Consider the following 115,343-nt stretch of genomic DNA (forward strand, 5'->3'; position numbering starts at 1 on the left):
ATCAACCACTATCGTTTGATATTTTTCAGTGCCTACATTCCCCTTAAATTCATCTATGGAAATGGCTTCTCCAAGGTTAGAAGAGGAATGATGAATTGTAGAAAGCACTTGATAAACGGTATGAGATGAAACATTGGCCCTGTTTGCTATCTGTTGAATATTCAGGGTATCGAAAAATGAGCTAGCAATCCATCGAGTAAGTCTGGATGTCCGACGTAGATACTTCGCAATAAAGGGATAAGATTCATAAAAATCTCCATTCCGCGGGCAAGCCGCGGCACAAATAGTAATGAAAGTGTTTTACATCTCAACTCTGTGATTTAAAATATATAACAAGAAGCTATACTACAAAGCACGGGAGGTAAAGTTGTAAAAACTTTCTCTGTTTTAGACAGCATAAAAATCAGTGTAAGTTCTGTCTTTTCAAGCACAAATAAGTGGTATCATGAATCCGTACACTAAGAATTGTTAAAGCTCTTTGTTTTATTGTGTGGCAGTTCAGTCAATGGCTTCTTATCTTTTGCGAAAGGAGTTACACTATGAAAGTTACTTATCAAACCTGTTGTGGTGTCGATGTTCACAAATCTTTTCTTGTTGCCACAATCATCAAAACTACCGCCGGTATTGAACCTTCTTATCAAAAGAAGCGATTCTCTACCTTCAACAATTCTATTTTAGACTTTAAATCGTGGCTTCTTAAAAATGAATGCCATGATGTCTGTATGGAATCCACAGGTAAATACTGGGTTCCTGTCTTTAATCTTCTCGAAGATCAAATCAACGTTACCATTGCTAATCCCAAATGGGTTAAAGCTGTTAAGGGTAACAAGGACGATACCAAAGATTCTAAATGGATTGGAGACTTATTCCGACTGGGACTTGTGAAAAGCAGCTACATTCCTTGTAGGTTGATCCGTATTCTTAGAGAATACACAAGATATCGTTACAAGCTTGTTTCTTGCCGTTCAAGTGAAAAGAATAGATATCAGAATGCTCTTACTGTTTGTAATATCGCATTAGATTCTGTTGTATCCGATATCTTTGGGAAGTCATCCTCATCCATTATCGATTATCTGCTTGAACAATCAGGTACTACGATTAACCATGAAGAAATCTCTTCAAAACTTCTTAAGAGCCTCAAATCCAAAGAAGACGCTGTGATTGAATCTATCGAAGGATATCAGATGACTGATGCCCAGAAATATCGTATGCGCCTAATTCGCGCACATATGGATTATATCACAGCTGAAATCAATGATATAGATAAACAGATTGAATCTTTGATTTCTTCCGATCCTGATTATGATAAAGCTATTCGGTTACTAACTACCATTCCGGGTGTCAAACGTGATAGTGCAATTACTATCATCTCCGAAATTGGTATTGATATGTCTCAGTTTTGTAATTCTAAACGCTTATGTTGTTGGGCAGGTCTTACCCCCGGCAACAATGAATCTGCCGGTAAGAAGAAATCTGTCCGTATTACACGTGCCGGTGTCTACCTCAAACCTGCATTAGTACAGTGTGCTCATGCAGCCGTGAAATCTGACAAGTCTCCTTACTACAAAACGAAATATGAATCCCTTGTTAAACGCCGTGGCAAGAAAAGAGCTGTTATTGCCATTGCCCGTATGATTCTTATAGCCATCTACCGGATGCTGTCTACCGGAGAGGTATGGAATCCAAGCGATCTTTACAAAATCGATATGCCTGCACCTTTAGCTGAAAAACAGAAGGCTAAGGCTATCAAGCAAGCCAAAAAACTTTTACAAAAGGAAGGACTGCTTCCTCCTGATGAACCTTTAGCTTCTTGATCAATCTACTAAATCTATATCCTCAAATAAGTTGCCTACTTAAGACAGCTTATTTAAGTGCGCCGGTTTACGGCTTACCTCTACTTTCTTTCACACTAGTGCTTACCACAATGAGAACAATGATAACGCCTCTTTTTCAAAAATAAAAAACAGGATTTACCCTGCAAAGGAATATCTTTCATCTTTTGAATCCTATAGTCATGTACTTTAGAAGTCAATGCGTTGCAGTTAGGACATGAATGAGGCTTGATATCTGTCTGAATATAAAATGAGATTGCATGATCATTTATAGATTTTATATTGACTTTTGCTTCATCAATGCCTAAAATTTTAGCTAGGTCGTTCATATGAACACCTCCTCCAAGTGTAGTTGTGGTGAACTGGGGACTTGGAGGTTTTTTTATTTATAATAATAAAAAATGTTGAGATTAGCAATTGCCAACCCCAACATTAATTATAGAACCTTATTTGCGGTTTTCGTAATTTTTGCTTACCTTCTCCCAATCCAGAACTTCAAAGAAATTTTTTACATAATCCCCTCTTAAGTTCTTATATTTGAGATAGTAGGCATGTTCCCATACATCAATACCCAATATAGGAGTGTGCCTTCCATCTTCCATAAAGGGATTATTCTGGTTTGGAGCCTTTGTGGCATAGAGCTTCCCTTCTTTATCTGCAGAAAGGAAGGCCCAGCCGGAGCCAAACTGGCCCAAAGCCAGATTCTGCAAAGTCTCTATCAGCTTATCCAAGGAACCGAAGTCTCTCTTTATAGCCTCTTCCAAAGCCGGAGTAGGCTTTGTGTCCTTCGTCGGACCCATAACAGAAAAATACAGATTATGGTTATAATATCCACCACCATTATTCTGCAGAGCATTCCTTAAAGCTTCATCAGACACGGAAGACAGGGAGAAAAGAATTTCCTCTACAGACTTATTTGAAAGTCCTGCTTTCTCAACAGCTTCATTAAAATTCTTAGTATAAGTCGCATGATGCTTTTTACAATGAGTTTCCATGGTTAGGGTATCAATATGGGGCTCCAAAGAATCAAAATCATAGTCTAATTTTATTTGCTCAAACATAGAACTCTTCCTTGATTGGTACTATCCCATCCGGATGTTAAAATTATTCTTTATCCTTATTTATAATATTCTTAACACCGTCAACTGTTCCTTCTATAGCATCTTTAACATCTTCAACGACTTCTTTGACTTTTGCGGCTGCTTTTTCAGCTGCACCTTCTTTTTCTGTCTTTTTGTCACCGGTTAACTTGCCTACACCTTCTTTTACTGCACCCTTAGCCTGGTCGATTTTTTCTTCAATTGACATAATTATATCTCCTTTCATTGAAATTAATTTTTATTTCCAAATCATATCATTCGAGAAAAGCTAGCTCATTCCTTTTTCCCAAAGAAAAATGATACAACAGCAATAACAATTACTGCACCTAAGATAGAAGGAATTAATGCCATTCCTGCCATAGTCGGACCCCATTTGCCAAACAGCGCCTGTCCTACAGATGAACCTAATAAACCTGCAATGATATTAGCAATTATACCCATTGCTTCACCCTTTTTAGTAATTGCTCCTGCAATGAAACCTATTAAACCACCAACAATAAGTGACCAAATCATACTCTTACTCCTTTACATTAAATTTATATATTTGTCTAAAATTACTTCATTTGGCAGTTTTGTAGATAATTAATATATGTAGTATATTATACATCATATTTTTTAAAAATCAAACAATATTATTTGATGATGGTACTAAAGCCTAGTCATTTTATAACGATGAATAGTCATTAACAGAATCTAAATTGTATTTTATAGTCATAACGATTATAAAATGGATAACAAATTAATTATTTTCTTTATTTACAGCAATTATTGTAAGTTAATATAATAATCGTCCCTGACTAACAAAATAAATTCCGTGCAAGCAAACTTTACAAAATAAGGTATTATTCCATTTCTGCCAGTTCTTCCTGTGTCATTCCTCTTTTAAGCCTGTATCCTCTTATTTTCTGTCCTAATGTCTTTTCCATCTTTCTCTCCATTTCCGCCTAAAACGGAAACAGACGTAAAAAAAATACATTGGCTCTCACAAATTATTGTGAAAGCCAATGCATTTACTTTCTATCTAGAAATCATCAAGCTTTTATACTTTGCCATCTCTTCTTTTGCTTTTTTAAAGTCAGGCATACGCCACTCCCAGTTTGGACTTCCCACTGTTCCCGGAGTATTCATATGTCCTTCTTTTCCCAAGCCTAGGATATCGACCATTGGAATAATCGCATACTCTGCCTTTCTCTTCAACAGATAGCTCAAAAGTCGATCCTTCACACTTCCGTCCTTCATTCCCTGCTTCTTTAAGAAAATGCGAACCTTTCTTTTTGCAGCGGCATTTAATCCCTGATACCATTCCATCAAGGTGTCATTGTCATGAGTTCCTGTATAAAAGATGGTGTTTTCTTCATTCTTTGCAATGTCATGGGCATACTTTCCACTGGTTTCAATAGAAAATACAAGGATCTTCATTCCCTTTAAGTGATAATGATCCTTTAATTCCAAAACCTCCGGACGCAAATCGCCCAAATCTTCAGCCACCAAATTTACGCCTGGGATTTTCTCCTTTAGGGTATCCAACACCTCATATCCAGGAGCCTCAATCCATTCTCCTTCAATAGCTGTTGGGCAAGAAGCTGGAATCTTCCAGAAGGTATCAAACGCACGGAAATGGTCGATGCGGATAATGTCAAATAATTTTGCACTATATCCAATTCGATCAACCCAGAATTGATATTCCTTTTTCTTCATATAGTCCCAATCATAGATTGGATTTCCCCATCTTTGTCCTGTAGCACTGAAGTAATCTGGTGGAACGCCTGCAATAAACAGAGGTCTTGCATCGGTATCTAGCAAGAAGTTATCCTTTCCTGCCCAGACATCCACTGAGTCAAGTCCCACATAAAATGGAACATCTCCCATAACCTCAATTCCTGCGGCATTGGCCCTTTCCTTCACCTTCATCCATTGGCAGAAGAATACATATTGGAGAAAACAATGAAATTTTGCCTCCTCTTCTACTGTGGCTGGAAGAGATGTTCTCGTCTTTGGCCAATCCCTATCTTCCATCTTCCATTCATTCCAACAACTTCCTTCATTGGCCACCTTCAATGCACGAAATACTCCATAAGTGTAGACCCAATCCTGTGCCATAAACTGCTTGTAAGCATCATCATCCTGACCATTTTTACTCTTGAACTTCTCAAAGGCCTGTCTCAAATATGGCTCCTTAAATGCTCGCACAGCATCATAATCCACATATTTTGTATCCTCTCTAAAAGCTACAGGCTCTTTCTCAAGCAATCCCTCTTGATATAAAGTGTCCAAACTAATATAGAGTTCATCCCCTGCACATGAGGAATAAGGCTGATAAGGGGAATTTCCATATCCCACTGGATTTAGAGGCAAAATCTGCCAAATCTTTACACCATTTTCCCCCATCATCTCAATCCATTGATATGCGGCTTCTCCCAGCTCTCCCACTCCCGTGCGGGAAGGGAGTGCAGAGACTGGCATTAAAATTCCTGTCTTTTTCATTTTTTTCTCCTCATTAAAACTTATAAATGCCAGATATCCTCATTGTATTCTGCAATAGTTCTATCAGAAGAGAAGAAACCAGCTTTCGCAATATTTACTAGGGTTTTCTTTACCCACTTGTCCTGATCCTCATAGTCACTGAGCATTTGCTCTTTTACCTTGATATAATCCTTTACATCAAGCAATGCCATAAACCAATCCTTGTACACAATTTCCTTGTACAAGCGTACCAGATTTTCAGCATCTCCAATGCGCAACAATTCTTTGCCGACAATAAAGCTTACCAAATCTTCTACCATCGGATCATTTTTATAGATGTCTGCAGCACAATAAGTACCTGTCTCATAGAGCTTAATGACATCCTCAGATTTCTTTCCGAAGATATAGATGTTGTCATCGCCCACCAACTCGTGAATCTCTACATTAGCTCCATCCTCTGTTCCCAAAGTCAATGCTCCATTCAACATAAACTTCATATTTCCTGTACCTGAAGCCTCCTTCGATGCGAGAGAAATCTGCTCAGAAATATCGCAAGCTGGAATGAGCTTTTCTGCCTTTGTGACATTATAGTTTTCTACCATAACAATCTTCATATATGGGCTTACATCTGGGTCATTGTCAACTAACTGCTGTAAGCAGAGAATCAAATGGATAATATCTTTTGCAATGGTATAAGCTGGTGCAGCCTTCGCTCCAAAAATCATAGTGAGTGGACGCTTTGGAAGATTTCCCTTCTTGATTTCCTTATACTTGTAAATTGCATAAAGTGCATTCATCTGCTGTCTCTTATACTCATGGAGACGCTTAATCTGAATATCGAATACAGAATTCTCATCCACATCAATATTCTGTGTCTTCTTCAAGTACTTCTTCAACTCGATCTTTGCATCCTTCTTGATCTCTCTCAATCTCTGAAGAACCTTCTCGTCATTCTCATAGGCCAACAACTTCTCTAAGTTTGTCGCATCTTCCATAAATCCTGAGCCAATGAGTTCCTTCAAATAGTCAGCTAACTCATAGTTGCAGTGCAACAACCATCTGCGGAAGGTGATACCATTGGTCTTGTTGTTAAACTTCTCTGGATAGATATCATAGAAAGGCTTTAACTCGGAATCCTTCAAAATGTCTGTGTGAAGAGCGGCTACACCATTCACTGCATATCCATAATGAATATCAATATGAGCCATATGAACACGGTTCTCATTGTCAATAATATAGACTCTTTCGTCCTGGAACTTTGCTCTTACTCTTGCATCCAACTCACGGATAATTGGCATCAACTGAGGTACTACCTTCTCCAAGTAGTGAATTGGCCACTTCTCCAACGCCTCAGCCAAAATGGTGTGATTGGTGTATGCACAAGTCTTGCTCACAACATCAATTGCTGTGTCCATATCAAAGCCCTTTTGTTGTGTCAAAATGCGAATCAGCTCTGGGATCACCATGGTTGGGTGTGTATCATTGATCTGAATGCATACATGCTCATGAAGCTTATGTAAATCTACGCCTCTTTGCTCTGCTTCCTTGAGAATAAGCTGTGCACCATTGCTCACCATAAAATACTGCTGGTAAATTCTCAATAAATGTCCAGCCTCATCACTGTCATCTGGATAGAGGAATAATGTCAAGTTCTTGAAAATATCATACTTATTGAACTGAATACCCTCGCCAATGATTGACTCATCTACGGTGTCAAGGTCAAAAAGGTGCAATTTATTGCATTTGCTCTGGTGATATCCTGTAACATCAATATCGTACATTGTAGATTTCAAAGTGAAATCCTTAAATGGAACCTCAAAGCTTACATCTGTTCTTGTCAACCAGCTATTTTCTGTAATCCATGGATTCTTCTCTTCTCTTTGCTTGTTATCCACAAACTTTTGAAGGAATAATCCGTCGTGGTAATTTAAGCCCACACCATCTCCATTGAGCCCAAGAGTTGCGATAGAATCAAGGAAACAAGCAGCAAGACGACCCAATCCACCATTTCCAAGTGAAGGCTCCATCTCGACATCCTCGATGGCAGTTAAATCATGACCATTTTTTGCAAGAAGCTCTCTCACTTCATCAAACAGTCCAAGATTAATCAAATTGTTGGAGAGCAACTTTCCAATAAGGAACTCTGCTGAAATATAATACAGCTTTCTTTTTCCATCATTGTGCTCCATTCCCTGCATCTTCTCTTTTGTCATGTTCAAAAGTGCGATATAAATTTCTCTGTCTGAAGCCTCAGCAATTCCCTTGCCGAGCTTCTCCTTTAACAAATCCTCTACTGACATCTTTCTTAACATCTCCTTTTATTTTTTCTAAATTCTACGGATTAAGATTCCATCTTGACCAAGAGTCTCTCCGTCAAATTCATATGCAAAAAGCACCTCTCCTTCGCCTCTCACTTTGACAGTCTCATTTGAGGCATTGATGAGAACTTCCATCTTATTTCCATCCTCGTCAATCTTGATATATTCTACGCATCGCTCATTTTCATAGCTGTGTGGAAAATGAAAATGCGGACTTCTGCAGGTCTTTTCCTTTCTTCTGAGCATAATCAAGCTGCGCATCGTGGCAATCTTTTTCTGATTTTCTTGACTATCAATCTCACTCCACGGCATACACCTTCTACAATCTGGATCATGTGCCCCTTCCATTGCAATCTCTGTGCCATAGTAGATGCACGGACTTCCTGGAAGTGTAAAGAGAATGGCCAATTGCTGATAAAACTTATCCAGATTATGGAAGCGATTCATCAACCGCTCTGTGTCGTGAGAATCCAACAAATTGAAAAGTACATTGTTATTTTGCTGCATATACATAGTATAGCAGCGATTGACCATATATTCAAATTCATCCTTTTTCATTGTTTTGTCAATAAAAAAGTCATGGATGCCACTGAGCAAAGGATAATTCATTACCGAATCATATTCATCTCCCTGTAGCCACTGACTTGCATCATGCCAGATCTCCCCAAGCAAATAAATATCGGGCTTTATTGCCTTTAAATGCGTCCTGATTCGCTTTAAAAATCGATGAGATACTTCATTTCCCACATCAAATCGAATGCCATCAATACCAAATTCCTTGATCCAATCCTCACAGACCTTACAAAAATATTCAATAACTTCATCGTTATTGGTATTTAGCTTAGGCATACCATCTGTAAATGCAAAAGAATAAAAGCGTCGATCCCTAGTATCTGCTCTCTTTCCAATTTCATCCCAATTTTCAACCATAAACCAATCTGCATAGCGAGAATCTTTTCCATGCTCTAGAACATCGAGCCAAGGGGCAAATTTTCTTCCACAATGGTTAAACACCGCATCCACCATAATATGGATTCCTCTTTCATGAGCTTCCCTGCAAAGTGATTTCATTATATCACTATTTCCAAAAGCTGGGTCGATTTTTGTATAATCGGTTGTGTCATACTTGTGATTCGAAGAGGCCTCCATAATTGGATTTAAATAAATTCCCGTAATTCCTAACTCCTGTAAATAGCCCAATTTTTGGCGAATGCCCTCTAAATTTCCCCCAAATTTTTCATGATTTGTCACACTTCCGTGATCTCTCCACGGTGTGATGTCATCACCATTTTTTTCTGGTGTTCCATTACAAAATCTGTCTGGAAAAATTTGATACCAGATTGTATCATTTACCCATGTAGGTGTGCGGTTGATGTCTGCTGGGTTCATCCATGGTACAATAAAGCACTGTAACATTCGACCGTCCATATGAAATTGTTCTTTGGTCAAAAAACCATCTTCAAAATAGTACCAAACCTGATCCTTTGTATGCAATTCAAAAAAATACTTGCATCTCTTATAAAATGGAAAAAGTGTAGTTGTCCACCAAATCTGATGTGACAGACGCTTTTTATGAACAATTTCTTCTCTCTTTCCAGTCCATTTTTCCTTTCCCCCAAGAATTCCAGCCTCAAAAGGGTCTCCATAGTGAATAAAAACTTTTTCTACATCATATCCTGTTTTGAGGTTTACAATCAATCTGTCTTCATCCAGGGGGTAACTCATCTGTTCTGATGTTCTATGATACACACTGGCAAATTCCATCTGATTTTCTCCCTACTCTACTTTCGTCCAAGTATGACTACACTCTGTGCACTAACTTCTACCTGTCCATCTACATGAATCTCTTTTTCAAAGCACCAACTGTCATTTCCATCACACAAAAGTTCCCAATTTCCATCTAAGTCACACAAGAAAGCTTTCTTTGATGCATTGTAAATCACCTTTACCTGAGACCACAAGCAACCCTCATCATTGTTCACCGTAAAACCGACAATCTGCTTTTCTTTCCAGATATCCGTGATCTTTTTATCGCTATCCTCAGATTTATCACAAAGTCCAGAAATCTTTTTTCTCAGTGCAATCAATCCCTGATAGTAATGAACCAATTCGTGGTTTTGCCATGCCTGTTCCCATTTTAGGCAATTCAATGAAATTGGAGCATTAAATGTATTATCTAGTCCATCTTTTGTTCTAGCAAACTCTTCTCCTGACAAAAAGAACAATGTTCCCTGGCAGGTCATATAGACTGCAGCGGCCATCTTATTGAGTCGCATACATTCCTCTTCTGGGACAGTCTCCTTTAACTTATCCCACAAAGTATGATTGTCATGTGCCGATACATAGGTGACAATCTGGGAAGGAGCCTTTACATTTTTCCATCCCCTTGCCTGATATGGATTTGCACACCATGCCATCACACTGGCCAACATCTCATCTTCTTTTTTCTGTGCCCCATTGATAAAACCTGCCTTTTTTGGTTTGAGTGCAGATCCCTTAATACCATCACGAGTACTGTCACAAAAAGCACCGACATTTTCATCTAAAAGTCCGATATTATTCTTTTTCGCTAACTTTTTTCTTCCTTCTACTGCTGTCTTTGTCGCTGCCCACGGCTCACCATAAATAATCTTTTTTCCCTTGCCATATTGAAGATCGAATTCTTTTCTGATTCGATTCATCAAATCTACATCCAACAGTCCCATCAAGTCAAAGCGGAAACCATCAATATGATATTCCTTGGCCCAATAAAGCACCGAGTCCAGAATATATTTTCCGCACATTGCTCTCTCACTGGCCACATCATTTCCGCAAGCTGAACCATTAGAAATCGTTCCATCTGGAAATACTCGGTAAAAATACCAAGGCAATGTCTTCTGAAGCCATGAATCCAGCGAATATGTGTGATTGTAGACCACATCCATAATGACACCAAATCCTGCTTCATGGATCGACTGGATCATCTCCTTCATCTCCTTGATGCGAACCTCACCATGTTTTGCATCGGTCGCATAGGATCCCTCTGGCACATTGTAATTGACTGGATCATATCCCCAGTTAAATTCCGTGTCATCTCCATCTTCATCCACTGACCCATAGTCATACATTGGCATAATCTGAATATGGGTTACCCCCAGCTCTTTCAGATAATCAAGACCTGTTGGATGAATCCCGTCATTATTTAATGTTGTATGCTTACAAGTAAATGCCTTGTACTTTCCGCGATATTCCTCAGGAAAACCACCCGACTTATCCCAAGAAAATTCTTTTACATGAAGCTCATAGACGATTCTTTCTTCACCTTCTTCAGGTGATTGTTCCTTTTCCCATCCCTCAGGGTCGGTCTTTTTTAAATTTACTGCCATACTGCGCAGTCCATTCACTCCACACGCCTTTGCATAGGGATCTGCTGTCAGGACTTTCTCACCATCTCTGGAAATTAAATAGTCATAGTATACCCCGTGAAGTTCTTCATCTGTCTCCCAGCTCCATACTCCCTTTTCTTTTGCTTCCATTGGAATCTGTCGATAAGCTTTTTCGCCATTTCCTGCATGATACAAATTTAAGATGACACCTTCCGCCTCTGGTGACCACAGACGGAAGGTTGTTTTATCCTCATTACATTCTACCCCAAGATCATTCCCATCATAAACAAAATTTTTAAGGAATGCCCTTGAAGAATAATACTTCTTTAGTTCTACTCTATCTCTCATTCTTTATCCCTTAACTGCACCTGATACGCCATTGACATAATACTTCTGCATACATAAGAATAAGATCGCAATTGGAATAGAAATCAACACTGCACCTGCTGCGAAGCTGGTGTACCAACTATCAATATATTCCTTCTCCAGCATTTTCCAAAGTCCAATAGCAATCGTATACTGGTCAGAATTTGCTCTACAAATAACCTTTGCAAAGATGAAGTCAAGCCATGGAGCCATAAATGATGTTAAAACTGTATAGACAATGATTGGTTTACTCAATGGCAATGTGATTTTTGAGAAAATCTGCCATCTCGTACATCCATCCAAAAGTGCAGCCTCATCAATCGCTGTTGGAATGGTGTCAAAAAATCCCTTTGCAATCTGAAAGCCAAGTCCTGCACCTCCAGAGTAACACAAGATCAATGCCAACTTAATGAGACTTCCCTGAGTAAGTCCCATCGCTTTCAAAATAAAGTACACTGCGATCATGGACATAAATCCTGGGAACAATCCAAGAACCATGGCCATGTTCATATAAGGCTTTCTCAACTTAAACTTCAATCTAGACAAGCAGTAAGACACTGCAAGTACATAGAATGCAGACAAAATACAAGAACAAATGGCAATAAACAAGGTGTTCATAAACATTTGTGGAAAGTTCAAAATTGATGTATCAGAAAATAACTTTGCATAATTACTAAGTGTAAACGCTTTTGGGAAGAAGGTTGATACATAAGAGCCTTTTTCCGCACGGAAACTTGTAAGGATTACCCAAAAGATAGGGAAAAGCCAAATGACAGCCAACACCGCAAGCACAATATGCACAATGGTATTGTCGATCATCCTCTTCTGCTTTGCAGATTGTAATTTCTTTCCTGCCATGATTTAGAAGCCTCCTTCTTCTTTGTAAGATTTACTATTTCTATAGGTCAAGAGTGCACCGATAGCCAAAATAATAAAGGTCATAATTCCAATAACTGCACCGATATTGTAGTATTGCTTGTCGATTGTCAACTTATAGAGCCATGTAACCAAAAGATCGGTCTTACCTGCTGTTGAAGAAAGATCGGTAACAGGATCTCCTCCTGACAAAAGATAAATAACATTGAAGTTATTGATATTTCCTGTAAAAGTTACAATCAAATATGGTGTTGTCACATAGAGCATATATGGCAATGTAATCTTTGTAAAGATCTGCAATGCATTCGCTCCATCCATTCTTGCCGCCTCATACAAATCTTCTGGGATATTCTGAAGAACACCTGTAAGCTGAAGCAAGGTATATGGCACACCAACCCAGATGTTGATGATGATTACAGTAACTCTTGCCCATGTTGGATTTGTAAAAAATGGAAGGCTTGCATCTTTTGCAATCAATCCCAAATTTCTCAAAAGCACATTAATGGCTCCCTCTGGCTGTAACATTGTACGCATAATCAAAAGAGAGACAAACATTGGCACTGCACAAGAAAGTACAAAACAAAATCTCCAAAATGCTTTTGCTTTTGTTCCCTTTCTGTTGATCAAAAGGGATAAAATCATTCCAAAAATATAGTTACTAAATGTTGCAAAGAACGCCCAAATTACAGTCCAAGCAAGCACTGACCAGAAGGTACTTCCTAAGATACTTCCTGAATCAAACAATGTCTTGAAGTTGTCAAGTCCTACCCAGTTAAAGAGCATTAAATGATTGTCAATACGGCTGTAATTCGTAAAGGCCATACAGATCATAAATACAAGTGGAAGGATAGTAAATACAAAGACAAATGCTGTTGGTGGTGTCATAAACAGGCGATACAAATTCTCATGAAGAAGAGACTTCAAATCTTCTCCAAAGTTATTGACATGTCTTCCTTCCTTGTGAAGACGCTCAGCCTTATAGGCACTCTTTAAAGCTCCTCTCCAAGCAAAGAACATCAAAACAGTAATTAATATTGCCGTCACACCATAGAGCAAAATCAGAACGGACTGATCGCCCTTTGTGTAGAGATAAATCTGCTTAGCTTGATCCCAAACTTCTTGTTGTTCTACAGATCCCAATGTGCGAAGGTTACCAATAAACCCAATTCCATTGACCACCATAAAGACAATGTAAGCGATTTCAATGGCCAAATATAAAAGTCCCTTGATTACCTGCCCATGCACAATATTTCCCAATCCCATTAGAATCATGGAAAGTTTTGTCTCTAATCCGCCCTCTTTTATCGCATTTTTACATGTATATGGCGTTGGAAATTCATTAACTCTTTTCTTAAATAAACTCATTCCATTTACCCCTTACTTGATTCCATTACTATTCATTGCTGCATTCATTGCTTCTACTTGCTCTTTTGCATTTTCATGTGTCACACTCTTGTTGCGGATTCCTTTTCCCATATTCTCAACTGGTGTCCAACAATTGCTCATTGCCGATACAAATGGCTGAAGAACAGAGGTATTATTAAAGGTATTATTCTGTGCCTGAACAAGTTCATCTGATGCAACTTCCTTGTCCTTTAGAAGTTCAGTATTACATGGAATAACATTTCTCATCTCATAATGTGCCTTCTGAGCATCTAGTCCACCCAGATACACCGCAAGCTCAACTGCCTGCTCCATATATTGGCTGTGTGCATTGACTCCGATAGCCTTTGAACCTGCATAGGAAAGCATTTGCTTATCCTGTCCATTCACTGTAAATGTCGGTGGAGTCGTAACACCCATATTGTCACCCAATGCTTCCTTGATTGCCTTTGCATCCCAAGAACCCGTAAACATTGCATTCACACTGCCATCACGAAGACCTGCAAGTGCAGAACCATCGGCATCAATTTTAAAATTCGGATTGTCTGCAAGATCAATCACATAATTGGTGACATCCACTGCCTTTTGACCACTAAAGTCAACACCCTTTGACTCATCTGTTCCATCTCCGAACAAGGTACATCCATTTCCAAGATAGAATGCTGGAAGATACCATGAGTTGACTAATGGGAAAGACACCTTTCCTTTTTTCAGCATATGATCCAAGTTTTTCACATCATCTGCAGAAAATACAGACTTATCATAGAACATATACCAAGTATTGGTTGTAAACGGAACGCCATAGAGCTCCCCATTCACTGTAAGGGAATCCAAAAGTCCCTTTGCATTACTTGACTCAATCTCCTCTTTGTACTTTCCACCAAACTTTGCCACAGCCTTTGCATCAATAAGATTGGTTATACGGTCATTTGCGTACATAAACACATCCGCACTTGCCTCTGGATCCTGTGCCACCTGGTCTGCCGCTGTTGCCTCATCGGCAACACCATAGACAAAAGTAATATCCCACTCTGGATGATCCTTTGCAAAATTACTACACATTGTCTGCAACCATTGACCACTGTCTTTTGATTGATCCTCTGATGGCGACCATACCATTAGTCTGACCTTCTCCGATCCTTTCGCCACCTTACTACTTCCACATCCAGTAAGCCCTACCGCTAGGCTTGCCGTCATGATTCCTGCTAGAAACACTGCCAGACCTCTTCTCATTCTCTTTCTTCCTCCCGCCTTAAATTTTCGCATTGTTTCGTTATGTTTAATATATATCTTTTTTATTTTTTCGTCAATCTATTTTCAATCTCTCCCGATGTCTTCGTTAAATTTACATAATTTACTATCTTTATATTTGTGCAATATCCCTTTGGTCTATTTTTTTATAAAACTTTACTAAATTTTTTTTATTTTATATAATAAAAAGAAACTGATTTTTGTAGCACTGTACTAGAATTGTTTAAATACAACAATTCTCTTATTGATTATGAAAGGATATAAAATTATGACGACTATCCAGGATATTGCTGATAAAATAGGAGTCTCCAAGAGCACTGTATCAAAAGCACTAAATAATGCACCCGATATTAGTGAAACGGTAAGAAAACAAGTTTTAGAAACTGCTGTTGCCTTAGACTATACGAAATTACGCCGTTATAAAAATCCCGTACAAAAGATCTGTATATTAATAGAAAAAGAAAATATGCAATATGAAGAACCGCATGATTTTGCCTATGATATCATTATGGGATTTCGCCAGATGGCGGAGCCTGCTGGCTTTGAAGTTGAGATTATACCGATAGACATTCAAACACAGCGAAACCAACACTATGATATTTTTATGCTTGGGCATAATTATGTCGGTGCTTTTGTCATTGGCTTTTCACTCAATGACCCATGGATCAAGGACTTTGAGACTAGTCGTACACCTACAGTACTCTTTGACAACTATATTGTTGGCAATCCATCGACAGCCTATGTCGGAATTGACAATGATGAGGGGATGATATTGGCTGTCTCCTATCTTATCCGACTCGGCCACCGAAAGATTGCCTACTTAAGTAGCTCCCTTGGATCGAGGGTCTTACAAATACGGCACGCTTCCTTTTTCCGTGCCATGCACCAACATGGAATTAAGACTTCCTCTGCCAATGCAGGATGCTCATATCATTTGTCTGAATGCATTGAAAAGCATCTACCCAGATTTTTAAAAAGTGGAATGACGGCTATTATTTGTAGCCAAGATACTATAGCCAGTGCTGCCATCACCCAGTGCCAACAACTGGGATATCAAGTACCTAATGATATTAGTATTGTTGGATTTGATGATCTCCCGCTGGCGGCTCATCTATCCCCACCGCTCACAACCATTCAACAAGATCGGTCTGAACTTGGAAAAAGCGGCTTCTTTGCACTTTCGAGTTTACTCAATCACATACCAATTAGTACATTTTTACTGCGTGCACATCTGATCGAGCGAGCATCTGTGTGTGAACTGACAGTCAAATAAACTGATTTACTCAATTTTATAGAATAGATTTAAACTCTGTGCACAAAAGGACCGCAAATAATCAATGATGAAAAAGCCAACCACCGACAAGTCAGATGGTTGGCTCTTTTCTTACACTTACTTTTTTACGGTTTTTTCCTCTCCTCCCCAAATCTCCACACAAAATCCCTTGTGACCACACTTAGTGCAAGTCAACTTGCGAGTCGTTGGTGTATGCCTTGCTAAAATCAGCTCTTTTACAGATGGCCGAAATGTTTGATGACATTCTGGACAAATGTATTGTACATTACTAAAATAATGGATAATCATGATGCTTCCCCACCCAACTGCAATAAGTAAACAAAGGGCAAATGGCCACCATACCCCCTTGACAATCCAAAAAATAATACAAGTCCACTGCATGATACCCATCGGCAATGCTGTTAAAAATACCATTTGACGAAGTTTTTTTAATTTTTTCTTGTCTTTCATCTTTATGGTCATGTCACTGATGGATTCGAGAGAGCACTGATCTTTACTGGCAAGCTCATTTTTTAGTTCCCGAAGTTTTGCCAATTTTTCCTTCTTCTTTCCAATCTCATCAGAAAGCAATTTGTCTTGCTGTTCAATGAGAAGAGAGAGTAGCTTTTCAGGATGCTCTTCTTGTAGTATTTGAGAGATTGCCTCAATCGACAAATCCAATTCTCTCAAAAAACATATCATTTTCATCCTCTTCAATTCACTGTCTGAGTAAACTCGTCGTCCCCCTTCAGAAAGCTCACTTGGAATTAGGATTCCCCTTTGATCATAATATTGAACTGTTCGGACTGTAACACCACAGAGCTTTGCCAACTCTCCCGTTGTGTATTTTGACATGACTTTCACCTCCTTACGCCATAGATTCTACAACATAACCTAGCGTAACAAACAAGACCTCACGCAGGGGATTTTTTACTGAAATGATTGACTTTTGAAAATGGGCATCGTTTCCCAATACATTGATTATTTTGTGCTGAATATTTACATACAACTTCTGGCTTCTCTATCGTAATGTTAAAATTCTCCTTAACAAAATCAATGGCAGTAAAAATAGAGAGGAAGGAATCTCTCTTACAGCAACGTGGTCCTCCAATCTTTCCGATTTCTTCCAACGATTTTGCTGTCATTTTATGCGAAAGTGCAAAAGGTTCATTAGACATAGGTGTAGACTGTGAGATAATAGAAATAAACATTCCTGTACTAATTCCTGCACCACAAGCCCCCCAAAATCCACAACTCCCCCCTGGAACGCTCTTACCACGATTCATCATCTCTATCAGCGTGCTGTGGAGATCAATCTTTCCACCAGCATTTTTGTATGCAGTAAGCAATGCTGCTCCAACCATAACATGATGTTCTGGACCATGCATATGGCAAAATGGCAGTGCCATCATCTCTTCAATAATCGCTATTGGATTCTTGGAAGTTTCTTTCCTACATAAATCAATAATTGCTGCAAGTCCTTGTGTGTGGCAATCATTACACACATAGTGACCATTTATACATCTTGTCTTAGTATTTTCTTTTTTGTGACAAATCTCACACTCCATCAAAATATCAGCATTTAGATACTCAAGCGGAGCCTTACAAATTAAACATTCTTCTTTTGCCATTTATTCTCCTCCCACACTTTTCATCCTCTATTTCAATTTGTTCCTCTAAGAAATGATCATATTCTGTTGAATCCTTGACGATACGCTCACAATGTCCATAGCCTTTCCACTGTACTAAATGTGCATAAGGCAAGAATTGGGGAAGAAATTTTTTCGCTCCTTTTAAGTCAAATTCTCTATCCCCATAGCAAAAAATACAAATTTTCTGTTCTTCTTGACTTAACTTTGGAATCTGTACATGGGCACAATCATAAATCATATTTTTTATGCTCTCCTCATCCATATGTATAAATGTGTCTGTCATCTTCTCTGAAGCTTTTTCTCCAAACATTTTTTTCATTTTCGCAATAGATAAAGCCCGATTTTTTCTTGCCATTCTATGCTTAGACAACATGATCTTTTTTAAAAAAAATTCCATGATAAAAGAATTTTTCCAAAGTGGTGCTCCCTCAAAAATACATTTTTGAAAGTTAACTTCTTTATATTCTATAAGATACAATAAAACTACAGCTCCCAAAGATGCCGCATAAGCCAGATTGATTTTTTGTACGCCTTTATCTTTCAATATTTGTCGTACTTTCTTGGCTTCTTCTCTCGCAGAATGATAGCTTTCTTGGCTTTCTCCATGAGAAGACAAATCGGGAATTAAAAGCCGATATTGTCCTTTTAATCCCTCTACAATACATTGTCTCATCCCTTCTGCCGAAGACAGCATCGGATGAATCAGTAAGATAATTGTTTTATTTTCAGGATTGATGTCTAAACAATGCATAAAAATCTCCATTCCGCGGGCAAGCCGCGGCACAAATAGTAATGAAAGTGTTTTACATCTCAACTCTGTGATTTAAAATATATAACAAGAAGCTATACTACAAAGCACGGGAGGTAAAGTTGTAAAAACTTTCTCTGTTTTAGACAGCATAAAAATCAGTGTAAGTTCTGTCTTTTCAAGCACAAATAAGTGGTATCATGAATCCGTACACTAAGAATTGTTAAAGCTCTTTGTTTTATTGTGTGGCAGTTCAGTCAATGGCTTCTTATCTTTTGCGAAAGGAGTTACACTATGAAAGTTACTTATCAAACCTGTTGTGGTGTCGATGTTCACAAATCTTTTCTTGTTGCCACAATCATCAAAACTACCGCCGGTATTGAACCTTCTTATCAAAAGAAGCGATTCTCTACCTTCAACAATTCTATTTTAGACTTTAAATCGTGGCTTCTTAAAAATGAATGCCATGATGTCTGTATGGAATCCACAGGTAAATACTGGGTTCCTGTCTTTAATCTTCTCGAAGATCAAATCAACGTTACCATTGCTAATCCCAAATGGGTTAAAGCTGTTAAGGGTAACAAGGACGATACCAAAGATTCTAAATGGATTGGAGACTTATTCCGACTGGGACTTGTGAAAAGCAGCTACATTCCTTGTAGGTTGATCCGTATTCTTAGAGAATACACAAGATATCGTTACAAGCTTGTTTCTTGCCGTTCAAGTGAAAAGAATAGATATCAGAATGCTCTTACTGTTTGTAATATCGCATTAGATTCTGTTGTATCCGATATCTTTGGGAAGTCATCCTCATCCATTATCGATTATCTGCTTGAACAATCAGGTACTACGATTAACCATGAAGAAATCTCTTCAAAACTTCTTAAGAGCCTCAAATCCAAAGAAGACGCTGTGATTGAATCTATCGAAGGATATCAGATGACTGATGCCCAGAAATATCGTATGCGCCTAATTCGCGCACATATGGATTATATCACAGCTGAAATCAATGATATAGATAAACAGATTGAATCTTTGATTTCTTCCGATCCTGATTATGATAAAGCTATTCGGTTACTAACTACCATTCCGGGTGTCAAACGTGATAGTGCAATTACTATCATCTCCGAAATTGGTATTGATATGTCTCAGTTTTGTAATTCTAAACGCTTATGTTGTTGGGCAGGTCTTACCCCCGGCAACAATGAATCTGCCGGTAAGAAGAAATCTGTCCGTATTACACGTGCCGGTGTCTACCTCAAACCTGCATTAGTACAGTGTGCTCATGCAGCCGTGAAATCTGACAAGTCTCCTTACTACAAAACGAAATATGAATCCCTTGTTAAACGCCGTGGCAAGAAAAGAGCTGTTATTGCCATTGCCCGTATGATTCTTATAGCCATCTACCGGATGCTGTCTACCGGAGAGGTATGGAATCCAAGCGATCTTTACAAAATCGATATGCCTGCACCTTTAGCTGAAAAACAGAAGGCTAAGGCTATCAAGCAAGCCAAAAAACTTTTACAAAAGGAAGGACTGCTTCCTCCTGATGAACCTTTAGCTTCTTGATCAATCTACTAAATCTATATCCTCAAATAAGTTGCCTACTTAAGACAGCTTATTTAAGTGCGCCGGTTTACGGCTTACCTCTACTTTCTTTCACACTATCTACCTCTTTTCTTTTCAGTTCCTTTCCAACTTCAGCTAAACCCATCTCTTTTTGACCTTTAATGGTATAATCAAAATAAAACTGAAGGAGGAATACGATGCACGAATTAACAACACTAATCAAAAAAGATATGGTTTTGGCACTGGGTGTCACAGAACCAGGGGCCATTGCCTTCTGTGTCGCAAAGGCAAAATCTTATGGGAAGGGCGAGCTCCTCCATCTAAATGTTGCCATGAACAGTGGGATGTATAAAAATGCCTTTACCTGTGGCATCCCAAATTCCACCGAGGTCGGCAATGTTTTCGCAGCTGCCTTAGGATATGTTGCTGGTAATCCCGATAAGGGCTTAGAATCCCTTGCCGACATCACTCCCTCTGATAATATCACTGCGCAAAAACTTATTGATGAAGAGAAAATCACTGTAGAACTAAGTGGCATCACCAGCCGTATCTTTATGGAAGTAACATTAAAGACGACCGAAAGCAAAGTCATTCTTACTATTCGTGACAAGCACACAAATATCACAAAGATCGTAGTAAACGGAGAGACCATCCTTGAGAAAAAGGACGAGTATGCAACGGATGGCACAGAAACCACAGCAAAAGACACAGCAAAAGTTCATTCCTTACATCAATATACTCTTGCTGAGATCTTAGACTATGTAAACACTGTTCCGCTAGAAGAAATCACATTTGTAGGAGATGCCTATAAGGTCAACTTAGAACTATTTGAAGAGGCCATCAGCAACCCTCGCACGAGCTTTTCAAGACAATTGCTAGCCATGAACGACGGCAAAGTCATATCCAAAGACGAGCAAATGACCGCATCCTTACTCTGCAACGCAGCAATCGAAGCTCGTGTCATTGGTCTTGACAAACCTGCCATGAGTATTACTGGCTCTGGAGCCCACGGCATCATTGCCACCATGCCACTCTATGGCGTTTTCAAGGTCAATGATTTAAGTGAAGAAATTCTCTATCGGGCAACGATGTTGAGCTATCTGATCTGCACCTACATCAAAGAATATTCTGGACGGCTTTCCGCATTCTGCGGATGTGCCATCGCTGCAGGTTCTGGCATGGCCTGTGGCTTAGTCTATCTAAAGGGCGGAACGATAAAACAAATGGAGTATACCCTCAACAACATGGCTTCCTCCATCACGGGCATGATCTGTGACGGTGGCAACCAGGGCTGCACAATGAAAGGCATAGCCGCCTGTGATGCAGCCTTTAGATCTGTGGAATTTGCCATGAAGGGCATCCACATTGACAAAGTACATGGCATCAACGGAAAGACACCCGAAGACACCATGCGCAATATGGGGCTCATTGCCTCTCCAGGTATGGTTGGAACAGAAAAAACTATTCTAGAAATTTTTAAAGATAAGTTAAAATAATCTCATCCTCTGCTGAGGCAGGTACTATTTTTTCTCACTTGCCTCAGTCCATATCATTATGGTTTAGTGAATCTTATCACATGATTTTGAATGATACTACCATCCCTATTTTTACATCTCTTCAATCGCTGCTATTCTATGCAAAGTCACCTTAGCCAGTTTTTTTGCTCTCACAAAATTTTCCTCGCGAAGTATCAGTAACACATAACTGTCACTCTCCATATCCATTTCAGACAAAACATAACCATCCCACTGTGCATTGATCGCCTTCCCCCATCTTGGGATGTCTTCTTTGTCACTCAGTATTTTCTCATCTACATCAAGATTTAATTTGGCACTTAATTTATTTACAGCAGAAATAAACTCATCTTTTCTTTCTTTCCAATCAAGCTCTATCGCCTTTTCTTTCCTCAATAATTCCTCACAAAGTTCTTCCCATACATGATCCATGTCTTCCATGCTTTCATGCTTGTGCTTTTTTAGGAATTTTTGCGTTGTTTTGGAATCTGCAAGCAGAATCTTCGACAATTCCTCAAAAGCAGATTTTACAATTTCATTATCATTTCCTATAACTTCAGTATAGGTCTTTTCATCGGGAAGAACTTCCTTTCTCACAAATGCTCTCATTATCTTTAGTACATCGCCATAGCTTAAATCAGAAATAACATATTTTTTGCCCTTTATTGTCAAATATAAATCTACACGATCTTTACTTTTCCCGACGATGGCTTTCATCGATGTACATCCCTTTACTGCATAGGAAGGGATTAGCTCTGTATAAGTGATATATCCATCATGCATTGCTTTTAGCGAATTGTCAATTCCGACAATATGAAATCCATTTCTATCGTATATGGGGCTTTTCATATGCCATTCTTTATATGTGGCAAAGATCGTTTTTTGTATCCAATTGCATATGCTCATGAGCGTCTCCAACCTCCTTACAAAGTCAAAAAACGCCGTGCGAATCACAATTCATCCCCCCAACTATGTAGGTGGGATAAACTGCTCACAGCGTTTTAAAGAGCTTAGATATAAGTATTAGAAAATTTTTCCCAACGAATTTTCCCTAATCCCTAAACTTCTAAAGAAATAAATATCATTAATGGGTTATCCCCCAGATCTCAAAGAATCAAGTAAACATACTCTATTTATTTTACACAGTATGCTTTATTTTAATCACATACTTTTCTTTTAACTTTGAGCATCTGTTCTGTGCAAGGATTCCATCATGCTGCAATCTTCCGACTACAATTCCCGGATGAATTCCTATTGTTTTGGCAAATTCAACTATTTCGTCATCAGAAGTATATCTAGATGGAGCAAATCTTTTATAATCCGCAGATGAAATCAAATAGTTCGTTGCAAACTTATCTGCTTCTATTTCAAGATAGTTATCAATATCTATCATTTCTTCAACTGTACTACTAATAAATACCATTTTAATTTTCTGCTGAAGCACATGTTTGATTTCATGGAATAATGAAAACCAAAACTTGTCTGCATCCAATCCTCGATTATTCATTGCAAGCACCACTCTATCCTCTGTTACCCACTTAACAGCTCCATTCACTCCTGAATTTTTTAAATGCGGTAATAAAATAAATGCGATACCACATTCAGAAAAGATTTCATTCATTCTTGGCAAGAATACTTTCGGTTCCTTAACCGTCATACCTCTAAGCTCTGGCAAATACCCTTTTAACTTTTCTGCATTATAAGGCTTAGTCTCAATATTTTTTGAGAGATTCATCGCTGTTTGAATCCACGCTCTGGAATTAATAATTTGCCTCTCTCTATTGCAAGATGAACTTGATCTAAAATTCACCAAAAAATCCGGTTTCAACATGATTCTTAAATCTGCAACCTTTAAAAACTTACATAGGTTTGCCACTTTACCTTTTATACTTCTTGTCATTGGTAAACCAATTACATCAACAAAATATTTATAGTCTATCTCTTTCACAAGTTCTGCCTGTGCATCAAAATCCTTACTCTGTTGTATCTCAATCAGCTTTTGATCATAAGTATTCTGTAAATTCTGCCAAACATCTACACTTGTTCCAAGCATTACAGAAAGCTTTTTAGCTAAGTCGTTGGATATATTAGCCTGCCCATTAATTAATTGGCTTAATGTCTTTGCTGTTGTTCCCATTCTTGTGGCAAACTCAGCCTGACTAATATTCATATCTTCAATAATATCTGCAATATAATATCCAGGGTGAAATGCCACTATATCTTTGTATTTATTTACATTACTCATAATGGTTCGACACCTCCGTTACCTTCACAATTTTAATTGTTTTACATCGAGCTAAAATGTCTCCTTCTGTTATCTCTTTTCCATCGTTATCACAGGGAATCATTGTAACTCTATATCCTGTATTACCTAATCGTATGCTCCATTCATCTTTTCTATCACCTTTTAAATGTTCAAAGTGAAATGGAGGGTAATTAGCAATATCCAATAAAGACTCTGCATTAAATATAAAGTTTTCTGCAGATTCAAGTTTCTTTTTTACTTGCTCAGGATAGCGCCATTTTTTCTTGTACTCAGAACAAAACTGCTTCTTTGCAGTTTCACTCTTATACAGTATCTTCATTCCCAAACTTAATCATTTGTCTCCTTTATTTTCGTTACTATTTTGGTAACAAAAATTATATCGCAATTTAAATTCAAAGTAAATATTTTCTATGTAAATACTTTAAAAAACTTGGTATTCTATAAAGAATCCGTGAACCTAAAAAAGTCCTACAAACAAGTAAAAAATAAAACTTAAATGTAGGACTATTCTATTGAACTTGGTTGAACCTTTACGCTGTCAATCTTAGATATATTATTCTACATCGATCTGGCAACTTCTTAGAGTTTCAAGTGCAGCATTATGTTTTTCTATAGTCACACCTGCACAGCAAGCAGCATCTACACTTATCCTTGTCTCAGGCAAAAATGCCTTCAACAGCAAAGCATTGGAAACCACACATATATCTGTACAAAGTCCGACTAACTCTATTTCTATCTCTTCTTTTTTGGCTATCTCTGCAATCTTATTAGCCAGATCTACGCTTCCAAAGGTAGGCTTTTTAAAGATATTCTTAGGATCGATAAGTGGAGCTATTTTTTCATTCAGCTCCCAACCTACCGTATTTTCTATACAATGTGATACTGGAAGATTTTTGCCTTCCTGTGTATTAAGATAATTTTCCTTATGTGTGTCCATCGTTGCAAATCTATCTTTTTTATCGTACCCTAAGATTTTTGTCTTAACCGCTTCGACAATACCCACGGCCTCCTTAGTACCAAGACTCCCGTCGATAAAATCATTTTGCATATCTATAACAATCAGTATCTTTCTCATCATGCAACCTCACAAAAAATATTATAGTGATATTCTCTTTTACTCTGTACTGAGAACTTCTATTACTACGCAGCAGCATTCTCATTAATGCGATCAATAATACTTTTGATATTTACCCATACACCTAAGTCTGTAAATATTTCTACTATACTTCCTTGATCTGTAAATGGTGCTTCCTGTAGTACGGATAAATCTTTCATCACGCCATTGCGAACGATATACTCTACAATTTGGTTTACAAAATAAATCTGTCTGCTGTCAAGGTTACTGTTCTCAAGATATGCTGAAAACGCTTCCTTTGCAGCATTCATATCAAGACCGACAATTTCTCTCACCAGCTCGCCAAGAGGCTTTTGCCCATATTCCTGCTCATACTCCTCTTTCGTTCCAAGCTCTGACCAAAGCACTTTTTCAAGCTCCTTGATATCTTCTTTATTCAGTGGAATATTTGATTTCAGCTTTTTTATTGCCTCATTATCCATATGCTCTCTGATATAATATTCAGCCTTTGCACGATAATTTTTCAATGAATCACTTTCCAGTTCTGACTCATTCCACTCTATAGAAATAATGTCATCAGTGAAGTTGGTATCATATTGAATACCTCCCCTTGGGATATACTTCATCAGTCCACGGAGTTTTTCTCTCATTATCTCAAACTCATTGACTCCACAGCTCTTTATATAATCTGTATGTAAAATATCTTCGATAAGATTTGCTTGCTCATTTATTTCTGTAATATTTGCAAGACTTGCAAGGCTTTTTACATTCTTCTTTAAGTCACCAACAAACCTCTTATACGATTTGCCTGCAAGACATGCAAGCTCAATGCCATACATCAGTGCATCAAAACGCACTGCACTGATTTCATCATCTTCAGGTAAAATAAGAGGTGAAAGTTCTTCTCTTATCAGCATCGTATCTTCAAATGTAAGTGCCTTATAGCCTTCCTCCGTAGAATATACTTCCACAAATTTTAAATGTTGCTTTACATCAAAGCTATCCCTTGAAAGCTCTGATACCTTGGCCACCATCTCTTCAACAAGTCTTTTTCTAAATGCTCTCAGCTCATCACTCTGATAGTCTAAATCCTGCAATCTATAGGCTATCTCAAACTTCAAATTAAAGATGGCCGTCTGTATTGGAATATCATTGGCAACAGTTTTCCCCTGATCCTTATGGATTCTAAAGAAATCAAAGTTTCCACAAAAATCAAAGATATAAAATTTAGACTTATCTACGCCGTCAATGAGCCCCGGACATAGTCTTGTGCCACGCCCTATCATCTGCCAAAACTTCGCATAACTCATTACCTTCTTAAAGAAAACAAGATTGACAACCTCAGGCACATCAATACCCGTATCCAACATGTCTACAGAAATAGCTATCTGTGGCAACTTCTTTGCATCTGAAAAATCATCTATAATACTCTGTGCAAACTTAATCCTATTGTCAATAACCTGTGCATAGCCATTTAAATGTGGATACTCCTTATTAAAAATCTCTAAGATCTTCTCCGCATGTGCATGGTTCTTTGCAAAGATAATACTCTTTCCAATCTTTTGTCCGTAATCTATTTTGATTCCATTTTTCATAAATGTATCAAGCACTTTGCGAATAGTATCGGTGTTGAATATCCATTTATTCAGTGCAGATGAACTTATTGACTCAGGTATACCACCGTCCTCTGTCTCGAAAGTATTTTCATATATGCTCTTATCTTCATCTGACAGCTCTTCATATACAATTCCTTCCTCAATAAACTTAAGCTTCGTTTCAACAGATAAAAAATCAACCAAATATCCATCCTTTACAGCCTGTGAAAGCTCATACCCATAGGTTGGAACTCCCTGTTCCAGATCAAATCTTTCGTAGGTATTTTTATCAATATCATCCTTTGGCGTAGCTGTAAGCCCCACAAGAGGAGCATCAAAATAGGTAAAAATATTCTTGTACTTATTATAGATAGATCTATGTGCTTCATCACATATCACAAGGTCAAAATGTCCACATGTAAATATTTTTCTTTCCTCTTCCTTCACAGAATCTATACAATTCATCATAGTCTGATAGGTTGAAAATACACAATGAGCATTATAATTATCCTTTTCTTCACAAAGATTGGTTACCGATAAATCTGGATAATTATTTCTAAAAGCTCTCTTTGCCTGAATTACCAAAGATGTTCTGTCAGCAAGGAACAAGATATTCTTGACCCATCCAGCATCAAGAAATACATGACACAACTCGATTACCGTTCTTGTCTTTCCTGAACCTGTTGCCATCACAAGTAATGCTTTCCTGCGATGTTTTTTATCGAAAGCATCACATACCGCCTTGATTGCCGCCTCCTGATAGTATCGACCCGCAATATTCTTATCTACAACGACATTTTCAAGAGATGTTTTCATTTTTCTTAGATTAAACATCTTTTCTAAGTCTTCTTTTGAATATACACTTGCTACCTTTCTTTCAGGATATTCGCCATCGATTATTCTGGTATCAAATCCATTGGTAAGGAAAACACAAGGTCGCCTTCCACTTTCTTTCTCAATCGCATCAGCATAGTTGTTTGCCTGCCTTCTTCCAGATACAACATCCATACATGTACGCTTTGCCTCTACGATTGCAAGTGGTCTGTGAGCATCATCATAGAGCACATAGTCTGCAAATCCATTGCCCGAATCTGTAGGTACTCCCTTTATCTTTACCTCATTTAACCAATCAGAACCTTCCCTCCATCCTGCATCTGCAAGCATAGTGTCAATATATATTTTTCTTGTTGAATACTCTGAAAGCTCCAATGGCTTTTCAACATAGCTTTGAATTTTTTCTTTTCTCTGCTCTGTAAGTAAAGCCTTAAGTGATGCATTCTCTGCGATCAACTTATCTAAATCGATATCGGAAATTTCCCCTGTCTTTTGTGGCTTAACCTCTTTTGTCAGAAGTGATTTATCAAATCTTTGTTCAACATAATTATCCGCATAACAATAGCTCAAAAAATCAAAGAATATATGCAGATTCTCAAGACAAAGTATCGCCTGCTCCTCTGTTATTTTCCTTGCATTATGTGCACCTTGATTACCTATCTTGCGTATAAAATTCATACGCTTCAATAGATTTTCATCAATAATATTTCTGAATTCTTCCGTGTTCATCAAACTAACCAGATTGTCCTGATATGGTTTAGTCAATGAAGCATCTACCGAATACATCCATTTGATAGCAAATTCCATAGCTCTACGGCAATTTACCACACATAGTCCTGGATCATATAAAAGTTTTTCTGTCGAAATAGCAACATCAGAAAAGGCCGCAAACCTCTTTTCCTTTTTCAAATAGTCAAAGTTGCCCATAGCCAACCTCCCCATAGTTTTCATAAATGATATTAAAATAGTGAATGTAAAATAATGAATATTTCATCTAAATAGGGATATTCTTAAAGTTTTATTATCTAAAACTCAATTATATATTAAGAAACTCGTTAACTATAACTATTTTACAGCAAAGTTGAGGTTTTGTATATATGGATTTGGGCTACATGGTGGAAGACAACTTTTGATTTGTTGACTTCTTCAACAAATTTAGCAAATACTCTCTGCTCTTCCAATGGTGCAACTGGTATCCTCAGTGAACCATATTTTTTTGCATTTATACCCGGCTGGGCGGCGCCACTTTGATTCAACGATACCCAGTTTCTATACTCATGTAGTCTTGTAAACTCATATAAATACTCTGGAATAATCCTATTGAGGTTCAACTTATATCTAATCAAATATCCAGCAAATATTTGATTTCCACCTCTATATGCATATGTTTTCCCAACTGTTGCACCCATTCGAGCAAAACAAAAATCTCCATACTTTAACTTATATAATTTATCGTCTTCAACATTTGCAGAGCAAACAACATCATCATTTAGTGAACCGTCTTCCTTAATGTCTGTAATTCTTACATATCTAGGTCTACTTGAATTATATTCAACGGATGCTGATTGCGCTCCATATTCTCCTTTACCATATGAAAGGTTATCTAACTCTTCTCTTGGATAATTTTTACTTACAAACATCTCTACAAATCGGGCTTTAATAAGTTCATCTAAATAGTTCAACTGTCTTTTTCTTTTGTTAATAATTCTTGTCAAACTATCAAGTATTTCGACAACATATTTCATTCTACTATCATCAATTATAGGTACCTTATATTTGCCAATTTGCTTAGGACTAATATTTGGCTGAGCACAACCTGCTGCTTCTTTAAATATTCTATCTGTATGATGGAAAAGAAAATATTTAATAAACTCTATAGGTATATTATTATCCTTTTTTCTAACAATTCCTACTCGTTGATTTACTATAAACTTGTCCTGTCTTTTTAATATTCCTATTTTCCCAGTAGTAGCTCCTGAAAGTGCTATATAAATATCTTGATATTCAGAATAGTATTTTTGATTTACTTTTTCTGTTGTGTATTGGCAATCTTCCAATTCTATAGTTCCATCCATAAGTATATTTCCAATTTTTATTACGGGAACTCCTATCTTATCTTCATTAAACTGTTTTATTGCATACCCAGAATATACATCACATATATCTTCTAAAATCATTTATACTATCACACAAACCTCAAGTTGCAAAAAAATCTCACGCAATATACCTTTGATGGGAATTCTTTACATTATTTTGGTTTACCATAGCATATTGCATCGTAGTATCTATTTGAGAATGGCCAAGTATCTTTTGCACTTGTTCTATCGGCATCCCCTTATCTATCGCCCTAGTTGCCATACTTCTACGAAACTTATGTGGATGGATTTTCTCAATATTCAGTTTTCTACCAAGCTCCCTCAATCTAATTTCGACTCCACTTATTTTCAATCTATCATGTGGTGCATCTAAAGTTACAAAAAGAGCCTCATTATCATCATCTCTACTTTCAATGTAATCAATAAGATGTACCTTTGCTTTGGCATCAAAATATACTTTTCTCTCTTTATTTCCCTTGCCATAGACTACGCACTCACGCCCTTCCAAGTCTATGTCACTGATATTTAAATTAACAAGCTCACCTACTCTAATACCTGTGGAATATAATAGATCAATTATCGCCTTGTCTCTTTTTGATGTACAGTTATCTCTAAGTCTTTCTATACTCTCATCGGAAATAACACTCTTCACCACAGTCTTGGTCTTTATCTTATGTATACGCTTCATAGGACTTTTTAGAATATAGTCCTCCTCTTCAAGCCAAGAAAAGAAACTTGAAATATTTCGTCTTATATTGTCAATAGTAGTATTGCTACAATTATTTATCTTTTGATAGTCTGAAAGGTATTCCCTCATCTCCTCGGTATTTACCCTTCTTACCGGTGTTTCCTTATTCTTTAGCAAATGTTCTATAGTTACCTTATAATATTGTATAGTCCTTTCAGAACATCCTTCCACTTTCTTTGCATCTAAAAAGAGTTTTAAAAAGTCTTCATTTGATATTTCCTGCTTACTTGCATCACAATCAGAAAAAGCTTTCAAGATAACCTCCTGAAGCTTTTTCATTTGTGAAATAGATAAATACTCTGACATTTCATTTAGTATGATTACAATTTTTTCTTCCATGATAGTATACTCCTTATATACCATCATCCTGCACCAACCAAATGTCTATCTATATTCAATTTATACTGTTGCTGAAATAACATTATCACTATCCAAAATACTTTTGCATGAGACTATCAAATAACAGCTGTGCCTCATCCAGAGCCTTTTTCACTTCAACTTTTGATTTGTTGACTTGTGTAATAAACTTTTCAAACTCAATTTGCTGTTCCATTGACTCGGGTAATAGTATTGTCATCTGTTTCAAATGAGAAGGTCCAAAATGCATCTGGGCAATTCCTCTCATTTCAGCCATAACCTGATGTTTAAAATAATCCGTTTTTAGAAATTCTCTAAAATATCCCAGTGTCATGACTTCTCTATTCGGCTTAAATCTTATTATACCAGTATTTAAACAATACTTCTTATCTTCTTCAACAATAGCCACTTTCTGATCAAATTTTTCTGGTGCAATCGCAGACGAAACCACCAATATATCATCCTTATCACACATAAAATGAGCATACTTGCCATTAGCCAATTCATTAGAAATGAACCTATCACTCTTATATCCAAATGAAAGCTCATTATCGTTAATATTTGAGCCTGTTAAAAGATTTATTCCTTCTACAGCAAAGTCTACTGATCTAACACCTGGTCCTTCCTGAAACCATACATAATTTGTTAATAGCACTACTTTCCCTCGCCCTCCAAACATCTCCACAAATCGGGCTTTGACTAGAATATCTAACTTTTCTATCTTGACTTCGTATGTATCTATTATATTCTGTATTTTATCCAATATCTCAACTATATTATTTTGAATATAAATATCGACTATTGGTATGCACATATCTTTTAAATGACTTGGTCCATAATTAAGTTGTGCAGAACCTGTAATCTGCTTGGCAAGCTGTAGCTTAAAATGCCTTGACTTTAAATAATACATAAAATATCTAATATTAAGTTCTTTACTATTCAAAACTTTAAATCTAATTGTACTAGTGTTCATACATAGTGGTAACATAGATTTATCAATAAATCCCATCTTCTTATCTATATACTCAACCTTAATACCTGAACTTGCAACGATAAAATCTCCATTATCACATAGAAAATGCTTATATTTACCATATGCCTCATCTCTACTAATAAATCTATCCGAATTAGATATATCTACTTTTCCATTAACTAAATTAGCAACATTTAGTAATTTTACTCCTTCAGAAGTGTACTGTGTATTCCTAACACCAGGTCCTTCTTGAAAAAATAAGACTTCCGGAAATTTCACCCATCTTTTATTCATCTATCATCTCACACAAACCTCAATTTGAGGTCCCTTTCAATAATTCTCTCAACACTCTGGTTTCTTCCATTATCTGCTCATTCAATCGCTCTATTTCATCCAAAATCTCTGATGTTGGCGGATATTCTACAGGAACATACTCCACTTTCTTGTATTTATTGATGGATAAGTCATAATCTTTTTCTATGATTTCACTCTTCGGTACCATAAATGACTTATCTGTTCGCTTTCTGTCTTTTTCATCATCAAGGTTCTTGAAGCGAGCTATGATATCAGGTATATCATTATCTGCTATCGGTGTTCTCTTATCATCCAGACTCTTACCGTCCGCTGTCATATCATAGAACCATACATTATCTGTTCCACCATGGTTGGTCTTTGTAAAGATAAGTATACCTGTAGACACTCCTGCATATGGCTTAAATACTCCTGATGGCATTGATATTACTGCCTCAAGTTTTTGGTTTTCAACCAGTTCTTTTCTGATGGCTTTATGAGCATTGGAAGAACCGAAAAGTACACCGTCAGGTACTATGCAAGCACATCTTCCGCCTATTTTCAGCATTCTTATAAAGAGGGCCAAGAACAAAAGCTCTGTTTTTTTCGTCTTACATATTTTTAGGAGATCTGTTGATACTATTTCTGCATCCAAACTGCCCTTAAATGGCGGATTTGCAAGTATAAGTGAATATTTGTCCTTATCCGGATTTTGATCTGATAGACTGTCTCTGTACTCTATACAGGGATTCTCAATGCCATGCGTCATCATATTCATAGCTCCTATACGAAGCATTATTCCGTCTGTATCAAATCCATAGAACATATTGTTCATAAAATGCTCTTTGTTTTCCCTGTCCATAAGTACTTCTTTTTTGTAGTTTTCCTTTAAGTATTCACCACTGATAACCAAAAATCCTGATGTACCGCATGCCGGATCACATATTGTATCATTCGGCTGTGGATCCATCATCTCAACCATCATTCTGATAATATGCCTTGGTGTTCTAAACTGACCGTTTACACCTGACTGTGCAATTTTTGAAAGCAAATACTCGTATACATCTCCTCTGACATCCGTGCTTTGTACCTTGTCCATCATAGCGTAGATTTCATCCATAGCGTCTACTATCTTTGAAAGCATTAAAGGTGTATTCACTTTGAATATAGCATCTCTCATATATTTACTGTATGCACTGTTTTTATCGCCATGAAGATTCTTTATAAAAGGAAATACCCATTCCTGCATTATGTTATACATTCTTTGTGCAGGGAAATCGTGGAAAACAGACCATTTCAACTGTTCGCCTTCTACTTTGCGCTCCCCTATCTCTACTTCACCGTCAAAAATGCTCTTAAAAGGCAAGCCCAGCATAGCTGCTTCTTTGGCTCTTATATTGTCTGCACTGTCAATATCCCTGATAAACATCAAATAGGTCATCTGCTCCACAACTTCAAGAGGATTTGTAATCCCTCCTGTCCAGAATACTTCCCATAATCCGTCGATCTTATTTTTTAATTCGCCTGTCATAATCCACCTTTCTATTTCACAAAATACTTTTATTCTAAAATATCATTGATATCCATAATAACTAATCGGCATCAACACGAAGATGATACTTCCCACAATGAAAACACTGAAATAAATAGCCACAAAAACTGCCGTCTTTTACTAGATATTGCCGTGCATTATCATACCCATCAAATGAACCATCTTCATCAAACAATTGCTCTGTAATGCCTAGCTCTTCTAGCTCTTTTGTTCCAACTGTTCCAATATATTCACAATAATCATTACAGCATGCAGCCCAATGCTCTCCCTGCCAGCTAATATATCCTGGCGTTTTTTTGTATAATTCTTCTGTCGCAATGGGATTGTCAATCCAATCTGCATCTTGTATATATGTTCCATTGAACTTATGTGCTGCTTTTCCAGAAGATACACAGTTCATACATATGCAATCAATATCCTCTATTGCATAAATATTCTGTATATATGCATTTGTCTTTTCTCCACAACATTGACATATTCCACTGCCAAATTCCACCATTCCATTTTTATATACATTCGGATTATACTTAAAATGTGGCAAATTCTTTGTATTCAACCTGAACCCTCCCCATACTACTTTCTTCTCAACATCATTTTAAAGAAATTGACTTGATCTTATAAAGCTTGTCTTTTCTCTTCTATTCGCCATCCGATAATCCACCCAATAACGAGAAGATAATTTTCCACAGCACCAAGCAAATTTACAAATTTCTGCATCTGTAGATAATGTACGAAATGGTTCGTTCCAATACCAATTTCTCTCTGCCATCCTTTTGCAATACCATATGCAGCAGATCTTCCCATATATTCCGGAGCAAAAATCTGAAGAATTGCAGCACCAAATATTGCTATTATTAAGACAATAAATAACACCCGCAATAAGGCATTCATTTTTTTCTGCTTCATAGGCGAAAACTTCCTTTCATGACTTTGTAAGGTTTGGACCACTATCCCAAATATATTATAACACTTTTATTATTCTGCCTCAATTTGTGTTTTTACAAAGAAAACCTTATGTTAACGAAGAATTTGCACATATCTTATTCAAATAGACAGATTATTGAAACTGGTATCAAAATGCTTCCACCAAACAAACCCATCACTACTCCCCTTAATAAAGACAAATCTACTATATTCAATATTTTGCATTTTTTAAGATGCCTGCACGGAGACCATATGTGCGTAAACGCCGTCTTTTTCCATTAGTTGATTGTGATTTCCACGCTCTATAATTCTTCCGTCAGATATAACAAGTATCTGGTCTGCATCCTTTATTGTTTTTAATCTATGGGCAATGACAAGAAGAGTCTTATTCTTGCACAATTCTGAAATCGCTTCTTGTATAGCACATTCATTATCTGCATCAACACTTGCTGTTGCTTCATCTAAAATAACGATTGGTGAATCCTTCAGAATACATCTGGCAATTGAAATTCTTTGCTTCTCTCCACCAGAAAGTGATGCTCCACCTTCACCGATTACAGTATCAAACCCTTCAGGAAGTGACATGATAAGGTCATAACATCTTGCCTTCTTTGCTGCCTCAATCACTTCTTCCCTTGTAGCATTCGGTCTGCCAATTGCGATATTGTTGTATATTGTATCTTGGAAAAGATAAACTCTCTGGAACACCATACTGATTTTATCCATAAGACTTCCCAATGAAATATTTTTTATATCCTTGCCATCAACCTTAATCGTTCCATCCTTGATGTCCCAAAATCTTGCAAGAAGAGATGCTATTGTAGATTTTCCACCACCTGACGGCCCTACCAGAGCAGTCATTTCACCCTTTTTCATGTCAAATGAGATATGATTCAGCACATTCTTTTCTGTATAGCCAAAGCTTACATCGCTATACTCAACAACTAAATCATTTTGTGTTTTATTTACATTTTTAGATAATGCAATATCACCAGAATCATGAAGTTCTTCTGCTTCAAACACTTCTTCTATTCTGTCTAAAGATGCAGCTGTTACAGTAAGTCTTGTAATTTGTCCATAATAGCTCTCTATGGAAATAAAGATATCAAATAAAAACAATACCATTCCCATCATATAGTCCGGTGTCATTTTTCCATTCGCATATAATAGTCCTGCTACAGCAAGCATAAATGATGTGCCAATCCCGTAGGTAAGATATAATGCTCTCGCCCATGGTCCATAATTTTCCTCAAAGCCAATACTTTCCTTACAACTTTTATTAAACTCATTGGAAAGACTTTTGGATTTTTCCCCTAACATATTAAATGACTTGATAATGCCTATTCCTTCTGCAAAATCCAAAACCTCTTCTGTGAGCGATTCACTTCCCTCTTGCTTCGTTTTTGAATGCTCAAGCGTAGTTTTCATCATAAGATTTCCAACAATTACAAATGCGATAATGACTGCCAATGCAGCAATACCTAAGCGTATATCCATTACAAACATCATGAGTATCATCAAGCCCTGTGAAATCATAAAAGTCACGAGTTCCGATAAAACACCCATACAACACTCTTCAATAAATACCATGTCTGTGCATAAAACTGCACTTATTTTTCCAATATTTCCTTCTGTAAAGTATCCCATCGGAAGTTTTCTGAGATGATCTCCAAGTCTCATTCGCATATCAGCAAACACCTGATATCCTGTTGCTGATTGAAGAACATTCGTTATGTGCTCAAAAACAGCTTCAACTGCTATGCACAGAACAAGACCAATTCCAAGATAAAGGCATTTCTTTTCATTCATTTGCCCCTTCATAAACAGACTGATAGCAAAAAAACTTAATATCAACGGTGCCTTCATCATAATACCCTTGATGAAAGAAGTAATATACGAAGCCCTGATTCTGGAACTATATTTTCCTGTCATACAAACAATTCTATGAAGTATCTTTAGCATGCCTTTTCATCCCCCTTAATCTTCCATGTGCTTGCACTTACAGAGGCATCCCAAAATTTCTTATACTCTGGGCATTCTTCCAAAAGCTTCTCATGTTTATTGGCTGCTATACACCTACCCTCTTTTATCACACAAATCTTATCTGCATTTTTCACAGTGGAAAGTCTGTGAGCAATAACAAGCACCGTTTTATTCTTTGTGATCTCATCAATAGCTGCATTTAATTTTTCTTCATTTTCAGGATCCATAAAAGCCGTGGCCTCGTCCAAAACAATAATCGGAGCATCCTTTAAAATCGCACGGGCCAATGAAATTCTTTGGCGTTCACCTCCTGACAGTTGCTTTCCGCCATCTCCTGCCATTGTCTCTATTCCGTCTGGAAGTCTCTTAAGAAATTCATCGCACTGTGCTCTATTTGCCGCTTCCAATACCTCTTCTCTTGTGGCATCAGGCTTTCCAATAAGAATATTTTCATAAAGAGTTGTATTAAATAAAAATTGCTCCTGTGAAACATAAGAGACCTCATTATTGAGTGCTTCAAGAGACATATCTGTGATATCCTGTCCACCAATCATGATTTTTCCGTCATTCAAATCATAATAATGAACTAAAAGTTTAGCTAGTGTAGATTTTCCACTTCCCGATTCTCCAACAAGAGCGGTTGTTGTTCCCTGCTTAAATTCGAGATTTACACCATGTAGAATCTCTTTATCTCCATAACCGAATCTAACATTTTCGAACTTAACATCTCTATTCACCCCAGTAAACTTTGAAGTTCCCTCTTTAAGCGGTGGTCTGTCCATAAGATTTTCCAGCTCTGTGATTTTATAATTAAGCTGTGGAAACTTTCCTGCAAAATTCATAGCTTTCATAAAAGACGGTCCAACTGCAAAAGACATACAAAGCACTAAAATCAGTTTATCTAAAGCAAGACTTCCACTGATAACCCAAAATGCTCCTATCGGAAGAACGAAAAGTGCAAGACATGGCAAAACACTGGAATACATTGCCATCCATGGCCAACAAGCTCTGTACCATGCAAGGGTGAAATCTCTGTAGTTTTTTACTACTTCGCCAAATTTTTTATAAGAATCACCATCCTTATTGAATACCTTAACAACTTCCATCCCATTTACATATTCAATAATTGTGTTATTCATAACTGCAGCTGATTCATAGTAGGCATCCATTTTTGAGGTGCCCTGCTTCATCATCATACCCATGGCAAATATTCCTATGATTATTGGAATAAATGAAAGCAAACCTAAGCGGAAATCTACCACAAACATAAGAACGATGATTACAAACGGAATAGAGATATTTGCAATACCTTCCGGAATCGCATGAGCAAGTAAAAGCTCGATCATATCAATATCTTCTGTAAAGACCTTTTTTATACGACCTGTACCAAGGCTCTGAATATTTCCAAGAGACTGTTTTTCAAGTTTCCCCTGTAGAGATATTCTTAAATTTTTTAGGGTATTGTATGCACTTATATGTGAAAATATCAGTCCTTTTACATAGGCAAAAGAGTAAATGATCTCACATAAAAGTACCCCCAACACCCTCAACATCACATACCCCAAACTAATAGATTGCCCATTTGTCAATGGTGAAATAATCTGATACAGAAAAAAATATGGCATTGCTTTTGCCACAATACCAATACACATCATAATTACTGCTCTGATAGTGTATTTCTTGTATTCTCCCATATATGGAGCTACCTTTCTAAACATTACATCCTCCTTTCTGGTTAGCAAATACTAACACTATCGTTTATTTTAAGCCGTCTTTCGACGGCCTAAATTCTATTAATCAATTATTTCTACCGCATTTTTCCAATCCACAAATCTGCATAAAACCTTGCAATGCTCTTTGATTTCTTTCCAAGACATTTTATGAATGAAAGGCTCATAAACAGATGTCCAGAATATCGTACAGAGAACCTGCATTTCCTCATCAGTAATATCAGCTCTTGCAATATTTCTCTTTTTTGCCTCTTGGTAATATTGCTTATATGCATGAGTCATGCGAAAAGCAAAATCATGCCGAAAGTTTTCATGAATTGTTCTGGCAGATTTTTCTAAAAGTAATACAAAGTCTTCTCTAATATCCCATAGGATTTTAAACACATCTAAAATGTATTTTTCATTCATAATCCATGTATTTTTTACTTCTTCATCGCTCATAGAGGAAAAATCCACATCCGTTCGTTCAGAAACAAAACTATCTAAAGTTGCTACAGCTTTTTCAACAACCGCACCAAACAGTTCTTGCTTCCCTTTATATCTTTTATAAACAGCTCCAGTTGTTATATTTGCATTATTACATATCGTTTTCAGTTCAGCTTTTATAAATCCCTTTTCCATGAACTCTTTACGAGCACTTTCAATCAGCCTTAGATCAATGCTTGTATCACGTATTGACATATTATTACCTCAATATATTTCGATAAGTTAATTACCGATAATTTAATTATCAATTATATTTATAACATTCCCTAATTCAAATGTCAACTGTTTTTCTTGGTGCTTTAAATTATCGTGTGGATAAAAAAATCTCAGGATTGAACTGAGATTTTTTTGAAATGCCTTGTTTTATTTAGCTATATAAGATATTACATAATGCATATTTTCAGGGATTGCCATGGTCATATCCTCTATGTGAACTACCCATAGTCTAAAGCCTATGGGCTTCCTGCTTCGCTGACCTCGCAACCTACTATCTCCACAGGCGTTAATTCGGGCAGTCCCTGCCCTATTGTTTTTTCTTATACTACTTGTCTTAATCCTTCTGCCAATATATTTTTTGCCGCATTGATATCTCTATCGTGTTTTGTATTGCAGAAAGGACACATCCAATCTCTTACTTTTAGATCTTTTACATTTGTATTTTTATATCCACAACTAAAACATAGCTGGCTACTTGCATAAAATGTATCTATCTTAATATAATTTCTACCATTCCATTTTGACTTATATTCCAGTTGTCTTGTCAGCTCATACCACGATACATCGCTTATAGTTTTCGCTAAATTATGATTTTTCACCATATTTTTTATCTGTAAGTTTTCCGAAACTATCACTTGGTTTTCGTTTATAATTTCGCTTGAAATCTTATGCAGATAATCTTTTCTTGTATTAGCTATTTTCTCATGGCATAGTGCTATTTGTTTCCTTTTTTTCTGATAGTTCCTACTCCCCTTTGTTTTATTTGCTAATTGTCTTTGTAATTTTGTAAGCTTTTTCTCATATTTTTTAATTGTCTTCGGATTTTCATATTTCTTCCCATCTGATGTGATACATAAATCTTTTATTCCTAAATCCAATCCTATTTGTCCGTTTGTCTTTACAAGTGGACTATGTTCAGTTTCTACAAGAACAGACACATAGTACTTGCCACTTGGTACCTTAGATATAGTTGCTGTTTTTATCCGACCTGAAAATTTTCTATGTAATTTTATTTTTACCCTTTTTAATTTTGGCAGCTTTATTCTTCCTCTATCAAAATCTACAGTTATATTCCCATTTGTAAAATTGGTTGTATATGATTTACGATTACTGTGCTTACTCTTAAACTTTGGATAACCTGCATGTTCTTTGAAAAACTTTTGATAAGCACTATCCATATTATAAATTGCATTTGTTAAAGCAAATTTATCTACTTCTTTTAGCCATTCATAAGCTTTTTTCAGCTCTCTATTGCAATAATTATTACAATCTGTCTTACTGACAGACTTTTTTTCTTTTTCATAAGCATCTTTTCTGTACGCAAGGGTTTGATTATATACAAAACGACAACAGCCAAATGTCTTTGCTAACTGTATTTCTTGCTCTTTGTTTGGATAAATCCGATATCTATATGCCTTTAACATTAAGCTTACCCGCCTTTCTACCCTTGATTTTCTATATATTGCTTTAACATTTCTTCAGAAACATTGCCTACGCTACAAGCAAAATATCCATCCGTCCAAAATGTATGTTCTTTCCAAAAATGATTCTTAAGATATTCTGTATGCTTTTTCCATATATGATATGTTGTATAACTCTTAATTAGATTAACCACTTTACTTATGGATATTGTAGGCTCAGTTTCTATCATATAGTGTATATGGTCTTTGTCTGTTTCCATATATTTTATGATTATATTACTCTTTGTGCATATCTCATAAGAAAATTGTTTTATATAATCTGATATTTCTTTTGATACTAAAAGCTTTTTTCTATACTTACATACAAAAAATAATATGATACTGTAATAAATATTTGTGTCTATTCTTTGATTTCCATACTCCCATAACGCTAGTTATTGTATCACAAATATCTATTTTTTGCTACCTTAACCCACCATCTAAAGCTAGTGGGATTGCGGTAGCATTATTTCAAAGCTTCTTGTACTTACACGTTTTTTTATGGCTTCTTTTACATCAATATTTAATTTATCTACTTCTCTAAACTTCATATCTTCTCCTTACATAGTGATAACTGTTTTACCCTTAGACCTGCCGTTGGCAACCTTGTCTAGTGCTGAATTTACCTCTTCCAAAGTATAAACTGTATCTATAGACGGTTTTATTCTTAATTTTTCAAATAGGTCCGCCACTTCCTGTAGTTGTTTTCCATTTGACTCTACAAAAATAAAATCATAGGAAATACCATATTTACTTGCCAACTTATCGAATTTACTTCCTGCCAAACCCAGAATTATCTGCTTCCACATTGGTAAGCCCATTCTCTTAGCAAATGCTCCATTCGGCATTGCTCTAAGAGAAATCAACTTCCCTCCTTTTTTGAGAATCTGCATCTGTTTTTCAGTCTCATTTCCCCCAAGGGTATCCAATACATAATCAATATTTGATAGTGACTTACTATAGTCTTCTGTTTTATAGTCAATGAATCTACTTGCACCAAGCTCTAAAATTCTGTCTTTATTTTCTGCACTTCCATTTGTAACAACCTTAAGTCCCTTTGCTTTAGCAATAGGAATAGCCATCGCACCGACACTGCCTGTACCTCCCGAAATAAAGATAGTTTTTCCCTCTTCTGCTTTCATAAGCTCCAATGCCTGCATTATTGTAAGTGCTGTTAAAGGTACTGCTGCCGCCTCTATATCCGAAAGATAATCCGGTACTTTTGCAAGTGCATCTTCATTTACAGCTATATATTCAGCAAATGCTCCGATTTTATCAAGTGGTAACCTTGCAAAAACACGATCATTTACTTTAAATTTTGATGCCCTTGTACCGACTTTTTCAACTGTACCCACAAACTCATTACCTGCCAATGTAGGTAATTTATATGGAACGATCATCTTCACTTCACCACATGAAATCATATTATCAAGTGGATTTACACCTGCAGCCAATACTTTTATCAGTACTTCTCTCTCCCCAATAACTGGTATTCCTAAATCAACCATTTTTACCGAAATATTATTCTTATTGTATTGTTCTACCTGTGCCGCTCTCATTTTTCACCTCTATTTATTTCTATTATAAATCTTATACATATCTTCAATTAAAGACTTAAGAGTTTTATTCTTCAAATTTAAAAGTAATTGTTTCTCTGACTCTTCAAATATCGGAAGTAAAGCTTCCCTAATATTCGCCCCAATGGGACATTTATCATTTGCTGTATCATGAATATGTAACAAATCTTTTTCAGGGTAAACTGCCAGATATACTGTAGCTAAATTAAGCTCATCAGCTTTTACTTTTAAACTCATTCCCTTTTTTCCCTGTTGACTCTCAATAATATTGGCGTCCTTAAGTAATGTAATTATTTTCCTGATATGACTGGCATTTGTTCCCACACTCTGAGCCAAAAGTTCTGAGGTAACAACTTTATCAGTCTCTTCAATATAAACTAATATATGTAGTGCTATTGAAAATTTTGTATCCATATCTTTTCCTTTCTTAAATTTACTTTGAGAGTATAACTTATACTTGTATCTATGTCAAGTACAAGTTTTGTTTTATATCTTTATTTCAAAATACATAAAAACTTTTATTTACATTCATTGTCTTTGGTAGTAACATATATTCACTAAAAAAGTCATAAAATATCATGTGTAGATTGGTTATATAATGGAAAGAAACTTATTACTTTATGGATACAAGAAAGCTTCAATGTTTTCGACTTGTTTATGAACCATCTTCATTAAACAATTGATCTGCAATGCCTAGTTCTTCTAGCTCTTTTGTTCCAGAAGTGCTTGGTTTAGTCGCCTCAATTATTTTTTTAACAGGAGTTCCCGTTTACTTATTTCTATCACCTCCTCTTCGTTCTTAAATTACAATATTTATAAGAACAAAAATCAATATTTGGACAAAAAAACAGCAAACCTTTGTGATTTACTGTTTCTAAAATTGTTCTATTCAATTAGATAAAAATGGAATTTGTTTAATAAATCTTTTCAAATACTTCGCATAACATAGGTGCTTGTTCATAAAAAATTTTGCCAACCAATTTATATTCTTCATAAAAGAATCTGTCGTGAACTTCTCTCCAATACCGATAGCTTCTATCACCTTCACCTTCATGCCATGCATGTTCTGGTGTAATTAAGTGATAAGGCATGATATACACTACCTTTGTTTGAGTAATACACACTGGCTCTTCTGAACCATTGAGAATAATATTATACTCTCCTACCTGGGGTATATGCTCTCCAACTTCATATAATTCATATGCTGAGGTCGTAGCTGTCTTAATTTTACAATTAACTAATTCTGCCAATTCATCAGCCATTTCTTTAGTATTTCCAAAGCTCCACGATTCATATTTTATGTCTTTAGGTAACTTCTTTTCATTGCAAAATTTAATCCAAAACGCTTTGACTTTATCATCCATTTAAACTGCCTCCACAACTTTAAATCTTTCAGCTCAAAATAATATTACAAAATTCTTTTATTTCATCAATTCTTGTAGCAACATCTTCTTTATACTCAATAGAACAAAGACCTAATTTACCACAAGATTCAATTTCCAAATGACCATGAAAATGTTCAATACTACTAATAATTCTTTCACATTCTGGCATACTTGAACCTGTTCTCAATGCAATAGTATAACCTTTTTTACCAGCAGATAGTTTGGCATGTGGCTCATGTGTATTACACCAAGGTGTACATTTATCTATAAAAACCTTAAATTGTCCTGGAATATCTGCCCAATATGAAGGAGACACTGACACTATTATATCTGCCCATTCGTACTGTTCCATAATCTTTATAACATCATCTTTTTGAAAGCATTGTGCTGTTTTATGGCAAGTTCTACAACCTTTGCAGAAAGCAATTTCATAATCATCAATGCATATACTTCTTACTTCATTTTCTGTACTAAGATTATCCTTTACTATATTTACGATTTCTGCTGTCGCACCATTTCTGACTGGACTACAATTTATAATAAGTATCTTCATAAATTCCTCCGCAAATTCTAAATTTATCACTTCCTAAATTGAAACTGATTTTATAGCTTCATTGAGTCCTTATCGACATCAATCAAGTTTGGACAATAATGCCACTGTCTCCACGTGTGTTGTCACTAATATTGGAATACACATACTTCACCTTGTCACTGACATCGGAACACATTTTTTTCGCTTTTTCTCCGTTTTCATCGTAACCGCCAACGATTACCTTTTCAATTATACTCTCAAAGATACCTTTGTCAAATTCCTCCAGCACCTCATTTTGAGACAGTGCTTTCTTAAAATCTGCAATTCTCCTTTGCAGTGAACTTTCTTCATCCGCCTGCTGTTGGAAATACTCCAGCTTAGCCTTTGTATTACTTAAATCTGTTTTGAGACTTACATCTGTTTCTTCATAAATATCCTGTTCCACAATGCCACTCAAATAATTGTCCAACAGTTTCTTTCTCTTATATGAAAACAAGAGTATATTTATTAAAATATGGAAAAAGAGTTGATATTAGAATAGACATAGATATTAAGATTGTATTGTTAAAGAAATTATATAATATCCTAATATGGAAGCTTAACTCCCATGTTACAGATGGAATTAATAATAATTTTATTAAAAAAGGCATAAAATCTTATCTGATACGAGATATTATATTCTATATACAATTGTGTTATAATAAGCATACAAAATTAAAGGAGGAGGTTGCATTATGAATGCACATGATATTTTGAATAATCCCTTTTTAAATAAGGGAACTGCCTTTACACTTGAAGAGCGTAAAGAACTTGGCTTAGTTGGAGTTTTGCCACCTTATGTGCAAACCTTGGAGGAGCAAGCGGCACAAACCTATGCTCATTTTTCTAAAAAAGCAACAAATCTGGAAAAACGCTTGTTCTTGATGGAAATCTTCAATACTAATCGCACCTTGTTTTACTATCTTTTTAGCCAACACATTGCCGAATTCAATCCGATTGTTTATGATCCAACGGTTGCAACTACGATTGAAAATTACAGTGATTTGTTTGTTGATACGCAATATGCAGGCTATTTAGACATTAACCACCCTGAAAATATAGAAGCTACCCTTAAGAATGCGGCCGGAGACCGTAATATTAGACTTATTGTTGTGACAGATGCGGAAGCAATTTTAGGTATTGGTGACTGGGGAACCAATGGTGTGGATATTTCAGTTGGAAAGCTTATGGTTTACACAGGAGCGGCCGGTATTGACCCTGCAACTGTTTTACCTTTGGTCATTGATGCCGGAACTAACCGTAAAGAATTGCTGGAAAATCCTAACTATCTTGGGAACCGCCATGAGCGTGTACGTGGAGACCGTTATTATGATTTTATTGATCAGTTTGTACAAACAGCTGAACGACTTTTCCCTAAGCTCTACTTACACTGGGAAGATTTCGGTCGTCTAAATGCTGCCAATATTCTCAACAAGTACAAGGATAAAATTCCTACTTTCAATGATGATATCCAAGGAACGGGTATTGTCACACTGGGTGGTATTTACGGATCATTAGATATTAGTGGTGAAAAATTAACAGACCAAATCTATCTTTGCTTTGGCGGTGGAACAGCAGGTGCAGGAATTGCATCACGTGTTCTCAGTGAAATGATTACAGAAGGACTCTCAGAAGAAGAGGCTTACAAACGTTTCTTTATGGTAGATAAACAAGGTCTTCTTTTTGATGATATGGATGATTTGACACCTGAGCAACGTCCATTTGCAAAGAAGCGTTCTGACTTTGCTAATGCTGACAAGCTAACAGACTTGCTTGAAGTTGTAAAGACGGTTAAACCGACAATCTTGGTAGGAACATCAACACAACCTAATACCTTTACAAAAGAAGTTGTTGAGGCTATGTGTCAAAACACTGAGCGTCCAATTATTTTCCCGCTGAGTAATCCAACTGAGCTGGCAGAAGCAAGTGCTAAAGACTTGATTGAGTGGTCTGATGGAAAGGCTTTTGTAGCGACAGGAATACCTTCCGACAATGTGGATTATAAAGGGGTATCTTATCAGATTGGTCAGGCTAATAATGCTCTTATCTATCCCGGTCTGGGACTTGGAATGCTTGCTTCAGAAGCTAAGCTCTTGACAGATGAAATGATTGGTGCAGCTGCACATTCATTGAGCGGTATAGTTGATTCAGGTAAACCGGGCGCACCTGTTTTGCCACCATTTGCTTATGTGTCAGAAGTTTCAAGTAAAGTAGCGGAAGCGGTTGCTAAAAAAGCTCAAGAACAGGGATTGGCACAAAGTCAAGAAACTGATATGAAGAAAGCTGTCAGTGAACTTAAGTGGTATCCAAAGTACTAGGAAGTAGTATAGAGTATGGTTTTTTTGACTTCAATTGAAAATATTATTCCCATTATAGTCCTTATAATTCTGGACTATTTCTTGCAGGTACGAGGATGGTTTGATGATAGTTTTGGCGGTAATTTATCTAAGCTGATTATGAATGTCGCAATGCCTGTTTCCATCTTTGTGTCTGTTTTGAAATACCTGATTTTGGATAAGTTGATTAGTCTGTCCGGTGGTATGATTTATACCTTTGGTGTTTGTATTTTAGGCTATATCTTTGCATTTGCGGCTGTAAAAATATTTAATGTTCGCTCCGGGTGCCGTGGTACGATGATTAATACCTTTGTCAATGCTAATACCATTTTCATTGGTCTACCTTTTTTATTATTATAAATAAAAAAACCTCCAAGTCCCCAGTTCATCACAACTACACTTGGAGTAGGTGTTCATATGAACGACCTAGCTAAAATTTTAGGCATTGATGAAGCAAAAGTCAATATAAAATCTATAAATGATTATGCAATCTCATTTTATATTCAGACAGATATCAAGCCTCATTCATGTCCTAACTGCAACGCATTGACTTCTAAAGTACATGACTATAGGATTCAAAAGATTTAAGATATTCCTTTGCAGGGTAAATCATGTTTTTTATTTTTGAAAAAGAGGCGTTATCATTATTCTCATTGTGGTAAGCACTTTTATGAATCTTATCCTTTTATTGTGAAGTATCTACATCGGACATCCAGACTTACTCGATGGATTGCTAGCTCATTTTTCGATACCCTGAATATTCAACAGATAGCAAACAGGGCCAATGTTTCATCTCATACCGTTTATCAAGTGCTTTCTACAATTCATCATTCTTCTTCTAATCTTGGAGAAGCCATTTCCATAGATGAATTTAAGGGGAATGTAGGCACTGAGAAATATCAAACGATAGTGGTTGATCCTGTAAAACATAGAGTATTTGATGTACTCTATTCTAGAAAAGGAACTTGTCTGGTCGACTATTTTAAATCGCTTGATCAATCTAAACGTATGAAAGTCCAATACTTTTCTTGTGACATGAATAAAACCTTCATCGACTTGGCTAGGATATATTTTCCCAATGCAAAGATCGTTATTGATCGTTATCATTTCGTCAGACAAGTCTATTGGGCTCTTGAAAATGTACGAAAGAGAATTCAAAAAAGAATGTTGCCTTCTCTTAGGAAGTACTACAAACGAAGTAAGAGCTTAATTACAAAGAGAAAAGCAAAGCTATCGAACAATAACCGAGCGGCACTTGAATGAATGCTTGAATATTCAGAAGATTTAAGAAAAGCACATTTTACTAAAGAGTTATTTGTTGATATTCTTGATGAAAACGCCTATTCAAAGCAAAGAACTTTGTTTAGTGAATGCTCCGTGAGGTAAAAAACTCAGGAATTGAAGAGTTTAAAGCAGCAATCACCGCATTTAGAAATAACTACAAGTATATCTTAAACTCTCTTAAGTACAGGTACATTTCAAATGGCCAGATAAAGGTGCTGAAAAGAATATCTTATGGCGTACAAAACTTTAAATATTTTAGAAACAGAATTTTAATGGCTATGGCTTAAAAAAAAGTGGGGACGAGGTTTTTTTGTGGTGCAAAAATATATCTAAACAAAACAGATATAGGGTATTCTATAAATCTGTTAGAAAAAACTATGCAATGCCTTCAAAAAGAGTGGGTTGACAATCAACCCACCCCAATATTTGACAAAGAACCTTTTTTCTATATGAATAACAGACCCTAAATAATACATAGCAATTACCTCCATTATTTAATCCATTTTTTCCCTCACAAACAAAGATTGATTAAATCACTCCTGCTTTTTCAAAATGTTTTTTAAGTATCCTTGTTGCAACGAATGCTCCTATGCAAGCAAGAACAAATGTTATCAAGGCAAAGCCTACTGCCCACGAAACTTTGAAATAAGATAATGCTTCATTTATTTGTGCTTCACTCATTTTCCATTTTGATGCTCTTTCCACAAAAGAAGCTGTCCCGAATAAAATTACAGGAATTACTGTCCCTAAAAAATCTGCTAATGCAAATGTCCCATACCCAATAATCATTCGTCCCTTGCTCTCATAATTTCCTATAATCAAATCACATATAATTCCACCGATTACAGCAAAGACTGCATGAGGCAAATGTCCTCCTGACAATGCAATTAAACCAAGAAGCGTTCCTGATATGGTAAATACGCCATTCTTTCTAACTTTCAAAGCCATAAGGATATAAACGGTAGCAGCTACCATAAAGCTAACTCCTGAAGCAATAAATCCTCCAATAACTGTTGTTGCCATAGCAAAGCTGGCTGCCATGTATATGACAATTCCAATTGCATTAAAGATTCCGATTGTAATAAAATCACGACCATTCAATTTGTTATTGCAATTTTCGATAGTGTATTGTATTATATCTTTGAGCACGATAACCCTATTGATGACGGTCAAACGATTGCAGGCTTAGAAAATGGAGATATGAATCCAGATATCAAATGGAAGGTTCAATATGAGGATTCCTTAATTCAACCTGTTCGCACTGTTATAGATATTAATATGGGTGAATATACATCGGGCACTCGCTAGTTGTAAATTGATGAAAGGTGTGAGCATTATGAATGATCAACGTGTTTTTGACATGGAACTTGTGAAAGTTGAAAGTCTAGAGAACGCTGTTAAGACAGCATTTTATCAAACTGATTCCACAGGTGGTTCAGTATGGGTTATTAAACCTGGTCAAACCTTACCAAAGCATTACCATCATAACTCTGATGATATATGGGTTATATTGCAAGGCAAGGGGGTATTTTATCCAACGCCTGATACGGAGGTGCCTTTTACAAAGGGGCAAGTTATAGTATCTAAAAAGGGTGAATGTCATGGCGCAAAAAATACTGGAACAGAAGATGTTATCTTTGTAAGTATCGTTGCTCCTGTACCTTCTGATTATGACCCTGTTAGTACTAATTAATATGAAAGCACTTTATAGTATTTTGTTATCTTGTAATAGAGATAGAGTTATACCATAAAGTGCTTTTTATTTTATACAGTCATTCTTTGTGAATATACCTTTTCTATTTTAGATGCTATGATTTTGATTTTGCTATTCTTATTTGTTATTTCTATATTCTATACAATTTGTTTTTCATAAAAGTTCTCCTAATAAATTTTCTGTATTACTATCACAAGAGCAATCATCAAAGCTCCTAATAGTCCAATCATTAGGTCTACCCAGCTAAACCGCAATTCTGTTAATGTTACCCTGTTTTCATCACTATCAAGTCCTCTAATGAGTGCTGAAGCTGACAGTTCATCTGAAATCTTAATCATTCTCATTAAAAGCGGAACAAGCGTATATTCCATATATTTAATTGGATGTAGCAACGGGAAAAATCTGCTTGTTGTAATTCCTCGAATCTTCATATTCTCTTTTAATGCCTTAAATTCTATTTTTATAGTTGGTACAAACCTAAGTAAAACACTAAAAGGTATACCAATGCTTCTTGGTACTTTCATTCTATTTAATGCTACAAGCATTTCACTTACGCTTGTAGTTTTTGTTATATATCCACCAAACATAGCAATTAAGGTCATTCTTGATGCAAAGTAAATAAACATATATATTGCAAATACGATGCTTGCTTGGCAAAACTTGCCAAGCCCTAACTCTATACAGTATAAAAGGACAAAAAACAAAATAAAGCGTAATGCTATTTTCCACATACTGCTGTATACATACAGAAAAAAGGCAAAAGCAATCAGTCCGAAAAGTAGAATTGTATCGCTTATAAAAAAACTCGTAAAGGAGGCAATTGGAAGTAGAGTAAGTTTTATTCTCGGATCTATAGTTTTTCTATCTGCCAAGCTCTCTACCTCCTCTCATCTTGTCTAATATGAGAAATTTATTACTTTCACTCATATTTAAAACAGTTTCTATTTTTCCATCTCCCATTACCCACAGCTTGCTCACTGTATTTGCTAAAAACTCAAAATCATGACTTATTACCAAAACTGTTGTCCCATTTTTCAATTGTTCTTTAATCAGTTTTGCGACGGAAAGCATTGAGTCTTTATCACAACCTGATGTTGGTTCATCATAGATGAAAATCTTTGCCTGTTTCATCATTCCACAAGCTATTGTCAGTCTTTGTTTTTCTCCTCTTGATAAAGCAAACGGATGCTTATCAATGTATTTATCTAAGCCAAGTACATTCAAAATAGACTTTGCCTTTTGAGTATTTTCTTTTTTATCTTTACCCTCCATACCAAGCAGCATTTCATCAAGTACACTTTCCGAAAATAACTGATAATCTGAATCTTGAAATACAAAATATGACATATCCATTAAATCTTTACGATTCAACTCCTTATCTTTTTCCGCCCATATTTTTCCCTCTTTTATCTTCTCAAGTCCTGAAATTACCCTTGCAAAAGTAGTTTTCCCGGTGCCATTTAACCCAATAAGACCAATGGCTTTTCCGCACTCCATATTGAAATCAAGATGATTTAAGATGTACTTTTTTTGCTTATTTCCAACCTTACTTGCACTTGGGTAACAAAATTTCAAGCCTTTTCCACTGATACTTTCATCATTTAATTGATATAAATCTTTCTTCTCACTTATTCTGTATTCTTCTAATTCAAGAGTTCTTAGTCCATTCTCCTCCCAAAACTCCTCTTCAAGATGGATAACTTCTTCCCGACTCAAGTCCTGTGCAATTTCTCCATCTTTCACCAAAAGAAAACGGTCAAATAAAGATTTTACATAGTACAAACGATGTTCAATTAGAACAACCGTTGTTCCTTTTTTCTTTAATTTCTCCAAAATTAAAAACAGGTCAAATGTTGCTTTCATATCCAAATTTGCTGAAGGCTCATCTAAAATTAAAACTTTCGGATTCATCGCATAGATGCTTGCAATAGCTATCTTTTGTTTCTGTCCGCTTGATAATTCAAAAACAGATTTTCCTTTCAGTTCCGGGGTATCCAACTCTGCATATACTTCTTCTACTCTCTGTTTGATTTCATCTCTTGATTTGCAGATAGTTTGAAGACCAAAAGCTATTTCTTCATCTGTCGTTGTCGTAAAAAACTGACTTCTTGGATCTTGAAATACAGTTCCTACAATATGCCCTATTTCATGAAGTAATAATTTGCTTATATCTTTTCCGGACGCAAAGGCTTCTCCTTTCATTTTGCCTTTGTAATAATGTGGAATAAGACCATTCATTACACTTCCAAGAGTGCTTTTACCACTTCCACTTTTCCCTGAAATTAAAACAAATTCACCTTTTTTAATTTCAAGATTGATATTTTTCAAAGCAGTTCGCCCATCTTCCCATTCATAAGAAACATCTTTTAACAAAATCATGGTTACACCTCATATTGAGCTTTCCATAATTTTGTGTAGTAACCATCTTTCTCAAGAAGTTCCCCATGCTTTCCTTTTTCAAGTAAATTTCCTTTTTGAAATACGAGAATTTGGTCAGCTTTTTGAATTGTTTTTAAATGATGAGCCACTACAAGTACAGTTCTATTCTTTGCAAGTTCTGTAATAGCATCTTGTATCAAAGATTCATTTACAGGATCAACATTACTTGTCATTTCATCAAGAATTAAAATCGGTGCATTTTTTAGAAAAGCTCTTGCAATAGATATTCTTTGTCTCTGTCCACCTGAAAGAATCCCACCATTTTCTCCAATATCCGTTTCATAACCTTTTGGTAAACTCATAATGAAATCATGTATCCTTGCCTTCTTTGCAGCTTCAATGATTTCTTCTTTCGTTGCTCCTTTTTTACCTACCCTGATGTTTTCTTCAATCGTGTTATCAAACAGTTGAACATTTTGCATGACAATACTGATACGATCTAAAAGCTCATCATAAGGAATATCCCTTATATCAATTCCTCCGAGTGTAATTTTTCCTTTATGCACATCATAAAATCTTAAAAGCAAGTTAGTTATCGTAGTCTTTCCACTACCTGATTCTCCAACTAAGGCTGTCACCCGTTTTTCAGCAATATCAAAACTTAAATTTTCCATTTTAAACTCATCTTCTTCATAGGAAAATTTAATATTTTCAAAGACTATGTTATTTTGCTTCGGAATAATACCATCTGCCTTGTCAGGTATTATATCTGCATACAAAATTCTTGAAAGTCTCTCATAGCTGTCTACCGCCGAAACATAATACATATAGTGTTGTTCCATAGAAGCGAACGGCTTATAAAACTCTTTTGAAATTACTACAAAGATAATAAAATTAAGTACATCAAGATTTCCCTTTACAACAAATATTGCTCCTGCGATTAAAAGAATTAAATATCCAATATCCAGTAAAAAACCAAATATAGATAATTGTTTTGCCTTAAATCTTGAAGCTGCTTTGCTTGTTTCTCCAAACTTTTTTGTCTTGTTCATAAGCTCATTATCCAAGCTCTTATTGTTTAAAAAGCTCTTTAGTACAGGTATTCCTCTCACATATTCAACAAATAGGCTAACCATATCAAGAAGTGCTGAGTTGTTCTGATTTTCTATTTTTTCAGATTGCTTAATTGTCATATATAGAAAGGCAAGTGCAATCGGAACGGATACTGCCATTATCAGTGCCAACTTTATATCAATATTTGCAAGACCAACAAATACGACTGCACCTATCAAAAAATCACCAAACATTCTTGACCACATATGTCCTACAACAAGGGACATATTATCAACATCTTTATGAAGTATTGTGTTTATCTCACCAAGTCTTTCATTGGTATAAAATCCCAAACTGAATTTCTTTAATTTGATAATCATGCGTTCTCTTATTTGCTGAACAATATCAAAACCTGCACTATGCTTTTTCATATCCGCAACCATGTTACAAATACCTTTGAAGACTACAAGTAATCCAATCGCAATAAAATATTTATAAAGCATATCTAAACTCGTCCCCTCAAATATCTGAAACAGTATAGAAAATACGATAACAATCATAGCTATGGAGCTTAGTCCATAAAGGGCAAAGAATACACTTGATATAATCAAATCTCTCTTGCCGGTTTTTGTAAGTAGTTTTAACATTTCTCTAAACATTTTCTGTTACCACCTCCGTACACTCGCAATCCACTCCGTTCTTTGCTCGTGAAAGACTATCGTCTTTCAAATTCCATCTATCTACCTTGTTCTGTGCTTCAACCATATCCTTATAGAACTCACATCTTTTCATCAGCTCTTCATGGCTTCCTGCATCAAGAACAACACCCTTATCCATAACTATAATTTGGTCTGAATCTCTAATCGTATTTAGATGATGAGCAATTGTAATGATGATTTTATCCTTACTTAAATCATCAATCGCTTCACCGATTAGTCTTTCATTTTCACTATCAACAGCTGCCATTGCCTCATCTAATATTAAAATCGGTGCATTTTTCAGTATCATTCTTGCAATAGAGATTCTTTGTTTTTCTCCACCGGATAACTTAACTCCCATTTCACCTACTCGTGTTTCATATCCATTTGGCAATGCTGAAATAAAGTCATGACATCTTGCTTTTTTAGCAGCTTCTACGACTTCTTCTTTTGTTGCATTTAGTTTCCCGATTGCAATATTGTCAAAAATACTTAAATCGAAAAGAATGACCTCCTGTTGCACACTTCCAATAAGATTTGAAATATTTTCCTGACTGTAATCCTTTATATCTTTCCCATTTATTTCTATTCGTCCGCTGTCAGCATCCCAAAATCCCATAAGCAAATTAGATACGGTACTTTTCCCACAACCGCTTGCTCCAACAAAGGCATTTAAGCTATTTTTCTTAAAAGTCAAATTGATATCTTTAAGCTCAAAGCCATCTTTTCCGTATGCAAAATTCACATCTTTAAATTCTATGTTTCCAAATTCTAAACCTTGTTCTGTCTTTTTGTTTGGAAGTGGAACGGTTAAAACTTTTCCAATCGCCTTTAGAGCTTCCTTAAACACAATAGAAAAATGTTGTAGAGTGGCTGTCTTGCTTATGGATGCTGTAAACGCAGAGGATAGAATAATTGCGAGTATAAATTTAGGTGTTGTTATTTCTCCATAATAAAGAAATATACTTCCCAAAATCATGACAATAACTACTCCAATTTCCATAAATATGTCAATGAGTCCCATTGGAATTGTAATTGCTCCCATGCTCTTTTTAACCCAGTAAATATACTCTCTTGCCGTTTTTAATGTTCTTTCGCTAATCTCCTCTTCTTTAGCAAAAGCCTTAATCACAGAGATATTTTTTACATATTCCATTAGCTCTTCTCTCATCTTGTTTTCATGGTTAAAGTAAATAGCAAAGTTCTTATCCATTGTTTTCTGTGAAAGAACTTTTACCAAATACATGAGTGGAACTCCGGCAATCATTCCAAGAGCAAGACGCCAGTCTACAAAAATCATAGCTATGAAAATAATGGTAGGCAGAAGCGTAACTGCCATTATTTCAGGAAGACCATGAGCAAGGTATACTTCCACTTGCTCCACATCATGCTGAACAATGTTCGTAAGCTCCCCTGTATTATGTTCTTTGAAAAATCCCAAACTTAGTTTTTTTAGATGCCCAATAATATCTATCCTAAGTTCTGTCAATTTTTCGTATGCTTTCTCATGAGCAACCTTTATTGCAAAATAGTAAAACACACCTTTTAATACAAACGACATAAAGATTCCCAAGAATATATACTTTAAATTAGCTTCGTTAATATTGTTTGTGATTAAAGAACTAATCAAATATACGAGTAAGATTTGTGGTATCAAATCACATACTATTTTTAAAGCAAGAAGTGAATTGGATAAGCCATTTTTTCCAATCGCTTTTTTTCTTAATTCTTTTTCCGGCATGAACAACGCTCCTTTCAAAATTGAATAATATTAAATTTAAATTCATTATTAAGGTTTGAAGTAAGACTTTGCTGATTACGCAAAGTCTATTTTTTAGTGCTAATTATAGGGATTCCACTCCCTTGTAATAACACCTTGCAATAAGTTTTAACATGTCTTTTGCCCACTTTTCACTTTGATAGTGCCTTGCTATTTCAAGAAGCCCCTCTGTAAAGTTACTAGCTAAAATATGGGCAAGCATTGGATCATATTCCTCTTTTGATTGTCTTTTTAAACTTACTTCAATATGAACCTGCATTTGTGATATGAGTTTGTGTTTGGCTTCTGTATGTTTTGTACCTGAGCTTTTATCCATTAAAATAATTAACTTCTTACGCCCTTTTAATAGTTCATGAATATAGTTTTCTCCAACTTCATCAAACCTTTCAGAAGCAGAACCTTTTTCCAAAGACTCCTCCTCATCAAAAGCTGACTCGAAATTTATATAAACAGAACTTACTACTGCATCAAACAAAACTTCTTTATTCTTGAAATAGGTATAAATGAGTGCCACAGGAATATCTGCTTCTTTTGCAATTTCTGTTAATTTGGCACCTCTATAATCCTTTTTATAAAACACTTTTTCTGCTGCTTCAAGTATTCTATTTCTAACTTCTTCTTTTAATACTTGTGCCATAGCACACCTCTTTCTATTTCAATACTGAATTTATATTTAATAATAAATTATAATTCAATATTTGTCAAGTTACATGTGGAAATTATGGTGTCCTTATGGTATAATTTAGTAGTAAATTCAAAACTTGCTTAACGCTTGCTATCTAATTCATTCTTATGTAGCAAGCACAGTAAGTGTACGGACACTTACGGAAAAATTGATGAAGCAGCCCTTTGGGAACTGCTTCTTTTTTTATCAATTTTTGGCTTGTTAGGGAGAACCCTAATACCCTGAAAATCATACAAAGGAGGAAATATCTATGGCAAACAGAATACGAAATGAACGACTTGAAATTAAGTTGACCAAAGAAGAAAAAACTCTTTTTGAGGAGAAAAGGAAACTTGCAAAGTGCAGAAATATGAGCCACTTTATCCGCAAATGTGTTTTAGAAAAGGAGATTTATCAGGTAGATTTAGAGCCTTTTCGGGATTTACAAGGCTTGCTTAGAGGTGCTACAAATAATATCAATCAGATCGCAAAGAGAGTAAATCAGACAGGTATCATCTATAAAGATGACATCCAAGATATGAAGAAAGTGATTGAATATTTTTCTAAAGAGTTGTGGCAAATTCACTCCCTGCTTCTAAAAAGAACTGCTGAAACGGAAGGGAAATGACAATGGCGATTACAAAAACACACCCTATAAAATCAACATGAAATAAAGCATGGAAAACATATAGCCTTTAAGCCAAAAGATAAGCAGAGATTTACAAGAGCGAAAACAATTGGCGAAGATTATACCGAAGAACGATTAATGGTAGTGTCTATATCCATTGTAGCCCTTGCCTCTACCCCTACAAAGATGCTACCAACATTCCGCCTTTTAGGATAAAACTTCCATTGTATTTTGATAAAAATACTCGCTCTAAAAACCGCTCCATCATATATTTTCTAATCAGTACATGGGCTTCAATACCGACTTCTTTTGACAAATTTCGTATCAAATCTTTTAGTTGTTTTGATAAATGAATCATTATAATAACACCTCCAAATATTTACTTAACATATGGTTTACTCGAAGTTTTTTTGCATATTCCATAAGTAGATGCAAATTCTTGTCTTTACGCCTAATATACTGCTTCATTGCATCCTGAAAAATTTGAATTTCAATTTGTGAACGACTACGAATCATATCACAAACAGTTCGCTCAGGATTATAGATGAAAACTTCATTTCCAAAAGGTGTTTTTGCTTTTGAAATCCCAAGTTCAAAAAAGTCTTTTTTAATAGAGAATACTTTTACACCATCTTCTCTTAAATGAGTGGCATTATATCCACTTTTTACCGTAACAGTATATTGCAGCGGCTCTTGATCCGTCATATCAAGCAGAAACAAAGCTGTATCATGAGAAAAGATTATTTTCGGGCAACGAAGCTGTAATAAGTACAGTCCATCTTTCCATACATATGGAGAACAATAAATTCCATGTGAAATACGCTCATAATTATATTTTTCTACAAATTTTGCCAAAGTCGTTTTAGAAATTCCTTTACTGATAACTTCTGAAGTTCTTAAAACTCCATTACCTGCAGCTGAAATTTCCACAATCTGTTCTAACTGGTTCATGAACTCACTTCCTTTCACGCTCTTATTATATATTATATAAGCGTAAAAGTAAATATATGAGCAAAAAAGCCGGTGCAGTCCTAAGACCACACCAACCATACATTTATCTCTCCGTTTCTTTAGGTTTTTCTTTACTTTCTTTCGGCTTTTTCTTATCTTCCGCCTGATATTCTTTGATAGCACCAAGTATGGATTTTTTACCGTTTTCTTGACCGTTTTCTTGACCTTTTTCAGAATTGAGCAAGGTATTTAACTTAGCTTTCATTTTTTCAACATCTGCTCTAAGCTGTCCGAATAGCTTTACGAAATCTCTCTGTTTAAAGTCCTTTGGAACTATTCTCTTTTTTTACGCCTTCTGATGCAAAAACTATCTCACCAACTGTTAAATCAACCCACCCCAACATTTGACAAAGAACCTTATAATTGTATGATTTTATTGGCTACATCTTCTACAAATCGCTTATCGTGTTCCACAAATATAAGTGTAGGCTTTGCTTCTTTTATGATTTCCTCAATCTGTATTCTTGATATTACATCTATATAATTTAATGGTTCGTCCCAAACAAATAAATGAGCTGGCTTTGATAAACTTATGGCAATTAAAACTTTCTTTTTTTGTCCATCACTATAATTCTTCATATCAATTTCAAATAATTCTCTTGAAAAATCTAATTTTCTAAGAATTGTTTTACACAATGTTTCATCAACATCTTGCTTATGAATATACTCATTTAGGCTACCTGTTAAATCAGATGTATCTTGAGGAATATACGATATTTTCAAATTACTTGCTAATTTTATATCCCCTGTATACTCGTGTTTTAAACCTAATAAAATTTTAATCAAGGTCGATTTTCCGCTTCCATTGCTACCATATATAGCTACTATATCGCCTTGTTTTATCTCAAAACTTAGGTTATTTAATATCTGTTTTTCTCCATAGTATGATGATAAATCACCAACCGATATTAGAGGGTTTTTATGATGATGTAATGGATGTAATAATAGACTTTCCTTTGTTTCAATATCTTTCAGTAAATTCTGTTTTTCTTCTATTGCCTTGTTTTGTCTATTCTCCAAATTCTTAGATTTTTTCATCATCTTGGCTGACTGATGACCTATATGTCCTTTGTCTGGTTTTACACCTGATACTTTTACACCATTTTTAGTATTTTCAATTTTATCAGACCAAATTTGACTTTGTCTTGCAGCTTCTTTTAATCGTTTAATATCTTTTCTTAATTTCTCGTTTTCACTGATTTCAAATTGGTCTTTCATTAATTTGTTTTCATACCATGATGTAAAATTTCCTGATTGAACATCAATAGAATTCCTGTTAATAGAAATAACATGATTGATACAACCATCTAAAAAATCTCTATCATGAGATATAAGCAAAAATCCTTTTTTACTTTTCAGATATTCACTTACAATTTTTCTTCCGTCCATATCTAAATGGTTTGTTGGTTCATCAATAAGTAAAAAACCATCTTCTCTCGTAAACAAAATAGCTAAAAGGATTTTTGTTTGTTCTCCTTTAGAAAGCGTTTCAAACTCTCTGTAAACAAGGTTCTCATCTACATTTAGCAAATTAAGTTCTCTAAATAATTTCCATTCTTCCTCATCTGATATTAGTTCTTTATATAACTCAATCCCTAATTTTGAAGTATCAACTATATTTGGTGGAAATTTAATAAATTCAACATCCTTGGTTATTTTACCTTGATAAGTTTCTTGATTTAAAAGTAACTTAAATAGAGTTGATTTACCAATTCCATTTCTTCCTATCAATCCTATTTTCCAGTTTGTATCAAAGGAAAACGATACATTTTCAAATATAGGTTTTACATATCCATAATATGAGAAAGTGAGGTTTTCAATTTTAATTGCCGACATAAAAATACCTTCTTACAATCCTATTTTATTTAATATAATACCATTCCTAAGCCCTTTTTTCCATATCTAATTTTTGTAGTACTTGACAGTTACCTATAAAGTTAAAATACACATCAACTTGTTGTTTTCTGTCTTTTCCTTTTCTTCCTCCTGTTGATTCGTGGACTACAACTTTTTCTATATATTCATTTATCATTGGTACTGTCCGTTCCTCAATATCGGTATATTTCTCTATCTTTTTAGGAATTTATCGCTGTCAACTTTTCTCTGATGATAGCTTTCTATTTCATCTTCAAAATACTGTATTTGCTTTTCTAAATCTTGTTGCTCCGTGTCATAGATATTAAATAATCTATCAAAGTGTTTTACAGGGATTTTACCAAGTGCATGGTCTTCATATAGTTTTGTAATTAGGGTTGTTAGTTCTTCATTCCTTGAGGACAATTTTTCTAATTTCTCTTTATATCCTTGATATTTTTCTTCTCGTTTTTCATCGGATAACTCGTTCATCACTTTTAGAAATTCTTGCTTTTCTTCTTTTGCAAAAAAGACTTTATCTTTGGTTAATATGTCTGCTATCTGTGTTACTCCATATCCCTCTATTACAAGCCTGTAAATGCGTTTTACGACCTTTGCACTCTCTTTATCGAAAAGTATCCTGTTTGTTCTTTGGGTTTCTAAAATAGCCGTATGGAACGCTTGGTGATACTCTTTTACCCTCTTCCATTCTTGCTCTGAAGTCTTCTACCGGTATTTCTTCCAGTTGCCCTTTTTTCGCCATATCTTTGAGCTTGACTTCATTTCCATTTACTTTAACGAGTTTTTCAAGTCCTCCCAGTTTTTTCGCTTCTTTCATCATTTTTTTCAATAGCGTTAAAAGAAGTTTTCCGGTTACTAAAACCATGAAAGGATTGTTGCCTTATAGTCTTTATAGGTCTTTCCGGTACTTTTGCTGTATGCGGATAGTCTTTCGATATAGTTATCAAGCTGTCCGTTCATCGTGATTTGCAATTCTGATACATCTTCATCTGTTAAAAACACATTTTGAAATGTGCCGAGCTTCATAAAATCTCTCTTACTATACTCACTCTTATTATTATCTATATAGTTAGGGTAAAGAGTTTTTACTTCCTGAAGTAAAAGTTTTTAACTTCAAGAGGTCAGTTTCTTTTATTTCCGATATACTCATAAAGTCTTTTACATAAATGATGTTCGGCTTTCCAAGTCCAAGTCTTACTCTTTCAATCAGTCCAATGCCTTTTTTGACATCAAGTTCATCCAATATTTTTATTGCCGTAGGCTTTGAGATATTTCTTCTTTTCATAATTTCTTCGACTGTGAAGTAGATAAATACTCTGCCTTCTTTGTCTATCCAGTTATTCTTAAATGACATTCCTGTCCGTTTCAAAAGCATGGAATAGAGTATGATTGCTTCGGCAGACAGCCCTCTAAATCCTTCTCCGGCAACCAATATCTCCGGCACTTTTAGAAAATTAAATCTCTCTGCTTCCCTGTTATAGAAATAGTCAAAGTCCATAATTCCTCCTTCCTTGATTTTTTCGCAAAGAAAAAGACGATAGTTTTTTCTATCGCCTCCCATAACCATTTTATGGCAGCAAATACACACATCAGCATAAGTAAATATAGGATTGCTGTTCCTACGCTAAGCAAGAATATCAGAAATGCAGCGAGGATACTTAGTGATAAGCTAAGTGGAAACAAGATTATTTCCATCTCATAAATACCCTCCATTTCTATTAAATCATTTTAAAATGCCTTAAAGCATCCATGATAGCTTCCTCTTTTTCCGGTGTGCATTGTGGAATAACCTGTTTCTCTTTTTTTGATTTATTATAATGCTCCCTCAGTACAATTCCACATTTCTTTTTAATCTGTGCAATATAGAGTATCGAAACCTTTAAATCAAATTTTTCCAATATATATTCCTTAATTTGTGCATAAGACGCTTTACTTTCAGCACTTGTCAAATCAAGCTAATCAAGCTTAATTTCAACATCTATATGCTTATCGACATCGAGTTTGGACAAAAGTGCTACCGTCTCCACATGTATGATGTTTGCAATCCATTCAACTGTAGATGTACCGTCTTGTGCCAGCCTGTTCTGTCTGCTGTGCCTGCTCTGTCCGGGCCGGCGCACTTTCATCTGAATCAGCGTTTGGATTCGCGCTGCTGCATGCCGCAAGGGACAGCGTGATGGTAAAGGCAGCGATAATTGACATCAGTTTCTTTATCTACATTCCAAAAGCACCTCCAATAATTCTTCCCTGCTGAATTTCTTAGCACAGCCGCCGGTCAGGATCGTCGTATCTGCAATCGCCTTGAAATTCGTATCCTCCGGAATATTCATCTCGGCAAATGTTGTCGGCAGTCCTATCTCCTTGATAAATGCGGCAAGAGCATCAATAAATGCATCTGCGAGTTCTTCCTCGCTTTTGCCTGTAGGATCAATATCCCATACTTCCACAGCAAGCCTTGCAAACTGTTTTACTGCTTCCGGGAGCATATGCCTGTAAAGCACGGGATGCAGCACCGCCAATCCCTGTCCATGATTACAGTCTGTAAAAGCACCCAGCTGATGCTCCAGCATATGGCATTGGAAATCGGTTGCTTTTCCAATCTTAAGGATTCCGTTTTCCGCCATTGCAGCAGCCCAGATCAGTTCACTTCTCGCCTGAATATCTTCGGGATTCTTAAGTGTCACCCTTATATTTCTGATGATGTTTCTCTGAGTTGCCTCATTTATCTCATCAGATATATTCACGTCACGAGGCGATCCCATATAGGTCTCCATACTGTGGGACAAGGAATCAAACGCACCTGAGATCACCTGCTTCATCGGCATCGTCATGGTATACATCGGATCAAGAATTGCGAAATCATAGAAAGCTCCCCAAAGCGGAGATTTTGACTTCTTCTCTTCATTCGTGATCACTGCTCCGTTATTCATTTCCGCGCCGGTGCCAAAAGCAGTAACCACAGCGCCCATTGGAATAAACTCTGTCGGGGCACCATGCTCTGTATGCTCAAAGTCCCAAAGATCCTTTTCCATCTTTGCCTGGGCTGATACAACTTTACAGCAGTCGATTACAGAACCGCCGCCAACGACAAGAATAAAATCTATCTTGTTGTCCCTTGCCAGCTTCGCTCCTTCCTGTACCTTTGCATATGTAGGGTTGGACATGATACCGGTAAACTCTGTAATCTTCTTTCCCGCAGCATTAAGAATACCGACCAGCTCGTCATAAACACCGTTTTTCTTAATCGATCCGCCGCCGTATGCAAGCAGCACATTTTCTCCAACTTTTGCAAGCTCTGCTGGCAGGTTCTTCTCCGCTGCCTTTTCACCAAAATAGACCTTTACCGGGTAACTGTATGTGAATGATTTCATTTTTTCTCTGCCTCCTATTTCAAATTGCGAAGATTTTGTAATTTGCCTATTAAAACTTTCAATAACATCAAATACAGTTAATGGTGAAGTTCCCTCCTGAAAATCTTTAAACTCTTTTATTTCAACAAGTTCTTTATTAACATAATGTTTTGGTATATAAAATTTATTTATATCTTCTAAAACATACTCACTACTATATTTTGTATAATTCCAATTAGTTTCATCAGTTAAGTACAATATTTCATTATACTCATTCATCACCTTAAAGAGTTGATGTCTCACTGCATTAGGAAGTTTAACGCTAATTTTTTTATTTATTATTAGAGATTTATTTCTTTCTGAAAAAGGGATATACATAGCTGGCTTCATTCTATATATTTTCCAACTAAAGACATCTCTTCCAGACAATTTACTTGTGGCAACTATCTCATACCCATCTTCATTTAGTAAAGTATTTATTCTTTCTAAATATCGTTCCCAAGCTCCATTTTCATCTCTCACTTCTGGATGAAATACTTCACAAAGAAAATTTAGCAAAATATTATCTTCACCATCAAGCAGCTGAAATCTTTCGTCTTCGAATATCCAATCATCTGGATAATCGCCATTATGTGTATGCATTATAATTTCTTCTTCTTCTGCATTCTCCACTCTTGAATCTCTACTTTCCCAATCTGCTAAGTTATACAATCTTTTCAAAAATTCAACAACATCAGATCGACCATAATAAGGGTAAAATATATTTTCTGTTATTAACCAATTATCTTCCGTTATTCCTTTTTTGAATAAGTCAAAAATGTCTCGTCTTGTAACACCTGTAATTTTATTCAAAGTATAATCTCCTCATATTAAATTTTCACACATTCTACTATTTCCTCAATATCACAATCCAATGCATTGCAAATTCTAAGCAAAACATCTGTAGTTACATTCTGCCCGTTCTTCATTTTGTAAAATGTACTTTTACTCACTTTTGCCTTTTCCATCAATTCGTTATTTGTCATATCTAAATCAATGAGTTTTTTGAACAATCTGGTGTTAGAATATAATTAGTACAAAACAAAATGAGATATTTCCTTATTTGTTATATAATAAACCTTAGGAGGAACTCATTATGTCAAGTAAAAGAAACCATCACTCAAAACAGTTTAAGCTGGATGCTATCAACTATCGAAATGAACATCCTGATCTTACTCAAGTTGAATGTGCCAAGAATCTTGGTATTGGTGTTAGTACACTTGCCAAATGGGAAAGTCAATTTCGTAATAATGACGGTGACATTCCCGTTCGTGGCTCAGGTAACTATCAATCTGATGATGCAAAAGAAATAGCTCGCCTTAAACGTGAGCTTCGTGATGCTCAGGATGCTCTTGATGTACTAAAAAAAGCCATAAGCATTCTGGGGAAAAGCTAACTATTGCTATCTATACAGAGATTTCTGCAAAGGTAGAGGCAGCTAAAGTAAACGGACACCATGTCTCTACTTCCGGAATGTTTAAATTTTTAGGTGTGTCTCGATCCGGATATCGTTCTTTTCTTAATAGAAAACTATCTTCTACTATTCAGAGGAAGGAAACTATCAAGAAGAATATCTGGCTTATTTATGATGCTTCAAAACAAAACTATGGTGCTCCTAAAATAACCAAAGAACTTCGTAAGTCGGGTGAAACTATTGCTGAACGCACTGTAGGAAAATATATGCATGAAATGGGTATTAAAGCCTAATGGATTAAGCCTTTTACTACCACTACCAGAGGCTCTGATTTTAGTACTGAACTTACAAACATACTTGATGAACGATTTAACCCGGAACGCCCCAATGCCGTATGGTGCACAGATATTACTTATATATGGACTCAAAATGGCTTTGTCTACCTTAATTGTGTTATGGACTTATTTGCCAGGAAAATAATAGCCTGGACTCTTTCTGATACTATGGAAGTATCAAATGTTGTAGCCACAATTAATAAAGCAAAGGCTTATCGTAATATCGAACAACCTTTAATAATACATTCAGATCGTGGTAGCCAGTATGTATCAAATGCTTGGCGTGAAGCCACCAAAACTATGCAACGAAGCTATTCTCGTTGTGCCTATCCATATGATAATGCGTGCATTGAATCATTTCATTCATTGATTAAAAGAGAATGGCTAAACAGATTCAGTATTCAAAACTACAGCCACGCATATAGGCTTGTATTTGAGTACATTGAAGCCTTTTATAACACGGTAAGGATTCATAGTCATTGTGATTATATGTCTCCTGACGAGTTTGAAAAGCTATATAATAAGGCACGTGTTCTTCCGGCATCTTAGTCGGTAGAACCTCTCATTTTAATTTGTACTAAATCTTGACATAGGACCAGTAAGGATGTAGAACTTTTAAAGAACTATCTCATAGATAGACAATAAGAAGAAGATCCACTTGATTTTTTCTGTAACACAAGGAGGTTGAGATATGAGAATCAGCTATAATAAATTATGGAAAATGTTAATCGACAAAGAAATGAACAAAAATGACTTAAAAGATGCTGCCGGAATCAGTGCAGCATCAATTGCCAAACTTGGCAAAGGGGCAAATATCACCACTGATGTTCTTCTAAAAATCTGTGAGGCTATGGATTGTAGATTGGAGGACATCATGGAAACAATAAAGGATTAGGAGTTGATAATACCAATGAATCGCAATACATCCGTGGAACTCACCAATATGTGAATGGTCTACGATAGAAACGGCAATGTCCTAGTTGAGGAAAAAGTCGGTAAGGACTCTCGTGGTTAATTTTTCCTGGTGGTCATGTTGAGAACAGAGAATCTGTTGTTGATTCAATGATCAGAGAAATAAAAGAAGAAACCGAATTGACCATATCCAATCTAGAATTTTGTGGTGTTAAGGATTGGATTGAAGAAGACGGGTCTCGATATATGGTGTTCTTATACAAAACCAACATATTTTCAGGAACTATCAAATCATCGTCCGAAGGGGATGTTTTTTGGATGCCACTTGAAGAATTGAAACAAAAGGAAACTCTATGGCATTTAGATAAAATGCTTGAGATATTTTGTGGCAATGGAGTGACCGAACTGTACTTTGATCAAAAAGCTTCAGCCACTTACACAATATTAAAATAACCATTAGGAGGTACATTATGAAAACAGCATTACTTAACTCACTTTATGTGAAATACAACATTGCAAACCTAACATTTGGAGCAATCCATGATAAACTTGGAGATGTTTATGAGGAATATTGCGAAACAATATTAAATGCTAAGGCTTACTTGGATAATTTAAAAGCAGGAAATATTGCGTCACTTGAAGAAGAAGTACTTTATCACATTCTTACTTGTAACAATCTGAGTAATTTTAATGCTATTAACAGAATAACTGCTACAACTATTATCCCGCATAGAAGTACAGGTGGAAATTCAAAAACCGATATCATTGCAACTGTTCAATTAGTAAATAGAGACATAATCACTTTACCTATTAGCTGCAAGCAGTCCACTGTTCCTAAAGTTGCATTAGCTGAATTTGATGTGGATACTATCTGTAAAGAAATGGGGATTACTAATCCTAGACTAAAACAACTACTTATGAAACATCAAGTAGATTGCTCTGCAAAGAACTTCACGGCAGCCGAAAAAGCAGAATTAACTGCATTGATGGCTCCAATCGGAAGAGATTTTGTTCGTTGGGTCTTAACAGGTTCACCAACCACAAATCCTAATGATGTATGTATTCCTACGTCATTAATAAAATTCAAATTAAAGAAACCAACTGACAGGTATAATATTAATATTGCCAAAGGTGATTTCGACTACATATCGTTTGAGATGCTTACAATCGAGGAGTGTATTGATAGAATAATGTATAAGAGCAATGGAACCCTGAAACCAGGAGGTTTTAACACTGGCCTTTCATGGACATATGCCACAGGTTCAAAAGGTCAGAAAATGCAGTTTAAAGGTTAAGAGGTAATATTTGCATGAAATATAGAACATATTATCAAGAAGAGAATGCAAAGATTCTTTTAACAGATACCCTGAAAACAACCGTAATAAAAAATGACTCCATAGATTTGATAGTTACTTCACCACCATATAATTTAGACATGAACTACAAGTCCTGTAACGATAACCAACCATACGATGAATACTTAAAATTCACTAGGCAATGGTTACGTAAAGCTTATAAATGGTTAAAGAAAGATGGTAGAATGTGCCTCAATATTCCTTTGGATAAAAATAAAGGTGGACACCAAAGTGTCGGAGCTGATATCACCACTATAGCAAAAGAAGTAGGTTTCAAATATCATTCTACTGTCGTATGGAACGAGGGCAATATTTCAAAATCCTCTGCATGGGGTTCCTGGATGAGTGCATCATCACCTTATGTTATTGCACCAGTCGAATTGATTGTGCTTCTATACAAAGATTCATGGAAAAAAATAAGTGGTAGCCGAATTAACAATATTGAACGTAACGAATTTATATCATGGACTAATGGTGTATGGACTTTTAAAGGTGAAAGCAAAAGAAAAATCGGTCACCCAGCACCATTTCCTGTCGAACTACCAAAAAGATGCATTAAGTTATTCAGTTATGTTGGTGACACTGTTTTAGATCCATTTATGGGAAGTGGTTCTACTGTTATTGCTGCTAAACAAAATAATCGAATTGGAATTGGAATAGATTTCGAAGAAGAATATTGTGAACTAGCAAAACAAAGAATTTTAAAAGAAACATAAAAAAAGGCCATAGTAGAAAAAATTCTCTACTATGGCCTTAATGCTCTTATTTATCAGCAAGAACCTTTACAAACTGTCTAGCTAAAGCAAACGCTAGTAATGGTGGAATAGCATCACCAATTTGCTCGTATTTATCCTGTTCCTTTGCACTATGGAAAGCAACATAAGGACCTGCAAACTGATACCAATCCGGAAAACTCTGTAATCTAGCCGCTTCTCGTGGTGTTATTGCTCTGTTTATATATGGATGAAGTACTTCATCCAAACAATGTGATGTTACAGTAAAACTTGGTTCATCGTCAAGTAAACGTCTATTTCTACTTCCATATATTGTATTAGGGAATAGATGTCTATACTTTTCGATTTCTCCTGATTCAGTCAACCCATTAAATGTGGATTTCATGCTTTCTCTCACACCTATAAGGGCAAGCAATTCTTGCTTCTTCTTTGTATGACCAGGACCTTTGTGTGCAGAAACACTACATTCGTTATATAATCCTTCTTCTATAAGATGCTTTGGTACCTGGGCATTCATATCATTACTTTCGTATTTATTACCTCTCATTATAGAAACAAACCATTCTTGATTAGCATTTTTAAAGGATTTAAGTGGTGTATATGATGTAGATTCTTCACCCATCCCAACCTGGTCTAAGTCTAAAATAGCGTCTCCTGCAGTAACGTAAGGACATTCGCATCCAGGACCATGTGTTTTTTCTGGATAATCAAATTCTATACTCTCCAAATCTTTTCTAATCGCCACCAAAAACAATCTTTCCCTTGCCTGAGGTACACCATAATCACAAGCCTTAAGAAGGATATCCTCTTGTCTTCGAGACACCAGTCTATAACTAGGTGTTACATTTTCATCTTCAAATGTATCGCAGATATATTGAAAAATTGCTCCTTTAACACCATTTTTAGCTTTTGAAAACATACCTTTTACATTTTCAAAAAGAATAGCTTTTGTTTTAACAGTTCTTGCAATTCTTACAATATTACTAAATAAATCATCTCTATCATCTCCTGCTGTTCTTGTTCCTGCAATGCTGAAACTTTCACAAGGAGCACCTCCTGAAACGATGTCCACAGTTTCCTTTTCTGAGTCAATTCCATATCTTGCTAACAGAAAATCCTTAATCATTTTGCTGCTAACAAGATTAATATCTCCATGAATAACAAGGGATCTTGTACTTTCAACCATATAAGATTGTAGATATGCTTCATCCTTATCATCTTCTAAAGCATATTTTGCCAATTCGAATACTTCCGCATTATGGCTAACTGAATATGTTTCGACCGTTGTATCAATCCATTCAACTGCAATAAGAGGAAGGATCCCAGCCCATTTAAAACCAGTACACAAACCACCTGGTCCAGAGAATAAATCAATGCTGACAAGTTTAAAATCTTCGTCTTTCATTCTTTGTTTTAAGCTATTATTCATATTTACCTCTATCATCAGGAGTGGTTTCTGCCAACTCCAAAATATCATTAATATCACAATTCAACGCTTCACATATTTTCACTAAAATATTAGTATTCACGTTTTCATTTCTTCCAAGCTTTGCAATACAAGTAGAACTTATTCCTGCCATTTCTCCGAGATCTTTTTTCTTTAAATCTCTATCAATTAGCAGTTTCCATAATTTTTTATATGAAATTTGCATACATTACACCTTTCTAAATTCTTCTTATTCAATTATAAGAAAAAAAGACTTTAATGTCAATATTAAATTATGCATTCGCGTAATTATCTACATTTAATTTGATTTTAATTCTTTTATCAGATAATAGTTTGTGCGAATTGTCAATCATTCCTATTTTTAAATTTTATTGTATGGTCAACCTATACTCAATAGTTTTGTACGGTCAACCTAATTCTTTGTCTTGTTTCATGTCCTCTACAATTCATTTACGTTCTCCTTTCTACTCGTTTTCGAACTATACTTTTTACTCTTTCTTCGAGACTTTCCATCTTCTCCAATTTCAACATTACTACGAAGTTCCATTTCTAGTTGAACTGCTTCAAATTGCTCTTTTGAAATTATCCCTTCGTGATGGTTCTTATTCAAATAACGATTCTCCGTTCCTCCTGAATCCGCAATTGCCACATCACCAGTATATTTTTCTCGTATTAACATGGATTCAATTGCTCTTTTACTCCATCGCTCTTTGTCTGTAGATGTTTTTATTTTCTTTTCTTCCAGTTTATCTATGATTCCACCAATACTATATCCTTCAAGATACCAGTCGTAAATTCTTCTAACAACGCTTGCTTCTTCTTCATCAATTATAAGCATTCCATTCTTATCTTTTTTGTAGCCGTAACAGGCTCTATTATATAGTCCTGATGTTCCATCCTCGGCTCTGTATTTTAAGCCCAAGCGTATATTTTCGCTTCTCCAGTCATTTTCTGCTTGGTCACACGCTTCAATTATACTAATCAATAATTCATCTTTAACGGTCTCTGTATCTATCTTATCTTTCTCAAAGATAATTCTTTTCCCAGCTGCTCGTATTCTTCTAATAGCTTCTAAGCCTTCTTTAGCATCACGTCCAAAACGGCTAAGACTTTTAGTAAGAATAATATCTAAATTCCCATGCTCGCACTCATTTATCATTCTATTAAATTCTGATCTTTTTGATCCTATCTTAGCAGATGCAACATCAATAAAAACATCCGCCACAAACCATGTTCTATGTGCAGCCGCTAGTCTCGTCAATCCCGATATTTGTGCCGATAAACTATCCATTTGGGCTTTATGGCTTGTACTTACACGAGTATATATCCCCACAGCATAATCTTTTATAACTTCCTGCTTCTGTATTACAGTTACATTTTCAGCCATATCTTTTATTCCGTTCATAGAGATTCTCCACTAATATTTTAGTATACTTATTTCTTAGTTATATTATAATGTTAATTAGGCTATTCTGCAATTATCATATTTTTAGCTGGGTGCGAGTGGGTGCATTTTTTCTTGTTATCCATTCCCTAGCGTCAACTCCCATCTATAGATATGTTCCTACTAAACCTTATTTTCTCTCAAATAATAAGGCTTACTCTAAGCTAACGATACTTTTTAACGATAGCCTATAAATAAGCCTTTATTTTATATACTTTATTTACTCAGTGGGTGCAACTTTTGACATCAATACAACACACTCGACATGACTAGTATGCGGAAATTGATCGACGGCCTGCACCTTTTTTAGTTGATAGCCATTTGCTGTTAAATACTTTAAATCTCTGGCTAGGGTGGCACTGTCACAGCTGACATAGACCATTCGCTCTGGCTGCATGGCTACCATGGTCTCTAGGCAGGCACGATCACAGCCTTTTCTCGGTGGATCAACGACGATGACATCGGGATGCGACTGCTGATGATTTCCATTCTTTAGGGCATTTTGATACATTGCAGGAAGCACTTCTTCTGCCTTGCCCACAAAAAAGTCAGCATTGGTGATATGGTTTTTCTTCGCGTTGTTTTTAGCATCCAAGATAGCGGCCTCTACAATTTCCACTCCATAGACTTGTTTTGCCTTTCTTGCCAGAAAAAGAGAAATTGTACCTATCCCACAATATAGGTCCCAAACGGTCTCCTTGCCTGTGAGATTCGCAAACTCTAGGGCCTTGTCATACAAGACCTTGGTCTGCAGGGGATTCACTTGATAAAATGACAATGGTGAGATTTCAAAGGCAATATCTCCGATAGAATCTGTGATGGTTAGTGGGCCAAAGAGTTGAAGGATTTCTCTTCCCATAATGACATTTGTATTTTGTGTATTGATATTGAGGCTGATGCTGATCATGCCCTCTATGGACTTTAATCTCTCTATTAAAATATTACTCTTTGGAAGAGATTTGCCATTGATAATGATGCAAACCATCACTTGATCCTGCCCTTGATCTTTTCCTTCTCGAATTAAGACATGGCGAACAAGACCCTTGCTCGTGGTCTCATCATAAGAAGAAATATGATGTTCTCGCATAAAGTCTAGGATCGTTTCTAGGATTATTTGATTCTTTTTTTGACCGAGCAAACAATTTGTCCAAGGAATAATACTATGTGTTCTACCCGCATAAAATCCAGCAATTAGATTTCCCTCTCGATCTGTGCCAATGGGATACTGTGCCTTATTTCTGTAGTGCCATGGCTCTTTCATTCCAATAATGGGAGCAATTTCTACCTCTTCCAAGACTTCTCTAGAAAAACCGCCAAGTCGTATCAAGTTATTGATGACTTTATTTTGCTTAAATGCAAGTTGTGCACGATAAGATACACTCTGCAGTGCACAGCCACCACATGGTCTAGCCACTGGACAGCGAAGCTCAACTCGATCCTTGCTCTCCTTGAGAATTTCTACTACTCTCGCATACCCATAACTTTTCTTGGTCTTCATCACCACTGCACGCACTCTGTCCCCAATGACACTATCCTTAATAAACCATGTAAAAGCATCGGTCTTTCCGATACCTTCTCCGTCTGTGCTAAAATCAGTGATATCTACTTCAATGACATCGCCTTTTTTGTTCATTTCCTCTTCCTCTATCTCAACCTCTTGGCATCTTCTATTCTATATCTGTTCTCATAATATTGGTTTCCAGCAGGCGATTATATCCCATCCATTGTACATTTATATCTCCAGAGGCAAAAATTTCCTTCATTGTCTCTAATTTTGCATCGGTGTTGTCTGCAAGATTTAAAGCCATGGCCTCCACAAGGGCTGGCTTTTTTGGTGAGCCATACTCTAATTCCCCGTGATGGGCAAGAATACAATGATTTAATTGCAAGAGCACCTTCCTTGGGAAGTTTTCAATGGCTCTTGCCTTGTCATTAATCATCTCTACACCGATCATAATATGTCCGAGCAATTGACCATCATCTGTGTAGTCATTTTCTGGGAATGCAGATAACTCTATGGTCTTTCCAATATCATGACAGAGTGCCGCAGTAATCAATAAATCATGATTTAAAAATGGATAGGCAATGCAATAGTATTCACATAGTTTTGTGATACTCAGTGTGTGCTCTAAAAGTCCTCCGACAAATCCATGGTGTACACTCTTTGCTGCAGAGGAAAAACAAAACTTTCGAACAAATTCTTGATCTCGAACAAATAGTGATATCAACAATTCATGGAGATATGGATTCTTCACTGTATCCAACTCCTGTACCAATTCATTGTACATCTGGTTGATGTCCTTTTCGCTCACTGGCAAATAGTCGGATGGAAGATATTCCGTTTCCCTTGCCTTTCTCACTCGCCTCACATTGAGCTGATAATTATTATTAAAAATGGTGACATCGGCCTCGATGGCAATGTAATCTAGTGCCTCAAAGTCCCCAATTCCTGGTGAGCCCAAATCCCAAATCTTGGCATCCACGGTTCCTGTGCGATCCTGCAATAAAAGGCTTTCGTACTCCTTACCTGCCTTTGTCAATTGAATTTGTTTACTCTTGCAAAGGTATATCTCTGATATGTGCATACCTTCTCTAAATGTCGAAATATATTTCATTTTTTTCCTCTCTTAACCTACCTATCTTGCACCCACATTGACTGTAAATACAACTTCTTTGTACTTTCCCACACTACTGCGTCTTACCTTAACAGAAATGCTCTCTCCAACATTTAGGCCTTCCAGTGCCTTCTTGTACTCACCTATATTTTTGACCGAAATGCTTCCCACATCTGTAACAATATCGCCCACCTGTATTCCAGCTACATAAGCTGGTGAATCATTCGCACAACTGGTCACATAAATGCCTGCCGGTGTTCCCGCCTCTCGCATATTTAATGGAATTTCCGCTCCCTGAATGCCAATATAGGGACTGGTCTTTGCATTGCTCATCCGCTCTAAAATATTTTTAAAATCCGAAATGCCATAGACCACAAAACGCCTGCTGTCGTTACTTTCCTTTTCGCTTGTCTTTACTGCAAATCCGACAAGTTCTCCCTTGACATTGACAATAAAAGTGCCACTGTCGGCATCTAGTTTTGCATCTGTGTAGATAAATCTTGCTGTTCCATCCACCACGCTCATATTTCTTGCGACATAGGAAACAATGCCATAGCTTGTGGAATGTACCATTCCCATTGGGCTTCCAATGCTCATAATCACCTGTCCTCTTCGAACCTCATTGGAATTGCCAAGTGAAATTGCACCCACTGATTGCAATGTGCGTTCTTCAAGATTGCTCTTTTCCACAGAAACAATGCTAAGACCTGTAATTTTGTCCACACCCTTTACTGTCGCCGCACTCACCACCCCATTGTCAAAGGTGACTTCAATAGAGTCTGCTCCTCCTGTCGCCTTTATTGGGGCAAGGATGACATACTCACTGTCTGTGCTGGCAATGACAATCCCAGAACAAACCCCTGTCGTTGGCACTGTGTTGTCAAACCACTCCTTCTCATTTTTGACTGACTGAATAGAGACAATGGTCTTATCAAGATCACTGCCAATCTCACTTAAACTAGAAATCATATTTGCAAAATCCTCCGCCGAGTAGCGGTATTGCTGGATGGCAGATTGTACAATGTCAGCTACAGGTTCACTTGTCTCCTTTGCTGAAGTTGTCTCATCTCCCTCTTGTACATCGGGAGCGTCTTTTGGAATTTTTACTACTTCCTGTGTCTGCTTTGGATAGGCGTGGTGCAACAAGGGCGATAGCAGAAGTGCTGCCAAAACTGCACATATTCCAAATACAAAGCCACAGATACTAAATCCCAATACACGCTTTCCTATTTGCCGTAGAATTTGCTTTTTATCTTTCTCCGGCTCAATGACCTTTTCCTTGATAAAATCTTTCTTCTCTCTACTATCAGGCATCTATTCCCTCACTTTTAAGTACAAAACTTTATTGTAACTGAATTATACTTTGTATTGCACACTTGTGCAAGCTTTTGTATACTCTATGAGAATACTACTTTTATATAGAGGAAAAATTATGAATAAAAAGTCATTAAAAATATTGGAATACCCAAAAATCATTCAACTTTTGGTTGCCCATGCAACCTCTGACCCTGGAAGAAAACTATGCCAAGAACTTCTTCCATTCGATCAATTTGAGGACATCATTCACGCCCAAAAAGAGACTACCGATGCTGTCTCTCGCATTCGAACCAAGGGAGGAATTAGTTTTGGCAATGTAAAAAACATCGGCGAGGCCTTAAAACGCCTAGAAGTTGGCTCATCACTGAGTATTTTAGAACTTCTTCGCATCGGTTCACTCCTACGAAACACTGCTCACGCCAGAGATTATGGCGTGCACGAGGAAGATGATGATCTTGATTCCCTTGAGGAATATTTCCGCATTCTTGACCCAATTTCTGCACTTTCTAAGGAGATTTCTCGATGCATTATTGGGGAGGAGACGATTGCTGACGAAGCCTCCCCAGGTCTTTCTAAGGTGAGAAGACAGCAAAAGGGAATTCTATCACGCATGCACAATGAATTAAATTCCATTCTCAATGCCCACCGAGACTATTTAATGGACTCTGTCATTGCCATGAGAGATGGAAGTTACTGTCTCCCTGTAAAAAGTGAATTTAAAAATAAAGTTCCTGGCGTTGTCCACGACCAAAGTTCCACAGGATCTACTGTATTCATTGAACCAATGGCCGTCATTCGAATGAACAATGAACTTCGAGAACTTGAAATTCAGGAGAAAAAAGAAATTGAGGCGATTTTAAAGAGTTTGAGTGAGCAAGCCGCCCCATTTGTGGAAAATCTAAGAATCAATCAAGAGACGCTCACCCACCTCGACTTTGTCTATGCCAAGGCCAATTTGTCCAAATCAATGACAGCTAGTGAACCTATTTTTAATCAAAAGGGATGGATTCACATTAAGGATGGCCGTCACCCTCTTTTGGATAAAAATAAGGTAGTTCCTATCACAGTTTCGCTTGGAAAAGACTATGACCTTCTCATTGTCACAGGACCAAATACAGGTGGAAAGACAGTTTCTCTAAAGACTGTCGGTCTATTTACCTTGATGGGGCAAGCTGGACTTCATATCCCTGCCTTTGAGGGAAGTGAACTTGCCGTCTTTTCGGATGTCTTTGCCGACATTGGAGATGAACAAAGCATCGAACAGTCCCTATCCACCTTCTCTGGACATATGAAGCGAATCGTGGAGATCCTAGATCAGGCCGACAGCCAATCTCTCTGCCTATTTGACGAGTTGGGAGCGGGAACTGACCCAACAGAGGGAGCTGCACTGGCCATCTCCATTCTCTCCTTCCTCCACCGAATGAAGGCGAGAACAATGGCAACCACGCACTACAGCGAACTAAAAGTCTTTGCCTTGTCCACACCTGGTGTAGAAAATGCCAGCTGTGAGTTTAATGTTGAAACCTTACAGCCAACCTATCGCATCCTCATTGGTATTCCAGGAAAGTCCAATGCCTTTGCTATATCAAAGAAATTGGGACTTCCCGAATATATCATTGACGAGGCAAAAACACATATTGCACAGGACGAGCAAAGCTTTGAAGATTTATTGGTAAAATTAGAGCAAGACCGCATTACTATGGAAAAAGAACGGCTAGAAATTGAGCGCTACAAGAAGGAAATTGAAAGCCTCAAGCGTCACTACACTCTTCAGGACGAAAAATTAGATGAACGAAAAGAAAAAATCATCAATGCCGCCAAAGAAGAAGCTGAATCTATTCTTTCAAAGGCCAAGGAAACTGCAGATAACACAATTAAAAATATCAATAAGATTGCTTCTGGTGCAGGGCTTGGCAAAGCACTTGAAAAGGAAAGAGATACTCTTCGCAATTCCCTAAAGAGTGTGGAAAAAATGGAAAAGAAGAAAAAGCCAAAGAAATCTGCGGATAAAAAACCTGAAAAATTGCAAATTGGAGACACCGTCCATGTCTTTAGTATGAATTTAAATGGTACGGTTTCCACTCTGCCAAATGACAAGGGCAATTTCTTTGTTCAAATGGGTATCTTAAGAAGCCAAGTCAATATCAAAGATGTCGAACTTGTTCAGGAAAAAGAGCCTGTACTCTCCCCAAAGATGCCAAGACGCAGTTCATCCATGATGAAGGCCGCACATATTTCCCCTGAAATCAATGTCATTGGCAAAAATGTGGATGAGGCATGTGCCATCCTAGACAAATATCTAGATGATGCCCTCCTTGCCCACCTCGACTATGTTCGCATCATCCATGGGCGAGGAACTGGGGCACTTCAAAAGGGTATCCATGCCTACTTAAAGCGTCAAAGCTTTGTAAAGAACTACCACCTCGCTGAATACGATGATGGCGGAACAGCTATCACCATTGTAACATTTAAATAAAATGAAAGGAGATCTATGAACAGTAAACCCAAAGTCCTCATTGTTGATGATGACGATTACATCTCTGACCTTGTCTCTCTCTATCTCGAGAAAGAACAATTTCAGACAAAAAGTGCACTGGATGGAGAATCTGCACTCAAATTATTTGCAGAATTTAAGCCCGACATTGTGATTCTCGATTTAATGCTTCCTGGCATCGATGGATATCAGGTCTGTCGTGAAATTCGAAGGACCTCTCAAGTCCCAATTCTTATGCTCTCAGCCAAGGGAGAGGTCTTTGACCGAGTACTTGGGCTTGAACTGGGTGCGGATGACTATCTGGTCAAACCATTTGACACTAAGGAATTGATGGCCAGAGTAAAGGCACTCTTTCGCCGTGTGCAGACACAAAAACCTCAAGAACAACATGGTGATTATGTCGAATATCCCGATCTACTCGTCAATATGACCAATTACTCTGTGGTTTATAAAGGACAAAATATTGATATGCCACCAAAAGAGCTTGAACTTTTGTATTTTCTTGCTTCCAGCCCAAATCATGTCTTTACTAGAGAACAGCTCCTCGACCACATTTGGGGATATGAATACATTGGAGATACCCGAACTGTGGATGTTCACATCAAGAGATTGCGCGAAAAAATTAAGGACAATCAACATTGGTCTATTTCGACTGTCTGGGGAATTGGCTATAAATTTGAGGTGCGAAGATGAAACAGCACTCGCTCTATCTAAAATTTCTGCTTGGCTATCTGATCTTTGGTGTCACGGCCTTTATTGCCATCGCCACTCTTTCTTCTCGACTCACCTACAGTTACTTGATTGAGTCGAGAAGTTCTACACTCTATGATGAGGCCAACTTAATTGCCACCTCCTATTCGACACTTTATAATGTCGGCAACTTAAAACTCGATGAGGCCTACCCTCAACTTGAAGCTGTGTCCACTTTTCTTGGGGCACAAATTTGGGTGATGGATAAGAATGGAAAAATTGTTGTTGACTCAAAGGACGAACGAAATGGGGATATCATCAAGGACTTTGATCCGACTGCCACAGGAAATAAATCCTACAGCACAGGAAATTACTTTGGTTCATTTCCCTATCTCGTTCTCAGTGTGTCTGCTCCCATCACAGGAAACTATAGCACCTATGGCTATGTGGTCATTCACCTGCCCATTGACAAGGTGCTAGAAAGCCGAGACCAAATTTTAAATATTGTGTATATTACATTTTTTATTGTGTTTATCCTTTCCTTGGCCATATTAATTGTCTTTCATTGGAGCGTATACCGCCCACTAAAGACCATCACCGAAGCAGCTAGACAGTATGCTGCTGGAAATTTGGAATATGAAGTTCATCTAAATACTCACGACGAAATGGGCTATCTGGCCAAAAGTCTCAACAATATGTCCAATGAACTCGGTGCCTCAGAAGAATATCAACGAACCTTTATTGCGAATGTCTCTCACGATTTTCGCTCCCCCCTCACTTCCATCAAAGGATACCTAGAAGCAATGTTAGACGGCATCATTAAACCCGATCAATATCCCAAATTTTTACAGCGTGTACTCAATGAAACCGAGCGTCTAACGAAGTTGACTGGTGGAATTTTAACCCTAAGTTCTCTTGATTCTAAGGTAAGGTTAAACCGCATTAACTTTAATATCAATCAAATGATTAAGGATGTTGCAGCCAGTTTTGAAATGCAATGCAAAACCAAAAAGATTATTTTTGATCTAACTTTCTCCGGTGCAAGTTTGGAAGTTTATGCTGATTTTAGTAAAATACAGCAAGTTCTCTACAACTTAATTGACAATGCTATTAAGTTTTCCAATGAGAATTCTACAATTTTTATTTCTTCCTTCCAGCGTCATGACCGCATTTTTGTCTCCATCAAGGACAATGGTGTCGGTGTCCCAAAAAAAGATTTAAAAAAAATCTTTGATCGCTTTTATAAATCTGATGCCTCTAGGGGGAAGGACAAAAAGGGCAGTGGTCTGGGGCTTTCCATTGTCAAAGAGATTTTACAGGCTCATGAAAGTAGCATCGATGTCGTCAGTACCGAAGGATCTGGCACAGAGTTTATATTTTCGTTACCAATTGCAATAGAATTGTAAGTTTACAAATGTTACTTTTCAATGTACACTAGAAGATGTTAGATATTATTTACAAATGGAGGATATAGTTATGAGAAGTTTAAAGAAGTATATGGCACTTGGTCTTTCTATGTGCATGCTTTCATCATCATTCATTGTTTCAACACCTTTGACATCTTTTGCAAAGACATCTTCAAAGAAGGATGACGACAAAGATTACACCATCGGTTCTGCAAGCTGGGATGACTCTGAGAGAGCACTTGCTACCTGGGACGAGCCAAATGACAAGACAACTTACAAGGTAAGACTCTACAGAGGTGAGAGGGCTATCGGCAACTGGATTACCACCAGCTCCACACACTATGACTTTACCAAGGCCATTGTAGAAAAGGGCAAGGGTTCTTATAAGTTTAAGGTATACTCAACTAAGGGAAAGCAATCCGATACAACTGCTGAGTCAGATCTCCTTGATGTCGATGCTGATACTTTAAAGACCTACAAAGATAAGAAGCCAATGACAAACAATGGTACTAATGGCAACAACAATGGCAACAATAACAACAATGCTGGTGCCAATGCTCCTGGAAATCTAAAGACAGATTCTGCTGCTGACCCTGCTAAGGGACCTGGTATTGGATTAAAGAAGGGCGGAAATACTGCTCCAAATAATGCTGGTCCTGGTATCACACAAAACAACAATAACCACAGCAACAACAGCAACAACAATGCGACTGGCAATGTCCTCAACTCTGCAATCAATGTTGCAGCTGGTCACAATGGTTGGAATCAGATCGGTGCTGATTGGTGGTACAAAGATGACAATGGAACAGCTGTACAGAATGGCTGGAAGCTTGTTCACAATCTCTGGTACTACTTCCAGGCTGATGGCGTAATGAAGAAGGGATGGTACCAAAATAAATTTGGTCAGTGGTTCTACTTAAAGCCAAGCAATGGTGATATGGCAAGAGGCTGGAGAGAGATCGATGGCAAGTGGTACTTCTTTGACAAGGACAACGGAAATATGCTTGTCAACACAACAACTCCTGATGGCTACAAAGTTGATGCTTCAGGTGTTTGGGTAAAATAATTTCATACAATAAAAAAGCCCCAACCCGGCCGGTTTATTCCGGCAAGGTTGGGACTTTTTATTATCTTACAATTTTAAACCTTTGCAACATACTCATATGGCAATGGAACAATCTTTCCTGGCTGGTCGATAACCTCGAGCTGCTCAAGTGTATCCTTTACGATATTGTATTGCATTTCTACATTGTGTGGCTCACCTGCATTTGCACCCATCGGAACGAGAGGAGCAACTGCTCTTGGAGAACCTGTCTGACGAACAACTGGTGGAAGCGCCGCAATAATAATTGTCGGAATTCCCACAGATTCAATAGCTCTCTGCACAAGCACGGCAGAACGATGACAGGTACCTCAGCCAGCAGTGAGGATAACGCCGTCAACACCCTCATCCTTTAAAATCTTCGCAATCGCTGGACCAGTCTCATTCTTAAACTTCTCCTGGTTTCCGCCACCGCCCATAAATCCAACATGGACAGGAGCAACCTTTCCAATCACACCGTCCTTTGCTAACTCATGAAGACGATCAATTGGGAACATACAGTTGATATCCTTATTGACATCACTGTTATCATATCCACCATGAGATACCATTAACTCACTTGATGGCATTGTATCTTTAATAATTCTGTATGAAAAATCACCTGCAAGATTAAATCTCTTGTCATCCTTGTGATGAACTCCAGCCGCTGTTGCAATGGCAATGGTCATGTCCTTGAGCGGTTTTGTTACAGGAGCCCATACTGGTGCAGGTGTTACAGGCACGAAAATCTCGGACTGCATACCCTTTACTACTGTAAAATCCATATCTTATCCTTTCTTAAATCTTCAATGTAAAATTTTATGTATTATCCCCATGTGTATGGCGAATATTACTAACATACTTTTCATTGACCTCAGGCCCAAGCTGTTCGATAAAGCTCATATTAAAGCCAACTTCCTGCCCAACCTTGATTTCATAATCTGTAATCAACATGCGCATAGGAATCTTCATATATCCAAGCCTTCCCTTTAGGTCAATTCCAACTGCACCATCGTGAACCTCAACGATAATGCCCTCCATGTAGATGATCTTGTCCGTATACTTTGCCATAGTATTACGCATTCATATACTTTTCTTTGAACTTCTCACTCATTGGAAGTGAAGTCTCATTCTCCACAAGCTCAACTGGCTTTCCTGTGACATTGGAAATTAACTCGACATTGGCTGTCTTTACATTTGGATTCCACTTCTTCTCAGCCTTCTTGATTTCATCACCAGCCATCTCAGCCTTTAACATATACATTGCACGAACTGCATCCTCTGGACAAAGTGTGTTATTGGCAAGGATCTCATTCTCAATTCCAGTCTCAGACTTATTGTTGTCAACCATCGCTGTCATATACTTATTACCTACAACAAGTGCACCCTGATTTGCACAGAATGACATACCAACAACCTTGATACCACGCATACCAATCTGCTCGATATGGCTTGCAAAGTCAATGTGGTTGTTTCCAAATCCTTCCGTTGTCACAAATGCACCATCGGCACCAATGGTCTCTGCCATCATACCTACACGCTTAGAAACATAGAACTTCTCTGCATTGATCTGTGGGCTACCAACAAGAATAACACCACAAAAATCAATTTCCTTGTCCATCAGTGCTTCCATTACTAATGGCTCTCTCCAGTAGTGACGAGACATCTCCTTTGATGCAGGTCCAATACAAGTGAGTGCGTGAATACATCCATCCAAAATCTCTAGTGGAGAAACAACAACAGGAACATTTCCAAGGTCTACATTTGGCTTTGCACCCAATACTCCGACTGGCTCCACTGGAAGAAGAAGATTATCATGCATTGCGCCCTGTCCCATAATCTCTTTGACAACAACAACTTTCTTCTTTCCAGGATGTCTGTGCTGCTCAAATGTCTCTGTGTTGACTACTAAGCTCTCATCAACCTTCTTCAAAGCCTCACGAATCTCCTGTGTAATGACATCTGTTGCAGTATGGGCTGCCAATGGGCCTGGACGCTCCATATTTGTCTTTTCCTTGATGGTCACATTGGTCTTGATAAAGATGTCGCCCTTATCTGGTGCACCTGGTCTTCCCCACATAATGTTCTCATCGAGATAACCCTCTGAAGATCCAAACTCACCGATTTGTACACCATTGGCATCTGTACCAGAAACAACCATAACCACATTGTCGAGGACTCTTGTCACACCAGATCCAACCTCGCTGTCGCCTTCCTTGGTTGCAATTGGCTGCACATCCATAATGGTGTTAGAAAATGTGTGATACATATCTGGTGTAATCACATCAATCTTTAAATCCAACACAAGCTCTTGACTGTCCACAGCCTCAGCCTCAATGCCCTCGCGGATGGTGAGCACAGTGCCCTCAATCTTTGTCTCTGGTCCTCTCTTTACCTCAGTGATGTTAAAATGCTTTCTTGTCAAAGAGCGAACAAGAATATCCTCTTCCTTTGGTGCCACAGCCTGTGCTGTTGCAACTGGTGCTGCTCCAACTCCAGTTGCAGCCGTTGTTGCTGTTGCTGCTGTTGTTGTCGCATTGCCAATTGGGACTTGGATATCAATTCCCTTTCCTTCTCCAATATGAATCTTTAACATTCCACCACTGATCTGAGTTGTTGCTCCCTGCACAGCTGGTGCTGATGTTGTAGGAGCAGATTCTGATGCAGTCTCTGGTGCCTTCTCTTCCTCCATGGACTGAACCTTATCAATTAAGTCCTTTGTCAAAGGTGTCAATGAGTCGCAAGTCTCTAATAAAGTTGCACCCAAAACCTCACCAATTTTTAATACGCCGTCTAACTTTAATAATCCAGAATCAACAAGATCATCAAAAATCTCTGGATCCTCTAGGTTGTGGCTTGATAAAACCACGCCCTTTTCTGCACGGCAGCAAAGCACCGCAGGGCTATCCTTGTGGCTGTTTGCATATTCTGCTGAAATAGACATATCTTTTGTTCCTTTCTTTTTTACTCAATGCTAATATGTATATCACTGCCTGACTCGATACTAATCATAATATCACCATCGCTCAATACAGTCAAATACTCGTAATCTTTTGCTTCAGTACTGGTCTCTGGTTGAACCTGAGCCTCAGCACTTACTTCTGGCTCTTCCTCCACCTTCTTTGACTTTGTCAAGTAGCGCATTGGCTCCATGCCCATTGTCTTAAAGATGTTATCTGTCTGATGGATTACTTTTAAACCAAGTTTTGGTGCTGAACCCATAACGGTGTTGGTACAATCGCTGCAATTTCCAATCAAAATGTATTCACAGCCATCTTTTTTAAAGTTTAAACACTTCTGTGCCTGTCCAGGACAATTTCCAGGATTTTCACACTTTAGTGTTCCCTTGACATCTTGTGCTTGCTTACAAGCTTGGTAGGAAACAACCTCAGCATTGTATTTTTTTGCCAAATCTTCCATTCGCTCGACATTTCCACCACAAGCACAGAGCAAAAGTCCTATCTTTGCACCATTAAGATCCTCAAATGGCTCTGTTACAATAATTCCACCACTTGTCTTCGTGATTGGAGTATCCAATGACACTGCATGACCTGTAAATGGTCCACCCATAACAATTTCACCATAGTCACCGTCAATTCCACCTGCTTTTTCAATCAGTTCGCCGACCGTCGTTCCAATAGGAACATCCATAAATACATGAACCTTTTTCTCTCCCTTTAGCTTTCCAGCTACAGTAAGATTTTTTGTAATCACTGGTCGATGGTCTTCAATGGCCTCAGCCACACGAAGTACTGTCTCCACATTGATAACCACTGCATCGGCCTCACTTGGCAATGCAGTTGGTGGAAGAAGCTTGCCCAGTGCCTCACGCACAACTGCTCTCTCCTCTCCCATTGGGTAGAGGTCTGGCAGAAGATGAAGGCTAAATGATGGAAATTTTGGTAAAAACTGCTTTAACTTTTCAATCTCTTCCTTATGCTTTGCCTTAATGGCAATAATCACTTTGCTCGCATTGACCATTTTTGCACAGTAGTCTGCACCGCGCAAAGTTTTCTCTGGCTGCTGCATAATTTGAAGCATATTGTGGGCAAGCACTGGCTCACATTCTGCTGCATTGACAAGGAGATAGCCTCCTTTTAAGTCAATATTTAATTTGACATTGGTCGGAAAGCCTGCTCCTCCCATACCAACAATCCCTGCGGCCTTGACACAATCGAGGGGATTTTCCGCTTGAATCTTTACAAAATCCTCCTCCTTTTCTTCCCCATCAACCACAATCTGACTGTCACTCACCTCTGTAACTTTTCCCTCTACGCTAGAGAAAATATTGGCACCAAGTTTTTCTGGATAGGCAAGCAATGTACCCACTTTTACCTCATCGCCCACAGCAACAGCTGCAGTATCTGGTGCTCCAATGTGTTGCTTTAATAAAAATATCCTCTTCATCTTTTGTTCTTCCTCATTTACATGATAAATCCATGTCCCAATGGATCTCTTCGGTCAAGGACCAAATCATTAAATCCTGTAATATAAGCCTTTCCTGTAACCTGTGGAATAATTGCCTCAAAGTCTCCACAAGTTGTCTTTTCTACAGGAACTCCAATAAACTTTGTCTGGAATACGCTCTCATAGACAAAGCGATCGCCAATCTTTAAATTTCCTCGAGCAACAAGATCAGCCATCTTTGCCGAAGTACCTGTTCCACAAGGTGAGCGGTCAACCTGCTTCTCACCAAATACAACGACATTTTGTAAATCTGCATCTGGGCTCTTTGCCTTGCCATAGATCTCTACCAAATCTACGGTGGTGATATCCAAATATGGATGCTTGATTTCTACATTTTCATTGAGTGCCTTTCGAAGAGCCAAGGCCTTTGGCACAATGTCATCAAGATTCTTTGGATCAATCTCTACGCCCATCTCCTCATCCTTGACAATGGCAAAAAAGCTTCCACCAAAAGAAATATCACAGGTAATCTTTCTTCCCAGCTCAGGAACATCCACGGTTACATCCTTCTTATAGAGGAATGCTGGCACATTTTTAAAGGAAACCTGTACGACCTCTCCATCCTTTACCTCTACCTGTGCACGAACAAGTCCAGCGGGCGCTTCCAATGTAATTTCTGTAATCGGCTCTGTCACCTTGACCATACCTGTCTCTACCAATACTGTACACACACCAATGGTTCCATGACCGCACATATTTAGGCAACCGCCGCCATCTAAGAAGATGACACCATAATCTGCCGAAGGATCACAAGGCTCAGTGAGAAGTGCACCAAACATATCCGCATGACCTCTAGGCTCCAACATGGCCATCTTTCGAATATAATCATAGTGCTCTAAGAAATATTTCTTCTTCTCCATCACTGTGCTTCCCTTTAATACAGGAACGCCACCAACAATAATTCTTGTTGCCTCTCCCATTGTGTGAGAATCAATACATCTAATATTTGCTCCGACATTCATAATGCTTCCTCCCTTACTTCTTTCTAGATGACAAAAATAGAGTCACTGCAGTATAGAAAACAACTGCGGTTACCAAAATCTTTAAAATTCCCAAAGGCATAGACTTTACAAGATAGTAGGCAACAGCCACACCAATGACTCCACCGATGGTAATAAATAGACTCGCCTTTCTATTGTATGCTCCCTCCTTGACAAAACGCACAGAAGCCACTGGCATTAGATAGGCACAAGAACCCATCATAATCGGAAATGCCGCTGTAGGATTGACACCCAATAAATAAATCAAAGCCATACAAGGTGCATAGAGTCCAATACCTGCTGTCATCAAGGCACCCAAAACAAAGTTGACAACAATGGCAAGAATTAACTTTCCTCCATGTAATCCATAAATTTGAGATGCATCATTTCCTGATGGAAATATATGAGCAAGCTGTAATGCAAAAATAATGGCTGTGACAAAGAGTGCAACACTCATGACCAACTGAATGAGCTTTGTTGGTAACTTTGAAACAATACCAGCTCCCACATAGGAACCAACTGCTGCTGCAATTAACATTCCTGCTAAAGTTAATGGCTCAACTTCCACTCCCTTAATAAATAGAAATGCCTCAAAGATAACTGGAATTGTGCACGCAACATTTAATGTTCCTGGAATTAGTCGATCCTCTGACTGCTTGGCAAAGCGAAGTGCCGCTGTTGTTGGTGCAAAAGATCCGATACCCAAAGTATCAAAGAAGTTGGCTACTACACCAATGATCCCTGTGACAACAGCACTTGTGTCCTTTTCAAAGCTGTCCTTGTGGGCCACCAAATCCTTAATAAATACCACGGCGAATATAATTGCCAAAACGGCAAGCACCAAGAGCAACACATTAGAAACTGTAAACATATCCTTTCCCCCTTTATTTTTTGTTCTCCCTTTTTATCTATTTTACGGTTTTTTCTTGTTTGCGTCAATAAATTAACATCAGTTACTTATATAAATTACCAATAAAAGACTTGTAAATCCCTATAAATATTGAAATTTTTAATAATAAAGAGGACAGCAGATGACCACTGCCCTAAAAATTCTCCTATATTATGCCCGAATATAGGGTGTTCTTTCGCTCTCAAACCCATCAAAGCGAGTAACTTTTTCTCGGTCTGTGCAGGCAAAAAATAACTTTGCGTTCTTTCTCGAAATTCCAAACTTTTCCCTCAGGACATCAATGCTAATTTTCCCCCCGATTTCCATTTGCTCTTTCGACACAGCCAATAATTTTTTATAGATACTGCCCAGTGTGTAGTAGTCATTTTCCAATCGAATAATGGTATGTTTTTGTAGCATACACAAAAGTACATCGGCCAGATAAGGTTGATCTTCTTGATCTATTGGGATTTCTCCCAATTTTAAGAAAACAAATTGGGCACGCTGCATGGAATTGACTAATTGATTGGCAATTCTTATGTAGCGCTCATCTTTCACAATGCGATGCCCTGCTAAGGATAAAATGTCATCTTTTACATTGTATTTTCCCATCTCAACCAAGCGATTGCATAAGGCCAAATATAAGTCCTTTTTTAGTCGTCGAAATACCTGCTGGTGAATGACCATCTGCTTTTGTCCCAACTTGTAGGGATTTTTCTCATAAAAATCTTGAAAATAGGTATCCAATCTATCGATGTATTGCATAAAATAGGCCTTAGAAATGGCATAGATTTTTTTATTGACTTCTAAGGTAAAGACTCGATCTGAAAAGTCAACCATGCTCTGTTCCTTTGTAATTTCTAAAAAATCTCCTCCAGCTTGTACAATCTTTTCATATAGCAGTGCATTGGCATCGCCCATTTCTAGTGTCTGCAGTGCATCAATATCGACACAGCCTTTTTTGTACTTTTTTGCTGGATTAGGATCCACAATCATTCCCCCAGCAACCGTCACCTTTGCTGCCTCATTGCGCAAAATAAATCTCTCCTTTGCACGCACAGCAATGGGGGTATTCAGTTGCAATTGAACCCATGCACTCTCTCCATTTTCCACTTCCTTCTGATCGATCAGCACAATCTTTGCCTCCATATGTGCTGTTCCAACTAAAAGCTCCAACTTAGAATGATTTTTTATAGAAACTTGGTCATCATTGTCGACTTTTACCTTCGCATTGCAGATTGTTGACGGCGTTATACTCCCCGCTCTAGCCAGCAAACTTCCTCGCTTAATCTCCTTTTTCTCCATATCACTGAGATTGAGGGCCACTCTTTCTCCCGCATAGGCTTTATCAACATCCTTGCCATGAACTTGAATATTTCGTATTCTAACTGCACGTTCCTTTGGATAAATCATCGCCTTGGTACTACAGTCAATCACTCCTCGAAGAAGAGTTCCCGTAACCACTGTTCCATATCCCACAATAGAAAATACACGATCAATGGGCAGAACAAACTCTCCATCTTCCGGCTTTTTTTCTACTGTCAATGCCACTTTTTCGATACAATGGATAACTTCCTCTATCCCCTCTCTTGTCTTTGATGAGGCTAGAACAATATCTGCATCCTTCCAAATGGTCTTGGCCAAATAATCTCTGATCTCTTTTCTTCTTTGTTCTCTTTGCTCTATAGAGATCATATCAATCTTTGTCATCACCACAATAATCCTTTGAATGTGGAGAAGTTCCAAGATATGGAGATGTTCCCTTGTCTGCTCCTTGATTCCCTCTGTGCCAGAGACAACAACCAAGACCATATCCATTCCCATCGCACCAGCAACCATTGTCTTTACAAATTTTTCGTGTCCTGGGGTGTCAACAATACCTACACTACTGCCATCTGGCAATGTAAACTCTGTAAATCCAAGTTCAATCGTAATGCCTCTTCTCTTTTCTTCTTCCAAGCGATCGGCATCATAACCTGTCAATGCCTTAATTAGTGCCGTCTTTCCATGATCAATATGGCCTGCTGTACCAACAATGATATGGCGATTTTTATCCATTGATGATCTCCTCTCTCATTTTGGCAATTTCCAACTTCATAAATCCCCCAAACAATTGAATATTTGGATTTCTTCGAATATTTTTTCGCCTCACTAAATAAAATGATCGAATACTCAAAGCCTCTGGAAAACTAAGTACATAAAAGTCATGCTCTCTCTCTACCTTTGACAAGGCCCAACAAGACATAATTGCCACACCATACCCTTTTTTTACCATTCGCTTTATGCTCTCTTGGTCATTGACCCGTGTGACCACATTAAAATCATAGTGTTCAATCCCCATTTGCTCATACATACTCTTGATGTCAATATTTCCTTCACTACTTGTATTCCTAGCAATCATTGGTGACTGTATACCATCCACAAGGTCATTGTTCTCCCAAATCTTTTTGTAATGCTCCTTTCTTGGCATAACAAGAAGCATTCGGTCAGGACAAAAATAGGTGTATTCTAGTTGTTCTGATTCCCTTTGTTCTGCAACAATGCCAATATCAAACATTCCGTCTTCTACACCCTGAATAATATTCATACTATTATTTTTCAGTACATCAAATACAATATCTGGATTGATATTGCTATAGCGAAAAAATAGTTCGGGCAAAATATAGGTCGTAGGCGTGGAAGTTGCCCCAATATAGAGCGTACTCTTTCCATCTTTGGCCACCCCCTGTAGCATCATCTCCTGTAGACGCAAAATATCACAGGCATGGCGATAAATTTCCTCCCCCCGCTTAGTGATATTAATGTTCTTTGTCGTTCGAACCAATAATTTTACTTTGAGTTCTTCTTCTAACTTTGCAATGTGACTACTGACAGTAGACTGAGAGCAGAAATTCTCCTCTGCTGCCTTTGTAAAACTCTTACTTTCTACAACAGCAATATAGGATTTCAATTGATTAAAATCCATTCTTTTCCTGCCTCATTTTTAGTTTTAACAGTGCCACAGCCTTTCTCGCATCCAATACATCCAAATTGTTTTCTCCGACAACATTCGTCTCCACGCCCTCTGTGCTCTTATTGATATCTACAATTGTATCCATGTACTCATTGGTCACAACAAATTGAGCCTGAGTGCCCACAAAGCTGACGCCAACCACACTGACGCCACGCTTTCCAATTTCTTCAATGGCATGGGCAAAATCCACATTGCTGTTGCCCCAACTGTCTTCACTCACAATGGCTCCATCAGCACGCATACCTTCTACCCATGCACCCACACGATCACCTGTAAAATACTTATTGACATTGTCCTGCGGAATTCCCGCAATCATTACCCCCAAAAAGTCAATGTCCTCATCATCTCCAAGCACTTGTACCAGTGGATCTCTGAAATGATGTAATGTTGTTTCTTTTGTTGACGGTCCAATTCCCATATCTTTTCTCCTCTCTAATATAACGCCCGAATGGCCCCATCTCTATACTCATTTGGTGAGAGCAAAACAGGGGCACCTGTAATATCAATAATTGAATGTCCTCCGACAAATCCCGAGGGCTCTGTAGCAAGAAAATGGGTATCATACATTGCTCCTTGTCCAGAGACCATCTTAACTAGCACAACTTTTTTCTTTCCTTCTCGCACAACATCTTCATATTGATGTTTCTCTGTATATCTTTGACAGAGTTTTAATTTTTTTCTAATTTCTTGACAAAACTCATCACACACCCTGTGCACGGCATCTGGTCCGCTTCTTTGATATCCTGCCTTTGCCTTTAACACAACTTGTATTAAAATAATAAGATCATCTTTTCCTGGTGTACCTGCACGGTCAAATATCACCTGCCCATCTAACATTCCGTCCGAATTTCCAAAGGCACTGACATGATTTCCCTCAGTGTCGACACCTGTAAGAACAACATACACCCCTGTCAAGGTATGGGTAATTCCCTCACCAATTTTCCCCAAGGCCTTTGTCGAAATCGGGAAAATATCCATAATCGAATAAACGGGGATATGTCTTTGTTCAGGTTGAATAATATCTAATGTTGCACTTTCTATTAACTCTTCCTGTGACACAAGATCCTGAAAAACTGTTTCATTGATTCCTAATTGATACCCCAAGTCTGTCGCCTTTAAGAAAAAACGGTCACTCTTTACTGCTTCTGCAACCGAAAACGCCTTAATACACAATTGTCTCTTTACATCTTCCATTACTTTTCCTCCACTTCTTTTTTGCAGTATATCATTTTCTGGCACATTTTTGTATCTATTTTTATTGAAAAGTACAAAAATGAGGCCAAAAATCGGCCTCATTTTATCTATTTTCCTTCTTCCTTCCAAGATAGTCTATGCAAATGCCCCTCCAATGCCATTTTTTCATATCCATTTTGGCGAAGTGCCTCATATAAAATAATAGCAACAGAATTCGAAAGATTCAAACTGCGAATTTCCCCCCACATGGGAATGCGCACACAATTTTCTTCATTTTCCACAAGAATTTCCTCAGGAATGCCTGCACTTTCTTTTCCAAACATAATATAACAATCTGATTCATAGCATACATCGGAATGGGTATGCTTTGCCTTTGTCGTTGCCATATACATTTTTTCTCTTGCTCTTGGATTTTTTTCTAAAAAATCGTCATAATCAGAATAGACCTGGACATCAAGCTTATCCCAATAGTCAAGACCTGCTCGAAGAATTTGCTTTTCATTGAGTTTAAAACCCAATGGTTCAATTAAATGCAAGCGTGTATTGGTGGCCACACAAGTCCTTCCAATATTTCCTGTATTTGCAGGCATCTCCGGTTCATATAAAACAATATTGATCATACTTCTGCCTGTGCATCGAGACGCTTTACAAAATTTTCAATGCGACTGAGTGCCTCCTTTAATTGATTGATGGAATAGGCGTAAGAGATGCGAAGATAACCTTCACCAGAATCACCAAAGGCTGTTCCCGGCACAACAGCAACTTTTTCTTCCATTAACAGTCTTGTCGCAAATTCCTCACTGCGAATACCAAATCGCTTGATGCTCGGAAAGACATAAAATGCCCCTTCTGGCTCAAAGCAGGTGAGTCCCATATCATTTAGACGACTAAGAACATAGCGTCTTCTCTGATTATATGACTCCCTCATCTTGGCCACAGCCTCATCGCCATCCCGAAGGGCAATTACGGCAGCATATTGGCTGGTAGTTGGTGCACACATAATACAAAATTGATGTATTTTAGTCATTTGCTCAATGATTTTTTCTGGTCCACAGGCATAGCCAAGTCTCCAACCGGTCATCGCATAGGACTTTGAAAATCCATTGATTAAAATTGTTCTCTCCTTCATTCCTGGTACCTGAATAATGGAAGCATGATCTCCCGCATAGGTCAGCTCACAATAAATCTCATCCGAAAGAACAAAGAGATCTTTTTCTATACAAACTTTGGCAATTTCTTCCAATTCCTTATAACTTAAAATGGATCCTGTCGGATTATTTGGAAATGGCAAAATTAAAATCTTGGTCTTATCTGTAATCTTTTCTAAAATCTGCTCTGCAGTGAGTTTAAAACCATTTTCTTCCTTTAAGTCAATAATAACAGGAACACCACTGGCCAAAATTGTGCACGGCTCATAGGAAACATAGCTTGGTTGAGGTAATAAGACTTCATCTCCAGGATTTAACATCGCTCTGAGTGCAATATCAATTCCTTCGCTCCCTCCCACAGTCACAATAATTTCCTTTGCTGGATTATAGCTTACTTTATATTTTCGCTTGATATAGCGATCAATTTCCATTCTCAAATCCATCAAACCTGAATTTGATGTGTAAAATGTGCGTCCCTTTTCTAGTGAATATACACCCTCATCTCGAATAAAATATGGTGTCTCAAAATCGGGCTCTCCAACGCCCAAAGAAATGGCGCCTTCCATCGTATTGACAATATCAAAAAATTTTCGAATTCCCGATGGCTTTATAGTTTGGATTTTATCTGATAACGGATTTCTCATGGTGTAATCAACTGCCTTTCATCGGTTTTATTTTCCGTAAGAATCGTTCCATGATCCTTATATTTTTTCAAGATAAAATGAGTTCCTGTGCTGAGTACAGACTCCATTGGTGACAACTTATCAGAAACAAATTGTGCCACCTCTCTCATTGTCTTTCCCTCTACAATTACAGTAAAGTCAAAGGAGCCACTCATCAAATATACCGCCGAAACTGCACTGAATTGATAGATACGCTCTGCAATCTTGTCAAATCCCATACCCCTTTGTGGTGTGACCTTTACTTCAATGAGAGCTACAACTTTTTCTGTGCTTGTATTGTCCCAATTGATCAAGGTGTGATACCCACAAATAATACCTTCTTTTTCCATATTGGAAATCTCATTGGCAACATCCACTTCATTTTCTCCCAATAAAATGGCCAATTCTTTCAAATCAATCCTGCTGTTTTTCTCAATGACTGCAAGTATTTTTTCTCTCATTCTTTGTTCTCCTTACCATCAAGTATTCTATATATTTCATCCGCCCCCGAGCGATTAATATATTCCAATTCATCCTTGTCGACAATGCATTTGTCCAGTGAAGTCTGATCAAGCATTCCCACAACTTCTGCTGTAAATCCATCCGCTTTCAATGCTGCAACTGTCTGATATCCACTCTCACAGAGCAAAACAAAACATTGACTTCTCAATCGGTAAATATTGCAACCAAAAAATTCACAAACCTCAATTCCTCCCTGTAACAGTGGAATCTTTCGAATTTCAATTTTTAACCCACATTTTTTCTCTGTTGCAATGCGATAGAGGCAAGCAAGCACACCTGCTTCGCCTGCCTCTATCACTTCTGTTGCAAAATATTGTTTCGCCTCGGGCCTTGGATATAACAATTGACGATGTTTTTGAATGACCTTCTCAAGATATCTTTTGTGATATCTCGTTTCCAATAATTCTTTCTTTTTTTCAAGAATTTGGCTCACTCCCAGTGCCCCCGCATAGCCCAAAACAACAATATCCATTATTGCCCTCCTGGAGCAGCTTCTGCTGGCTGTGGTGCTGGTGCTTGCGTCTCTGGAGCCTGTGTTGGCTCTGGAGCTGGAGCTTGCGTTGGCTCTGGAGCTTGTGTTGGCTCTGGAGCTGGGGCCGGCTGTGGTGCTGGAGTTGCTGGCTGTTCCTTTTTCTCTACTTTCTTTTCTGCCTTCTCCTCACTCTTTTCCTCACTGCGATTGCTACTTTCGCTGGATCTAACACCACGACGCACAATATCATTGGAAGTAATGTAATAGTCCTCAGAAATCTTCTTTTTCTCTGTCTCCACTCCATTGACCTTGACAATCTTCCACAATTGTGAAACCCTTCCATCATGTCCTGATGAAACATAGACCTTTTCTCCTGCCGAAAGCCTTTCATCATCAATATAGGTTGTCTCTCTCTTTGTCTTTGATAAAATTTTTGACTCAAATTCAAGCGTTCGATTTGCTGGTCTTGTCTCCGTTCCCCAAATCGTAAATGTCAATTTTCGATCCGTCGTATAGGCTTCAACATAAATTGGTTTGTCTTGATTATTTGTAATTTTAATATCCTTATAGGTTCCTGCAATCGCTGCATCTCCACTTGGCTGTACATACCCCACAGTCATCGAGTGATTTTGTCGCTGCTTAATCTTTAACTCTGCACGCAATGCAGCATTATACAAAGTCGTCGCAATTTGACAGGCACCACCTCCGATGCTATCTACTACCTGACCATTCTCATAGGCATGGGCAATTCGATAGCCGTTTTTCACTGTAAATGGCTCCATGCACTCATAGCCAGAAAGTGTCTCCCCTGGCATCAAAATATGACCATTAATCTTTTGTGCACCATTTTTTACATTCGTCGCTCGCTCGGATGACGAGGAAGAATAATCGGTTGTAAAAGTTCCCAATACATCCTTAATTCCACTCAATTGATCGGCTGTGATCTTTGGCTTGTCCTCAACCGTCTGCAAATCTAAAACAATATCACTGTTGTCTCCAGAATGAAGTGCCTGTTCAAGATCTGTTTTTGCTTTTTCTTCGTCAATCTTTACTCCCGATTTTTCTGGCGTTATCACAAATTTTCCATCTTTTCGCTCAAGCTTTGCATCCTGTGCTGGCTCAAGTAAATTTCCTGCCTTTTCCTTAATCAATTGGTCAAATTTTGTTTGATCCACAGCATCTTCAAGGTCGAGATTGACAGGAGCAGTATTCATATCCTCCTGTGTCATATATCGCTTAATTAAATTTCCATCATTGTAAGAACCTAATATGCGAAGAACCTGCTCACTGTGTGCCCCCTCATATCCCAATTCCTTTAGGGTGGTGGAGGCAACTTCTTGACCATTGACCTTAACGCGAAGAGTTCTTCCACTATTTCGCTGAATATATTCGTCAATCAACCCCTTCGCTTCTTCGGTTGTCTTTCCTGAAAAATCCATACCATCGACACTAATTCCTGTTGGAATCGTCGATGCCCATGCGTTTTGAATATAGAGTCCTGCTGCCAAAACTGCTATAATTGCACATTTTTGAATGCTCTTCTTCATCATCTCTCTTTTCGTCCTTCTGCCTACATCATGACACTCATCACCATTGGAATAATCATTGCAGCAACCATCACAACGGCAATCACACCCATAATAATCTTCTTTACTTTTGGACTCATCTTTTCACCTCTCCATTCTTCCATACTGGCGAATAATCTTGTCCGTCAGCCTAGAAATCTCACTTCTACTCAAAGCCATCAAAGCTTTGTCCTCTATTCTATGATAGTTTAAAAGTTTCTGCAAGTATTCTTTTTGCCTTTGCGTAGCTGGTACATCTTTTTTCACCTTACATTGCAATGATTCAGCCAAAAGATACTCCTCTTGCTTTCCTCTGCCCATCTCTTGATACAAAAGATGAGCAGAGATGGCATCAGAGAGTGCACGATGGCTTTCCCTCACTTCAATCCCAAAATATGTACAGGCGTTAAGTAAAGTCTTACTCTCCCCCTTAGGCATACATTTTCTAGCAATCTTTAAAGTATCAATGCCCTCTCTCTCAAAGCCAAGCCCTGCATTTTCCATCTCTTTTTTCAAAAAGCGATAGTCAAAAAGGATGTTGTGCCCAAGAAGAGGTAAATCTTCACAAAATTCATAAAACTCGCCTATGACTTCCTCAATATAACTTTGTCCCTTGAGCATCTTTTGTGTAATCCCTGTAATTCTCTCAATTCGTTCAGGAATCTCCACCCTAGGATCAATTAATTTATTCCATTTGCCAACAATCTGCCCATTTTTAACTTGAATAGCTCCAATTTCAATAATATGATCTTTCTTTGCAGAAAGTCCTGTGGTTTCAAGATCCACAGCAACATAATTTTTTTCCATTATACTTGTATCTTAATCTCTCTTCCTGTGGAAGTATATCGGTAATAGCGCACTCCAGCTGCATTGAGCATTCGCTTGCTCGCACGCACAGATGGTGTGTCCTCATACTTATCATCAGCATAAACAATTAATTTAATTCCTGATTGAATAATCGCCTTTGCACATTCATTACATGGAAAGAGGGTGACATAGATTTTGCTGTTCTCTAAACTTCCCCCTCGGTAATTTAGTATGGCATTGAGTTCACCATGAGTGGAATACATATACTTTGCATTGTATGGATCATCTTTTTCATGCTCCTTTCCCCATGGAAACTCTTCATCTGAACATCCCCTTGGAAATCCATTGTAACCCATAGATAAAATTTTATTGTCACTGCTGACAATACACGCACCAACCTGCGTATTTGGATCCTTTGATCTTCTCGCCGAAAGCTCTGCCACACCCATAAAATACTCATCCCAAGTGATGTAATCTTGTCTCTTCTCGCCCATTTTTTGTCCTTTCACACCAAAATCTTCTTTTGACCTGCCGCCTTCATCAAGCGATTCATCACGGCCATTGCCATCCCCTCACCCGAAAAACTCTCCGCATAGATAATATCTACCTTTTGATGGTCAAATTCGCGAAGAGTGGCAAATAAATGGCGGGCAACTTCTGCCTCATCCTCTCTTGAACCCAAAACCACACAATCAATGGATTTATGATTTGGATAGCGATCTCGATTTTCTCTGGAAACCATCAATCCAATTCGCATCTTTTTTGACTGTGCTTCTTTAATCAGGGCATTGATCTTTTCGACCACCTTTTCATTTTTTCCCTCTACGACAAAAAGTTCTGCCTTTGGGGCATAGTGTCTGTACTTCATTCCTGGTGCCTTTGGTCTTTGGGTCATCTCTTGGTTTCCAAGCAATGTGGGGTCAAGCTCCACCTTGCCCACGACTTCTTTGACCATCTCCATCGTAATTGCCCCTGGACGCAAAATCATCGGAACACTCCCTGTGACATCAATAATCGTTGACTCAAGCCCAATGCCCACTGGCCCACCATCAATAATGGCATTCACTTTTCCATTTAAATCTTCCCACACATGCTCTGCCTGTGTAGGGCTTGGTCTACCTGAAGTATTGGCGCTTGGTGCAGCAATCGGTGTTTTTGCCAAGCGAATCAGACTTCTTGCAATTTCATTTGATGGCATTCGTATTCCAACTGTATCTAACCCTCCACTCGTTTCCAGTGGAACAATCTCTCTTTTTTTCATCACAAGTGTCATTGGTCCTGGCCAAAATGCCTGTGCCAACTTTTTTGCCATCTCTGGCACTTCTCTTGCCAACTTTCCCATTTCCTCTTCATCAGCAATATGGACAATCAAGGGATTGTCACTTGGTCTTCCCTTGGCTGCATAAATCTTTTTTGCTGCCTGTGGATTCAATGCATCTGCCCCAAGTCCATAGACTGTTTCTGTCGGAAACGCCACAAGGCCACCAGACATCAAAATGTCGGCGGCCTCTCTTAGCAGATCCCTATATTGTTTATCTCGAATGACAATCATCTTCGTCTGCATCATATCTCTCCTACAATAGGTGAATCTTGTGCTTTTCACAAGCATCAATAACATCCTGTGGCCAGAGTGAGCTTTGCACCTCTCCAATATGTGCTCGGTTTAAGAGCAACATACAGAGTCTTGACTGACCCACACCACCTCCGATAGTATATGGCAATTCACCATTTAAGAGCATTTGATGATAAGGAAGATTCTTCCTTTCCTCACAATGAGCCTTCTTTAACTGCTCCTCCATGGCCTTTTCGTCTACACGGATACCCATACTAGAAATTTCCAATGCACAATCAAGCCAATCAAACCAAAAGAGAATATCTCCATTCAATGACCAATCATCATAGTCTGGTGCACGGCCATCATGTGGCTCTCCATTCGAAAGCTTGTCTCCAATTTTCTCAATAAATACACAGCCCTTTTCCTTTGTGATCAGGTTTTCTCTTTCCTTTGGTGTCTTATCTGGATATCTTTGCAACAATTCCTCGGAAGTAATAAAGTAGATATCATCTGGAAGATGACGAACTGCATTTGGATACTTATACCAAACTTCATGTTCCATATGCTTAATCACCTTAAAGATGGTACGCACAGTATTCTCCAATTCCTCGATAGTGCGATCCTTCTTATCAATGACCTTTTCCCAGTCCCATTGATCGACATATACAGAATGAAGGTTATCTAACTCCTCATCACGGCGAATCGCATTCATATTTGTATAAAGACCCTCACCAGGCTGAAAATCATACTTGTGCAATGCCATTCTCTTCCACTTTGCAAGAGAATGAACAACCTCCACTTCCTCATTTGGCATAGCCAAAATGTCAAAACCAACTGGTCTTTCTGTTCCATTCAGATTATCATTTAATCCACTTGATTTTGTGACAAATAGAGGAGCAGAAACTCTCTCCAAATTCATCTCTTTTCCAAATTCCTTTTGGAATGTATCTCGAATGTACTTGATTGCCTCCTGCGTCTCTCGAACAGAAAGCACGGGATCATAATGTTTTGGTAATATCAATGCCATAATTTTTTCCTCCTGAATGAAACTATTTTTTAATTCCACTATATTAGCACTTTGGAAGAACAACTTCAAGCCCTTTTGATAACTTATTGACTTACTCGATCAATGACATCCCAAACACTGCTAGGTTCAAATCCCAGTTTCCAGCAACCAACACCTGCCAGATTTTTCTCCTTAATTAAATCCACCTTTAGACCAAGCGATTTTTCTTCCTCCATCCAAATCGCCTGCTTCGTGTCATCGGTCTTAATTTCGCCATAATATTGTCCTAACTTATCATCCCAAGTTAAATCCACATTATTTTGTGTAATCCATGCTTTTGCATCACTAATGCCAATCGCTTTGCTCGTTGTCTCGCCATTTTTCTTCGTCCAAATTCTCGTGTAAAATGGCACACCATTAATTAACTTCTCTGCTGGAACTTCCTTGAGTGTTCTCTCTAGTCCCTTCTTCACATAGCCAATAGAAGAAACACTACCCATACTCGTTCCATTCGTGTGCTCATCATAGCCCATGTTGACTACATAGTCGACAATCTTTGCCAAATCTTTTCTTGAGTAGAAGGCGTTGTAATCTGCATAATTTGGAACATCAACAGATAACACTAAATTATTCTTCCTACATGCAATGGAAAGCTCTCGGATAAATTCAATATAATGGGGCTTTGCATTTTGACGAATCTGCTCAAAATCGACATTGATTCCATCAAATTTATATTTCTTTGCCGACTTGATCATCCCACTAATAATCTTGTCTCTTGCAGCTGACTTCGCAAGTAAAATTTCTGAATTCACATTGGTATTAAAATTATCAACCAGTGCCCAAACCTGAATTCCCTGTGCATGAGCCTTTTGCACATATTCTTCGCTTTCATAGCTCTTGTAATTTCCGTCATTGTCAGAAAGAGCAAACCATGTCGGCGAAATAACATTTAATCCCTTCGTGTCCTTAATCGCCTCATCAAATCCTCCATTTGCTGCTTGCACGGTCACCTGATGCCATCCCAGTACAATTGGCTTATCCAAATGAATGGAGGTATATTTTGGCATATCATTGGTACTAAGATCCGATGCCACTTCTAGTGCACTCAAAAAGCTTTTTTTCACATAGCCGGTATGATTGTCATCGGTGGCCACTTTAACCCATTTCAACTTTTTGCTTGCATACTCATCATCGCTATAATAGTCAAGCAAGCGAACCTTCTCTCCAGGCTCTAACTTGCGAACTTGGTCAGCCGTGACAGCTTCCTTTGTATACATCTTTGTCTCACGCTCAATCGTGGCCGTCTGATAATCTCCCCAATTGTCAAAAATATTGATATGGCGAATTTCATCACCACTAAAATCGTCAATACGAACATCTGCATACTGCGTTATAATATTGAGTGAGAGATATTTTGTTTCATTTTCAATAATAAAAGCTGGCTTTCCTGTCTTGTCTTTATCCTTTAATCCAATTCGAGCCATACTTGTTGGCTGAGCCACCAACATTACTTTTTGGTCATCACTCCAATAAAAATTGCTGAGTGTACTCTGTACCCAGCTAAATGGCAGATAAACTACGCCATCTCTATAAATCGCCGCTGTGCTCTGCTGATTAAAATTATAAAATAATCCCACTCGCTCACCACTGACATGGTAATAATCTCGGTCGGACATAATATTCTTTTTTGTGGCAAATATACCAAAATAATCCGAAACGAAATATCCCACTATGGCAACCATCAATAAAAATACGACTGCTAAAAATCTTGTAATTGCTTTCTTCATAAAATTTAGGGAACCTCCATTTATTTACATAGGTTCCCTAATTATACCATATATTCACTTAAACTACTATTGAAATGAGACTGAATTGATATCTAATTTTATTCATCTATGCGGTCAAAGTGAATTTCTTTGAGTATTCCTGTCTTCTCATCGGAAATAAAATCTCCCATATAACTCAATTTTTCATCCGAAAGTCTCAATACATTGCTCAAATCATTCACATCGCATCGCTTTCCATCGATATAAATTTCTACACCTCGTTCGCCCATATCTCGCAACATCGCAAAACAGGCGTACTCCCTATCCATTCTTTGCATATCTGTTCCCATCTAGTACTCTAAGGTGGAGCATTTTGTGACACATCACTCCAAGTTGAGCCATTCCATCTCTTTGAGTACCTCATAGGACGCCTTCGAAATCAGAAGGGGATCCTCCACAAAGGGAAGTCTATGTATCTGAAAATGATAGCCTCTTTCTAACCTTTTCCTCTCTTTTTCAGACCCAAAAGCCATGACAAAGTGAAAGCGATTTAAGATTTTCTCATCTTCCATTCGCAATATCTGCAAACATTCCTCTCCCTTCCAGCTCGAAAGTGCCACACAGACGACTCGAATGTCACATCGCAAAAATTCTTCTCGATTTCCTCCGTGGCCAAAATCAACCACAATGCGTTCGTAGCCGCCCTCCTTTAGTTTCCAAAGTTGCCCACTACTAGCTGATGGAAAATAACGAATGCCATAGTGCTTTCTTGTTGTATGCAGTAATCGACGAATATCTTGGCTATCATTGAGCTCCACAAATGCGGTTTGAAATAGCCCACATCCCGACAAATAGGCAGAAAAAAGTAAAGCTGTATGTGTTGTTCCCACACCACTTCCTGCCCCCATAACCCCAATGATCACCTGTCTTCTTTGCACAAACTTTTTCTTTTGAAACCATCGCATCCATCGCATTTTTTACTCCTTCTCTAGTAATTGCAAAATTCTCTCATATATCCTCTCCTTTTCTCCCCCTTCCAAAAAAATATTTTCATCAAATGGAAAATACAGACAATTCTTTTCCTCCATCTCCATTTTTTCTCCACCAAGATTACAGATCAATATGTACTTTTTCCTTGCCAATTTCTTCATTGCCAAGAGTGCCTCTTCCATATGCCAAATACAATGCCTGCACACACAGATCAGTACATCCGGCAACTCATAGATGGCTCTATCCACATCCACGCCATAATCTTCAATCACAAATTGGGCACTGTGCCGTTCAAGTTCCACATTTTCCCGATACCAAGGGCGAATAGGAATATTTTTATACCGAAAATATCCACAACCATCGGTTCTTATCTCCAGTTTTTCCTGTAGCGTCGTCATATGCAATGATGAATTTCTTTCTTCATATATTGCACTTCTTTTTTTGTGCAACAAAAATGCCACAAAACCAAGGGCAATCCATGTAGTTCCAACCCCCTGTGCACTAGAAATAAAGGCAATTCTTTGAGATGGATTTTTACATTCTAGTGCCAAAAGTTCATTTTTTAACTGCTCAACGGATGCATATCTCTCGTTTTTTTCCGTGCTCAGACAAATCCGCAGAATTTCTCGCAGTTTTCCCCAACTCTCTGGCATTTTATCCTGGTCATTGCTTGGGTATCTTCCGATTCCAGCATAGTACACAATTGCAGCCATACTGTAGATATCTGTTCTGGCATCCAATGCCCCACCTGTATATTGTTCTGGTGCTGCATATCCTCTTGTACCATAGCCATCGGCATACGCTATATTGTTATCTTGTTTTTGGGAATGATCGAAATCGATGATGCTCACTTGACCATCTTTGATAATGAGATTACCTGGCTGAATATCCAGGTGAAAAATACTTTGTTTGTGTAGATAATCCATTGGCCTACAGAGTGCCAATGCAAATGTTACTAATTCTTGATATGGCATTACGCCAATTTCATGTACTCGGGAGTAAAGATTTTCGCCTTGCATATATTCTTCCACCAAGTACATTGCCTCTTTGGACTCTTCCAAGTCATAGATAATTGGAATTCCTGGATGGTGCAAATTTTTTAGGATCTGTGCCTCTTTGCGAAATTCCTCGAAGAGATGATTATTCAATTTGGGGACTATCTTTATGGCTCGATATACTCCGAGTGTTTTGTGTTCTGCCAAATAGACTGACCCATTTAATCCACTGCCTAAAATTCGAATCTTTCGATATTTACTTGCAAGAGCCTCCCATCCGTCTACTCTACCACCTCCTATGTCCATCTCTGTTTTTATTATAATTCTCCATACTTTTTATCGTCAATCCCGAATGTACATTCGGTCGGTTTAGCCTAAGTTTTTTTCAATATTTTCTTGAAGACAAAGTCAATCAATGGTACACTTCAAAAGTAAATTGTTTTAACTCTGAAAGGGGTGATAATATTGAAAATAGAACGAATCAATGAAGACCAAATTAGCTGCACACTCACGAGTGGAGACCTCGATATCCGAAATATGAAATTAAATGATCTTGGATATGGCTCCTATCAGGCACGCACACTCTGCAAGGAGATGCTTCGCCGCGCAGCCTCTGAACTTGGCTTTGAAACAGATGAAAATCCCATTATGGTGGAAACCATACCCATGGCAGACAATAGTATTGTGATGATTATTACCAAGGTAGAGGATCCTGAAGAAATGGATGCCCGCTTTTCTACATTTACACCAGAAAATCTCATTCTTTTTCCCGAAGAAGGCGAAAAAGAAATGTTAGAAGGTGTAGAAAATTTATATGCCAAAGGGCATGAAGTAATATCCTCAATTCGCATTTTTTCCTTTAAAGATCTGGACACTATTGTCTGTGCAGCCAAGGCTATCCACGGGCAATACAATGGAACAAATACACTCTATAAAAATAATGACCAATACCTTTTAGTCATTTCCAATGACGATGTCCATGGATTTTCCATCACCTGCAATATTCTCTCTGAATATGGAAGAAAGATAAATTCTTCCTATGCCAGCACATCATTTTTAGAAGAACATTGTGAAATTATCACTAGAGGTAGGGCATTACAAGTTTTTGCTTCACTCTACTAAAAAGAGGCTGTCGCACTAAGTAATTAGTGTGCAGCCTCTTTTCTTATTTTTCCATTGCTGTCTTTTCCACCCATAAATTGAGTTCATTGACAGCAACAGAAATATCTCTCAACTTCGTGCGAATCAAGCTAAAATCATGCAATTCATCCTCAGATATCACACCATCCCTTGTAATTTGAACTAACTTTGACACCAATGGATTAATTTCATTTAGACTTGCAATCATCTCTAAAACAATATTGGAAAGCTCCTTGACTTCCACTTTAGCCACACTGTCCTTCCCAATGTGACACTCATGTGTACAGTAGTAATTTTTTAGTTCTGGCCTCTTATAACATTGTGCCATTTGCATAATATCATAGGCCGTTGGCTCTGTCTGTTCATATTCAATTTTTTCAATCCGAGCTGAGGACACGCCGTCCATCAATTCACTCGCCCCATCCCTAGTCAAACCGCACTCTTCTCGATAGATTTGGTATATTGTTTTATTTTCCTTTGTTGATGCTCTTCCCATATTTGTCTCCTATTTCCCCCATTTAGTGACTATAATTTCTCTATTTCCTCAAAAACAGCATTGCCTTATCCACACTGGTTTAGTATACTAAAGATACAAAAAATAATCAACTAAGGAGGAAAAAACTATGAATTTCAACAATGTTTGCATCAGTCTTCATGAATACTTTAGTAGCAAGGGATATGGTAAAATTTTACTCCCATTGAGTGTACCTATCTGTCTTGGCAGTGCTGCACTCAAAGTATTTAGCCGATTCATCTCCCTCGGCAATCTAGTTACTGCCATTTTATTTTTTGCTTTTTTCTTCAGTTTATTTATGGTATTATCTAATCAGCTGTATATCGTGGCTGCAATGGGACTTGGTCTTTGGGCAGCAGCCGCAGCAGTAAATGTTTTAAAGTATGCACTTTTTACTCGCTACTATCATCACATTCAGTGGGATTCTGTACTCTACTGTGTTGTCTACGCACTCCTTGCATTTAGTGCATACAAAAAGTCAATGGACACATCACATAACTAAGGAGGATTTATATTATGCCAAGTAATCTTTTTAAAAATTTTATAGATAAGGCCAGCAGTGCAACACAAAGCGCCTTAGAAAAGGGAAAGGTTCAAGTTGAGATCACAAAGCTCAATCTCGACAGCAATAATGCAGAAGGCCACATCAAGCAGGCAAAGGAAAGCATCGGTGACTATGTCTATGCCAACAATCTCTTGAGTGACAATGCCGATTTGGCAAAATTTTTCGATACCATCAGAGAAGAACAGGCAAGAATTGATGCCAACAATGAAAAGATTGCACAGATTAAGAACAGCAATCCAACCGTTGTCAACAGTGCTGATGTTCCCTCCGATACAGAATATACGCCTTCTGAGGTTTCTCCAATTCCAACAGAGACCAATGACTCCACAGGAGAAGATAAAACTGAATAGATGGCAATATAATGCCAACAATAAAACGAAGGGAAGTTGCGAAACTGATTTGCAACTTCCCTTGATTTTGCCCTAAATTCAATGATCCGATTTCTAGGCACCTAAAATTTCATTGATTTGAGAAACCAATACATCACAATCAATGCCATGAACCATACAGGCCTCTTCAAGTGTCTCCATCTGTGATGAAGGGCAACCCAAACAATGCATACCTGCACGCATAAGAATTGGTGCAATATTGTCATTGACCATCAAAAGTTCTCCAATGGTCATATTCTTGTTAATCTCCATTTTTCTACCTCCCTATATAATTTACTCCTTCAATATAACATTGATTATACTGCTATGGCAAGTCATTATTTTTACGCAAAATGCTTATGTACTTTTCTCAAGACAGCGGCTGATTTGCTTGAATTTTTTTAGGTTTTATTATACAATGAAACTGCGTTGAATAACAATATTTTTAAGGAGGAAATTACAATGGCTTATACAATTACAGACAAGTGCGTTAGCTGTGGAACTTGTGAGAGCGAGTGTCCAGTAGGAGCAATCTCTCAGGGAGATACACAGTACAATATTGACGCTGATGCTTGCATCGATTGCGGTACATGTGCTTCTGTTTGTCCAACAGAGGCTATTGAGGCTTAATCAATGCCAAATAAGATGACAGTGGTGTGAAAAGAATGCTCTTTTCACACCACTGTTTTTTATAACTTCTTTTCTAATTTTTCTACCATATACTTTAAACTTCCTGGTCTAAACGGATTCTTGATCCCTGCATCCTCAATTAATTCATCAAAAAACTTAGATGCTGATTCTTTCGCCAGATGCATATAACTCTTCCATGCCCCCTGAAAATCCTCATCCATCCAAACTTTATACGCCAATGCATTGGTTCCTGCAATACAGTAATCAATATAATAGAGTGGGCTGTCATAGATGTGATGCTGCTTTTGCCAAAAACCTCCACCTGAAAGATAATCATTGTCTCCATAATCAAGATGTGGCTTATATTGTTTTTCTAATTCTCTCCAAAGCTCTCTGCGCTGTGCAGGTGTCATCTCTGGTTTTTCATATACAATATTTTGAAATTCGTCAACCATCGTCCCATAAGGAATAAAGGTCACTGCATTTTCAAAATGCATTTGAATATAGTCCGCTGCACGATCTCCAAAAAACAAGTTCATCCAAGGCTCAGTAAAAAACTCCATACTCATCGAGTGTGTCTCTGCAGTCTCCATTGTAATGTCATTGTGCTCTCGAATGGGATCATTGGCCGTCAAATATCCCTGGAAAGCATGTCCACATTCATGTGTGATAACGTCGACATCCCCATCAGTGCCATTAAAATTGGCAAAAATAAACGGAACTTTGTAGTCTGGCAACATCGTCTCATATCCACCAGTCTTTTTATTCTTTCTTCCCAAGACATCAAATAATTCCATTTCACACATCTTGTCCATAAATTCCTTGGTTTCCGCAGAGAGTTCACTGTACATCTTTTGTCCTGCCATGAGAATTTCCTCTGGTGTTCCTACTGGCTTTGGATTGCCATCTAAAAAGAAAATATTCTCATCAATATAGCTTAAACGCTCAAGCCCAAGGCGAATCCTTTTTCTCTCATGCAATTTTTCTGCAAATGGAACGAGATCTTCCTTCACCTGCTGACGAAATTTCGCTATTTCCTCCCTGCCATAGCAATTGCGATTCATTCTCGCATAGCCAAGCTCGAGATAATTTTCATATCCCATCAATTTTCCCTGTGCTGTGCGATTTTTCACTAATTGATCATAAAAATCATCGAATTCCTGTGCATGTGATTCAAAAAACTTCGTATACTTCTCCCATGCCTGTCTGCGAATTTCTCTGTCCTTGTGATTGAGATAAGGTGTCATCAAAGATAAATTTAACTCTTCGCCCTGCCAATCAATTTTTGCTGAAGCAAGGAGCTTATTGTATCCTGTCATCAATTCATTTTCTTCCTGCATCAGGGGAATCAATTTTTCATCCATGGCCTTCATCGCCAATTCAATGTTTTTAAATGCAACAGGGCCAATTTTTTCTTCCAAATAGGCACGGTACTGTGAATAGTACAACTTTTTTTGATATTCCACCACAACACTCTGAAATCTTGGCATATTCTGATCATAATACGCCTGCTCCTTTTCATAGAATGGATCCGTCATATCAATATCACTTCGAATCATGGCCAATGTCGACTCTGTCATCACATGATCCATCATTTTATAGTATTTTTGATGAATCTGAAATTGCTCTTCTCCAGAATTTGCCATCTCAAAGTCCCTGATCAAATTTTGAAAATCTAAAATCAATTGATCAAAGTCCACTCGTGTATAAGGTATTTCTGAAAACTTCATTCTTACTTCCTTTCCATATTTTCAAATCTTGTTGTCTCTGGTCTCCACACTAGACGAACTGTTCCGATCGGACCATTTCTTTGCTTAGCAATAATCACCTCTGCTTCATTGGGATGCTCAGTATCCTTATTGTAATAATCATCTCGATATAAAAACATCACAATATCTGCATCCTGCTCAATTGCTCCAGATTCTCGAAGATCAGAAAGCATTGGGCGATGATCTGGTCTGGTCTCACAGGCACGAGAGAGCTGAGAAAGTGCCACAACAGGACACTCTAGCTCTCTGGCCAATGCTTTTAAGCTTCGCGAAATATCTGAAATTTCCTGTTGACGGCTGTCGGATCTTTTGCTGCCTGAAGTCATCAATTGGAGATAGTCAATAATCACTATCTCCAATCCCTGCTCTAGTTTCATTTTTCTACACTTACTGCGCAATTGTCCAATGCTAATTCCCGGCGTATCATCAATCACAAGTTTTGATCTTGAGACATTGACAACGCCCTCTAGGAGATCTTCCCAATCATTATCTGTCAAATCTCCCGTGCGCAAACTCTGTGCATCAATTCTTGACTCCATAGAGAGCATACGATTCATCAATTGCTCCTTACTCATCTCTAGAGAAAAAATCATACATGGCAATTGCTTTCTTGTCGCCACATGATGAACAATATTAAGGACAAAGGCTGTCTTTCCCATAGATGGACGGGCTGCAATGAGCACCAAATCAGAGGCATGAAAGCCACTCGTCTTGTAGTCTAAATCGACAAATCCTGTTGGCACGCCTGTGACCGTCTCCTTCGTCCTGCTCGCCGCCTCAATTTGTTCAAAGACTGTCTTGGCAATTTCTCCAATTGGTGTAAATTCTGCACTTCCCTTATTTTGTAGAAGATTGAAAATATCCTTTTCCGTCTTGGCCAATATTCCATCGACACTGTCGCTTTCCACATAACAGGCATTGGCAATTTCCTCATTGACCTTAATCAAACGACGAAGCACTGCCTTGTCATGCACAATCTTTGCGTAGGAGCGAATATTTGCTGATGTTGGAATAAGTTCATACAATGCCTTAATCGACTCTAAACTTCCCACCTCTGGTGGCAATCCCTTCTCCCTCAACTTATTTTGCACTAGGACCATGTCCATCGGCTTTCCCTCGTTAAAAAGTTCAACCATAGCCTCATACATTGCACCATAGGAGATCGAATAAAAATCATCTCGATTGAGAATATCCATTGCTACAATAACGGCATCTTTATCCATCAACATTGACCCAATAACCGATTGTTCAGCCTCAATGCTGTGTGGAAGAACCCGCTTTAACAGTGCCTCTTCTTCCATTTTATTCCTCTACTACTTTCACAGCAAACTTTGCTGCCACATCTTTATGTAACTTGATGGTCACCTCATGAGTTCCAAATGTCTTGATTGGTTCTGGAACAACAATTTTTTTCTTGTCCACTTCAAGATTTAACTGATCATGAATTGCCTGATGAATTTCTTTTGTCGAAATCGATCCAAAAGTCTTTCCATCCTTTCCAGCCTTAATAGAGACATGAATAGAGGAAGCCTCTAACTTCTCAGCCAATTGCTTTGCTGCTGCAAGCTCCTGTGCTGCAATTTTTTCCTCATTGGCCTTCTTTAGCTTTAAAGTATTGAGATTTGCTGCATTGGCCTCCACACCTTTTTTCTTAGGAATTAAGAAGTTTCTCGCATAGCCCTCGCTAGTCTCTACGACCTCTCCCTTCTTTCCCAATGCCTTTACATCTTCTAATAATACAATTTTCATTCTGTCAACTCACCTTTCTTTAGCATATCCAAGACCAAATTTTTGACCTTGCTTCTAACTTCATCTACTGTTTCATCTTTAAATTGTGCACCAGCTACATTTCGGTGCCCACCACCACCAAGTCTTTCTAAAATCATCTGTACATTGACCTCATCGATCGACCTTCCGCTGACAAAAACAATGCCATTGTGCATGGTAAAGACGAAACTTGCCTTCACACCGACAATATCGAGTAAATCATTGGCTGCCTGTGCTGCAACAACAGTGGAACTTTCTAAATTATCCCCCTTGCACTCACTAAACGCAAATGCACCAGCCACAATCTCGGCATTGTGAATGGTATCATTTTTTGCCATATAATTCTCAATTTTATCTCGAAACAGCTTTCGAACACGAATAACATCCGCGCCCTTTCGGCGAAGAAATGCTGCCGCCTCAAAGGTGCGCACTCCCGTCTGCTGTGTGAAGCTATGGGTATCAATGACCATGCCCGCATACATTGCATCGACTTCAGCTGGCTTTAGCTTAATGTCATCACGGATGTACTGTACAATCTCAGAAACCATCTCGCAGGCACTGGATGCATAGGGCTCAACATAGGAAAGCACTGCATTCGTAATAATCTCACTGCTCTGTCTGTGATGGTCAAGCACCACGATGGTCTTTACTAAACTTAACAAATCGGGTTGCTCTGTCAAGCTCGGTCGATTGACATCCACAACCACAAGCATGGTGCTATCATCTACCATTTCCTTAATTTGATCTTTATCAATAAACAAATCTTTAGGATATTCGTCATTTAAAAAGCGATCTCGAAATGGCTTTAGAGAAGAATTAATCTCTCCGCTGACAATATGGGCCTTCTTTCTCATGGTCTGGGCAATACGCCAAACACCAATTGCCGATCCAAAACAGTCGATATCCATAATCTTATGTCCCATAATGATGACATGGTCCTTGCCCTCCAAAAGCTCCCGCAGAGCATGAGCTTTTACACGAGCCTTTACACGGGTGGTCTTTTCAATTGCCTGAGACTTTCCACCAAAATAGCGATATTGTTCGCCATCTCGCACTACGGCCTGATCTCCCCCTCGACCAAGAGCCATATCCATGGCCATTCTCGCATACTCATTGCTCTCACTATAACCTTGTCCTGAAGCACCAATACCAATACTTGCTGTCACATTCATCTCATTTCCAATATTAATGGTCTTAATATCCTCGAGGAGTTCAAATTTTCTCTCCTCCATCTTTCGCAAACAACTACGCTTGATAACAAAAAAATACTTGTCCTTTTCTAGCTTTTTGACAATGCCATTAAAAGCCGAAAAATATTGATTGAGCTTTCGATCAACCAATGCGATGAGTAGTGATCGTCGAACTTCCTCCACACTCTCCATCGCTTCCTCATAATTGTCGAGATACAAAAGTCCAACCACAAGCTCTTCGTTCTCTACCTCATCCTTTAGTTGCACAAGCTCTGTTTCATTCATCAGGTAAATGGCAAAAATCGGTGTTTCATCAATCTCTTCTCTTTGAATATATACACGATACTTTTCTTCCAAATAACTGCTGTGAAAATCTTCCCGTGTCACAATATTCTTTAATGTTTCCACTGTAATATCAGGAAACATTCCTGTCACACTACTTCTTTCCACACGGTCAGCAGCCACCAATGCCTCAAATGCATTGTTCTTCCAAATCCATACTCCCTTTTCATCAGACAATGCATAGGGTACATCCAAATCCTGTGTTAGACGTCCCTCTGTAGAATTCTCCCGCTTGGCAAATCCCACCATCGCCTTTAGAATGTTTTTCTTTGAAGAAAAGTACAACCAAAATAGTCCAGCCAATATACAAATCGTCAACAATAAAACGACCAATCCTGCAATCTTATCTATCCCCAATGTGATACAAGCGACAACGATCAGAGCAGCGGCCAGATAGAGTGGCCATCGCAAATACATGGCAAATAACTCTTCCAACTTTTTATTCTGATTCATATTTTTTCTCCTCTATTCTTTAAAATATATTAAGAAATATTATAGCATTTTTAAGGCTTTTCGTCCATCGTAACCCAAAAGTAACAAAAGTAAAAGTATACAAAAAAGAGCCACTGCTAGGCAGTGACTCCTCATTTTCTATCATTGATTACTCGCAAACATAAGGCATCAATGCGATATGTCTAGCTCTCTTGATTGCTACAGTGAGCTCTCTCTGATGCTTTGCACATGTACCTGTAATACGGCGAGGAAGAATCTTTCCTCTCTCTGAAATAAACTTCTTTAATGAAGCTACATCTTTATAATCAATTGACTTGCCTTCTTCGAAGCAATATGCACAAACTTTCTTTCTTCTGCGCATTCCATTTCCTGGTCTTCTTCTAGCACCGTCTGCTGACTTGTTGAATGCCATAATATTAATCCCCTTTCGTCATTCTAGTTAAATGGAAGTCCTTCGTCATCAACTCCATCTGGAATATTCATAAATCCATCGCTACTTGCTGATGCAGGATTTGGCTTTGTCGGTGCAGAATAACCTCCACCCATTCCAACGCCATTATTCATGCTGTTCGCTGGTGCTGCTGCACCCTTGCTGTCAGCAAACTCCTGGTCATCAACAATGACTTCTGTTGTATAAACTTTTTGTCCCTCTCGGTTAGTATAACTTCCAGTCTGAATGCGTCCCGAAATCAGCACTCTCATTCCCTGGCGGAAATACTTTTCTGCAAACTCACCTGATTTATCAAAGGCAACACAAGGAATAAAATCTGCTGTCTGCTCATTGGCATCCGCTGTTCTTCTCCTTCGATCAACGGCAAGTGTATATCTTGCAATTGCCATAGAACGCTCACCTGATGAATACCTAACTTCTGGATCTCGGGTTAATCTCCCCATCAAAATTACTCTGTTCATACAATCACGCTTTCCTTAATATTAAGCTTCCTGCTTAACGACTAAGTATCTTACAACTGGCTCCATAATACGAACATGTGCTTCTAATTCGTTTGGACAAGTTGCATCTTCTGACTCGAACTTAATGAAATAGTAAAAACCTTCTTTTTGCTTCTGAATGTCATAAGCAAATCTCTTCTTACCCCAATCATCGACATTGGTCACTGTACCATGAAATCTAGTAATGTAACCCTGTACCTTCTCAAGGGCTTCGTTCTTTGCCTCGTCTTCAAGTCTGCCGTTAAGAACAAGTGCTAACTCGTATGTGTTTTTCATCGTCTTCTCTACCTCCTTATGGTCTCTGGCCTCCGAAACTATAATCATCGGAAACAAGGAATAATGTGTCACGGTTAATTATTGTACCAAAGACGATATAAAAAAGCAAGCTAGTTATTCACTAAATTTTGCACAAATTCTGGCACTTTTCCGTCCAAAAACTCTCGCTCATAGATACTTCGATATCCACTCAATTGATGTTCATCCTCATTGGAATTATAAGGCACTACCTTATCAAAACAATAAGTCCATCCCTGTTGCCTGTCATTTAATTCCCTTGTAGTCACATAGATGGTCAAGTTTTTGCTTTCCTTGGTCTCTCCCGCATAGTAATGATATCGATTATCACTGTAAATGGCATGAAGTCCAACAAATTTACTTGCCTCAATAATGGCCTTTTGCTGATCCTTATCCACAATGTCTAACTGCTTTCCATCATCATATTCAATCGTAATCTTTTCAATAGGTGCTTGTGTAATCGGCTCAATTCCCATCTCCTTGAGAACAGCAAGCGTCTCTTTAAAGGAGGAATAGACTGGATAGCTCATCGCATCAGGCTGTTCCTTACTGACTCTTTCTGGAATTTCACTTAAAAATGAAAGATGAATGACATCTTCTCCCCCATCTATCTGCTCTGCTTGTATCGCATTGGACAACTCCTTTTGATAGGTCTCTAAAAGCTTTTGCAAATTTTGTGGCTTTAATATCATATAGGAAAGTCCATCATTATCTCCAAGAGAGCAATATAAGGCTTTGACATTGTCAACAGTTTTCATATTGAGCACAGGATATTTCATTTTCTTTAATTCATCGCTCTTTTTGATCTTTGCAATGATTTCCTGCAATTCCTTGTCGTCTTTATTGACTGGATAACTTCTCCCCACTCTCTTTCCATTTTTCAAGTAGTAATAAAATTCAATTCGATCATTGATTTCACTCTGTGGAAGTTTCAGCGAATCCACAGCTTTTTTTGCCAATTTTTCAATCACGCTCTTATCTGTATAAAGACTTGATGGCTCTTTTATTGTCGCATCTTCTTTATAATCCCACCACATTCTGTAGGAATCGATAGAATTTTGCAAAATATCACTCTGTACAAAATTTACACCGAGAAATTCGCCCTCTTTTGGAATATAGCGATCGTGACCCAAAAAATCCTGTTTGTAGCTAAAGAAAATCAACAAGGATGTAATCAAAGCCATCACCATGTGCATCTTATGGGCAAATAACTTTCGAAAATCAGCATGATAAATAATTTCGATGACTGCATGACTAATCACAACACCACAGATCAAGCCAAATACTGCCCAAATCAATGTATTATCACTAATGACATAAAATCCCAATGCCCCAAGAAGTGCCGACGGAATAACAATACATAGCTTAATTGCGGCCATCGTCTTTGTAAAACTCATTGCCGATCCTGCAACCTCTGATCTTCTCAATCTATAGAGAAAGCCACTGACAACCAAAAGAAGAACCCCGATGCCTAAATTTATCCACTTTGTTTGACCAATTCTTTTCATCAACACAAAGACTAGTGGCGACAGCCATTCTGGAAGTATATCTTGATGCACATTGTACAGTATCGTTCTGAAAAAGATCTTCTCATAGCTTTCTCTCAAAATATAGACCATTGGACCATAAATCCAGAAGGTAGCCACGGCAAGTAAGGATACCAACCAATTTCCTGTAAGCATTACAGCTAAAACAACTGTCGCATAGAGCAACAAAAATGCCGTCATATTTCCAGCCCAAGAAGCTATCGTCAAAATGAGAGCTCCTCTCTCTCCTGTCGCTGCCCCCACAATCAGGCTAGCCAGCGAACTAAAAACTAAATAGGGCAGACCAACAATGATCATACTGTCTAAAACAATCGCTCCATACAAAAAACCTCTTTTTATTGGCAGGCTGTGATAAAAATCCGTCTTTTTCTTTGAAAATAAGTAGGCAAATCCCGACACCCCCACCAATACCCCCAACATGGCCAAGGAAAAAATAATTAAAGGACTCCTTACATATTTCAAAAAAGAGCTATAGAACTCTCCTTTTAATTGCACAATGTCCATCGCCGTCCAATTCTCCGACTTCCATTCCCTCACGCTCATGCTGGTCAACAACAGCCAAGTCACCAAAAATCCAAAGAAACTGAGTAAAGAAACAATGGCCAGTGACGATACCCGCTTTTTTAAATCTTCCTTCATCCACTTAAAGAACAAGCGATTTGATGTCATAACCTTTCACCTCCGTCTCACTAATAAATACCTCTTCCAAACTAAGAGCAACTGCCTCAAAAAAGATGGGATGATACCGCTCAATTACTGCCTTAATTTCTGATAAATCTCCCCTGCAGACCAAGGTATGGACACTGCCCACTGTCTTTTTTTGTACAATTTCTAAGCCATGAATGTCATCAATCTTCATTCCTTCTCTCAAAACCACCTGCAATTTATGAATGCTCAACTTCATATCCTCAATCTCCCTCGAAAGAAGGACACCTCCTCTGTGCAAAAGTCCCACATGGTCACAAATATCTTCTAGTTCTCTCAAACTATGTGAGGCAATAATTGGAGTCAAATTTCTATCTTGCATCTGTTGTGCAAACAAACTTTTTACTGCCTGTCGCATCACAGGATCAAGCCCATCAAAAGTCTCATCACAAAGAAGGTAGGGCGTATTTGCACACAGCCCCAAAATAATCGAAAGTTGTTTCTTCATTCCCTTGGAAAAAGTGGAAATCTTTTGTCTAGCATCGAGGTGAAATCCCCCCATTAAGCTTTCAAATTTCTTCTCATCAAATTTGGGATAAAAGTTTTTATAAAATCGCTTCATATCCTCTCCCTTGGCACTAGGCGGATAATATTGATCATCAGAAATATAAAATATTCTCTCTTTTGCCCTTGGATTTTCAAAACTTCCCTCTCCGTCAATTAGTACATTTCCGCTATCTGGCTTCAAAATCCCACAGATCACTCGCAAAAGTGTACTTTTTCCTGCACCATTGGTTCCAATCAATCCAAAGACCGAACCTTCTTGCATATTCAAGTTGATCCGATCAATGGCCAAGCGATGCTCATACGATTTACTCAAATTCTTTATCTCAATCATCACCCATGTCCTCCTCAAAAAACTTTTCTGACAATGCAACAAACTCCTCTTTTTTCATCTCTACATCCTTTGCCTGCAACACCAATGTGCGAAGAGAGTTTTGTATCTCCTCTTTTCTATCTGTACGCACACTCTCAATATTGGCCACAAAACTTCCCTTTCCCTGAACGGAATAGATATATCCTCTTCTTTCGAGTTCCACATAAGCTCTTTGAATCGTATTCGGGTTGATGGACAAATCTGCAGCAAGATTTCGCACAGACGGCAGCTTTTCATCCTCCCTCAGTGCCCCACATAGCATAAGATCTGCCAATTTTTCAATCAATTGCTCATAGATGGGACGTCGATCCTTCAT

Annotated in this window: 112 protein-coding genes and 9 pseudogenes (2 of these 121 cut by a window edge); 26 read left to right on the forward strand and 95 right to left on the reverse strand. The window is 37.7% G+C overall.

Features of this window, described 5'->3' with window-relative positions; genetic code table 11:
* A protein-coding gene (locus J5A74_02550) for a transposase (GenBank protein QUI96239.1) crosses the window boundary here: on the reverse strand, positions 1-108 show its 5' end (the start). Its footprint begins 210 nt before the window's first position; the window shows 108 of its 318 coding nt (coding positions 1-108); it begins with the start codon at positions 106-108; its stop codon lies beyond the left edge, outside the window.
* Between the two features lie 431 nt (positions 109-539).
* On the opposite strand from J5A74_02550, the gene J5A74_02555 reads away from it, so the two are divergent.
* Entirely contained in the window at positions 540-1,814 is a 1,275-nt protein-coding gene (locus J5A74_02555) for an IS110 family transposase (GenBank protein ID QUI96240.1), read from the forward strand.
* A 98-nt stretch (positions 1,815-1,912) separates the two neighbouring features.
* On the opposite strand, the pseudogene J5A74_02560 reads toward J5A74_02555, so the two are convergent.
* From J5A74_02560 to J5A74_02610, 11 genes and pseudogenes are all read right to left on the reverse strand, one after another.
* Positions 1,913-2,161 (reverse strand): annotated as a pseudogene (locus J5A74_02560) (transposase family protein).
* A gap of 117 nt (positions 2,162-2,278) precedes the next feature.
* Positions 2,279-2,893, reverse strand: a complete 615-nt coding sequence (locus J5A74_02565) for a superoxide dismutase (GenBank protein ID QUI96241.1) — start codon at positions 2,891-2,893, stop codon at positions 2,279-2,281.
* A gap of 43 nt (positions 2,894-2,936) precedes the next feature.
* Positions 2,937-3,140 carry a CsbD family protein gene (locus tag J5A74_02570; GenBank protein QUI96242.1) on the reverse strand — a complete coding sequence of 68 codons (204 nt, stop codon included), beginning with the start codon at positions 3,138-3,140 and terminating at the stop codon, positions 2,937-2,939.
* Between the two features lie 65 nt (positions 3,141-3,205).
* The gene (locus J5A74_02575; protein ID QUI96243.1) at positions 3,206-3,445 is read right to left on the reverse strand and encodes a GlsB/YeaQ/YmgE family stress response membrane protein; all 240 of its coding nucleotides are present in this window, start codon (positions 3,443-3,445) and stop codon (positions 3,206-3,208) included.
* Positions 3,446-3,949: 504 nt separating this feature from the next.
* On the reverse strand, positions 3,950-5,416 hold the full coding sequence (gene malQ / locus J5A74_02580) for a 4-alpha-glucanotransferase (protein ID QUI96244.1): 1,467 nt from the start codon (positions 5,414-5,416) through the stop codon (positions 3,950-3,952).
* A gap of 20 nt (positions 5,417-5,436) precedes the next feature.
* A complete protein-coding gene (gene glgP, locus J5A74_02585) occupies positions 5,437-7,695 on the reverse strand; it encodes a glycogen/starch/alpha-glucan family phosphorylase (protein QUI96245.1) in 2,259 nt (752 codons plus the stop codon).
* A 27-nt stretch (positions 7,696-7,722) separates the two neighbouring features.
* On the reverse strand, positions 7,723-9,477 hold the full coding sequence (locus J5A74_02590) for a glycoside hydrolase family 13 protein (protein ID QUI96246.1): 1,755 nt from the start codon (positions 9,475-9,477) through the stop codon (positions 7,723-7,725).
* A gap of 17 nt (positions 9,478-9,494) precedes the next feature.
* Positions 9,495-11,426, reverse strand: a complete 1,932-nt coding sequence (gene pulA, locus J5A74_02595; protein ID QUI96247.1) for a type I pullulanase — start codon at positions 11,424-11,426, stop codon at positions 9,495-9,497.
* A 3-nt stretch (positions 11,427-11,429) separates the two neighbouring features.
* Entirely contained in the window at positions 11,430-12,302 is an 873-nt protein-coding gene (locus tag J5A74_02600; GenBank protein ID QUI96248.1) for a sugar ABC transporter permease, read from the reverse strand.
* Positions 12,303-12,305: 3 nt separating this feature from the next.
* Positions 12,306-13,685, reverse strand: a complete 1,380-nt coding sequence (locus J5A74_02605; GenBank protein QUI96249.1) for a sugar ABC transporter permease — start codon at positions 13,683-13,685, stop codon at positions 12,306-12,308.
* A gap of 12 nt (positions 13,686-13,697) precedes the next feature.
* On the reverse strand, positions 13,698-14,936 hold the full coding sequence (locus J5A74_02610) for an extracellular solute-binding protein (protein ID QUI96250.1): 1,239 nt from the start codon (positions 14,934-14,936) through the stop codon (positions 13,698-13,700).
* Between the two features lie 286 nt (positions 14,937-15,222).
* On the opposite strand from J5A74_02610, the gene J5A74_02615 reads away from it, so the two are divergent.
* Positions 15,223-16,227, forward strand: coding sequence for a LacI family DNA-binding transcriptional regulator (locus tag J5A74_02615; GenBank protein ID QUI96797.1), 1,005 nt, complete (start codon positions 15,223-15,225; stop codon positions 16,225-16,227).
* Positions 16,228-16,344: 117 nt separating this feature from the next.
* Here J5A74_02615 and J5A74_02620 read toward each other — a convergent pair whose 3' ends face one another.
* Genes J5A74_02620 through J5A74_02630 form a run of 3 tightly spaced genes read right to left on the reverse strand, consistent with a single transcriptional unit; the run spans position 16,345 to position 18,630 of the window.
* Entirely contained in the window at positions 16,345-17,082 is a 738-nt protein-coding gene (locus tag J5A74_02620; GenBank protein ID QUI96251.1) for a MerR family transcriptional regulator, read from the reverse strand.
* Between the two features lie 59 nt (positions 17,083-17,141).
* Positions 17,142-17,858 (reverse strand): SAM-dependent methyltransferase, encoded by a 717-nt coding sequence (locus tag J5A74_02625; GenBank protein QUI96252.1) that lies wholly within the window; start codon positions 17,856-17,858, stop codon positions 17,142-17,144.
* Positions 17,830-18,630: an alpha/beta hydrolase gene (locus J5A74_02630; GenBank protein QUI96798.1), complete on the reverse strand. Its 801-nt coding sequence runs from the start codon at positions 18,628-18,630 to the stop codon at positions 17,830-17,832. Before J5A74_02630 ends, J5A74_02625 begins: the two co-directional genes overlap by 29 nt.
* Positions 18,631-18,921: 291 nt before the next feature.
* Between J5A74_02630 and J5A74_02635 the strand changes: the two genes are divergently transcribed.
* Both J5A74_02635 and J5A74_02640 read left to right on the forward strand, forming a co-directional pair.
* Complete coding sequence (locus tag J5A74_02635) at positions 18,922-20,196, forward strand: IS110 family transposase (GenBank protein QUI96253.1); 1,275 nt, start codon at positions 18,922-18,924, stop codon at positions 20,194-20,196.
* A gap of 197 nt (positions 20,197-20,393) precedes the next feature.
* Positions 20,394-21,692 (forward strand): serine dehydratase subunit alpha family protein, encoded by a 1,299-nt coding sequence (locus J5A74_02640; protein ID QUI96254.1) that lies wholly within the window; start codon positions 20,394-20,396, stop codon positions 21,690-21,692.
* 111 nt (positions 21,693-21,803) lie between these two features.
* Here J5A74_02640 and J5A74_02645 read toward each other — a convergent pair whose 3' ends face one another.
* The 21 genes and pseudogenes from J5A74_02645 to J5A74_02745 form a co-directional block, all read right to left on the reverse strand.
* The gene (locus J5A74_02645; protein ID QUI96255.1) at positions 21,804-22,616 is read right to left on the reverse strand and encodes a hypothetical protein; all 813 of its coding nucleotides are present in this window, start codon (positions 22,614-22,616) and stop codon (positions 21,804-21,806) included.
* A gap of 232 nt (positions 22,617-22,848) precedes the next feature.
* Positions 22,849-23,955, reverse strand: a complete 1,107-nt coding sequence (locus tag J5A74_02650) for a HigA family addiction module antidote protein (protein QUI96256.1) — start codon at positions 23,953-23,955, stop codon at positions 22,849-22,851.
* Positions 23,948-24,295 carry a type II toxin-antitoxin system RelE/ParE family toxin gene (locus J5A74_02655; GenBank protein QUI96799.1) on the reverse strand — a complete coding sequence of 116 codons (348 nt, stop codon included), beginning with the start codon at positions 24,293-24,295 and terminating at the stop codon, positions 23,948-23,950. Before J5A74_02655 ends, J5A74_02650 begins: the two co-directional genes overlap by 8 nt.
* A gap of 234 nt (positions 24,296-24,529) precedes the next feature.
* A complete protein-coding gene (locus J5A74_02660) occupies positions 24,530-25,051 on the reverse strand; it encodes a cysteine hydrolase (GenBank protein QUI96800.1) in 522 nt (173 codons plus the stop codon).
* 65 nt (positions 25,052-25,116) lie between these two features.
* Positions 25,117-28,407 (reverse strand): DEAD/DEAH box helicase family protein, encoded by a 3,291-nt coding sequence (locus J5A74_02665; GenBank protein QUI96257.1) that lies wholly within the window; start codon positions 28,405-28,407, stop codon positions 25,117-25,119.
* A 143-nt stretch (positions 28,408-28,550) separates the two neighbouring features.
* Positions 28,551-29,657, reverse strand: a complete 1,107-nt coding sequence (locus J5A74_02670) for a restriction endonuclease subunit S (protein QUI96258.1) — start codon at positions 29,655-29,657, stop codon at positions 28,551-28,553.
* 37 nt (positions 29,658-29,694) lie between these two features.
* Complete coding sequence (locus J5A74_02675; GenBank protein QUI96259.1) at positions 29,695-30,663, reverse strand: tyrosine-type recombinase/integrase; 969 nt, start codon at positions 30,661-30,663, stop codon at positions 29,695-29,697.
* Positions 30,664-30,751: 88 nt separating this feature from the next.
* Positions 30,752-31,948, reverse strand: coding sequence for a restriction endonuclease subunit S (locus J5A74_02680; protein QUI96260.1), 1,197 nt, complete (start codon positions 31,946-31,948; stop codon positions 30,752-30,754).
* Between the two features lie 19 nt (positions 31,949-31,967).
* Positions 31,968-33,479, reverse strand: a complete 1,512-nt coding sequence (locus J5A74_02685) for an SAM-dependent DNA methyltransferase (GenBank protein ID QUI96801.1) — start codon at positions 33,477-33,479, stop codon at positions 31,968-31,970.
* A gap of 58 nt (positions 33,480-33,537) precedes the next feature.
* Positions 33,538-34,053 (reverse strand): CbrC family protein, encoded by a 516-nt coding sequence (locus J5A74_02690; protein QUI96261.1) that lies wholly within the window; start codon positions 34,051-34,053, stop codon positions 33,538-33,540.
* Positions 34,054-34,112: 59 nt separating this feature from the next.
* Positions 34,113-34,403 carry a hypothetical protein gene (locus tag J5A74_02695; GenBank protein ID QUI96262.1) on the reverse strand — a complete coding sequence of 97 codons (291 nt, stop codon included), beginning with the start codon at positions 34,401-34,403 and terminating at the stop codon, positions 34,113-34,115.
* 246 nt (positions 34,404-34,649) lie between these two features.
* On the reverse strand, positions 34,650-36,383 hold the full coding sequence (locus J5A74_02700; GenBank protein ID QUI96263.1) for an ABC transporter ATP-binding protein: 1,734 nt from the start codon (positions 36,381-36,383) through the stop codon (positions 34,650-34,652).
* Entirely contained in the window at positions 36,377-38,122 is a 1,746-nt protein-coding gene (locus tag J5A74_02705) for an ABC transporter ATP-binding protein (protein QUI96264.1), read from the reverse strand. The genes J5A74_02700 and J5A74_02705 overlap by 7 nt, the downstream gene beginning before the upstream one ends.
* A 75-nt stretch (positions 38,123-38,197) precedes the next feature.
* Entirely contained in the window at positions 38,198-38,815 is a 618-nt protein-coding gene (locus J5A74_02710; GenBank protein ID QUI96265.1) for a TetR/AcrR family transcriptional regulator, read from the reverse strand.
* A 341-nt stretch (positions 38,816-39,156) separates the two neighbouring features.
* Complete coding sequence (tnpB, locus tag J5A74_02715; protein QUI96266.1) at positions 39,157-40,260, reverse strand: IS200/IS605 family element transposase accessory protein TnpB; 1,104 nt, start codon at positions 40,258-40,260, stop codon at positions 39,157-39,159.
* A gap of 17 nt (positions 40,261-40,277) precedes the next feature.
* Positions 40,278-40,683 (reverse strand): annotated as a pseudogene (gene tnpA, locus J5A74_02720) (IS200/IS605 family transposase).
* Between the two features lie 173 nt (positions 40,684-40,856).
* Positions 40,857-41,855, reverse strand: coding sequence for an NADP-dependent oxidoreductase (locus tag J5A74_02725; protein ID QUI96267.1), 999 nt, complete (start codon positions 41,853-41,855; stop codon positions 40,857-40,859).
* 9 nt (positions 41,856-41,864) lie between these two features.
* On the reverse strand, positions 41,865-42,287 hold the full coding sequence (locus J5A74_02730; GenBank protein ID QUI96268.1) for an Rrf2 family transcriptional regulator: 423 nt from the start codon (positions 42,285-42,287) through the stop codon (positions 41,865-41,867).
* Between the two features lie 500 nt (positions 42,288-42,787).
* Positions 42,788-43,237: an ASCH domain-containing protein gene (locus J5A74_02735; protein QUI96269.1), complete on the reverse strand. Its 450-nt coding sequence runs from the start codon at positions 43,235-43,237 to the stop codon at positions 42,788-42,790.
* A gap of 28 nt (positions 43,238-43,265) precedes the next feature.
* A complete protein-coding gene (locus J5A74_02740; GenBank protein ID QUI96270.1) occupies positions 43,266-43,811 on the reverse strand; it encodes a flavodoxin family protein in 546 nt (181 codons plus the stop codon).
* 82 nt (positions 43,812-43,893) lie between these two features.
* Complete coding sequence (locus tag J5A74_02745) at positions 43,894-44,259, reverse strand: hypothetical protein (protein QUI96271.1); 366 nt, start codon at positions 44,257-44,259, stop codon at positions 43,894-43,896.
* A 17-nt stretch (positions 44,260-44,276) separates the two neighbouring features.
* Between J5A74_02745 and J5A74_02750 the strand changes: the two genes are divergently transcribed.
* From J5A74_02750 to J5A74_02770, 5 genes and pseudogenes are all read left to right on the forward strand, one after another.
* Positions 44,277-44,528: a hypothetical protein gene (locus J5A74_02750; protein ID QUI96272.1), complete on the forward strand. Its 252-nt coding sequence runs from the start codon at positions 44,277-44,279 to the stop codon at positions 44,526-44,528.
* Complete coding sequence (locus J5A74_02755; protein ID QUI96273.1) at positions 44,525-46,147, forward strand: NAD-dependent malic enzyme; 1,623 nt, start codon at positions 44,525-44,527, stop codon at positions 46,145-46,147. Before J5A74_02750 ends, J5A74_02755 begins: the two co-directional genes overlap by 4 nt.
* Before the next feature lie 15 nt (positions 46,148-46,162).
* A pseudogene (locus J5A74_02760) lies at positions 46,163-46,510 on the forward strand (AEC family transporter).
* A 465-nt stretch (positions 46,511-46,975) separates the two neighbouring features.
* A complete protein-coding gene (locus J5A74_02765) occupies positions 46,976-47,428 on the forward strand; it encodes a transposase (GenBank protein ID QUI96274.1) in 453 nt (150 codons plus the stop codon).
* 107 nt (positions 47,429-47,535) lie between these two features.
* Positions 47,536-47,736: a transposase gene (locus J5A74_02770; protein QUI96275.1), complete on the forward strand. Its 201-nt coding sequence runs from the start codon at positions 47,536-47,538 to the stop codon at positions 47,734-47,736.
* A gap of 241 nt (positions 47,737-47,977) precedes the next feature.
* On the opposite strand, the gene J5A74_02775 is transcribed toward J5A74_02770, so the two are convergent.
* Positions 47,978-48,571 (reverse strand): MptD family putative ECF transporter S component, encoded by a 594-nt coding sequence (locus J5A74_02775; GenBank protein QUI96802.1) that lies wholly within the window; start codon positions 48,569-48,571, stop codon positions 47,978-47,980.
* Here J5A74_02775 and J5A74_02780 point away from each other — a divergent pair.
* Together J5A74_02780 and J5A74_02785 are read left to right on the forward strand one after the other, a co-directional pair.
* Positions 48,512-48,757, forward strand: a complete 246-nt coding sequence (locus tag J5A74_02780; GenBank protein QUI96803.1) for a DUF4261 domain-containing protein — start codon at positions 48,512-48,514, stop codon at positions 48,755-48,757. The two genes, J5A74_02775 and J5A74_02780, sit on opposite strands and share 60 nt — an antisense overlap.
* A 28-nt stretch (positions 48,758-48,785) precedes the next feature.
* Complete coding sequence (locus J5A74_02785; protein ID QUI96804.1) at positions 48,786-49,142, forward strand: cupin domain-containing protein; 357 nt, start codon at positions 48,786-48,788, stop codon at positions 49,140-49,142.
* A gap of 188 nt (positions 49,143-49,330) precedes the next feature.
* Here J5A74_02785 and J5A74_02790 read toward each other — a convergent pair whose 3' ends face one another.
* The 5 genes from J5A74_02790 to J5A74_02810 all read right to left on the reverse strand — a co-directional run bounded on the left by J5A74_02790 (position 49,331) and on the right by J5A74_02810 (position 55,710).
* Positions 49,331-50,035, reverse strand: a complete 705-nt coding sequence (locus J5A74_02790) for an energy-coupling factor transporter transmembrane protein EcfT (GenBank protein QUI96276.1) — start codon at positions 50,033-50,035, stop codon at positions 49,331-49,333.
* A complete protein-coding gene (locus J5A74_02795) occupies positions 50,025-51,542 on the reverse strand; it encodes an ATP-binding cassette domain-containing protein (protein ID QUI96277.1) in 1,518 nt (505 codons plus the stop codon). Before J5A74_02795 ends, J5A74_02790 begins: the two co-directional genes overlap by 11 nt.
* Positions 51,543-51,544: 2 nt before the next feature.
* Complete coding sequence (locus J5A74_02800; GenBank protein QUI96278.1) at positions 51,545-53,254, reverse strand: ABC transporter ATP-binding protein; 1,710 nt, start codon at positions 53,252-53,254, stop codon at positions 51,545-51,547.
* Positions 53,247-55,034, reverse strand: coding sequence for an ABC transporter ATP-binding protein (locus J5A74_02805; GenBank protein QUI96279.1), 1,788 nt, complete (start codon positions 55,032-55,034; stop codon positions 53,247-53,249). The genes J5A74_02800 and J5A74_02805 overlap by 8 nt, the downstream gene beginning before the upstream one ends.
* A 103-nt stretch (positions 55,035-55,137) precedes the next feature.
* Positions 55,138-55,710: a TetR/AcrR family transcriptional regulator gene (locus J5A74_02810; GenBank protein QUI96280.1), complete on the reverse strand. Its 573-nt coding sequence runs from the start codon at positions 55,708-55,710 to the stop codon at positions 55,138-55,140.
* A gap of 298 nt (positions 55,711-56,008) precedes the next feature.
* On the opposite strand from J5A74_02810, the gene mobC reads away from it, so the two are divergent.
* Positions 56,009-56,365, forward strand: a complete 357-nt coding sequence (gene mobC, locus J5A74_02815; GenBank protein ID QUI96281.1) for a plasmid mobilization relaxosome protein MobC — start codon at positions 56,009-56,011, stop codon at positions 56,363-56,365.
* Positions 56,366-56,502: 137 nt separating this feature from the next.
* Here mobC and J5A74_02820 read toward each other — a convergent pair.
* The 12 genes and pseudogenes from J5A74_02820 to J5A74_02875 all read right to left on the reverse strand — a co-directional run bounded on the left by J5A74_02820 (position 56,503) and on the right by J5A74_02875 (position 63,626).
* Positions 56,503-56,723 (reverse strand): annotated as a pseudogene (locus tag J5A74_02820) (nucleotidyl transferase AbiEii/AbiGii toxin family protein).
* Positions 56,723-57,316: a type IV toxin-antitoxin system AbiEi family antitoxin domain-containing protein gene (locus tag J5A74_02825; protein QUI96282.1), complete on the reverse strand. Its 594-nt coding sequence runs from the start codon at positions 57,314-57,316 to the stop codon at positions 56,723-56,725. The pseudogene J5A74_02820 and the gene J5A74_02825 overlap by 1 nt, the downstream one beginning before the upstream one ends.
* A gap of 103 nt (positions 57,317-57,419) precedes the next feature.
* On the reverse strand, positions 57,420-57,581 hold the full coding sequence (locus tag J5A74_02830) for a hypothetical protein (GenBank protein ID QUI96283.1): 162 nt from the start codon (positions 57,579-57,581) through the stop codon (positions 57,420-57,422).
* Between the two features lie 152 nt (positions 57,582-57,733).
* Positions 57,734-59,212: an Lsa family ABC-F type ribosomal protection protein gene (locus tag J5A74_02835; protein QUI96284.1), complete on the reverse strand. Its 1,479-nt coding sequence runs from the start codon at positions 59,210-59,212 to the stop codon at positions 57,734-57,736.
* A gap of 46 nt (positions 59,213-59,258) precedes the next feature.
* Positions 59,259-59,408, reverse strand: a complete 150-nt coding sequence (locus J5A74_02840; GenBank protein QUI96285.1) for a DUF4368 domain-containing protein — start codon at positions 59,406-59,408, stop codon at positions 59,259-59,261.
* Positions 59,409-59,443: 35 nt separating this feature from the next.
* On the reverse strand, positions 59,444-59,725 hold the full coding sequence (locus J5A74_02845) for a hypothetical protein (protein QUI96900.1): 282 nt from the start codon (positions 59,723-59,725) through the stop codon (positions 59,444-59,446).
* Between the two features lie 195 nt (positions 59,726-59,920).
* Positions 59,921-60,116, reverse strand: a pseudogene (locus tag J5A74_02850) (PcfB family protein).
* Positions 60,110-60,749: pseudogene (locus J5A74_02855) on the reverse strand (replication initiator protein A). Before J5A74_02855 ends, J5A74_02850 begins: the two co-directional pseudogenes overlap by 7 nt.
* A 220-nt stretch (positions 60,750-60,969) precedes the next feature.
* Positions 60,970-61,200, reverse strand: coding sequence for a 23S rRNA methyltransferase (locus J5A74_02860; protein QUI96286.1), 231 nt, complete (start codon positions 61,198-61,200; stop codon positions 60,970-60,972).
* A 261-nt stretch (positions 61,201-61,461) separates the two neighbouring features.
* Positions 61,462-62,622, reverse strand: coding sequence for an iron-containing alcohol dehydrogenase (locus J5A74_02865; protein QUI96805.1), 1,161 nt, complete (start codon positions 62,620-62,622; stop codon positions 61,462-61,464).
* A 45-nt stretch (positions 62,623-62,667) separates the two neighbouring features.
* A pseudogene (locus J5A74_02870) lies at positions 62,668-63,453 on the reverse strand (hypothetical protein).
* Positions 63,454-63,470: 17 nt separating this feature from the next.
* On the reverse strand, positions 63,471-63,626 hold the full coding sequence (locus tag J5A74_02875) for a helix-turn-helix transcriptional regulator (protein ID QUI96287.1): 156 nt from the start codon (positions 63,624-63,626) through the stop codon (positions 63,471-63,473).
* A 110-nt stretch (positions 63,627-63,736) separates the two neighbouring features.
* Here J5A74_02875 and J5A74_02880 point away from each other — a divergent pair, with 110 nt between their 5' ends.
* From J5A74_02880 to J5A74_02905, 6 genes and pseudogenes are all read left to right on the forward strand, one after another.
* On the forward strand, positions 63,737-64,036 hold the full coding sequence (locus J5A74_02880) for a transposase (GenBank protein ID QUI96288.1): 300 nt from the start codon (positions 63,737-63,739) through the stop codon (positions 64,034-64,036).
* A gap of 2 nt (positions 64,037-64,038) precedes the next feature.
* Positions 64,039-64,938 (forward strand): annotated as a pseudogene (locus J5A74_02885) (IS3 family transposase).
* A 142-nt stretch (positions 64,939-65,080) separates the two neighbouring features.
* The gene (locus tag J5A74_02890) at positions 65,081-65,284 is read left to right on the forward strand and encodes a helix-turn-helix domain-containing protein (protein QUI96289.1); all 204 of its coding nucleotides are present in this window, start codon (positions 65,081-65,083) and stop codon (positions 65,282-65,284) included.
* 15 nt (positions 65,285-65,299) lie between these two features.
* Positions 65,300-65,754: pseudogene (locus tag J5A74_02895) on the forward strand (NUDIX domain-containing protein).
* A gap of 17 nt (positions 65,755-65,771) precedes the next feature.
* The gene (locus J5A74_02900) at positions 65,772-66,596 is read left to right on the forward strand and encodes an MspI family type II restriction endonuclease (protein QUI96290.1); all 825 of its coding nucleotides are present in this window, start codon (positions 65,772-65,774) and stop codon (positions 66,594-66,596) included.
* Positions 66,597-66,610: 14 nt separating this feature from the next.
* The gene (locus tag J5A74_02905) at positions 66,611-67,372 is read left to right on the forward strand and encodes a site-specific DNA-methyltransferase (GenBank protein ID QUI96291.1); all 762 of its coding nucleotides are present in this window, start codon (positions 66,611-66,613) and stop codon (positions 67,370-67,372) included.
* 46 nt (positions 67,373-67,418) lie between these two features.
* Here the strand turns inward: J5A74_02905 and dcm are convergent, their stop codons facing one another.
* The 6 genes from dcm to J5A74_02935 form a co-directional block, all read right to left on the reverse strand.
* The gene (dcm, locus tag J5A74_02910) at positions 67,419-68,819 is read right to left on the reverse strand and encodes a DNA (cytosine-5-)-methyltransferase (protein QUI96292.1); all 1,401 of its coding nucleotides are present in this window, start codon (positions 68,817-68,819) and stop codon (positions 67,419-67,421) included.
* Entirely contained in the window at positions 68,812-69,042 is a 231-nt protein-coding gene (locus J5A74_02915) for a helix-turn-helix transcriptional regulator (protein ID QUI96293.1), read from the reverse strand. Before J5A74_02915 ends, dcm begins: the two co-directional genes overlap by 8 nt.
* A 234-nt stretch (positions 69,043-69,276) precedes the next feature.
* Positions 69,277-70,242 carry a recombinase family protein gene (locus J5A74_02920; protein QUI96294.1) on the reverse strand — a complete coding sequence of 322 codons (966 nt, stop codon included), beginning with the start codon at positions 70,240-70,242 and terminating at the stop codon, positions 69,277-69,279.
* Between the two features lie 259 nt (positions 70,243-70,501).
* The gene (rlmD, locus tag J5A74_02925) at positions 70,502-71,914 is read right to left on the reverse strand and encodes a 23S rRNA (uracil(1939)-C(5))-methyltransferase RlmD (protein ID QUI96295.1); all 1,413 of its coding nucleotides are present in this window, start codon (positions 71,912-71,914) and stop codon (positions 70,502-70,504) included.
* 34 nt (positions 71,915-71,948) lie between these two features.
* Positions 71,949-72,896, reverse strand: coding sequence for an HD domain-containing protein (locus J5A74_02930; GenBank protein ID QUI96296.1), 948 nt, complete (start codon positions 72,894-72,896; stop codon positions 71,949-71,951).
* A gap of 21 nt (positions 72,897-72,917) precedes the next feature.
* Positions 72,918-74,210, reverse strand: coding sequence for a serine protease (locus J5A74_02935; GenBank protein ID QUI96297.1), 1,293 nt, complete (start codon positions 74,208-74,210; stop codon positions 72,918-72,920).
* A gap of 118 nt (positions 74,211-74,328) precedes the next feature.
* Here J5A74_02935 and J5A74_02940 point away from each other — a divergent pair, with 118 nt between their 5' ends.
* The 4 genes from J5A74_02940 to J5A74_02955 all read left to right on the forward strand — a co-directional run bounded on the left by J5A74_02940 (position 74,329) and on the right by J5A74_02955 (position 79,869).
* Complete coding sequence (locus tag J5A74_02940) at positions 74,329-76,689, forward strand: endonuclease MutS2 (GenBank protein QUI96298.1); 2,361 nt, start codon at positions 74,329-74,331, stop codon at positions 76,687-76,689.
* Between the two features lie 15 nt (positions 76,690-76,704).
* Entirely contained in the window at positions 76,705-77,400 is a 696-nt protein-coding gene (locus J5A74_02945; protein ID QUI96299.1) for a response regulator transcription factor, read from the forward strand.
* Positions 77,397-78,803, forward strand: a complete 1,407-nt coding sequence (locus J5A74_02950; GenBank protein QUI96300.1) for a HAMP domain-containing protein — start codon at positions 77,397-77,399, stop codon at positions 78,801-78,803. Before J5A74_02945 ends, J5A74_02950 begins: the two co-directional genes overlap by 4 nt.
* 70 nt (positions 78,804-78,873) lie before the next feature.
* A complete protein-coding gene (locus J5A74_02955) occupies positions 78,874-79,869 on the forward strand; it encodes an N-acetylmuramoyl-L-alanine amidase family protein (protein QUI96301.1) in 996 nt (331 codons plus the stop codon).
* Positions 79,870-79,943: 74 nt separating this feature from the next.
* On the opposite strand, the gene prdB is transcribed toward J5A74_02955, so the two are convergent.
* From prdB to J5A74_03070, 23 genes are all read right to left on the reverse strand, one after another.
* On the reverse strand, positions 79,944-80,669 hold the full coding sequence (gene prdB, locus J5A74_02960) for a D-proline reductase (dithiol) protein PrdB (protein ID QUI96302.1): 726 nt from the start codon (positions 80,667-80,669) through the stop codon (positions 79,944-79,946).
* 34 nt (positions 80,670-80,703) lie between these two features.
* Complete coding sequence (locus J5A74_02965) at positions 80,704-80,955, reverse strand: hypothetical protein (protein QUI96806.1); 252 nt, start codon at positions 80,953-80,955, stop codon at positions 80,704-80,706.
* 4 nt (positions 80,956-80,959) lie between these two features.
* A complete protein-coding gene (gene prdA / locus J5A74_02970; protein QUI96303.1) occupies positions 80,960-82,828 on the reverse strand; it encodes a D-proline reductase (dithiol) proprotein PrdA in 1,869 nt (622 codons plus the stop codon).
* A 20-nt stretch (positions 82,829-82,848) separates the two neighbouring features.
* The gene (prdC, locus tag J5A74_02975; protein ID QUI96304.1) at positions 82,849-84,291 is read right to left on the reverse strand and encodes a proline reductase-associated electron transfer protein PrdC; all 1,443 of its coding nucleotides are present in this window, start codon (positions 84,289-84,291) and stop codon (positions 82,849-82,851) included.
* A gap of 17 nt (positions 84,292-84,308) precedes the next feature.
* Positions 84,309-85,313: a proline racemase family protein gene (locus J5A74_02980; GenBank protein QUI96305.1), complete on the reverse strand. Its 1,005-nt coding sequence runs from the start codon at positions 85,311-85,313 to the stop codon at positions 84,309-84,311.
* 13 nt (positions 85,314-85,326) lie between these two features.
* Positions 85,327-86,202: a sulfite exporter TauE/SafE family protein gene (locus J5A74_02985; GenBank protein ID QUI96306.1), complete on the reverse strand. Its 876-nt coding sequence runs from the start codon at positions 86,200-86,202 to the stop codon at positions 85,327-85,329.
* A 189-nt stretch (positions 86,203-86,391) separates the two neighbouring features.
* Positions 86,392-88,278: a selenocysteine-specific translation elongation factor gene (selB, locus tag J5A74_02990; protein QUI96307.1), complete on the reverse strand. Its 1,887-nt coding sequence runs from the start codon at positions 88,276-88,278 to the stop codon at positions 86,392-86,394.
* Positions 88,271-89,185, reverse strand: a complete 915-nt coding sequence (locus J5A74_02995) for a LysR family transcriptional regulator (protein ID QUI96308.1) — start codon at positions 89,183-89,185, stop codon at positions 88,271-88,273. The genes selB and J5A74_02995 overlap by 8 nt, the downstream gene beginning before the upstream one ends.
* Positions 89,175-89,651, reverse strand: coding sequence for a proline reductase (locus J5A74_03000; protein QUI96309.1), 477 nt, complete (start codon positions 89,649-89,651; stop codon positions 89,175-89,177). Before J5A74_03000 ends, J5A74_02995 begins: the two co-directional genes overlap by 11 nt.
* A 14-nt stretch (positions 89,652-89,665) precedes the next feature.
* Positions 89,666-90,427, reverse strand: a complete 762-nt coding sequence (prdD, locus tag J5A74_03005) for a proline reductase cluster protein PrdD (GenBank protein QUI96310.1) — start codon at positions 90,425-90,427, stop codon at positions 89,666-89,668.
* Positions 90,428-90,534: 107 nt separating this feature from the next.
* Entirely contained in the window at positions 90,535-91,047 is a 513-nt protein-coding gene (gene trmL / locus J5A74_03010; GenBank protein QUI96311.1) for a tRNA (uridine(34)/cytosine(34)/5-carboxymethylaminomethyluridine(34)-2'-O)-methyltransferase TrmL, read from the reverse strand.
* Positions 91,044-92,219 (reverse strand): aminotransferase class I/II-fold pyridoxal phosphate-dependent enzyme, encoded by a 1,176-nt coding sequence (locus J5A74_03015; protein ID QUI96312.1) that lies wholly within the window; start codon positions 92,217-92,219, stop codon positions 91,044-91,046. The genes trmL and J5A74_03015 overlap by 4 nt, the downstream gene beginning before the upstream one ends.
* Positions 92,216-92,698: an Lrp/AsnC family transcriptional regulator gene (locus J5A74_03020; GenBank protein QUI96313.1), complete on the reverse strand. Its 483-nt coding sequence runs from the start codon at positions 92,696-92,698 to the stop codon at positions 92,216-92,218. The genes J5A74_03015 and J5A74_03020 overlap by 4 nt, the downstream gene beginning before the upstream one ends.
* Entirely contained in the window at positions 92,695-93,231 is a 537-nt protein-coding gene (locus J5A74_03025; protein ID QUI96314.1) for a hypothetical protein, read from the reverse strand. The genes J5A74_03020 and J5A74_03025 overlap by 4 nt, the downstream gene beginning before the upstream one ends.
* On the reverse strand, positions 93,231-94,781 hold the full coding sequence (locus J5A74_03030) for a VanW family protein (protein ID QUI96315.1): 1,551 nt from the start codon (positions 94,779-94,781) through the stop codon (positions 93,231-93,233). Before J5A74_03030 ends, J5A74_03025 begins: the two co-directional genes overlap by 1 nt.
* A 120-nt stretch (positions 94,782-94,901) precedes the next feature.
* Complete coding sequence (locus tag J5A74_03035; GenBank protein QUI96316.1) at positions 94,902-95,603, reverse strand: 3'-5' exonuclease; 702 nt, start codon at positions 95,601-95,603, stop codon at positions 94,902-94,904.
* A complete protein-coding gene (locus J5A74_03040) occupies positions 95,603-96,097 on the reverse strand; it encodes a dCMP deaminase family protein (protein QUI96807.1) in 495 nt (164 codons plus the stop codon). The genes J5A74_03035 and J5A74_03040 overlap by 1 nt, the downstream gene beginning before the upstream one ends.
* Before the next feature lie 11 nt (positions 96,098-96,108).
* Positions 96,109-97,167 carry a threonylcarbamoyl-AMP synthase gene (locus J5A74_03045; GenBank protein QUI96808.1) on the reverse strand — a complete coding sequence of 353 codons (1,059 nt, stop codon included), beginning with the start codon at positions 97,165-97,167 and terminating at the stop codon, positions 96,109-96,111.
* Positions 97,168-97,177: 10 nt separating this feature from the next.
* Positions 97,178-98,185, reverse strand: a complete 1,008-nt coding sequence (locus tag J5A74_03050) for an aspartate--ammonia ligase (GenBank protein QUI96317.1) — start codon at positions 98,183-98,185, stop codon at positions 97,178-97,180.
* A gap of 83 nt (positions 98,186-98,268) precedes the next feature.
* Entirely contained in the window at positions 98,269-99,951 is a 1,683-nt protein-coding gene (locus tag J5A74_03055; protein ID QUI96318.1) for an SH3 domain-containing protein, read from the reverse strand.
* 98 nt (positions 99,952-100,049) lie between these two features.
* Positions 100,050-100,280: a hypothetical protein gene (locus tag J5A74_03060; protein QUI96319.1), complete on the reverse strand. Its 231-nt coding sequence runs from the start codon at positions 100,278-100,280 to the stop codon at positions 100,050-100,052.
* A gap of 33 nt (positions 100,281-100,313) precedes the next feature.
* Positions 100,314-100,904, reverse strand: a complete 591-nt coding sequence (locus tag J5A74_03065) for a hypothetical protein (GenBank protein QUI96320.1) — start codon at positions 100,902-100,904, stop codon at positions 100,314-100,316.
* A gap of 3 nt (positions 100,905-100,907) precedes the next feature.
* The gene (locus J5A74_03070; protein ID QUI96321.1) at positions 100,908-102,221 is read right to left on the reverse strand and encodes a serine/threonine protein kinase; all 1,314 of its coding nucleotides are present in this window, start codon (positions 102,219-102,221) and stop codon (positions 100,908-100,910) included.
* Positions 102,222-102,380: 159 nt separating this feature from the next.
* Here J5A74_03070 and J5A74_03075 point away from each other — a divergent pair, with 159 nt between their 5' ends.
* Positions 102,381-103,037, forward strand: coding sequence for an adaptor protein MecA (locus tag J5A74_03075; GenBank protein ID QUI96322.1), 657 nt, complete (start codon positions 102,381-102,383; stop codon positions 103,035-103,037).
* 43 nt (positions 103,038-103,080) lie between these two features.
* Here the strand turns inward: J5A74_03075 and J5A74_03080 are convergent, their stop codons facing one another.
* A complete protein-coding gene (locus tag J5A74_03080; protein ID QUI96323.1) occupies positions 103,081-103,551 on the reverse strand; it encodes an XRE family transcriptional regulator in 471 nt (156 codons plus the stop codon).
* Between the two features lie 127 nt (positions 103,552-103,678).
* On the opposite strand from J5A74_03080, the gene J5A74_03085 reads away from it, so the two are divergent.
* Both J5A74_03085 and J5A74_03090 read left to right on the forward strand, forming a co-directional pair.
* Positions 103,679-104,071: a hypothetical protein gene (locus J5A74_03085; protein ID QUI96324.1), complete on the forward strand. Its 393-nt coding sequence runs from the start codon at positions 103,679-103,681 to the stop codon at positions 104,069-104,071.
* A 14-nt stretch (positions 104,072-104,085) separates the two neighbouring features.
* Entirely contained in the window at positions 104,086-104,484 is a 399-nt protein-coding gene (locus tag J5A74_03090; protein ID QUI96325.1) for a hypothetical protein, read from the forward strand.
* A 93-nt stretch (positions 104,485-104,577) separates the two neighbouring features.
* Here J5A74_03090 and J5A74_03095 read toward each other — a convergent pair whose 3' ends face one another.
* Positions 104,578-104,775, reverse strand: a complete 198-nt coding sequence (locus tag J5A74_03095; GenBank protein QUI96326.1) for a DUF1858 domain-containing protein — start codon at positions 104,773-104,775, stop codon at positions 104,578-104,580.
* Between the two features lie 189 nt (positions 104,776-104,964).
* Between J5A74_03095 and J5A74_03100 the strand changes: the two genes are divergently transcribed.
* Positions 104,965-105,132: a 4Fe-4S binding protein gene (locus tag J5A74_03100; GenBank protein ID QUI96327.1), complete on the forward strand. Its 168-nt coding sequence runs from the start codon at positions 104,965-104,967 to the stop codon at positions 105,130-105,132.
* A 59-nt stretch (positions 105,133-105,191) separates the two neighbouring features.
* On the opposite strand, the gene J5A74_03105 is transcribed toward J5A74_03100, so the two are convergent.
* The 10 genes from J5A74_03105 to J5A74_03150 all read right to left on the reverse strand — a co-directional run.
* A complete protein-coding gene (locus J5A74_03105; GenBank protein QUI96328.1) occupies positions 105,192-106,862 on the reverse strand; it encodes a M3 family oligoendopeptidase in 1,671 nt (556 codons plus the stop codon).
* A 2-nt stretch (positions 106,863-106,864) separates the two neighbouring features.
* Entirely contained in the window at positions 106,865-108,202 is a 1,338-nt protein-coding gene (gene dnaB, locus J5A74_03110) for a replicative DNA helicase (protein ID QUI96329.1), read from the reverse strand.
* Position 108,203: 1 nt separating this feature from the next.
* Complete coding sequence (rplI, locus tag J5A74_03115; GenBank protein QUI96330.1) at positions 108,204-108,650, reverse strand: 50S ribosomal protein L9; 447 nt, start codon at positions 108,648-108,650, stop codon at positions 108,204-108,206.
* On the reverse strand, positions 108,647-110,653 hold the full coding sequence (locus tag J5A74_03120) for a DHH family phosphoesterase (GenBank protein QUI96331.1): 2,007 nt from the start codon (positions 110,651-110,653) through the stop codon (positions 108,647-108,649). Before J5A74_03120 ends, rplI begins: the two co-directional genes overlap by 4 nt.
* A gap of 148 nt (positions 110,654-110,801) precedes the next feature.
* A complete protein-coding gene (gene rpsR, locus J5A74_03125) occupies positions 110,802-111,065 on the reverse strand; it encodes a 30S ribosomal protein S18 (GenBank protein QUI96332.1) in 264 nt (87 codons plus the stop codon).
* A 23-nt stretch (positions 111,066-111,088) separates the two neighbouring features.
* A complete protein-coding gene (locus J5A74_03130) occupies positions 111,089-111,565 on the reverse strand; it encodes a single-stranded DNA-binding protein (protein ID QUI96333.1) in 477 nt (158 codons plus the stop codon).
* 21 nt (positions 111,566-111,586) lie between these two features.
* The gene (rpsF, locus tag J5A74_03135; GenBank protein ID QUI96809.1) at positions 111,587-111,880 is read right to left on the reverse strand and encodes a 30S ribosomal protein S6; all 294 of its coding nucleotides are present in this window, start codon (positions 111,878-111,880) and stop codon (positions 111,587-111,589) included.
* Between the two features lie 110 nt (positions 111,881-111,990).
* Positions 111,991-114,114, reverse strand: a complete 2,124-nt coding sequence (locus J5A74_03140) for a hypothetical protein (GenBank protein QUI96334.1) — start codon at positions 114,112-114,114, stop codon at positions 111,991-111,993.
* Positions 114,089-114,988 carry an ABC transporter ATP-binding protein gene (locus J5A74_03145; GenBank protein ID QUI96335.1) on the reverse strand — a complete coding sequence of 300 codons (900 nt, stop codon included), beginning with the start codon at positions 114,986-114,988 and terminating at the stop codon, positions 114,089-114,091. The genes J5A74_03140 and J5A74_03145 overlap by 26 nt, the downstream gene beginning before the upstream one ends.
* Positions 114,981-115,343 carry the 3' portion of a GntR family transcriptional regulator gene (locus tag J5A74_03150; GenBank protein QUI96336.1) on the reverse strand. It continues 15 nt past the right edge of the window, so the window shows 363 of its 378 coding nt (coding positions 16-378); the start codon falls outside the window, past its right edge — the gene reads right to left on this strand; the stop codon is at positions 114,981-114,983. Before J5A74_03150 ends, J5A74_03145 begins: the two co-directional genes overlap by 8 nt.

This window comes from Lachnospiraceae bacterium oral taxon 096 (assembly GCA_018141845.1).
Classification (GTDB): Bacteria; Bacillota; Clostridia; order Lachnospirales; family Lachnospiraceae; genus F0428.

Coding starts and splice junctions, on each gene's coding strand:
- rpsF (QUI96809.1), bottom strand. CDS start 111,880: ATGAAAAACACATACGAGTTAGCACTTGTTCTTAACGGCAGACTTGAA.
- rplI (QUI96330.1), bottom strand. CDS start 108,650: ATGAAAATTGTATTATTAGAAGATGTAAAGGCATTGGGAAAGAAGGGA.
- J5A74_02945 (QUI96299.1), top strand. CDS start 76,705: ATGAACAGTAAACCCAAAGTCCTCATTGTTGATGATGACGATTACATC.
- J5A74_02935 (QUI96297.1), bottom strand. CDS start 74,210: ATGCCTGATAGTAGAGAGAAGAAAGATTTTATCAAGGAAAAGGTCATT.
- J5A74_02575 (QUI96243.1), bottom strand. CDS start 3,445: ATGATTTGGTCACTTATTGTTGGTGGTTTAATAGGTTTCATTGCAGGA.
- J5A74_02640 (QUI96254.1), top strand. CDS start 20,394: ATGCACGAATTAACAACACTAATCAAAAAAGATATGGTTTTGGCACTG.
- J5A74_03070 (QUI96321.1), bottom strand. CDS start 102,221: ATGGACATAGGAGGTGGTAGAGTAGACGGATGGGAGGCTCTTGCAAGT.
- J5A74_02700 (QUI96263.1), bottom strand. CDS start 36,383: ATGCTAAAGATACTTCATAGAATTGTTTGTATGACAGGAAAATATAGT.
- tnpB (QUI96266.1), bottom strand. CDS start 40,260: ATGTTAAAGGCATATAGATATCGGATTTATCCAAACAAAGAGCAAGAA.
- J5A74_02750 (QUI96272.1), top strand. CDS start 44,277: ATGAAAACAAGAGTATATTTATTAAAATATGGAAAAAGAGTTGATATT.
- rpsR (QUI96332.1), bottom strand. CDS start 111,065: ATGGCATTCAACAAGTCAGCAGACGGTGCTAGAAGAAGACCAGGAAAT.
- J5A74_03015 (QUI96312.1), bottom strand. CDS start 92,219: ATGAGAAATCCGTTATCAGATAAAATCCAAACTATAAAGCCATCGGGA.
- J5A74_02680 (QUI96260.1), bottom strand. CDS start 31,948: ATGAATAAAAGATGGGTGAAATTTCCGGAAGTCTTATTTTTTCAAGAA.
- trmL (QUI96311.1), bottom strand. CDS start 91,047: ATGATCAATATTGTTTTATATGAACCGGAGATGCCTGCAAATACAGGA.
- J5A74_02725 (QUI96267.1), bottom strand. CDS start 41,855: ATGAGAGCGGCACAGGTAGAACAATACAATAAGAATAATATTTCGGTA.
- J5A74_02605 (QUI96249.1), bottom strand. CDS start 13,685: ATGAGTTTATTTAAGAAAAGAGTTAATGAATTTCCAACGCCATATACA.
- J5A74_03140 (QUI96334.1), bottom strand. CDS start 114,114: ATGACATCAAATCGCTTGTTCTTTAAGTGGATGAAGGAAGATTTAAAA.
- J5A74_03145 (QUI96335.1), bottom strand. CDS start 114,988: ATGATTGAGATAAAGAATTTGAGTAAATCGTATGAGCATCGCTTGGCC.
- J5A74_02795 (QUI96277.1), bottom strand. CDS start 51,542: ATGATTTTGTTAAAAGATGTTTCTTATGAATGGGAAGATGGGCGAACT.
- J5A74_02930 (QUI96296.1), bottom strand. CDS start 72,896: ATGAAATATATTTCGACATTTAGAGAAGGTATGCACATATCAGAGATA.
- J5A74_02625 (QUI96252.1), bottom strand. CDS start 17,858: ATGGCAAAAGAAGAATGTTTAATTTGTAAGGCTCCGCTTGAGTATCTA.
- J5A74_03050 (QUI96317.1), bottom strand. CDS start 98,185: ATGGCATTGATATTACCAAAACATTATGATCCCGTGCTTTCTGTTCGA.
- J5A74_03130 (QUI96333.1), bottom strand. CDS start 111,565: ATGAACAGAGTAATTTTGATGGGGAGATTAACCCGAGATCCAGAAGTT.
- glgP (QUI96245.1), bottom strand. CDS start 7,695: ATGTCAGTAGAGGATTTGTTAAAGGAGAAGCTCGGCAAGGGAATTGCT.
- J5A74_02660 (QUI96800.1), bottom strand. CDS start 25,051: ATGAGAAAGATACTGATTGTTATAGATATGCAAAATGATTTTATCGAC.
- J5A74_02675 (QUI96259.1), bottom strand. CDS start 30,663: ATGGAAGAAAAAATTGTAATCATACTAAATGAAATGTCAGAGTATTTA.
- J5A74_02810 (QUI96280.1), bottom strand. CDS start 55,710: ATGGCACAAGTATTAAAAGAAGAAGTTAGAAATAGAATACTTGAAGCA.
- mobC (QUI96281.1), top strand. CDS start 56,009: ATGGCAAACAGAATACGAAATGAACGACTTGAAATTAAGTTGACCAAA.
- J5A74_03095 (QUI96326.1), bottom strand. CDS start 104,775: ATGGAGATTAACAAGAATATGACCATTGGAGAACTTTTGATGGTCAAT.
- J5A74_02835 (QUI96284.1), bottom strand. CDS start 59,212: ATGTCGGCAATTAAAATTGAAAACCTCACTTTCTCATATTATGGATAT.
- J5A74_03055 (QUI96318.1), bottom strand. CDS start 99,951: ATGAAGAAAGCAATTACAAGATTTTTAGCAGTCGTATTTTTATTGATG.
- J5A74_02890 (QUI96289.1), top strand. CDS start 65,081: ATGAGAATCAGCTATAATAAATTATGGAAAATGTTAATCGACAAAGAA.
- dnaB (QUI96329.1), bottom strand. CDS start 108,202: ATGGAAGAAGAGGCACTGTTAAAGCGGGTTCTTCCACACAGCATTGAG.
- J5A74_02555 (QUI96240.1), top strand. CDS start 540: ATGAAAGTTACTTATCAAACCTGTTGTGGTGTCGATGTTCACAAATCT.
- prdA (QUI96303.1), bottom strand. CDS start 82,828: ATGTCTATTTCAGCAGAATATGCAAACAGCCACAAGGATAGCCCTGCG.
- prdC (QUI96304.1), bottom strand. CDS start 84,291: ATGAAGAGGATATTTTTATTAAAGCAACACATTGGAGCACCAGATACT.
- J5A74_02705 (QUI96264.1), bottom strand. CDS start 38,122: ATGTTTAGAAAGGTAGCTCCATATATGGGAGAATACAAGAAATACACT.
- pulA (QUI96247.1), bottom strand. CDS start 11,426: ATGAGAGATAGAGTAGAACTAAAGAAGTATTATTCTTCAAGGGCATTC.
- J5A74_02645 (QUI96255.1), bottom strand. CDS start 22,616: ATGAGCATATGCAATTGGATACAAAAAACGATCTTTGCCACATATAAA.
- J5A74_02770 (QUI96275.1), top strand. CDS start 47,536: ATGCTCCGTGAGGTAAAAAACTCAGGAATTGAAGAGTTTAAAGCAGCA.
- J5A74_02620 (QUI96251.1), bottom strand. CDS start 17,082: ATGTCAAAATACACAACGGGAGAGTTGGCAAAGCTCTGTGGTGTTACA.
- J5A74_03020 (QUI96313.1), bottom strand. CDS start 92,698: ATGAGAGAAAAAATACTTGCAGTCATTGAGAAAAACAGCAGGATTGAT.
- malQ (QUI96244.1), bottom strand. CDS start 5,416: ATGAAAAAGACAGGAATTTTAATGCCAGTCTCTGCACTCCCTTCCCGC.
- dcm (QUI96292.1), bottom strand. CDS start 68,819: ATGAATAATAGCTTAAAACAAAGAATGAAAGACGAAGATTTTAAACTT.
- J5A74_02880 (QUI96288.1), top strand. CDS start 63,737: ATGTCAAGTAAAAGAAACCATCACTCAAAACAGTTTAAGCTGGATGCT.
- J5A74_02740 (QUI96270.1), bottom strand. CDS start 43,811: ATGAAGATACTTATTATAAATTGTAGTCCAGTCAGAAATGGTGCGACA.
- J5A74_02995 (QUI96308.1), bottom strand. CDS start 89,185: ATGGATTTTAATCAATTGAAATCCTATATTGCTGTTGTAGAAAGTAAG.
- J5A74_03000 (QUI96309.1), bottom strand. CDS start 89,651: ATGGGAATTGGACCGTCAACAAAAGAAACAACATTACATCATTTCAGA.
- J5A74_02920 (QUI96294.1), bottom strand. CDS start 70,242: ATGAACGGAATAAAAGATATGGCTGAAAATGTAACTGTAATACAGAAG.
- J5A74_03100 (QUI96327.1), top strand. CDS start 104,965: ATGGCTTATACAATTACAGACAAGTGCGTTAGCTGTGGAACTTGTGAG.
- J5A74_02630 (QUI96798.1), bottom strand. CDS start 18,630: ATGCATTGTTTAGACATCAATCCTGAAAATAAAACAATTATCTTACTG.
- J5A74_02950 (QUI96300.1), top strand. CDS start 77,397: ATGAAACAGCACTCGCTCTATCTAAAATTTCTGCTTGGCTATCTGATC.
- J5A74_02665 (QUI96257.1), bottom strand. CDS start 28,407: ATGGGCAACTTTGACTATTTGAAAAAGGAAAAGAGGTTTGCGGCCTTT.
- rlmD (QUI96295.1), bottom strand. CDS start 71,914: ATGAACAAAAAAGGCGATGTCATTGAAGTAGATATCACTGATTTTAGC.
- J5A74_02965 (QUI96806.1), bottom strand. CDS start 80,955: ATGGCAAAGTATACGGACAAGATCATCTACATGGAGGGCATTATCGTT.
- J5A74_02695 (QUI96262.1), bottom strand. CDS start 34,403: ATGAAGCAGAAAAAAATGAATGCCTTATTGCGGGTGTTATTTATTGTC.
- prdD (QUI96310.1), bottom strand. CDS start 90,427: ATGGAAGATGTAAAGAGACAATTGTGTATTAAGGCGTTTTCGGTTGCA.
- J5A74_02785 (QUI96804.1), top strand. CDS start 48,786: ATGAATGATCAACGTGTTTTTGACATGGAACTTGTGAAAGTTGAAAGT.
- J5A74_02800 (QUI96278.1), bottom strand. CDS start 53,254: ATGTTTAGAGAAATGTTAAAACTACTTACAAAAACCGGCAAGAGAGAT.
- J5A74_02655 (QUI96799.1), bottom strand. CDS start 24,295: ATGAAGATACTGTATAAGAGTGAAACTGCAAAGAAGCAGTTTTGTTCT.
- J5A74_02825 (QUI96282.1), bottom strand. CDS start 57,316: ATGAACCAGTTAGAACAGATTGTGGAAATTTCAGCTGCAGGTAATGGA.
- J5A74_02735 (QUI96269.1), bottom strand. CDS start 43,237: ATGGATGATAAAGTCAAAGCGTTTTGGATTAAATTTTGCAATGAAAAG.
- J5A74_02610 (QUI96250.1), bottom strand. CDS start 14,936: ATGAGAAGAGGTCTGGCAGTGTTTCTAGCAGGAATCATGACGGCAAGC.
- J5A74_03045 (QUI96808.1), bottom strand. CDS start 97,167: ATGCAGACGAAGATGATTGTCATTCGAGATAAACAATATAGGGATCTG.
- J5A74_02840 (QUI96285.1), bottom strand. CDS start 59,408: ATGATAAATGAATATATAGAAAAAGTTGTAGTCCACGAATCAACAGGA.
- J5A74_03105 (QUI96328.1), bottom strand. CDS start 106,862: ATGAAGTTTTCAGAAATACCTTATACACGAGTGGACTTTGATCAATTG.
- J5A74_02985 (QUI96306.1), bottom strand. CDS start 86,202: ATGTTTACAGTTTCTAATGTGTTGCTCTTGGTGCTTGCCGTTTTGGCA.
- J5A74_02670 (QUI96258.1), bottom strand. CDS start 29,657: ATGATTTTAGAAGATATATGTGATGTATATTCTGGGTATGCAATAAAA.
- J5A74_02570 (QUI96242.1), bottom strand. CDS start 3,140: ATGTCAATTGAAGAAAAAATCGACCAGGCTAAGGGTGCAGTAAAAGAA.
- J5A74_02875 (QUI96287.1), bottom strand. CDS start 63,626: ATGACAAATAACGAATTGATGGAAAAGGCAAAAGTGAGTAAAAGTACA.
- J5A74_02900 (QUI96290.1), top strand. CDS start 65,772: ATGAAAACAGCATTACTTAACTCACTTTATGTGAAATACAACATTGCA.
- J5A74_03120 (QUI96331.1), bottom strand. CDS start 110,653: ATGAATCAGAATAAAAAGTTGGAAGAGTTATTTGCCATGTATTTGCGA.
- J5A74_02590 (QUI96246.1), bottom strand. CDS start 9,477: ATGGAATTTGCCAGTGTGTATCATAGAACATCAGAACAGATGAGTTAC.
- J5A74_02940 (QUI96298.1), top strand. CDS start 74,329: ATGAATAAAAAGTCATTAAAAATATTGGAATACCCAAAAATCATTCAA.
- J5A74_02865 (QUI96805.1), bottom strand. CDS start 62,622: ATGAAATCATTCACATACAGTTACCCGGTAAAGGTCTATTTTGGTGAA.
- J5A74_02565 (QUI96241.1), bottom strand. CDS start 2,893: ATGTTTGAGCAAATAAAATTAGACTATGATTTTGATTCTTTGGAGCCC.
- J5A74_02615 (QUI96797.1), top strand. CDS start 15,223: ATGACGACTATCCAGGATATTGCTGATAAAATAGGAGTCTCCAAGAGC.
- J5A74_02905 (QUI96291.1), top strand. CDS start 66,611: ATGAAATATAGAACATATTATCAAGAAGAGAATGCAAAGATTCTTTTA.
- J5A74_02600 (QUI96248.1), bottom strand. CDS start 12,302: ATGGCAGGAAAGAAATTACAATCTGCAAAGCAGAAGAGGATGATCGAC.
- J5A74_02915 (QUI96293.1), bottom strand. CDS start 69,042: ATGCAAATTTCATATAAAAAATTATGGAAACTGCTAATTGATAGAGAT.
- J5A74_03030 (QUI96315.1), bottom strand. CDS start 94,781: ATGATGAAGAAGAGCATTCAAAAATGTGCAATTATAGCAGTTTTGGCA.
- J5A74_02730 (QUI96268.1), bottom strand. CDS start 42,287: ATGGATACAAAATTTTCAATAGCACTACATATATTAGTTTATATTGAA.
- J5A74_03035 (QUI96316.1), bottom strand. CDS start 95,603: ATGGAAAAAAATTATGTTGCTGTGGATCTTGAAACCACAGGACTTTCT.
- J5A74_02830 (QUI96283.1), bottom strand. CDS start 57,581: ATGAAAGCTAAGTTAAATACCTTGCTCAATTCTGAAAAAGGTCAAGAA.
- J5A74_02955 (QUI96301.1), top strand. CDS start 78,874: ATGAGAAGTTTAAAGAAGTATATGGCACTTGGTCTTTCTATGTGCATG.
- J5A74_03025 (QUI96314.1), bottom strand. CDS start 93,231: ATGGATATTGTTGTTTTGGGCTATGCGGGGGCACTGGGAGTGAGCCAA.
- J5A74_03085 (QUI96324.1), top strand. CDS start 103,679: ATGAATTTCAACAATGTTTGCATCAGTCTTCATGAATACTTTAGTAGC.
- J5A74_02650 (QUI96256.1), bottom strand. CDS start 23,955: ATGAGTAATGTAAATAAATACAAAGATATAGTGGCATTTCACCCTGGA.
- selB (QUI96307.1), bottom strand. CDS start 88,278: ATGGATAAAAATCGCCATATCATTGTTGGTACAGCAGGCCATATTGAT.
- J5A74_03090 (QUI96325.1), top strand. CDS start 104,086: ATGCCAAGTAATCTTTTTAAAAATTTTATAGATAAGGCCAGCAGTGCA.
- J5A74_03060 (QUI96319.1), bottom strand. CDS start 100,280: ATGGGAACAGATATGCAAAGAATGGATAGGGAGTACGCCTGTTTTGCG.
- J5A74_02980 (QUI96305.1), bottom strand. CDS start 85,313: ATGAATGTCGGAGCAAATATTAGATGTATTGATTCTCACACAATGGGA.
- J5A74_02710 (QUI96265.1), bottom strand. CDS start 38,815: ATGTCAATACGTGATACAAGCATTGATCTAAGGCTGATTGAAAGTGCT.
- J5A74_03065 (QUI96320.1), bottom strand. CDS start 100,904: ATGCGATGGATGCGATGGTTTCAAAAGAAAAAGTTTGTGCAAAGAAGA.
- J5A74_02755 (QUI96273.1), top strand. CDS start 44,525: ATGAATGCACATGATATTTTGAATAATCCCTTTTTAAATAAGGGAACT.
- J5A74_02635 (QUI96253.1), top strand. CDS start 18,922: ATGAAAGTTACTTATCAAACCTGTTGTGGTGTCGATGTTCACAAATCT.
- J5A74_02805 (QUI96279.1), bottom strand. CDS start 55,034: ATGCCGGAAAAAGAATTAAGAAAAAAAGCGATTGGAAAAAATGGCTTA.
- J5A74_03040 (QUI96807.1), bottom strand. CDS start 96,097: ATGGGCGAGAAGAGACAAGATTACATCACTTGGGATGAGTATTTTATG.
- J5A74_03080 (QUI96323.1), bottom strand. CDS start 103,551: ATGGGAAGAGCATCAACAAAGGAAAATAAAACAATATACCAAATCTAT.